Below are 115,343 nucleotides of genomic sequence, written 5' to 3'. Positions count from 1 at the left end.
TCCAATGGTGGCGATAGCAATTGCGACAATAATTGAAACCGCCCCCAGAAGAATAAAGACTCCCGTTACGCCATAACTACTGAGCAGCACTGCAACGGCATAAGGTGCGGCAATACCACTGATTCGCCCTACCGCATTCGCCAGACCGGAGCCACGTAATTTGGCCTCTGTCGGCCAGATCTCAGGGACATACACTGCCGAGGCATAGCAAACGTACATATAGACGAAAGTAATCAGGAAGAAACCAATCAGCGTTATGAGCAACATACTGGTTTGCAGTGAATAGATATATCCGAGCACCGCAATCAGGATTAATAGCCCCACACCCATTGTTTTACGCGGAATTTTATCCATCACCAGCATGGCAATAAAAATACCAAATGGCGCACCAAACATACTCATGGTATTTAAAACAATCGAGTCTTTTAAATTAATCCCCTGGGTCATGAATATTGTTGGCAACCAGTTAATTAGTGTGTACTGCACAACGTTCATGGCAATCAGCACACAAGAACCTAATATCACGCGTTTCAGTAATACTCCTGTCAGTAAGGCTGAATACGGCACCGCTTGTGGCGCTTTACCGTCATCAGCAATAACCACGGACGGCAAAGGTTTTCCCGTCTGGCGTATGACGCCTTCTTCTATACTCCGCATGACTTTCTCGGCTTCCTGATACCGTCCGCGCGATTCCAGCCAGCGCGGGGATTCAGGAAAGTAGCGCCAGGCCAGCGCCGTAGCGATAAGCGACAATATTGCAGGGATAAGCAGTTGTACTCGCCAGTTCCACTCTGCACTAATCAGCGGCGTGAGTCCCATCGCAATCAATGAACAGAGCGGATATGACCAGTTGCCAATAAAAGAAACCCGACTGGACCACGTTCCGCGATTTCTACCGGGCATATATTCGGTGAAACCAGCAAACAGCGTCACCAGTAAAGCTCCCAGCCCAACGCCCATCACAAAACGGCAGGCAATAAGGAAATCCATATTCGGTGAAAAAGCACCGACCACCATCGAGGCAATATGAATGGCCTCATAGAGGATGAACGCATTTCTGCGACCGGTTTTGTCACCGATGATGCCGCCAACCAGCGCACCGAGAAACATTCCGGCGGTCGTGATTGCTGAGAATGTGGCAGTGGTGGAATTATCTGTCCAGCCCAACTCTTTCAGCTGCGCGAGGATCAAGCCACCAACGGCATTACTCCAGCAGACAAGCAAGCCAAACGCGACGATGGCAAACATTGACGAATGCCAGCGGCAATCCGGTAAGCGATCCAGCCGTGCACCACAATGCGGTTTTGTTATCTGTTCCATGCGATAACGTTCCTTCAGGAGAGTAGTTATTCATCAAAGTCGTAAGTCATGATCACTTTGATTGCGGTTTTATCGACCATCGCATCAAACCCTTCGCGCCATTGCGACAGGCCGATACGATGCGTGATCATCGGTTTGACTTTGATAGCGCCGCTGGCTAATAGCCGAAGAGCGTTACGCCATGAGGTGGAGTCATAGGCCATATGCCCAATGATGCTTTTGTTCCAGGCGGTAATGTCATTAATCGAGAAATCAAGAGGTTTGAAGCCCATTCCAACGCGTACCACTTCCCCGTTCGGGCGGAGCATTTCGATGGCTTGTTTCAATGCGATATTGGCACCGGAGCATTCAATCACCAGTCCCAGATTGTCTTTGCCACAAATTTGCTGGCAGCGCGCCACCACATCTTCGGTAGAACCATTTACTACTGCCGTCGCACCCAGTTCTTTTGCAACCGGGAAGCGGACCGCCACATCTTCTTGTAGACCAACGACGACGATATTTACCGCCCCCATAATCCGCGCCATTTGTACGGAGAACAGCCCGAGTGGGCCAGTACCGATGACGACTACATCCTGACCAGGGAGGAATTTCGATTGCTGCGCGATGGATTTGTAGGCATTACAGATAGGGTCAAGTACGGCTGCGTCCTCATAATCAACACCATCAGGGATTTCCCACAACGCATGACGATGAATTTTGAGAATTTCACCAGGAACCAGACAATATTTGGAAAAACCACCGCCCCAGGTATTGTTATCCAGACCAAGGTTTACTTTATCTGTACAACACAGAAAATCACCTTGTTCACAGGCCGGACAAACGCCGCAGACGTGACCGCTGTTATCTGACACGACGCGTTGCCCCACTTTCCAGTCTTTGACTTTTTCACCAACCTGCGCAATACAACCTGCGAACTCATGGCCGCGGATAGAGTTAAACTCATCAGAACCGCTATCGACATTGTAGTGCTTCATGTCTGCGCCGCAGATTGCCGCGGCTTTAATTTCAATCACTACATCTTCCGGGCCACAAATGGGTTGTGGCACATCGATCATCTTGTAGCCGCCAAAGGCTTTGCCAAACCGAGCCAGTGCTTTCATTGCGTCATCCTCTGTGTTTTGTTTTGCTTAGATGGTCTTCATACTTACCCACATGATTTTTGAGGTCAACATTAAATCTGTAAAACACAGATAGTTATCTGTGTTTTACAACTCAGATCACAATTACGCAGAAAATGGCTGGATCTGTTACAGGTTGATGGAAGGCGGAACGCAAAATGAGCAAATTTGAGAGGGATTACCGGCCAAATAGGTCTGAGACTTAAGTTCAGGAGAAGTCATTCAGGCGTGAACGCGACTGCAAGAGACCGGGCTGGGACTTAGCCTGGTCGTGACGAGATAATTGAGATGAGTCGTGGGGTTATTGTTGGCTATCCCCTTTATAACCGCGGCAAAAAGGGGACAAACCACTTACTTAAACATGGCAATAGGCTTTGCTGAGATACCAAAATCTTCTTTTAACTGCTGTTTGCTCTTCATGACCATCTGACCATTTGTGTCAATTGTCATATGCTGTGCTTCGGTATTATGGCGGGCTTGCCACAGCATCACCAGTTGCAGGCAGTTCTCTTTTTGTTCCTCGGTCAACGCAACGCCATCAGGCCATTTCCCCAATTCAACGGCGGTCGACAAACGCTGGTATACCTCAGGCGTCATGCTGTTGATAATGTCATCAAGATTCATAATTTTTCCGCTCCTGTGGAATAAGTTGCTGAATCGTTTTTTCAACCGTTGATTTCTTCGCCGTTTTCGCCATCGGTAAAGCGTAAAGAGGCAGAGTTAACACAATAACGTTCGCCCGTTGGCTGCGGCCCGTCGGGGAAGACATGCCCCAGATGGGCATCACAGTTACCGCAACGAATTTCTATGCGCTGCATTCCATGTGACAAGTCTTTGATATAACGAATGGATTCTTCACTCACCGGTTCGTAGAAACTGGGCCAGCCACAGCCGGAATCATACTTGGTTTGGGAATGAAACAGCGGGGCATCGCAGATCAAACAGTGATATACGCCGTCACGCTTGTTATGCAGTAAACGACCCGTAAATGGCGGCTCTGTCCCATGATTCTGCGTCACGTAGAACTGCATCTCGGACAAATTTTTTTTCAGTTCTTCTGCCGAAGGTTTATTAGCCATTTGCTCACATCTCACTTTAATCGTGCTCACATTACGTGACTGATTCTAACAAAACATTAACACCAACTGGCAAAAATTTGTCCTAAACTTGATCTCGACGAAATGGCTGCACCTAAATCGTGATGAAAATCACATTTTTATCGTAATTGCCCTTTAAAATTCGGGACGCCGACCCCATGTGGTCTCAAGCCCAAAGGAAGAGTGAGGCGAGTCAGTCGCGTAATGCTTAGGCACAGGATTGATTTGTCGCAATGATTGACACGATTCCGCTTGACGCTGCGTAAGGTTTTTGTAATTTTACAGGCAACCTTTTATTCACTAACAAATAGCTGGTGGAATATATGACTATCAAAGTAGGTATCAACGGTTTTGGCCGTATCGGTCGCATTGTTTTCCGTGCTGCTCAGAAACGTTCTGACATCGAGATCGTTGCAATCAACGACCTGTTAGACGCTGATTACATGGCATACATGCTGAAATATGACTCCACTCACGGCCGTTTCGACGGTACCGTTGAAGTGAAAGACGGTCATCTGATCGTTAACGGTAAAAAAATCCGTGTTACCGCTGAACGTGATCCGGCTAACCTGAAATGGGACGAAGTTGGTGTTGACGTTGTCGCTGAAGCAACTGGTCTGTTCCTGACTGACGAAACTGCTCGTAAACACATCACCGCTGGTGCGAAGAAAGTGGTTATGACTGGTCCGTCTAAAGACAACACTCCGATGTTCGTTAAAGGCGCTAACTTCGACAAATATGCTGGCCAGGACATCGTTTCCAACGCTTCCTGCACCACCAACTGCCTGGCTCCGCTGGCTAAAGTTATCAACGATAACTTCGGCATCATCGAAGGTCTGATGACCACCGTTCACGCTACTACCGCTACTCAGAAAACCGTTGATGGCCCGTCTCACAAAGACTGGCGCGGCGGCCGCGGTGCCTCCCAGAACATCATCCCGTCCTCTACCGGTGCTGCTAAAGCTGTAGGTAAAGTACTGCCAGAACTGAATGGCAAACTGACTGGTATGGCGTTCCGCGTTCCGACCCCGAACGTATCCGTAGTTGACCTGACCGTTCGTCTGGAAAAAGCTGCAACTTACGAGCAGATCAAAGCTGCCGTTAAAGCTGCTGCTGAAGGCGAAATGAAAGGCGTTCTGGGCTACACCGAAGATGACGTAGTATCTACCGATTTCAACGGCGAAGTTTGCACTTCCGTGTTCGATGCTAAAGCGGGTATCGCTCTGAACGACAACTTCGTGAAACTGGTATCCTGGTACGACAACGAAACCGGTTACTCCAACAAAGTTCTGGACCTGATCGCTCACATCTCCAAATAAGTTGAGATGACACTGTGATCTAAAAAGAGCGACTTCGGTCGCTCTTTTTTTTACCTGATAAAATGAAGTTAAAGGACTGCGTCATGATTAAGAAAATTTTTGCCCTTCCGGTCATCGAACAAATCTCCCCTGTCCTCTCCCGTCGTAAACTGGATGAACTGGACCTCATTGTGGTCGATCATCCCCAGGTAAAAGCCTCTTTTGCATTACAGGGCGCACACCTTCTCTCGTGGAAACCTGCGGGTGAAGAAGAAGTTCTGTGGTTGAGTAACAACACACCGTTCAAAAATGGCGTCGCTATTCGCGGTGGCGTACCGGTTTGCTGGCCGTGGTTTGGTCCGGCTGCACAACAAGGTCTGCCTGCGCACGGTTTTGCCCGCAACCTGCCGTGGACGCTGAAATCACATCGTGAAGATGCTGATGGCGTAGCGCTGACTTTTGAATTGACACAAAGCGAAGAGACGAAAAAATTCTGGCCGCACGACTTTACGCTATTAGCGCATTTCCGCGTGGGTAAAACCTGTGAAATCGATCTTGAAGCACACGGCGAATTTGAAACCACTTCTGCCCTGCATACCTACTTTAACGTGGGTGATATCGCTAAGGTAAGCGTCAGTGGGCTGGGCGATCGCTTCATTGATAAAGTGAATGACGCGAAAGAAGATGTACTGACCGACGGTATTCAGACCTTCCCTGACCGTACCGATCGCGTGTATCTGAATCCGCAAGATTGCAGCGTGATTAATGACGAAGCGTTGAATCGTATTATCGCCATAGGCCACCAGCATCATCTGAACGTCGTTGGCTGGAACCCAGGACCGGCGCTTTCAGTCAGCATGGGCGATATGCCGGACGATGGCTACAAGACCTTTGTTTGTGTAGAAACGGCTTACGCTTCAGAAACGCAAAAAGTCACCAAAGAAAAACCTGCACATCTGGCGCAATCCATTCGCGTTGCGAAACGTTAATTTGCGTTAATGTTGTGTGCCGGGTGCGATGCATCCGGCACGTATCAACATCACACCATATCCAGCGCAGTTTTTCCTTTTGGTGCCGGATATGCCTTATCCAGCATAGCTAATTCCGCTGACGAAAGTTCAACCTCAAGCACAGCCGCATTTTGTTGGACATGTGCAATCGTGGCCGCTTTTGGAATCGCCATCACCCCCTGATGGCTGATTACCCACGCCAACAATACTTGTGCCGCGCTGATATTGTGAGCATGTGCAATTTCGTTGACTACTGCGTTTTTTAGCAGCCCATTGCGCAACCGCCCGGCCTGAGCTAACGGACTGTAAGCCATCACCGGCATCTGCTGTTTCTGGCACCAGGGAAGTAGATCGTACTCAATCCCTCGTGAACCGAGATGGTAAAGCACCTGATTAGTGGCACACTGATTTCCCCCCGGCAGCTGCCAGAGTTCCTTCATATCGGCATAATCAAGGTTAGAAACGCCCCAGCGGCGGATTTTTCCCTGGGCGATCAATTTTTCCATCGCTGCGACAGTCTCTTCGAGAGCGAAACTGCCAGACCAGTGTAATAAGTAGAGATCGAGATAATCAGTATTGAGACGGCGTAAACTGGCTTCGCATGCATTTATCGCTTTTTGCCCGCCAGCATTCCACGGATAGACTTTAGAGACGAGAAAGACGTTATCACGCAGACCGATTAATGCTTCCCCAACCACTTTTTCGGCACCGCCATCGGCATACATTTCGGCGGTATCAATGAGGGTTAAACCGAGTTCAATGCCCGCGCGTAGTGCAGCAACTTCTGTTTTACGCTGACTGGCATCTTCGCCCATATACCATGTTCCCTGCCCTATGGCTGGCAGTGAGACATCGCCACTAAATTGAATCATTTTTTGTTGCATTGCTTCCTCCCAGGTATTGCACCACCGTAATGCAAAACAGGGCATGACGCCCTGTTTTTATGCACAAAATGCCCTGGAAAGATGCATTATCAGAATTTGTAGGTGATCCCGGTAGAAATCAGGCCAGTCCAGGATTTATCCACCATTGGGCTGTCAGTAACTTCATCAGACAGACGGGTGTAGCGCGCGGTACCGTAAACACTCCAGTCGCCGAGGAAGTTGTAGCTGGCGCTCAGCTCCAGGTAAGGGCTCCAGCTGTCGTTCGGGTTATAGCCACGCAGACCGCTTCGAGCGGACTCTTTGCGCGATACGCCATAATAGTATTCGTTCTGGTTTTCGCTGTTCCACTGCACACCAATACCCGGAGTCACGGTCAGGCCGCCGTTGGTGTATCGATACAACCAGGCCATATCCCAGACAATGCCGTTGCTGTTATCCAGGGTATCGCCAGCCAGGGTGGTACGCAGGTAACCGTACTGGGTAAAGTGAGCATAAGACAGACCAGCCATCATGGTGCTCTTACGGTCATCCAGGTGACGCATTTGGTGATCGCCACTGTCTTTAGCTTTGAAGTAAAGCGGCGACCAGTAAGCGGTAATTGAAAGTTTATCCGTTGCGTCATTCCACAGGTAGTAACCACCACCTAAGCCACGGAACCAGAAGTTATCGCCTTCATAGTTGATTACCGGTACTGGGTAAACATCGGTATCGTAATCTTTATATGGGTGTTCAACGACACCTACGCCTGCGCCCAGGGAAAATTTACCTTCAGCGTGCGCTACGCCTGCAGACGTTGCGATAAGCACTCCAAGTGCCAGAAGTTTGAGTTTGGTCACAATTAATCATTCCTTAAACAAATGTTTAGCGGGCGACAAAGTTTACCCGTCAATACATCGAAACCCAACCTTTTTACGTTTTCATTTTTTAAAGTAACTGTTTAATTTTCCTGACGCGGATGACACCGCGCTTACAGTCAAATGAATTTAGCGTTACTGGCGAGCCTGGTCTTTACATTAATTATGCAAAATTTATGGATGAGTTGTTGATATGCCATTGAAATTAAGAAAGCCGTGCAGGCAAGTTTTCCATTTGCCATCTACGCTTAATTTTGAAGGTGTATCACCGGGCACGTTGATAAAATGGCATGAGAGTTGCTGTGTTTTAGCAAGAGACGTCGTTCAGTTTACCTCTTCCGGGAGCCTCTACTATTCATATGAACGGCTCTTAACCTGTGCTAAAAAACGAAAGGACGGCATACCATGAATATATTCGATCACTATCGCCAGCGATATGAAGCTGCCAAGGACGAAGAGTTCACACTGCAGGAGTTTCTTACCACTTGTCGGCAAGATCGCAGTGCTTATGCCAACGCGGCTGAGCGGCTATTGATGGCTATCGGTGAGCCTGTCATGGTCGATACAGCCCAGGAACCCAGACTTTCTCGACTCTTTTCTAACCGGGTCATTGCACGTTATCCGGCGTTTGAAGAGTTTTACGGCATGGAAGACGCGATTGAACAGATTGTCTCTTATCTGAAACACGCGGCTCAGGGGCTGGAAGAGAAGAAACAAATCCTGTATCTGCTGGGGCCTGTGGGTGGGGGTAAATCATCGCTTGCTGAGCGACTGAAATCATTAATGCAGCTCGTACCGATTTATGTATTGAGCGCCAACGGTGAGCGTAGCCCGGTCAACGATCATCCGTTCTGTCTTTTCAATCCGCAGGAAGATGCGCAGATTCTGGAAAAAGAGTATGGCATTCCTCGCCGTTATCTCGGCACCATCATGTCGCCGTGGGCGGCAAAACGCCTGCATGAATTTGGTGGCGATATCACTAAGTTCCGGGTAGTGAAGGTCTGGCCGTCAATTCTGCAACAAATTGCTATCGCCAAAACGGAACCCGGTGATGAGAACAACCAGGACATCTCCGCGCTGGTTGGGAAAGTCGATATTCGTAAACTCGAACACTACGCGCAGAATGACCCGGACGCCTACGGCTATTCCGGTGCGCTGTGCCGCGCCAATCAGGGGATCATGGAATTCGTTGAGATGTTTAAAGCACCGATTAAAGTGCTGCATCCGCTGTTAACCGCCACTCAGGAAGGTAACTACAACGGGACGGAAGGTATCTCCGCCCTGCCGTTCAACGGGATTATTCTCGCCCACTCGAACGAATCCGAATGGGTCACTTTCCGTAATAACAAAAACAACGAAGCCTTCCTCGACCGTGTTTATATCGTGAAGGTGCCGTATTGCTTGCGCATTTCCGAAGAGATCAAAATCTACGAGAAATTGCTTAATCACAGTGAATTGACTCACGCCCCCTGCGCCCCTGGAACGCTCGAAACACTCTCACGTTTCTCCATTCTTTCGCGCCTGAAAGAACCAGAAAACTCCAGCATTTATTCAAAGATGCGGGTATATGATGGCGAAAGTCTGAAAGACACCGATCCCAAAGCCAAGTCGTATCAGGAATATCGTGACTATGCCGGTGTCGATGAAGGGATGAACGGTCTGTCGACGCGTTTTGCGTTTAAGATCCTCTCCCGCGTGTTCAACTTCGATCATGTAGAAGTGGCGGCAAACCCGGTTCATCTGTTCTACGTCCTGGAACAGCAGATCGAGCGCGAGCAGTTCCCGCAAGAGCAGGCAGAACGCTATCTGGAGTTCCTGAAAGGTTATCTGATCCCGAAATATGCCGAGTTTATCGGCAAAGAGATCCAGACGGCCTACCTTGAATCCTATTCCGAATATGGGCAAAACATTTTCGACCGTTATGTTACCTACGCGGATTTCTGGATTCAGGATCAGGAGTATCGCGATCCGGATACCGGGCAGTTGTTTGACCGCGAGTCTCTTAACGCCGAGCTGGAGAAAATCGAGAAACCGGCGGGGATCAGTAATCCAAAAGATTTCCGCAACGAGATTGTTAACTTCGTACTGCGCGCCAGAGCGAATAACAGCGGACGCAATCCGAACTGGACCAGCTATGAAAAACTGCGCACGGTTATTGAGAAGAAAATGTTCTCCAATACCGAGGAGCTGTTGCCGGTTATTTCGTTTAACGCCAAAACGTCAACCGACGAGCAAAAGAAACACGACGATTTTGTCGACCGTATGATGGAAAAAGGCTACACCCGTAAACAGGTGCGTTTACTGTGCGAATGGTATTTGCGCGTACGTAAATCGTCTTAACAACCCTGGCCCGGTACACATGCTACCGGGCCTACAACGACAGCGAACCGTGGGCCAGAGAAGCGGCAACACAGGCGTAGCATACAGTTGGCAAATGTAGTACGGGGGGCATATGACCTGGTTTATTGACCGGCGTCTGAACGGCAAAAACAAAAGCATGGTGAATCGCCAGCGTTTTTTACGCCGTTATAAAGCGCAAATTAAACAGTCGATCTCCGAGGCCATTAATAAGCGTTCGGTGACTGACGTCGACAGCGGCGAGTCTGTATCCATTCCCACGGAAGATATTAGCGAACCGATGTTTCATCAGGGGCGTGGCGGTCTGCGCCACCGCGTGCATCCGGGCAATGACCATTTCGTCCAGAATGACCGAATTGAACGTCCCCAGGGTGGCGGCGGAGGTTCCGGCAGTGGTCAGGGCCAGGCCAGCCAGGATGGTGAAGGTCAGGATGAATTTGTCTTTCAGATTTCGAAAGATGAGTATCTTGATCTGCTCTTTGAAGATTTGGCCTTACCGAATCTGAAACAAAACCAACAACGCCAGCTGACCGAATATAAAACGCATCGTGCGGGTTATACCGCTAACGGCGTTCCGGCCAATATCAGCGTTGTGCGTTCATTGCAGAACTCACTGGCACGACGCACAGCCATGACGGCGGGCAAGCGGCGGGAACTTCATGCGCTGGAAGAAAATTTGGCCATCATCAGCAACAGTGAACCTGCGCAACTACTGGAAGAGGAACGTCTGCGCAAAGAAATTGCAGAATTACGTGCCAAAATTGAACGCGTCCCTTTTATTGACACCTTCGATTTACGTTACAAGAACTACGAGAAGCGGCCCGATCCCTCCAGCCAGGCAGTGATGTTTTGCCTGATGGACGTTTCCGGTTCAATGGATCAGTCCACTAAAGATATGGCTAAGCGTTTTTATATTCTGCTGTATCTGTTCCTCAGCAGAACATATAAGAACGTGGAAGTCGTATACATCCGCCATCATACCCAGGCGAAAGAAGTCGATGAACATGAGTTTTTCTACTCGCAGGAAACTGGCGGCACCATTGTTTCCAGCGCCCTGAAACTGATGGATGAGGTAGTGAAAGAGCGTTATAACCCGGCACAGTGGAATATTTACGCGGCACAAGCATCGGACGGCGATAACTGGGCCGATGACTCTCCGCTTTGCCATGAAATCCTGGCGAAAAAATTATTACCCGTCGTTCGTTATTACAGCTATATCGAAATTACCCGTCGCGCTCATCAGACACTGTGGCGAGAATATGAGCATCTGCAATCTACTTTCGACAACTTTGCGATGCAGCATATCCGCGACCAGGATGATATTTATCCGGTGTTCCGTGAACTGTTTCATAAACAAAATGCAACAGCTAAAGACTAAAACTATCAGCCGGGTCATTATCGCCTGGCTGATTTTTAGCTCACTGTAAATTATCTCATTTATTACATACATTAGCTTACAATCGCTTTAAATATGACAGCATAACCTTTACACAATTTAGTTCCAGAAAACAATCATTCGGAAAAATGATTCGGTCAACACGTGTTTCCCTGGGGTTATTCTTTAAATATTTTTTATCGTTAACGAAAATTGATCCTGGTCAAAACTATATATCTCTGCCATCAATAAAATCCAGCACTCACATTGCTCTCCTTTTTATGGCTTCTATGGGTACACAAAAATTAAAAGCTCAAGGCTTTTTTATTTTCAGCTTATTGCTGACGTTAATTTTATTTTGCATTACTACCTTATATAACGAAAACACGAATGTAAAACTCATCCCACAGATGAATTACCTGATGGTTGTTGTGGCTTTGTTTTTCCTTAACGCCGTCATTTTTCTTTTCATGTTAATGAAGTATTTCACTAACAAACAAATTTTACCAACACTCATTTTAAGCCTTGCATTTTTAAGTGGTCTTATCTATTTAGTTGAAACCATTGTAATTATCCATAAACCAATCAACGGCAGTACACTGATCCAGACAAAGTCGAATGATGTTTCTATTTTCTATATTTTCCGCCAACTCAGTTTCATTTGTTTAACCTCGCTGGCGCTCTTTTGTTATGGGAAAGACAACATCCTTGACAACAATAAGAAAAAAACTGGCATTCTGTTACTGGCGCTGATTCCTTTTTTAGTTTTTCCCCTTCTGGCACACAATCTGAGCAGTTATAACGCTGACTATTCTTTGTATGTCGTCGATTACTGTCCGGACAACCATACTGCGACCTGGGGAATCAACTATACAAAAATATTGGTTTGTCTGTGGGCATTTTTACTGTTCTTTATTATCATGCGTACACGATTAGCCAGCGAACTATGGCCGTTAATAGCATTATTATGTCTGGCATCGCTATGCTGCAACTTACTTCTACTAACTCTGGATGAGTATAATTACACCATCTGGTATATCAGTCGCGGGATTGAAGTCTCCAGTAAACTGTTTGTTGTGTCTTTTCTGATTTATAACATTTTTCAGGAACTGCAACTCTCCAGCAAACTGGCAGTTCATGATGTGCTGACCAATATTTATAATCGGCGCTACTTTTTCAACAGCGTAGAGTCATTATTGTCGCGACCTGTTGTTAAGGACTTCTGTGTCATGCTGGTTGATATTAATCAGTTCAAACGCATCAATGCCCAATGGGGACATCGTGTGGGTGATAAAGTGCTGGTTTCAATTGTCGATATTATCCAGCAAAGCATCCGCCCCGATGATATTTTAGCGCGACTGGAGGGTGAGGTGTTTGGCTTGCTATTTACCGAACTCAATAGTGCCCAGGCAAAAATCATTGCGGAACGTATGCGTAAAAATGTCGAACTCCTGACCGGCTTTAGTAACAGATATGATGTTCCTGAGCAAATGACCATCAGTATTGGCACGGTTTTTTCAACGGGTGACACACGTAATATCTCGCTTGTCATGACGGAAGCAGATAAAGCCTTACGCGAAGCGAAAAGCGAGGGGGGCAACAAAGTGATTATTCATCATATTTAAGTGCAAAAATATTCAGAGCCATGCTTTTTGCGTGGCTTTTGCATACAATTTATTACTATTACCCCTAAATTTCCCCTCCCCAGCGGCGCAGAGATGAGTATAATTAGCGCCCCTGTGCCAGGCCGCAATCGAACTTTATCTGGTTTTCTCGTTTCACTAACCGAAGGAGTGCCATTTATCATGAAATTGCACCATAGAATGCTCCGGCATTTTATCGCCGCAAGTGTCATTGTGCTGACATCTTCCTTCCTTATTTTTGAACTTGTCGCCAGTGACAGAGCAATGAGTGCCTATCTGCGCTATATCGTGCAGAGAGCAGACTCCTCCTTTCTTTATGATAAGTATCAGAATCAGAGTATTGCCGCGCATGTGATGCGCGCTCTCGCTGCTGAGCAGTCGGAAGTGTCGCCAGAACAGCGGCGCGCCATCTGCGAGGCTTTTGAGTCTGCCAATAATACCCATGGCTTAAACCTGACTGCCCATAAATACCCGGGCTTACGCGGCACACTACAAACCGCATCCACTGACTGCGACACAATTGTGGAAGCTGCTGCACTATTACCCGCTTTTGATCAGGCAGTGGAAGGCAACCGCCACCAGGATGATTACGGTTCAGGTCTTGGGATGGCCGAAGAGAAATTTCACTATTATCTCGATCTCAATGACCGCTATGTCTATTTTTATGAGCCGGTTAATGTTGAATACTTTGCGATGAATAACTGGTCCTTCCTGCAGTCAGGAAGTATTGGCATCGATCGCAAAGATATTGAAAAGGTATTTACCGGGCGTACCGTATTATCGAGCATTTACCAGGATCAGCGTACTAAACAGAACGTGATGAGTTTGCTGACGCCGGTATATGTCGCAGGGCAGCTAAAAGGGATTGTGCTGCTGGATATTAACAAAAACAATCTGCGGAATATCTTTTACACTCATGACCGCCCTCTCCTCTGGCGTTTTCTCAATGTCACGCTAACCGATACCGATTCGGGGCGCGACATTATCATCAACCAGAGCGAAGATAATCTGTTCCAGTATGTCAGTTACGTCCATGACTTACCGGGCGGCATTCGTGTCTCGTTATCCATTGATATTCTTTACTTTATCACGTCTTCGTGGAAAAGCGTTCTGTTCTGGATTTTGACGGCGTTAATTTTGCTGAATATGGTGCGGATGCACTTCCGTTTATACCAAAACGTGTCGCGAGAAAATATTAGTGATGCGATGACTGGACTGTATAATCGCAAAATTTTAACCCCTGAACTGGAGCAGCGGTTGCAGAAGCTGGTGCAATCCGGTTCTTCGGTGATGTTTATTGCAATTGACATGGACAAGTTAAAGCAAATAAATGACACCCTCGGTCATCAGGAGGGGGATTTAGCGATTACGTTATTAGCTCAGGCGATTAAACAATCGATTCGTAAAAGTGATTATGCCATCCGACTCGGTGGCGATGAATTCTGCATCATTCTTGTCGATTCGACGCCGCAAATTGCAGCACAACTGCCTGAACGTATCGAAAAACGTCTGCAACATATCGCGCCGCAGAAAGAGATCGGCTTCTCTTCCGGTATTTACGCGATGAAAGAAAACGATACGTTACATGATGCGTATAAAGCTTCCGATGAGCGTTTATATGTCAATAAGCAGAACAAAAACAGCCGTTCATGATAACCTTCTGTAGTTGTTTGCTTGTAATCTCAGGAGCATGAAATGACTGAAATGGCTAAAGGAAGCGTGACGCATCAGCGGTTAATCGCTTTATTATCACAAGAAGGTGCTGACTTCCGCGTCGTTACCCATGAAGCGGTAGGTAAATGTGAAGCGGTGTCAGAAATTCGTGGCACCGCTTTAGGCCAGGGGGCTAAGGCACTGGTATGTAAAGTCAAAGGCAATGGCGTAAATCAACATGTTCTGGCGATCCTCGCTGCCGATCAACAGGCCGATCTGAGCCAACTCGCCAGCCATATAGGCGGATTACGCGCTTCGTTGGCCAGCCCGGCGGAAGTCGATGAACTCACAGGCTGTGTCTTCGGCGCGATCCCCCCTTTCAGCTTCCATCCAAAACTCAAACTGGTTGCCGATCCCCTACTCTTCGAACGATTTGATGAAATCGCCTTCAATGCAGGCATGCTGGATAAATCCGTTATTTTGAAAACCGCGGATTATTTGCGCATTGCGCAACCAGAACTGGTCAATTTCCGCCGCACTGCGTAACTAGCCTGTCCGTTCGATAAGAAGAACGGACAAAACCAGCACAACAGCAATGGCAAAAAACGATGACGTGATAATCAGAGTCTCGACGAACATTTGATCGTTCATAGTATGCCCCCGGGAGATAGCTGTTTTCACGTTATTGTTAGCGTGCGCAAATGGCAGTTTGATGACAGTTCGCCTGATTTTTTATGCAAAAAACGTAAAGATTTTCTACTTCCTTCCTGCAGCAAGCGTAAAGTAAGCAGGCTTATTATTCTTTGGCAAGGAAACCACGATGTTTGATGTCACTTTGCTGATCCTGCTCGGGTTAGCTGCGCTGGGCTTTATCAGTCATAACACCACTGTCGCCGTTTCAATTCTGGTATTAATCATTGTCCGCGTCACACCGTTAAGCACCTTTTTCCCGTGGATTGAAAAACAGGGGCTAAGTATCGGGATAATCATTCTGACGATTGGCGTTATGGCCCCCATCGCCAGCGGGACGCTACCGCCCTCAACCCTGATTCACTCGTTTCTGAACTGGAAATCGCTGGTGGCAATTGCAGTAGGCGTTATTGTCTCCTGGCTGGGTGGGCGCGGCGTGACGTTAATGGGCAGCCAGCCGCAACTGGTCGCCGGGCTGCTGGTGGGCACTGTTTTGGGCGTGGCGCTGTTTCGCGGCGTACCGGTTGGCCCGCTTATTGCCGCGGGTCTGGTTTCGCTGATTGTGGGGAAACAGTAGTTAATCCCGCAATATATCGGCCTGGCGTTTGCCCCAGGCCTTTCTTAAACATAGTAATAAAGGCCGTTGTTGAATCATACCCCAGCGTATGAGCAACTTTCTGTACAGTATCGCCTTTCACTAATCCCTGAAGCGCCATAATCAGCTGTAACTGCTGACGCCACTGGCGAAAACTCAACCCCGTCTCTTTCACTATCAGTCGGGCAAGATTGCGTTCACTCATCGCAAAAAAGCGAGCCCATTGCCCCAATGACCCCCACTCGACGGGCTCTTTCGCCATCATCTCCACCATCGCGCGAATTTTAGGATGAGAAGAAACGGGTAGGTGCAGCTGTTGTTGTGGCTGCTGAGGGAGTTCATCAAACAGGACCTGAATTAATCTGCGGGTCATCGGCTCAGCACGCTGAGTCGACGTCCTGTTTGCCAGGGTTAAAATTAATTCCCGGCATAAGGGCGATATTTTCAATGTGCAACAGGTTGTCGGCATTGTCACTGCGCTGGGTTCGATAAACAGAAAACAGAGTTCAGCGTTAGCTGTCACTTGATTGCTATGTTCCACCCCTCCCGGTATCCAAACCGCATATTGCGGTGGCACCATCCACAAAGCATTTTCCACCGTACAGGTAATTGCACCATGTAGCGCCAGTATCAGCTGTCCTTTGCGGTGCTGATGTACAGGACTGGTTAACTCATCCGTTCCGGCGTGAATACAAAATGCGACCGCGGCTTCATGGTGTCGGTCGGGTTCATAGCCATTGAGATTCAACCTGTGCATCATTTTGTCCGAATTTAGCGATAATTTGTCATTTTAGCTTGATTCAACATAACAATAAAAACGGTAAGGTACAGCCTCGTTTGTAACAATGAGAAGCATATGACCTGTTCAACTTCATTAAGCGGCAAAAACAGGATTGTCCTTATCGCTGGCATTTTAATGATTGCCACAACATTACGCGTCACCTTTACCGGCGCAGCACCGTTACTGGATACGATTCGTTCCGCTTACTCGCTGACGACGGCGCAAACCGGCTTATTGACCACCCTGCCATTATTAGCCTTTGCGCTAATCTCACCTCTGGCTGCCCCGGTGGCGCGACGTTTTGGTATGGAACGTAGCCTGTTTGCCGCGTTACTTTTGATCTGTGCTGGCATCGCAATTCGCTCTCTCCCTTCGCCTTACTTCTTATTTGGCGGTACAGCGGTCATTGGCGGTGGGATTGCATTAGGCAATGTCTTACTGCCAGGATTAATTAAACGCGATTTCCCTCATTCCGTCGCCAGACTTACCGGCGCATATTCCCTGACAATGGGAGCTGCAGCGGCACTGGGATCGGCTATGGTCGTGCCGCTGGCTTTGAACGGTTTTGGCTGGCAAGGCGCGTTGCTCATGCTGATGTGTTTTCCTCTGCTGGCTCTTTTTTTATGGCTGCCACAGTGGCGAAGTCAACAACATGCAAATTTGAGTACCTCACGCGCCTTACATACTCGGGGTATCTGGCGTTCTCCGCTTGCCTGGCAGGTAACATTGTTTCTTGGGATCAACTCACTGGTCTATTACGTGATTATTGGCTGGCTTCCGGCGATCCTCATCAGTCACGGCTATAGCGAAGCACAGGCGGGTTCACTGCATGGTTTGCTGCAACTAGCCACAGCAGCTCCCGGTTTGCTGATCCCACTTTTCTTACATCATGTGAAAGATCAGCGTGGTATTGCAGCGTTCGTTGCCTTGATGTGCGCAGTGGGCGCGGTTGGGCTCTGCTTTATGCCAGCGCACGCGATCACCTGGACTCTGCTTTTCGGTTTTGGTTCCGGCGCAACAATGATACTGGGGTTGACGTTCATTGGTCTTCGGGCAAGTTCTGCGCATCAGGCGGCGGCACTCTCGGGGATGGCACAATCCGTCGGGTATTTGCTGGCAGCCTGTGGGCCGCCGCTGATGGGTAAAATACACGATACTAACGGTGACTGGTCCATACCACTGATGGGTGTTGCCATACTTTCACTACTGATGGCGATTTTCGGACTTTGCGCCGGGAGAGACAAAGAAATTCGCTAATATCCGGTGCTATAGTGACGTTACCAATCATGCGTGGAAGGGAGAACAAACACGATGTATATTCAGTGCAAACGCGTTTATGATCCGGCAGAACAGAGCGATGGTTATCGCGTACTGGTCGACCGCCTCTGGCCGCGTGGTATCAAAAAAACCGATTTAGCCCTTGATGAGTGGGATAAAGAAATCACGCCGTCAACGGAACTGCGCAAAGCCTTTCACGGCGAAGTCGTCGATTTTGCAACCTTTCGCGAGCAATATCTTGCAGAACTGGCGCAACACGAGCAAGAAGGAAAGCGGCTGGCGGACATCGCCAAAAAACAGCCGCTGACCCTGCTCTACTCAGCAAAAAACACCACGCAGAACCATGCGCTGGTGCTGGCCGACTGGCTACGTAGCTTGTGATTTTAGTACGGCATCCGGCGGTTATTTTTCACCAGCCGGATGGTCCCGTCGCCACAATGCCCATTCATCAATCGTTTCACCGCCCGGTAATTTGCAATTGTTGCTGACCCCTTGCGCTGTCTGCACTGGAATGAGCGTCCCGCCCTTCTGCTGGCAATAGACCGACGCCGGATTTGCCATACCAATCTGCGGCGGTTTAGGTGCTTCTGGCTGAGAAGAGGTTGAACAACCAGCCAGAACCAGCAAGCAAGGCAGAACAAAACTGATAATTTTCATTTATTGATCTCACATATTTATCCAAGCCTAGAGTATCGCGGTATCGTTTTGTTTTGCAGCACTATTTTTATTACATTCACTCAAATCATATTACGCCTTGTTTCATCTTTGTTGATGATGTTTTATCATGCCTGCAAAGATTAAATAATCAGCATTTACCCGCCGTATCCTGGAGTTGTTTCGTGTCAGATCAGATTATCGCCCGCGTCTCGCAATCCCTTGCCAAAGAACAGTCACTGGAAAGCCTGGTCCGACAGCTTCTGGAGATGCTGGAAATGGTCACTGATATGGAATCAACCTACCTGACCAAAGTGGATGTCGAAGCGCGCCTGCAGCATATAATGTTTGCCCGTAACAGCCAGAAAATGCACATCCCGGAGAATTTTACCGTCTCGTGGGATTACTCGTTATGCAAACGCGCCATTGATGAAAACTGCTTTTTCAGCGATGAAGTCCCTGACCGTTGGGGCGACTGTATTGCGGCACGCAATCTTGGCATCACCACATTTCTGAGCACGCCAATTCACTTACCGGATGGATCATTCTATGGCACGCTTTGCGCCGCCAGCAGTGAGAAGCGCCAGTGGAGTGAACGCGCGGAACAGGTTTTGCAGTTATTCGCCGGACTGATTGCACAATATATTCAAAAAGAGGCGCTGGTAGAACAGCTGCGCGAAGCCAATGCCGCGCTGATTGCGCAATCGTATACCGACTCGTTAACCGGGTTACCAAATCGGCGGGCGATTTTTGAAAATCTGACGACGCTGTTTTCTCTCGCCCGGCATCTTAACCATAAGATAATGATCGCGTTTATCGACCTGGATAACTTCAAATTAATCAACGATCGTTTTGGTCATAATAGTGGCGATCTGTTTCTCATTCAGGTTGGCGAGCGCCTTAATACGCTCCAGCAAAATGGCGAAGTTATTGGTCGTCTCGGCGGTGATGAGTTTTTGGTTGTTTCACTGAACAACGAGAATGCGGATATTTCGTCGCTGCGAGAACGTATTCAACAGCAAATACGTGGAGAATATCACTTAGGTGATGTTGATTTGTATTATCCCGGTGCCAGTCTTGGCATAGTAGAAGTCGATCCTGAAACGACCGATGCAGACAGTGCCCTGCATGCTGCCGATATCGCGATGTATCAGGAGAAAAAACACAAACAGAAAACACCTTTTGTCGCGCATCCAGCGCTACATTCCTGAGGCGTATTCACATTCTTTTGATTGGTGATAACATGCGAATCGGTATTATTTTTCCGGTTGTAATCTTTATTACAGCGGTCGTATTTTTAGCATGGTTTTTTATTGGCGGCTATGCTGCCCCGGGAGCATAAAGATGAAAAAAACAACGATTATTATGATGGGTGTGGCGATTATTGTCGTACTCGGCACTGAGCTGGGATGGTGGTAACGTCACATCTAGAAAATAGCAAAGGCTGCCTGTGTGCAGCCTTTGTGCAATTTACGCGTTAACTTTTAATCTTTCTGTAGATAAACAGCACGACAATCGCGCCAATAACGGCAACCACGAAGCTGCCAAAATTGAAGCCATCGACTTTACCAAAGCCAAACAGCGTGCTGATCCATCCGCCGACTACGGCACCGACTATCCCCAGCAGGATAGTCATAAAGAATCCACCACCATCTTTACCTGGCATGATCCACTTCGCCAGAATACCGGCAATAAGCCCAAAAATAATCCATGACAGAATGCCCATTGTTTCCTCACTTATCTGTTTTGCATTAGCGGGTTAGTCGCTGATAAAAAGCATAGCACAACATCGGGAGGGCAAGATTTGTGACGAGCATCACGGAGGATTTTTTTGCGATGGCGCAGAAATTGCGCCATCAACGATCAGTGATAATTACCAACCACAAACATCATGTTCGTTTTCCGTGTCATAAGAACGCACGGTATTCACCAGATCTTTTATCACTTCAGCCGCCACTTCTGGCACCAGCAAAGTCATCGGCGTCTCTGTTTCATAATCGACAGAAACGCCATTGCTGTTATTGGTGACGGTCACGGTATACGTTGCTTTGCCCATGATTCATTTCCCGTTATGAATGACTTTCCGTTGTTGCGCACCTTCCATCAGGACTTCAGGGGCAACGAAGAAGTCAATGTTGAAATAAGTATCGTCAGTCATGGCTTCAATGTTGTGCCACTTTTCTGGAGGGAACACCGCAAACTGCCCCGCTTCGATAAGGATCACTTGATCAGGCTCTGCACTGTGTTCATCAGCGTAGCCGAGATATTTGACCGCCCCATGCATAACGGAAAGGCGTGGGTAAACTCCCGGGCGCGTTCCTTTATCAAGATGACGTTCGAATATTCCGGCAGGCGCAGTTTGTTTATTCCAGAAAGGCGTTGAGCGCGTATGAATATAATTCTGTGGGATTTGCAGCATCCTTTTCCCTCCTTCGGTGAATGCGCTGAAAACGGTTTATTCCAGCCGTTTCAGGGTACGCCTGATAATTTGCATTTTAAATACCATTTATTGGTTACTTTTTAGCACCGTATCAGAGAAGAATCAGGGAGGATTACAGGTGGGAAGCCCGCGACAACGCGGGCTGAATGCATCAGGACTGGAGCGTCGCCAGTCGGGCGGCGAAACCCACAAACATCAAACCAATCAGTGAGTTGCCCACTTTAGCCAGTTTCTTTTTGGTACGTATATACTGCGTGACAAAAGCACCAGAAATAATCAGGAAGCTCAAATAGCAGAAACTCACCAGTTCCAGCGTCGTCGCCAGAATAAAGAATGAAATTCCCGTATGTGGGGCATTAACATCGATAAACTGTACGAAAAACGACACATAGAACAAAATGGCTTTCGGATTAGTCAGGCTCAAAATTAACGCGCGTTTAAAAATGGCACCGTATTGGGGCTCATCGGATTTGGTCTCGTTATTTTTACCCTTCAGGGTCGCGTAGAGAATTTTACTCCCCAGATAGAGCAAATAAAATGCACCAAGATAACGTACAATGTTGAATAATATCGGGGTGGTCTTAATTAATGTCGCCACTCCAGCCCATGCCAGAAACATCAATACCGCATCGCCAATAAATACACCGCAGGCCGCAAGATAACCGCCTTTCATACCGCTACTGACGCTATTTTTGAGTACAAACAGGGTATTTGGCCCTGGCACCAACACAATAAAAATGGCCCCAACCAGATAGGTCCAGTAATTCAGAACCCCGTATTCAGCGAACACATTAACCTCTTTAATTATCTTTCGATCATGCGCGATTAAAGGTGAATATGCTAACCAATCTGTAGCGGCTTAGAAAGGAGAAAATCAGGTTTTAACCTGATATCAACCCGATAATTGAATCATTAATCAGGCATGCTCCAGTGAAAAATTCGGGTAGTGCTCGGCAAAATACTGGCGTAAAAATTCTACCGTTATCCGCACTTTCGCTGACGTCGCCAGCCTTGAAACATAAACGGCCCAGACGTTCGCTGGCTGGTAATATTCCGGTAGCACTTGTACTAAATGACCACTGGCAATGTTTTCGCTAACATCCCACCAGGAGCGCAGAGCAATCCCCTGCCCATCAAGACACCACTGATGGACAATTTCTCCATGATTAGACGACAGTGGGCCGGTGACTTTAATCGCATGATGGCCTTCTTTATTGCGTAATTGCCAGACACCAAAGGGATGATCGCGCTCTTTAATGACCAGGCACGGCAATGCAGAAAGATCGGTTAAATGTTTCGGCGCGCCATGTTGCGCAATAAATTCCGGCGACGCGCAGAGAATGCGGTAATTGGTCGCCAGTTTGCGGGCGATTAAATTAGGGGCGATATCATCGCCAATGCGAATATCGAGATCGACACCTTCATTGACCAAATCGACCAACCGGTCTTCCACATCAAAACGTAATTCCAGTTGCGGATACGCCTTCGCCAGCGCTGATAACGCCGGAGCCACCACCTGTCGTCCAAAACCAAAGCTGCTGATAATACGCAGCATCCCCTGCGGCACCTGACGCACGTCAGAAAGTTCGTCCATCATTTGACCGACATCCTGCAAAATCCGCTGCGCCCATTCATAAATCCGCTCTCCTTCTTCGGTAATGGTGACGCGGCGGGTGGTGCGGTGTAACAACACCACGTTTAGCGTTTGCTCCAGCAAGGCGATGCGCTTGCTGACGAACGCCGGTGAAACGCCCAGTTCTTCCGCAACGGCGGCAAAACCAGCCCGGCGAGCCACCAGCATAAAGACGCGCAAATCGTTCAGCAGCGGTAAATTATTCATGATTCGTGTTTTATGTTTCACCAGTTACGGGGATTAATTCCTTTTCAGTCAATTATAGGATGGTGATGTTGTCAATTTTGATGGTCAGGAAGTGAGAACCCAATGATGAAAACGATGCGTATTGCTGCGATCCCGGGAGACGGGATTGGCAAAGAAGTCCTTCCTGAAGGGATTCGCGTGTTACAGGCTGCCGCTGAGCGCTGGGGCTTCGCCTTGAGTTTTGAGCAAATGGAGTGGGCGAGCTGCGAGTATTACAGCCATCACGGTAAAATGATGCCGGACGACTGGCATGAGCAACTTAGCCGTTTCGACGCCATCTATTTTGGTGCCGTCGGCTGGCCGGATACCGTTCCGGACCATATTTCGTTGTGGGGTTCGCTGCTGAAATTTCGTCGTGAATTCGACCAGTACGTCAACCTGCGCCCGGTTCGTCTCTTTCCTGGCGTTCCCTGCCCGCTGGCGGGAAAACAGCCTGGCGACATCGATTTTTACGTGGTCAGGGAAAACACCGAAGGCGAATATTCCTCGCTCGGCGGCAGAGTGAATGAAGGTACAGAGCATGAAGTCGTCATTCAGGAATCGGTATTTACGCGTCGTGGTGTCGATCGCATTTTGCGTTATGCCTTCGAACTTGCGCAAAGCCGCCCACGTAAGACGCTAACTTCTGCCACTAAATCGAACGGTTTAGCCATCAGCATGCCGTACTGGGATGAGCGAGTGGAAGCAATGGCTGAGAATTACCCGGAGATCCGCTGGGACAAGCAGCATATTGACATTCTCTGCGCACGTTTTGTGATGCAGCCGGAACGCTTCGATGTGGTAGTGGCGTCCAATTTGTTTGGCGATATCCTTTCCGATCTTGGCCCGGCCTGCACCGGCACCATTGGCATTGCCCCATCCGCCAACCTGAATCCGGAACGCACTTTCCCGTCGCTCTTCGAGCCAGTCCACGGTTCCGCGCCGGATATCTACGGGAAAAACATTGCTAACCCTATCGCCACAATTTGGGCCGGTGCAATGATGCTCGATTTTCTCGGCAATGGCGATGAGCGTTTCCAGCAAGCGCATAACGGTATTCTGGCCGCGATTGAAGAAGTGATTGCTCACGGGCCGAAAACACCTGATATGAAAGGCAATGCCACCACGCCACAGGTTGCCGACGCGATTTGCAAAATTATTTTGCGTTAAGGTCAAACCAGTTTATTTGAACCGCGTCACTGACGCGGTTTTTTTATTCGTTCTTTGCAGTAAATAACCTGCGTCATTTCACCTTTTATTGTTTCCGTTTCGTGTTTTATGGCTTTCCGTATTCTTAATTGTTTAATTTATGTAACATGCAAATAATCAATTTGTTAACCGCGACATACAACTCATTACCCTGCAAATAATTACAACTGGCAAAAGCCAGAGACGGGCTTTTATGCCCAGGAGATGACTCATGATGAGCAATGTTAAGAAAAAAGATGTGCCGTTGATAAGCATCAGCCTGGTGGCCATTCTTTTCATCGCAGCTGCATTAAGCCTTTTCCCACAACAATCGGCCGACGCGGCCAACGCAATATACACTTTTGTTACGCGTACGTTAGGTTCCGCCGTACAGGTATTGGTTTTGCTGGCAATGGGACTGGTGATTTATTTAGCCACCAGTAAATACGGCAATATTCGTCTTGGCGAAGGAAAACCGGAATACAGCACGCTCTCCTGGCTGTTTATGTTTATTTGTGCCGGTTTAGGTTCTTCTACGCTTTATTGGGGGGTTGCTGAATGGGCCTATTATTATCAAACACCTGGATTAAATATCGCACCGCGTTCACAACAGGCACTCAAATTTAGCGTCCCTTACTCCTTCTTCCACTGGGGCATCAGCGCCTGGGCAACTTATACGCTGGCCTCATTAATCATGGCTTATCACTTTCATGTGCGGAAAAACAAAGGTCTGAGCCTTTCCGGCATTATTGCCGCGATTACCGGCGTTCGCCCGCAAGGCCCGTGGGGAAAACTGGTCGATTTGATGTTCCTGATCGCCACTGTCGGTGCGCTGACCATTTCCCTTGTTGTTACCGCAGCAACCTTTACTCGTGGGCTTTCCGCGCTGACCGGTTTACCCGATAACTTCACCGTGCAGGCATTTGTGATCCTGCTTTCCGGCGGCATTTTTTGCCTAAGCTCGTGGATTGGTATCAACAACGGTTTGCAACGTCTGAGCAAAATGGTTGGCTGGGGCGCGTTCCTGCTGCCATTACTGGTGCTGATTGTCGGTCCAACCGAATTTATTACCAACAGCATCATCAATGCCATCGGCCTGACCACGCAAAACTTCCTGCAAATGAGCTTATTCACCGATCCGCTTGGCGATGGTTCATTTACCCGCAACTGGACCGTTTTCTACTGGCTGTGGTGGATCTCATACACCCCTGGCGTAGCAATGTTTGTCACCCGCGTTTCGCGCGGTCGTAAGATTAAAGAAGTTATCTGGGGACTGATCCTCGGCAGCACCGTCGGTTGCTGGTTCTTCTTCGGCGTAATGGAAAGCTATGCCATTCACCAGTTTATCAATGGCGTAATCAACGTCCCACAGGTGCTGGAGACACTGGGCGGCGAGACAGCTGTGCAGCAAGTTCTGATGTCGTTGCCAGCCGGTAAATTGTTCCTCGCCGCATACCTGGGCGTGATGATTATTTTCCTTGCCTCGCATATGGATGCGGTGGCCTACACCATGGCGGCAACCAGTACGCGTAATCTCCAGGAAGGTGACGATCCTGACCGTGGGCTGCGTCTTTTCTGGTGCGTGGTAATTACCCTGATCCCGCTTTCAATTCTTTTCACTGGCGCGTCGCTGGAAACGATGAAAACCACCGTCGTACTCACAGCCCTTCCGTTCCTCGTCATTTTACTGGTGAAAGTCGGCGGATTTATTCGCTGGCTGAAACAGGATTACGCCGACATTCCGGCTCATCAAGTTGAACATTATCTCCCGCAGACACCGGTTGAAGCCCTGGAAAAAACGCCAGTGCTCCCTGCGGGAACCGTATTCAAAGGCGACAACTGAGCGCCATCATCCTAACGATAAAGGTAACCCTATGAGCAATCTGAACCCTGACTTTGTACTACCCGAAAATTTTTGCGCTAACCCGCAAGAGGCGTGGACCATTCCTGCCCGTTTTTATACCGATCAGAACGCCTTTGAACACGAAAAAGAGAACGTCTTCGCCAAAAGCTGGATTTGCGTCGCTCATAGCAGCGAACTGGCGAATGCCAATGATTATGTGACGCGTGAGATCATTGGCGAAAGCATCGTGCTGGTACGTGGTCGTGATAAGGTTTTGCGCGCGTTCTATAACGTGTGTCCGCACCGTGGTCATCAGTTGTTGAGCGGTGAAGGAAAAGCAAAAAATGTGATTACCTGCCCATATCACGCATGGGCATTCAAACTCGATGGCAATCTGGCCCATGCACGTAACTGCGAAAACGTCGCCAATTTCGATAGCGACAAAGCGCAACTGGTTCCGGTGCGTCTGGAAGAATATGCCGGATTCGTCTTCATCAACATGGACCCCAACGCCACCAGCGTAGAAGATCAGTTACCCGGTCTGGGGGCGAAAGTGCTGGAAGCCTGCCCGGAAGTCCACGACCTGAAACTGGCGGCCCGCTTTACCACCCGCACGCCTGCCAACTGGAAGAACATTGTCGATAACTATCTCGAGTGCTATCACTGTGGTCCGGCGCATCCAGGTTTCTCCGACTCCGTTCAGGTTGATCGTTACTGGCACACCATGCACGGTAACTGGACGCTGCAGTACGGTTTCGCCAAACCGTCCGAACAGTCTTTCAAATTCGAAGAGGGCACGGATGCGGCATTCCACGGTTTCTGGCTGTGGCCGTGCACGATGCTGAACGTCACCCCGATCAAAGGGATGATGACGGTCATTTATGAATTCCCGGTGGATTCTGAAACTACCCTGCAAAACTACGATATTTACTTCACCAATGAAGAGTTAACCGACGAGCAAAATTCGCTGATTGAGTGGTATCGCGATGTGTTCCGTCCGGAAGATTTACGTCTGGTTGAAAGCGTACAGAAAGGGCTGAAATCGCGTGGCTATCGTGGTCAGGGGCGCATCATGGCCGACAGTAGCGGTAGTGGCATTTCCGAACATGGTATCGCCCATTTCCATAATCTGCTGGCGCAGGTGTTTAAGGACTAATGACATCGGCGGCGGTATTTTCCGCCGCTGGGCTGATTTTTGATGGAGTACAGCAATGTCAGACTATCAAATGTTTGAAGTACAGGTGAGCCAAATTGAACCGCTTACCGAACAGGTGAAACGCTTCACGCTGGTGGCAACCGATGGCAAACCATTACCTGCGTTTACCGGAGGCAGTCACGTCATTGTGCAGATGAGCGATGGTGATAACGAGTACAGCAATGCGTATTCACTACTGAGTTCGCCGCATGACACCTCTTGTTATCAGATTGCCGTTCGGCTGGAGGAAAACTCGCGCGGCGGTTCCCGCTTTTTGCATCAGCAGGTAAAAGTGGGCGATCGGTTAACGATTTCAACGCCTAATAACCTGTTTGCGCTAATTCCCTCGGCCAGAAAGCATCTGTTTATCGCGGGAGGCATTGGTATCACCCCTTTCCTGTCGCACCTGGCAGAGATGCAATACAGCGACGTCGACTGGCAGTTACATTACTGCTCACGAAATCCAGAAAGTTGCGCATTTCGTGATGAGCTAGTCCAGCATCCGCAGGCTGAGAAAGTCCATTTGCATCATTCATCAACCGGAACACGACTGGAATTAGCGCGATTATTGGCGGATATCGAACCTGGCACACATGTTTATACCTGTGGCCCCGAGGCGCTAAATGAAGCGGTAAGAAGTGAAGCTGCGCGTCTGGACATCGCCGCCGATACGCTGCACTTTGAGCAATTTGCGATTGAAGACAAAACCGGCGATGCATTTACCCTGGTGCTTGCCCGTTCCGGTAAAGAGTTTGTGGTGCCGGAAGAGATGACTATTTTGCAGGTTATTGAAAATAATAAAGCAGCGAAAGTGGAATGTTTATGTCGTGAAGGGGTATGCGGAACCTGCGAAACGGCAATACTGGAAGGTGAAGCTGACCATCGGGATCAGTATTTTAGCGATGAAGAGCGTGCCAGCCAGCAAAGTATGTTGATCTGTTGTTCGCGTGCGAAGGGTAAACGCCTGGTGTTGGATTTGTAGTTTGCCGAAGCCGGACTGAGCGCGCCCAGTCCGGCTTCGGAAGATTTTACTGCGGATATTCCTGCAATAAATTGTGTAATGCTTCCGCCATCAGCTCACCACGCCATCCGGAAATCAGCTCCGGCAAATTGTTCTGCGGTTTCAGTTTCCAGTGCCAGTTCAGCAGTTGGTTGATTTGCCGACGCGATGCCAGCAATTCGGCGCTGATCTTGTGCGTTTCGCTCACGTCAGTAATCAACGACTTAATCGCTTTAAATGCTTTACGATAACCCGGCATGTCCATCAGGTTAAGCATCGGCTGCGGTAAGGCCTCTTCCGGCAATGCCTGCGCTTTTTCCACCAGCGCCAGCAGCGTTTTACCGTGAAAGCGGATTTCGCTACCGGATAAGCCCAGGCTGTCCAGTTCGCCTAAACTTCCCGGCATATAACGCGCTACGGACCACAAATGCTCTTCACGCACGACAAAGTTCACCGCCAGATCGCGCTCCCGCGCCTTGCGCAGTCGCCAGTCGGCTAACAGTTGCAGACAGGCCAGTTGGCGTGTGCGTAACTGCCAGGCATTGGTGATATCACGCCAGGCATCTTCCGGTGCAACGACTTCCTGACGACGCATTTGCATCAGGCGGCATTCATCCAGCGCCGCAGGTAGCCAGCCGGAGGCCTCCGTTTCTACCATAAGCTTTGCGGTGATCGGTAACAGATACCAGACATCCGCCGCTGCGTATTCACACTGACGTTCGGTCAGCGGTCTGGCCAGCCAGTCGGTGCGCGATTCACTCTTGTCCAGCGTAACGCCGGAATACTCTTCCACCATGGAAGCGAAACCCCATGACATCGGGCGTCCGCAGAAGGCAGCAAGGATTTGCGTGTCAATCAAGGATTGTGGTAATTCGCCAAAGACATTGAGGAACACTTCCAGATCTTCACTGCCCGCATGGAGAAATTTTGTGATGGACGGATCGCGCAGGATCGCTTTCAGCGGTGACCAGTCGGTGATCCCGAGTGGATCGATTAGCGCCAGATGCTCGCCATCGAAAAGTTGAATCAACCCCAGCTGCGGGTAATAAGTGCGCGTACGAACAAATTCAGTATCCAGGGCTATCGCCGGAAAGGCACGGACGGCTTCACACAAAGAAGCCAGCGCATCGTCCGTGGTAATCATTTGGTAATTCAAATTGTATTCTCTTTAGTGGGCGTCAAAAAAAAACGCCGGATTAACCGGCGTCTGACGACTGACTTAACGCTCAGGCTTTATTGTCCACTTTGCCGCGCGCTTCGTCACGTAATTCTCGTCGCAAAATTTTTCCGACGTTAGATTTCGGTAATTCATCACGAAACTCCACCAGCTTCGGTACTTTGTAGCCCGTGAGCTGACGGCGGCAAAAAGTCACCAGTGACTCTTCGGTAAGCGATGGATCTTTTTTCACTACAAAGATTTTTACCGCTTCACCACTGGAGCCAGAAGGTACGCCAACAGCCGCGACTTCCTGTACGCCAGGATGCTGCATGACGACATCTTCAATCTCGTTGGGATAGACGTTAAAACCGGAAACCAGAATCATGTCTTTTTTGCGATCGACAATACGCAGGAATCCTTCTTCATCCATCACCGCGATGTCGCCGGTGTGTAACCAGCCATTTTTGATGATTTCATCGGTAGCATCCGGACGCTGCCAGTAACCCAGCATCACCTGCGGTCCTTTGACACAAAGCTCACCCGGTTGACCCGGTGGTACTTCGTTGTCGTCGTCATCCACCAGTTTGGCTTCCGTCGATGGCACCGGCAAACCGATGCTACCGCTATGATAATCAATATCATACGGGTTAACGCTGACCAGCGGCGCACACTCGGTCAGGCCATAACCTTCCAGCAGATACTGTCCGGTCAGTTTCACCCAACGTTCTGCCACCACTTGCTGAACAGGCATCCCTCCGCCTGCGGAAAGATGCAGACTGGAGAAATCCAGCTGCTGGAACTCTTTATTGTTCAGCAACGCATTGAACAAGGTGTTAACGCCAGTGATAGCGGTAAACGGATATTTCGCTAACTCTTTTACCAACCCTGGAATATCGCGCGGATTAGTGATAAGCAGGTTCTGCCCACCCAGTTCGATAAACAGCAGGCAGTTAATGGTCAGGGCAAAAATGTGATACAGCGGCAGCGCCGTCACCACCAGCTCTTTGCCCGGATGCAACAGCGGACCATAGGTCGCGTTAACCTGTTCCAGGTTCGCTAGCATATTGCGGTGAGTCAGCATCGCGCCTTTCGCCACACCAGTGGTACCGCCGGTGTATTGCAGGAAAGCTAAATCTTCCGGCACCAGTTCGGGTTTGACGTACTGCATCCGGTAGCCGTTGTGCAGGGCGCTACGAAATGAAATGGCATCTGGCAGATGGTATTTCGGCACCAGACGCTTGATGTATTTAACAACGAAATTGACTACCGTGCCTTTTGCCGTAGATAGCTGATCGCCCATACGGGTCAGAATTACGTGCTGAACGGCGGTTTTATCAACCACTTTTTCCAGAGTGTGGGCAAAGTTAGACACGATAACAATCGCCGATGCGCCGCTATCGTTAAGCTGATGCTCAAGTTCACGCGGGGTATACAACGGGTTAACGTTTACGACAATCATCCCGGCACGCAAAATGCCAAACAGCGCCACCGGATATTGCAATAAATTAGGCATCATCAACGCAACGCGATCGCCTTTCTTCAGCCCCAACCCTTGTTGCAAATAAGCGGCAAACGCGCGACTGCGTTCTTCCAGCTTGCGGAAGGTCATCACCTCCCCCATATTCACAAACGCAGGCTGATCGGCGTAGCGCGCGACCGACTGCTCAAACATATCTACCAGAGATTGATAACGGTCAGGGTTGATCTCCGTCGGAACGTCCGCGGGATAACGGTTAAGCCAAACCTTCTTCAATTCTTCACCTCTAAAATGCGTGTTCGTCGTCATCGCAACCCCAAATGATATACATGCCGTTAACATAATATTAACTCATCATACCAGCTTGATAATTACCCAACGAAAAGGTTGCGAAGCGCGTCACTATTTATTTTTATCTTTACCGTAAGAATGCAGAAACAGCGGACCAGCCGCTGTTTCTTTTTCTTTAAAAACAAGCAATTATTCAGTTACAACTGTTTGTACTCTCGCGGGGCCGGGATTATACCAGCCCCATCCACCGTAGCCATAGGGCCAGCCACGACCACCATAAAACCATGGATCAATCGGCTGAGGCGGCATAATCACCTGCTGGGTTAAATGCCAACGTTTGTAACCCTTTACCTGCATCACCATAAATTTATAGGGCGTGTTGCCGATTTTGCCGTCAACCGCACCGGTAATTGGCCCGACTACCGTAACCAGTTGTCCACGAAAATCGACCGGATCAAGAAAACCGTTCACATCGGCATAAATGCGCCCGCGTGAAGGTTCTCCCAAAGTTGGTCTGGCTCCGCTGTCCAGCGGTACGGTAGCAATTTCCAGGCGGGTTTTCCCTTGCTGGTTTTGTACCGCAACCACTTTGCCACCAAAGCGTGCCTCCTGACCAACGTACAGCTGCGGCGCACTCATCACCCGAACTAAATCTTGTTGCGGCGTGGGACTGCTGCCTTTAATGGCGTCCGGCACAGTAACACAACCGCTGAGCATTAGCGCAAACGTACCTGCCAGTATGCCTTTGATAACATTCTTTTGAACCGCCATGATGCGACTCCTTTTTCTCAGGGCATACTCTTAAGATTCATTCTTTGCCCGGAAGTTTCTTCCATGCGACGTTGTTACGTAAATAAACCGGTTCGGCATGTTCCACCGCCACCGTTTTACTCTCGGCAAACATCTGACAAGCAATCGGCAGCATATCTTCTGCAGCGGGCAGAAACACTTCGCCATCGCACAGGGCCAAACCGCTCTCTTTACCGAGATCCGGCCAGGCTTGCCAGCCCGTACCCACGGTTACCCATTCGCCGGAAAGCTGTTGCAACCGTTCATGAACGAGTTCTGGTTTCAGTACGGCTTCTGTTTCTTCGCCGTGCCAGAAGCCGTTTTCATCGCGCTGATATTCGGCCCAGTAAACTTCGCCCATTCGCGCGTCAATGGCTGCCAGCACGCGGGTTGCGCCGTTTTTGCGCCACGCCCCTTGCGCCATTGTCATTAGCGTGGAGACGCCAATCATCGGCAGCTCTGCGCCAAGTGCCAGCCCTTGCGCAATGCCAATACCAATGCGCACGCCGGTAAAGCTACCGGGGCCGCGCCCGTAAGCCAGAGCGTTTATGTCAGTCAGGGAAGTTCCGCTGGTGGTCAGGATATCCTGCACCATCGGTAAAATTCGTTGAGTATGTTCACGAGGGCAAAGCTCAAAATGAGCGTTGACAGTACCGTCGTTCCACAGGGCGACAGAGCAGGCCTCTGTCGCGGTATCGATAGCCAGAATTCGCATGGGTCTTCGTGCTTAGATCAATAAAAAGGCGCGCATCATACCATACTCCATCACAAATTACCTGGAGGATGGTATCGCAAGGAAGCGAACCGCACGGGCAATGTCACGGGTGCGCGGCGCGGGCGGCAGACTGGCGAGAAACGTCGCGCCGTAAGGGCGCATCACCAGCCGATTATCGCAAATCACCAAAACCCCTCGATCGTCGGCGTCGCGAATCAATCGCCCTACTCCCTGCTTGAGAGTAATCACCGCATCCGGCAGCTGTACTTCATCGAACGGGTCACCACCACGCAAACGGCAATCTTCCATGCGCGCTTTTAATAGTGGATCATCCGGTGAGGTAAACGGCAACTTGTCGATAATCACCAATGACAATGTATCGCCACGCACATCCACCCCTTCCCAGAAGCTGCTGGTTGCCACAAGAAGCGCGTTACCGGCGCTGACAAATTGCTGCAACAGTTGCCCTTTGCTGGTTTCCCCTTGCAACAAAACGGGAAGCGTCATGGTAGCGCGGAACTGCTCGGCCAGATCGCGCATCATGGCGTGCGAGGTACAAAGCATAAAACAACGACCGTTGTTAGCCTCGATGATCGGTCGCAGCATTGCCGCCAGTTGCCGTGCGGAGCCCGGTTGATTGGTTTGCGGCAGGTTGCGCGGCACACAGAGTAACGCCTGGCGGCTGTAATCAAACGGGCTGGGTAACAGCAACGACTCCGCCTGTTCGATGCCAAGCCGCGAGGTGAAATGATGCAGATCGTCGTTCACCGACAGCGTTGCTGAGGTAAAGATCCAGCTACCTGGTTTTTGCGCCATTAACTCTTTGAATTTATCCGCCACGCTGAGCGGCGTGAGTGCCAGAGTAAAATGGCGCGAAGTGCATTCGTACCAGTAGCTGTAGCCCGGCTGATTGATCTCTTTTAGCCGTTTCAGCCGCGTGCGATACAACGTGGCGCGCTCAAATGCCGCATCCAGCAAGGCGGAGCGCCCCAGCGACAGTTTCGCCACGTCATAACAAAGTTCCAGGGTGTCATCGAGCAGTAAAAACGCCCGCTGAATTTGCGGATTAGCTAACAGTTCGCGCAGGTTACCGCGATAACCAGGCTCACCGAGTTGCAGGCGAAAATCCTGCGCACTCTGGGCAAGACGGTCAGCGCACTTTTGTAACTGCTGGGTGTCTTTTAATTCGGTGCGGTAGGCGATGGTGATGTCTTTTGCCAGGTCGAGCAGTTGTCGACTGGAGAGTGACTGACCAAAATACTGGCTGGCAATGTCGGGCAGTTGGTGGGCTTCGTCGAAGATCATCACGTCCGCTTCCGGGATCAACTCGCCAAATCCACTCTCTTTCACCACCATATCCGCCAGAAAGAGATGATGGTTTACCACCACCACATCGGCGTCCATCGCTTTTTTGCGTGCTTTGACCACAAAGCAATCTTTATACATCGGGCAGTCGCTGCCAAGGCAGTTATCGTTGGTGCTGGTGACCAGCGGCCACGCCTGTGAATCTTCCGCCACGCTGACGCAGGTGCTGATATCACCATCGACTGTTTGATTAGACCAGGAGCGCAGCAGGATCACATCGCTTAAGATTTGTACCGGCAGATCGCCCCCCGCCAGCGCCTGCTGTTCGAGACGTTCGAGGCAGAGGTAGTTTGAGCGCCCTTTCAGCAGCGCCACATTGCCCGTGTATTTCAATGCCTTTGAGACCGTTGGCAAATCGCGGCTGTAGAGCTGATCCTGCAACGCTTTTGAGCCGGTCGAGATAATGACTTTCTTTTTCGCCCGCAGCGCAGGGGCCAGGTAAGCGTAGGTTTTGCCCGTACCGGTTCCTGCTTCCACCACCAGCGGCTGGCCTTTATCTATCGCCTGGGTGACGGCTACCGCCATCTGTCGCTGTGGTTCTCGCGGCTTAAAGCCTGGTATCGCTTTCGCCAACTGACCGTCTGGTGCAAAATCGTCCGTCACACTACCCCCTGTTGATTTGAACAGGGATTATGTCAGGATGAGGGAGCTTTCGCCAGTTGAAGTGGTGACGGCGACCTCACATTGTGGCAGTCTTTGCAGCACGAAAATGGAAGGATAATGAGGACAAAATGATGACTATCGTTCGTATCGATGCTGAAGCCCGCTGGTCTGATGTGGTGATCCACAACAACACGCTCTACTACACTGGTGTACCGGAAAACCTCGACGCCGATGCTTTTGAGCAAACCGCCAACACGCTGGCGCAGATTGACGCCGTGCTGGAAAAACAGGGCAGCAATAAATCGAGCATTCTGGATGCCACCATTTTCCTGGCTGATAAAAACGACTTCGCGGCGATGAATAAAGCGTGGGATGCCTGGGTTGTCGCGGGTCATGCGCCGGTGCGCTGCACGGTGCAAGCGGGGCTGATGAACCCGAAGTATAAAGTTGAAATTAAGATTGTGGCTGCGGTGTAAGCTTTATCGAAGCAAAATAAGTCAGACGATAATTTATCGATAATACTGGTCGGTTTTACATAAATCGACCAGAGATTAAGATATTACTGTTGATGCTCCTGCTAATTCATTATTTATTTTTATAATTTCAATTTTATCTATAAAACTAACTATATAAATAAACATAACCATGCCGTTGTGTTCGCCCTTCGATTAGCAACTCTGGTTTTCTTTCTTAGCTGAACAATTTGGTTATAGCGTGAGAACTGACCATTAATTTTCTCCCTCTTACTGGATAACACACCATGAGCTGCTACCTTTAAAACACCTGAATGTCAACAGGTTAACTCGTGCCATATCGTTATAATCCCTTTGATATTAGATGCAAATTAAGGTCATATATAGCCTTATCGATAACATGGTTAATTTTAAGGATAAGAATATGCCTGCTGTAATAGATAAAGCCCTGGATTTCATTGGTGCCATGGATGTATCAGCGCCAACACCAAGTTCGATGAATGAAAGCACGGCGAAGGGAATCTTTAAATATTTAAAAGAACTGGGAGTACCCGCGAGTGCCGCTGATATTACGGCGCGAGCTGACCAGGAAGGCTGGAACCCTGGGTTCACGGAAAAAATGGTTGGATGGGCAAAAAAAATGGAGACAGGTGAACGCTCTGTGATTAAAAAACCTGAATACTTTTCAACATATATGCAGGAAGAACTAAAAGCACTGGTCTGAGTTAAATTTATATCAGCATAAATGGGTCAGGACGCTTTTAATCACATATGAAAAGCGTCCTTTTTCTCACAATCAAATAACCATCGGCTTCTATAACGAAAGCGATACGGATAAGTGTGTTACTCGTCTTCATCCTCAAAACGCGCCACGATTCGCTCGCCGGAATGGTTGGCACGCAGCTCTTCTGCCACCAACGCGATTGCCTGGCCGCTGCTCATCCCTTGTGCCATCAGTTCCTGGATCCGCTCGACGGCTTTTTGCTGCTGTTCATGGGTGAGTGAAGGTAAACCTGCAAACATTGTTAACTCCTGCTAAATTGTTGGCGCTAATTATTTCATGCTACCCGGTACATAGCCAGTAGAGTCAGGACTGATGAAGACGTTATCTCCCGCTGTGATTACTTTACCCTGGCGTCAGGACGCCGCTGAATTTTATTTCTCCCGCTTAAGCCACCTGCCGTGGGCGATGCTTTTACACTCCGGCTATGCCGATCATCCTTATAGCCGCTTTGATATTGTGGTCGCCGAGCCGATTTGCACTTTAACCACTTTCGGTAAAGAAACCGTTGTTAGTGAAAGCGAAAAACGCACAACGACCACTGATGACCCGCTACAGGTGCTCCAGCAGGTGCTGGATCGCGCAGACATTCGCCCAACGCATAACGAAGATTTGCCATTTCAGGGCGGCGCGCTGGGGTTGTTTGGCTACGATCTGGGCCGCCGTTTTGAGTCACTGCCAGAAATTGCGCAGCAAGATATCGTTCTGCCGGATATGGCAGTGGGTATCTACGACTGGGCGCTGGTTGTTGACCACCAGCGTCAAACAGTTTCTTTGCTGAGTCATAATGATGTCAATGCCCGTCGGGCCTGGCTGGAAAGCCAGCAATTCTCGCCGCAGGAAGATTTCACGCTCACTTCCGACTGGCAATCCAATATGACCCGCGAGCAGTACGGCGAAAAATTTCGCCAGGTACAGGAATATCTGCACAGTGGTGATTGCTATCAGGTGAATCTCGCCCAGCGTTTTCAAGCGGCCTATTCTGGCGATGAATGGCAGGCATTCCTTCAGCTTAATCAGGCCAACCGCGCGCCGTTTAGCGCTTTTTTACGCCTTGAACAGGGCGCGATTTTAAGCCTTTCGCCAGAGCGGTTTATCCTTTGTGATAATAGTGAAATCCAGACCCGCCCGATTAAAGGCACGCTACCACGCCTGCCCGATCCTCAGGAAGATAGCAAACAAGCAGAGAAACTGGCGAACTCCCCCAAAGATCGCGCTGAAAATCTGATGATTGTCGATTTAATGCGTAATGATATCGGTCGCGTTGCCGTAGCCGGTTCGGTAAAAGTACCAGAGCTGTTCGTGGTCGAACCTTTCCCTGCCGTGCATCATCTGGTCAGCACCATAACGGCGCGGCTACCAGAACAGTTACACACCAGCGATCTGCTGCGCGCAGCTTTTCCTGGTGGCTCAATAACCGGGGCTCCGAAAGTACGGGCTATGGAAATTATCGACGAACTGGAACCGCAGCGACGCAATGCCTGGTGCGGCAGCATTGGCTATTTGAGCTTTTGCGGCAACATGGATACCAGCATTACTATCCGCACTCTGACTGCCATTAACGGACAAATATACTGCTCTGCGGGCGGTGGAATTGTCGCCGATAGCCAGGAAGAAGCGGAATATCAGGAAACTTTTGATAAAGTTAATAAGATATTACGCCAACTGGAGAAGTAAGACGTGGAATACCGTAGCCTGACGCTTGATGATTTTTTATCACGCTTTCAACTTTTGCGCCCGCAAATTAACCGGGAAACCCTAAATCATCGTCAGGCTGCCGTGTTAATCCCCATCGTCCGTCGACCGCAACCGGGGTTGTTGCTGACTCAGCGTTCAATTCATCTGCGTAAACACGCTGGACAAGTGGCATTCCCTGGAGGCGCAGTCGATGACACGGATGCATCAGTTATCGCCGCCGCGCTGCGCGAAGCTGAAGAAGAGGTCGCTATACCGCCTTCCGCCGTTGAAGTTATCGGCGTGCTGCCGCCCGTCGATAGCGTAACTGGCTACCAGGTAACCCCGGTGGTCGGCATTATCCCGCCCGATCTGCCGTATCGCGCCAGTGAAGATGAAGTCTCGGCGGTGTTTGAAATGCCGCTCGCCCAGGCATTACATCTGGGTCGTTATCACCCTTTAGATATCTACCGCCGTGGCGATTCACATCGGGTATGGCTGTCCTGGTATGAACAGTATTTTGTATGGGGAATGACCGCAGGCATAATTCGTGAGCTGGCGCTGCAAATTGGTGTGAAACCCTGACTATACTTATCTTTACATCTACAAAACACTACTTGAGACAATCATCGCAATATTAGTTAAATCGCGGTTTTTGATTAGTTTAATTCATGTGAATAGTTAAGCCAGTCGCCGCGTTCCCTCTTACACTATGCGCTGTTATTAGTTCGTTACTGGAAGTCCAGTCACCTTGTCAGGAGTATTATCGTGATTAGTCTATTCGACATGTTTAAGGTGGGGATTGGTCCCTCATCTTCCCATACCGTAGGGCCTATGAAGGCAGGTAAACAGTTCGTCGATGATCTGGTCGAAAAAGGCTTACTGGATAGCGTTACTCGCGTTGCCGTGGACGTTTATGGTTCACTGTCGCTGACGGGTAAAGGCCACCACACCGATATCGCCATTATTATGGGTCTTGCAGGTAACGAACCTGCCACCGTGGATATCGACAGTATTCCCGGTTTTATTCGCGACGTAGAAGAGCGCGAACGTCTGCTGCTGGCACAGGGACGGCATGAAGTGGATTTCCCGCGCAACAACGGGATGCGTTTTCATAACGGCAACCTGCCGCTGCATGAAAACGGTATGCAAATCCACGCCTATAACGGCGATGAAGTCGTCTACAGCAAAACTTATTATTCCATCGGCGGCGGTTTTATCGTCGATGAAGAACACTTTGGTCAGGATGCCGCCAACGAAGTGAGCGTGCCGTATCCGTTCAAATCTGCCACCGAACTGCTCGCGTACTGTAATGAAACCGGCTATTCGCTGTCTGGTCTCGCTATGCAGAACGAACTGGCGCTGCACAGCAAGAAAGAGATCGACGAGTATTTCGCTCATGTCTGGCAAACCATGCAGGCATGTATCGATCGCGGGATGAACACCGAAGGCGTACTGCCAGGCCCGCTGCGCGTGCCGCGTCGTGCGTCGGCCCTGCGCCGGATGTTAGTTTCCAGCGATAAACTGTCTAACGATCCGATGAATGTCATTGACTGGGTAAACATGTTTGCGCTGGCAGTTAACGAAGAAAACGCCGCCGGTGGTCGTGTGGTAACTGCGCCAACCAACGGTGCCTGCGGTATCGTTCCGGCAGTGCTGGCTTACTATGACCACTTTATTGAATCGGTCAGCCCGGACATCTATACCCGTTACTTTATGGCAGCGGGCGCGATTGGTGCATTGTATAAAATGAACGCCTCTATTTCCGGTGCGGAAGTTGGTTGCCAGGGCGAAGTGGGTGTTGCCTGTTCAATGGCTGCTGCGGGTCTTGCAGAACTGCTGGGCGGTAGCCCGGAACAGGTTTGCGTGGCGGCGGAAATTGGTATGGAACACAACCTTGGTTTAACCTGCGACCCGGTTGCAGGGCAGGTTCAGGTGCCGTGCATTGAGCGTAATGCCATTGCCTCTGTGAAGGCGATTAACGCCGCACGGATGGCTCTGCGCCGCACCAGTGCACCGCGCGTCTCGCTGGATAAGGTCATCGAAACGATGTACGAAACCGGTAAGGACATGAACGCCAAATACCGCGAAACCTCACGCGGTGGTCTGGCAATCAAAGTCCAGTGTGACTAATACTTCTTACTCGCCCATCTGCAACGGATGGGCGAATTTATCCCCGCTTTCTCGTCTGCTGTAATATTCCCCACTACACTTCCACTGTTGCGTCAGGCGTTTGTCGCCATACGCTTACAGGGTGGCCCGCATGCAAAAAGCACAACGGATCATTAAAACCTATCGCCGTAATCGAATGATTGTTTGTACGATTTGCGCACTCGTTACGCTCGCTTCGACCCTGAGCGTGCGATTTATTTCACAGCGTAACTTAAATCAACAACGGGTAGTACAATTCGCCAATCACGCTGTAGAGGAATTAGATAAAGTACTGCTTCCCCTACAGGCAGGTAGCGAAGTCTTGCTTCCGCTGATTGGTCTGCCCTGCTCTGTCGCCCATTTGCCATTACGTAAACAGGCGGCAAAACTCCAAACTGTGCGATCCATTGGCCTGGTGCAAGACGGCACACTTTATTGCTCCAGCATTTTTGGTTATCGCAATGTGCCCGTCGTGGACATTCTGGCTGAACTTCCTGCACCGCAACCACTTTTACGCCTGACGATCGACCGTGCCCTGATTAAAGGCAGTCCGGTTTTGATTCAATGGACGCCTGCAGCGGGCAGTAGCAATGCTGGGGTCATGGAGATGATTAACATCGACTTACTGGCGGCAATGCTGCTTGAGCCACAACTGCCGCAAATCAGTAGCGCCAGCCTGACGGTGGACAATCGGCATTTGCTCTATGGTAATGGGCTGGTAGATACCCTTCCGCAACCTGAAGACAATGAAAACTATCAGGTTTCTTCGCAACGCTTTCCTTTTACCATTAACGTTAATGGTCCGGGGGCTACGGCGCTGGCATGGCACTATCTTCCAACACAATTACCGCTGGCGGTGCTGCTAAGTTTACTGGTGGGCTACATCGCCTGGCTGGCGACCGCTTACCGAATGAGCTTTTCCCGCGAAATCAATCTGGGCCTGGCGCAACATGAGTTCGAATTGTTCTGCCAGCCTTTGCTTAATGCGCGCAGCCAGCAATGTATTGGCGTAGAGATTTTGCTGCGCTGGAACAATCCACGTCAGGGCTGGATTTCACCGGATGTGTTTATACCTATCGCGGAAGAACATCATTTAATTGTGCCACTGACCCGCTATGTGATGGCAGAAACCATCCGTCAGCGGCATGTTTTCCCTATGAGTAGTCAGTTTCATGTTGGCATTAACGTCGCACCCAGCCATTTTCGCCGTGGTGTGCTGATAAAAGATCTCAATCAGTACTGGTTTAGCGCTCACCCGATTCAGCAACTGATCCTCGAAATCACCGAACGCGATGCCTTACTGGATGTTGATTATCGGATTGCCCGCGAGCTGCATCGTAAAAACGTCAAACTGGCGATTGATGACTTCGGCACCGGCAACAGTTCATTTTCCTGGCTTGAAACATTACGTCCTGACGTGCTGAAAATTGATAAGTCATTTACCGCAGCTATAGGTTCTGACGCGGTTAACTCGACGGTGACCGATATCATCATCGCACTGGGGCAAAGACTGAATATTGAACTGGTGGCGGAGGGTGTGGAAACACAAGAACAGGCGAAGTATTTGCGCCGTCATGGCGTGCATATTTTGCAAGGGTATTTGTACGCACAGCCGATGCCGCTACGTGATTTTCCCAAATGGCTGGCGGGCAGCCAACCGCCGCCCGCCCGGCATAATGGACATATTACGCCCGTTATGCCGTTACGTTAACGCTTACTCATCTTCATCGTGCGCCGGTTGCTCTTTAACAATGCGAACCAGATCAACTCGATAATCATTGGCTTCAATGATGGTGATATGCAGTGGACCTACATCAATCACATCGCCCACACGGGGAATGTGACCATTTGCCGAGATCACGAGGCCCGCGACCGTCGCGATATCATCGTCATCGGCAAGATGCTCAACATCAAGCGCCTGCTGCAAGGCATGCAAATCTGTACCGCCTTTTACCAGCCAGCCGTCACCATCGGTAATGATTTCCGGCGTTTCGTCTGCGTCCGGGAATTCACCCGCAATGGCTTCCAGCACATCCAGCGGCGTGACCAAGCCTTGTACCACACCAAACTCGTTGGTCACGATAACAAAGCTCCCGCGAGCACGACGCAGCACGCCCAGCAGGTTGATCGGGTCAAGGGTTTCCGGAACGATAATTGCCGGAGACGCCGAAGCTATCGCCGCCACATCAACGCCTTCTTCGAGCGCCACCAGCAGTTCTTTAGCACGTACGATACCGATGATTTCATCCAGTTCACCGCGACATACCGGGAACAGACTGTGCGGTGAGGAGAGCAGCTGCTCACGGATTTCATCGACCCCGAGATTAGCGTCAACCCAGCTTATTTCACCGCGCGGCGTCATGATCCCGCGCAGAGAACGCGACGCCAGCGTCAATACGCCGTTAATCATGTAACGTTCTTCTTCGGCAAACGCACCTTCCGGGATCGGCATCGGCATCGGGTTATCGGCATCGTGCTGAACATTGGCCTGACGTTTCCCGCCCATCAAACGCAGGATGGCATCGGCAGTACGCGCTCGCAGCGGCAAAGTCGACTGGTGACGAATAAAGTTGCGACGCGCAATTTGGTTAAACACTTCGATGATGATCGAGAAGCCAATCGCGGCATACAGGTAACCTTTTGGAATGTGGAAACCGAAACCTTCTGCCACCAGACTCAGACCTATCATTAACAGGAAGCTCAGACAGAGCACCACCACCGTTGGATGCTGGTTAACAAATCGCGTCAGCGGTTTCGATGCCAGCAGCATAACCGCCATCGCAATCACTACCGCCGCCATCATCACCGGCAGATGGTTAACCATCCCTACTGCCGTAATTACCGCATCCAACGAGAAGACGGCGTCAAGGATGACGATCTGTGTGACGACCACCCAGAAACTGGCGTAGCCTTTACCGTGGCCGGAATCATGATCGCGGTTTTCCAGCCGTTCATGCAGTTCGGTTGTTGCTTTGAACAGCAAGAATATCCCCCCGAACAACATAATCAGGTCGCGTCCGGAGAAGGAAAAATCCATAACGGTAAATAGCGGTTTGGTCAGCGTGACCATCCATGAAATCAGCGACAGCAGCCCCAGACGCATAATCAGCGCCAGTGATAATCCCAGCAAACGCGCTTTATCGCGTTGTTTTGGCGGCAGTTTGTCAGCAAGAATGGCGATGAAGACCAGGTTATCGATACCCAGCACAATTTCGAGAACAACAAGCGTGAGTAGCCCCGCCCAAATTGAGGGGTCCATTAAGAATTCCATGACAAGCTCCTGCTTAAGGAATAGCTATTCGACGCCAGAAATAATGCAGGCGTAACGACAAAATGCAAACGAAAGGTGCGGCATAGAGTGCCAGAAAGACAGGCGTTAAAAGGCCTGATGCTGAAATGACGTCGGTGACGATCCATACTGCGGGCTACTGCCCTATACTCCATGGTTGTTAAACGGGAGTTAAACATATCAGAGACGCCTCTGATTTGGCAAAGATTTACCTTCCTTTGCAAACGAATGTGACAAGGATATTTTACCTTTCGAAATTTCTGCTAATCGAAAGTTAAATTACGGATCTTCATCACATAAAATAATTTTTTCGATATCTAAAATAAATCGCGAAACGCAGGGGTTTTTGGTTGTAGCCCTTATCTGAATCGATTCGATTGTGGACGACGATTCAAAAATACATCTGGCACGTTGAGGTGTTAACGATAATAAAGGAGGTAGCAAGTGACCATTGCTATTGTTATAGGCACACATGGTTGGGCTGCAGAGCAGTTGCTTAAAACCGCAGAAATGCTGTTAGGCGAGCAGGAAAACGTCGGCTGGATCGATTTCGTTCCAGGTGAAAATGCCGAAACGCTGATTGAAAAGTACAACGCTCAGTTGGCAAAACTCGACACCACTAAAGGCGTGCTGTTTCTCGTTGATACATGGGGAGGCAGCCCGTTCAATGCTGCCAGCCGCATTGTCGTCGACAAAGAGCATTATGAAGTCATTGCAGGCGTTAACATTCCAATGCTCGTGGAAACGTTAATGGCCCGTGATGATGACCCAAGCTTTGATGAACTGGTGGCGCTGGCAGTAGAAACAGGCCGTGAAGGCGTGAAAGCACTGAAAGCCAAACCGGTTGAAAAAGCCGCGCCAGCACCCGCTGCCGCAGCACCAAAAGCGACTCCAACTCCGGCAAAACCAATGGAACCAAACGACTACATGGTTATTGGCCTTGCGCGTATCGACGACCGTCTGATTCACGGTCAGGTCGCCACCCGCTGGACCAAAGAAACCAATGTCTCCCGTATTATTGTTGTTAGTGATGAAGTGGCTGCGGATACCGTTCGTAAGACACTGCTCACCCAGGTTGCACCTCCGGGCGTAACAGCACACGTAGTTGATGTTGCCAAAATGATTCGCGTCTACAACAACCCGAAATATGCTGGCGAACGCGTAATGCTGTTATTTACCAACCCAACAGATGTAGAGCGTCTCGTTGAAGGCGGCGTGAAAATCACCTCTGTTAACGTCGGTGGTATGGCATTCCGTCAGGGTAAAACCCAGGTGAATAACGCGGTTTCGGTTGATGAAAAAGATATCGAGGCGTTCAAGAAACTGAATGCGCGCGGTATTGAGCTGGAAGTCCGTAAGGTTTCCACCGATCCGAAACTGAAAATGATGGATCTGATCAGCAAAATCGATAAGTAACGTATTGTGTTGATTATCACTCAGTTTTCACACTTAAGTCTTACGTAAACAGGAGAAGTACAATGGAGATTACCACTCTTCAAATTGTGCTGGTATTTATCGTAGCCTGTATCGCAGGTATGGGATCAATCCTCGATGAATTTCAGTTTCACCGTCCGCTAATCGCGTGTACCCTGGTGGGTATCGTTCTTGGCGATATGAAAACCGGTATTATTATCGGTGGTACGCTGGAAATGATCGCGCTGGGCTGGATGAACATCGGTGCTGCAGTTGCGCCTGACGCCGCTCTGGCTTCCATCATTTCTACTATTCTGGTTATCGCAGGTCATCAGAGCATTGGTGCAGGTATCGCACTGGCAATCCCTCTGGCCGCTGCGGGCCAGGTACTGACCATCATCGTTCGTACTATTACCGTTGCTTTCCAGCACGCTGCGGATAAGGCTGCTGATAACGGCAACCTGACAGCGATTTCCTGGATCCACGTTTCTTCTCTGTTCCTGCAAGCAATGCGTGTGGCTATTCCGGCCGTCATCGTTGCGCTGTCTGTTGGTACCAGCGAAGTACAGAACATGCTGAACGCGATTCCGGAAGTGGTGACCAATGGTCTGAATATCGCCGGTGGCATGATCGTGGTGGTTGGTTATGCGATGGTTATCAACATGATGCGTGCTGGCTACCTGATGCCGTTCTTCTACCTCGGCTTCGTAACCGCAGCATTCACCAACTTTAACCTGGTTGCTCTGGGTGTGATTGGTACTGTTATGGCAGTGCTCTACATCCAACTTAGCCCGAAATACAACCGCGTAGCCGGTGCGCCTGCTCAGGCAGCTGGTAACAACGATCTCGATAACGAACTGGACTAACAGGTGAGCGAAATGGTTGATACAACTCAAACTACCACCGAGAAAAAACTCACTCAAAGTGATATTCGTGGCGTCTTCCTGCGTTCTAACCTCTTCCAGGGTTCATGGAACTTCGAACGTATGCAGGCACTGGGTTTCTGCTTCTCTATGGTACCGGCAATTCGTCGCCTCTACCCTGAGAACAACGAAGCTCGTAAACAAGCTATTCGCCGTCACCTGGAGTTCTTTAACACCCAGCCGTTCGTGGCTGCGCCGATTCTCGGCGTAACCCTGGCGCTGGAAGAACAGCGTGCTAATGGCGCAGAGATCGATGACGGTGCTATCAACGGTATCAAAGTCGGTTTGATGGGGCCGCTGGCTGGTGTAGGCGACCCGATCTTCTGGGGAACCGTACGTCCGGTATTTGCAGCGCTGGGTGCCGGTATCGCAATGAGCGGCAGCCTGTTAGGTCCGCTGCTGTTCTTCATCTTGTTTAACCTGGTGCGTCTGGCAACCCGTTACTACGGCGTAGCGTATGGTTACTCCAAAGGTATCGATATCGTTAAAGATATGGGTGGTGGCTTCCTGCAAAAACTGACGGAAGGGGCGTCTATCCTCGGCCTGTTTGTCATGGGGGCATTAGTTAACAAGTGGACGCATGTCAACATCCCGCTGGTTGTCTCTCGCATTACTGACCAGACGGGCAAAGAACACGTTACCACTGTCCAGACTATTCTGGACCAGTTAATGCCAGGCCTGGTACCACTGCTGCTGACCTTTGCTTGTATGTGGCTACTGCGCAAAAAAGTTAACCCGCTGTGGATCATCGTTGGCTTCTTCGTCATCGGTATCGCTGGTTACGCTTGCGGCCTGCTGGGACTGTAAGACTGTTGTACACTACCGGGGCCTTTTGGCCCCGTTTTTTTATCTGGAGGATTAATGACAATCACGGACCTGGTACTGATTCTTTTCATCGCCGCACTCCTGGCCTTCGCGATCTACGATCAGTTCATCATGCCCCGCCGTAACGGCCCCACCCTGCTGGCAATTCCTTTGCTCCGGCGTGGTCGCATCGATAGCGTTATCTTCGTCGGATTGATTGTCATTCTTATCTATAACAACGTCACGAATCATGGCGCGCTAATAACAACATGGTTATTAAGTGCACTGGCTCTGATGGGTTTTTATATATTCTGGATCCGCGTTCCGAAGATCATCTTTAAACAAAAAGGTTTTTTCTTCGCCAATGTCTGGATTGAATATAGCCGAATCAAAGCGATGAACTTGTCGGAAGATGGCGTGTTGGTGATGCAATTAGAACAGCGTCGGCTGTTAATCCGCGTTCGAAATATCGACAATCTGGAAAAAATTTATAAGCTTCTCGTTTCAACTCAATAAGTTATGAATTTAGCCAAAGCTATGTTTAGTGTATTTTTAATAATCAGACATAGCTAAGGCTATATTACCTCTTCCCTTATTTGTTATTTATTTTAACGTTTCATTGATATATAAATCTAAATGAAAATCGTTATCAATAAAGCAATGAAATAATATATTCCAACAGTTGTTTTATATTCTCAAAATATGTTAAGGTTGCGCCCTCATTTGGGGAGTAGCCGATTTCCAGATTCCGGAAATGTACGTGTCAACATACTCGTTGCAAAACGTGGCACGTACGGACTGAACACTTTCAGTCAGGCGAGACCATATGCACATCAATCGCTATGCCTGCATGAACGCGAAAACCATCGCGGTTTGTCGTTCATGTATGCATGTTTGCTGGGGGCGATGATGTGTTTTATGGATACCCCGGTCAGGACGTTGTCATGAATATCACTGCTACTGTTCTTCTTGCGTTTGGTATGTCGATGGATGCATTTGCTGCATCAATCGGTAAAGGTGCCACCCTCCATAAACCGAAATTTTCTGAAGCGTTGCGAACCGGCCTTATTTTTGGTGCCGTCGAAACCCTGACGCCGCTGATCGGCTGGGGAATGGGCATGTTAGCCAGCCGGTTTGTCCTTGAATGGAACCACTGGATTGCGTTTGTGCTGCTGATATTCCTCGGCGGGCGAATGATTATTGAGGGTTTTCGTGGCGCAGATGATGAAGATGAAGAACCGCGCCGTCGGCACGGTTTCTGGCTACTGGTAACCACCGCGATTGCCACCAGCCTGGATGCCATGGCTGTGGGTGTTGGTCTTGCTTTCCTTCAGGTCAACATTATCGCGACCGCATTGGCCATTGGTTGTGCAACCTTGATTATGTCGACATTAGGGATGATGGTTGGTCGCTTTATCGGCTCAATTATTGGGAAAAAAGCGGAAATTCTCGGCGGGCTGGTGCTGATCGGCATCGGCGTCCAGATCCTCTGGACGCACTTCCACGGTTAATAAGAACGCTGCCAGAGGTGAATATTAAAGTCCGTCTGGCAGTCGAACACTTCTTTTGCTGCCAGTGTTTGCCAGACTTCTGGCTTCGCACGCCAGGCAAACGGCGTCATCTGCAATAATGCGACGGCTTCATCACCGCGAAGACGCATCGGATAACACAACTCATCACTCTGCTGTAATGTAAAACCTTCCAGTTGTTCTGCATGTGGTGCATGAAGATGTACTTCATTGTAAATCAGCCCCTTCAGCTCCATCAAATGTCGCGGTCCCGGCGTGGCAGTAATGACCCAACCGCCAGGCTTCACTACTCGCGCTAATTCTTCTGCTTTACACGGCGCGTAAATACGTATTATGGCGTCCATACTGGTATCGGAAAACGGCAAACGGTGGCTGGAAGCAACACAAAAAGTGACCTGCGGATAGCGTTTCGCCGCCGCTTTTATCGCTACCTTCGAGACATCCAGGCCAAACGTGGTGATTTCGGGCAGCGCATCGGCAAATGCGTGTGTGTAATACCCTTCACCACAGCCAATATCCAGCACCGCTGTGGCCTTTTCATCAAGCCGTTCCCGCAGTTGAGCGACAATTGCATCACGCAGCGGCTGATAATGTCCGGCATCTAAGAATGCGCGGCGTGCTTGCATCATTTCCGCGCTGTCGCCCGGATCACGAGACCGTTTATGCTGAACGGGCAGCAGATTGACATACCCTTCTTTCGCCATATCAAACTGATGTCGCTGGGGACAGATATAGCTGTTTTTTTCACGCGAAAGAGGCTGATGGCAAAGTGGACAGGAAAACGACATGACAACTCCGGCAGGATACTAAAGGCCGCAAGTGTAACGCGAATCACGCGGCGGGCAAATATCCGAACGACTGGAGCGAAGATAAAGCAAAGTAAAAAGCCTCGCATTCGACGAGGCTTTATAGCGAGATTGAAGCGTATTCACACTTCAGATCAGTGGATTCGATCAGATAGCTGTTACGTTAACAGCTGCCGGACCTTTCTGACCGTCCTGAATTTCGAACTCAACGTTCTGACCTTCAGCCAGAGTTTTGAAACCATTACCCTGGATAGCAGAGAAGTGTACGAACACGTCTTTGCTGCCATCAGCCGGAGTAATGAAGCCAAAACCTTTAGACTCGTTGAACCACTTAACCTGACCTTTAATCTTTGCCATTTGAAAAATTCCTTAGATTGTTTTCTTCGCCCGCAGGCATAACATAGATAAAACTGACACATTACTGCATGAGGCACCAATATAAGGCTCGGCAGAGAAGCGGTATTCAACGTCAACGTGTTTACTCAGGACTTCTTTACTGAAAATGCCACACATAAACAGAACTGTACCTCGTTTAACCCGAAATCTGTTATCACATACAACGTTAATTATGGCAAGCCATTTTTAAACATGTCTCGATCAGACGCACAAATCTCGATACGTCTTCCACTTTTTTTGCACACTTATGCAACGGAATACGCGCCGATATATCATTGTGCTTAACCTTGCCAGTTCAGGCAGATACTTAAACTGACGTATTTTCTAACATAGTTCAATAAGTTCAGTTGTTCCAGGCCAGTGGGAGAAGTTATTACATAGTGCGTGCAATATCACATTTTCTGCTATGCAATGAATAAAAAGTTATATCACTTTTTCTCATAAAACAGTCAGTTAACGGCCACCAATTACCCCAAAGAGAAGTCAATCCCCAATGGTATTGTAAATTTAAAATAAGAAAAATTGATGAATGCGCAAAAAAATCAAGAGAGAAACGTTTCGCTAATAAATAATACCACGCTTAATCACAAATCCGATGTAAACATCCTAATAAATTAATGGGCTAAATATCTTTTTCTGATATCCCGTTACGCAAATAAATAATATGATAATTATTTGAAGTCAGACCAGAGTTTTAATTTGAAGCAGTTGCACCATGACAGTGCGTATAATCAGGATGAATTGAGTAACCCTTCAACGACGGGGTTACTCAAGATTGAGGAAGGATTATCGTTCGGCGACCAGACGAATAATATCTTCGTCTTCAACCGATTTTTGACTCTCAACGGTCTTTTTATCTGCTTTCTCAGGTTCGTTTGCTTCGCACAAACGACGTAACAGAGCATTTTGACGTTTTTGCTGATCCAGCAACGCCTCAAGCAGTTCAATCTGTTCGTTAGTCCGTGAACTGGCACGATTGATAAAAAACCACAAGATAAGCCCGATAAAAAGAACCACCACCGATACAACCAAAGACGCAATGTTCATCACGCCTGAATTTACAACTTCGTTCATTTCACCACCTCTGAGTAGAGGCGCTATTCTACCACTGCTGGAGAGGAAGAAAATCTAGTGCTGAAAAAATGATATCACCACGGGATAAACTGGTTAATGGCACAAATTCCGCTGAAAAATTGTACATCCTGATCGCACATCATGTTGAATACCTGCGCCCAAAGCAGCAAGCAAGCCAACACCACGACAACCAGAACGACCCATCGAAACTTTTTCACTCCAATCTCCGTTTCACCTACCTTATGTCATTAAACTAGCATGCGTTAGTTAAACAGCGCCTAACTATGTCGATATTCGTGCTTTTTCAGAATGAGTCGCTTGCTTCAGCGCATATTGCCGCTACGATTAAGCGAACATAAAAAGAGAAGAGGTTGTAATGCGATTCATCATTCGCACAGTTATGCTGATAGCACTGGTATGGATAGGATTATTACTCAGCGGATATGGCGTTTTGATTGGAAGCAAAGAGAATGCCGCGGGATTAGGTTTGCAATGTACCTATCTGACCGCCAGAGGCACCAGCACGGTACAATACCTGCACACTAAAAGTGGTTTTCTGGGGATAACAGATTGCCCGTTGTTACGTAAAAGCAATATTGTGGTCGATAATGGTTAAGGGTAATAAATAACCAGATTCTTACTCATGAGTAAAATATTCTTACCGCAAGCGCGTTTAATATAACGCCTCCTTTAACTTTATTTTTCTCATTCTAAATAAAGAACCTGTCTGTTTGATATTCAGACAGGTTCTTACTCTCATCAGAACGGATAGTCGTGATAACCCATTTGGGCAGAAATTTTGCGCGCCGCGGTATGCAACATTGCGACATATTCCTGTAAACGCTCTTCAGAGAAACGCAACGTCGGGAAGGAGATGCTCAGACCGGCAATGACCACGCCAAAGCGATCAAATACCGGAACCGCAATGCAACGCAGTCCTTCTTCCTGCTCTTCGTTATCTTCGCCATACCCCTGCTCGCGCACCTGGTCCAGAACGGGTAATAACGCTTCTGTACTGATGATGGTCCGTTCGGTACTGCGTTTATACTCCACGCCCTCAAGAATTTGCTTCACTTCATCGCGATCGCGCCATGCCAGCAGTACCTTACCAATCGCGGTGCTGTACAGTGGATTACGACGCCCAATCCGTGAATACATGCGCAAATTGTACATAGAGTCAATTTTGTGGATGTAAACAATACTGTCTTCGTCCAGTGCGCCGAGGTGGATAGTTTCTTTCGTCAGGCGGGAGATCTCACGCATCTGGATATCTGCGCTACGAATTAAATCGACGTTTTGTAACGCGCGAGCGCCCAGTTCAAACAATTTCAGGGTCAGCGAATATTTCTCCGACTCCCCTTCCTGCGCCACATAACCCAGGGTTTTCATGGTCTGTAAAAAGCGATAAACGGTGCTTTTTGACATCATGACGCGCTGCGACAGCTCGGTTATCCCTATTTCGCGCTCTTCACCCAGCGCCTGCAAAATGCCAAAAACTTTCAGCACGGAAGATACAGAATCAGGCTGTTTATCCAGATCTGCGTTAGCCATTTATCACCTCATTGCGAGTGTTTTATAAAAATCAGAACTGTTTTTTATTATAATTTCGCACCTGGGTGGTCGCAATCCATCTTTTGCCGGTTAGTTACAATTCTGCGACATCCACCGTGAATATCAGTGCTAGAATCTTACCCCTGTTGATTATTCACCAAAGATATAAAATTCCTATGCCAAAAGTTCAGGCCGACGGCCTGCCGTTGCCCCAGCGATACGGTGCGATATTAACCATTGTGATTGGTATTTCGATGGCTGTCCTTGACGGCGCAATCGCCAACGTCGCCTTGCCAACAATCGCCACAGACCTTCATGCCACACCGGCCAGTTCCATCTGGGTAGTGAACGCCTATCAAATCGCCATTGTCATCTCCCTGCTCTCGTTTTCGTTTCTGGGCGATATGTTTGGCTATCGACGTATTTATAAATGCGGTCTGGTCGTTTTTCTGTTGTCTTCACTGTTCTGCGCCCTTTCTGATTCGCTACAAATGCTCACCCTTGCGCGTGTCATACAAGGTTTCGGCGGTGCAGCGTTGATGAGCGTTAATGCCGCACTTATCCGCCTGATCTATCCACAACGTTTTCTGGGTAGAGGGATGGGCGTAAACTCGTTTATTGTTGCCGTCTCTTCTGCTGCCGGGCCGACAATTGCTGCAGCAATCCTCTCCATCGCATCCTGGAAATGGTTATTTTTAATCAACGTACCGTTGGGTATTATCGCCCTGCTTCTGGCCATGCGTTTTCTGCCACCCAATGGCTCTCGTGCCAGTAAACCCCGTTTCGACCTGCCCAGCGCCGTGATGAACGCGTTAACCTTCGGCCTGCTTATTACTGCATTGAGTGGTTTCGCTCAGGGGCAATCGCTGACGTTGATTGGCGCGGAACTGGTGGTAATGGTTGTCGTTGGTATTTTCTTTATTCGCCGCCAGCTTTCTCTTCCCGTACCGCTGCTACCGGTGGATTTACTGCGTATCCCGCTGTTTTCACTTTCTATTTGCACATCTGTTTGCTCTTTCTGCGCACAAATGCTGGCAATGGTTTCCCTGCCCTTTTACCTGCAAACCGTGCTCGGGCGTAGTGAAGTCGAAACAGGTTTACTTCTGACACCGTGGCCGTTAGCAACAATGGTGATGGCTCCGCTGGCAGGCTATTTGATTGAACGCGTACATGCAGGATTGCTGGGTGCTTTAGGGTTGTTCATCATGGCTGCGGGGCTTTTTTCCCTGGTTCTGCTGCCCGCGTCACCTGCGGATATCAATATTATCTGGCCGATGATCTTATGTGGCGCTGGATTTGGCTTATTCCAGTCACCCAATAACCACACCATTATAACCTCCGCTCCGCGCGAACGTAGCGGTGGGGCCAGTGGCATGTTAGGGACGGCTCGTCTACTGGGTCAGAGTAGCGGCGCGGCACTGGTGGCGCTGATGCTAAATCAGTTTGGTGATAATGGTACGCACGTCTCGCTGATGGCTGCGGCTATTCTGGCAGTGATTGCTGCCTGTGTCAGTGGTTTACGTATCACTCAGCCACGAGCCAGGGCATAAAAAAAGCGCGTCGATCAGGACGCGCTTTTTAGTATTTACTTCATATTACTTCAGGTATTCACCCGTACGCAGAGCTTCAATACGTTTATCCAGCGGCGGGTGAGTCATGAACAACTCACTGAGCGATTTCGACTTACCGTTAATACAGAAAGCCATCATGCTGGTTGCTTCTTGCGGTTCATAGCTGGTTTTCAGGCGCTGCAGCGCGGCAATCATTTTCTCGCGACCAACCAGTTTTGCCGAACCGGCATCAGCGTGGAATTCACGATGACGCGAGAACCACATGGTGATAATGCTCGCCAGAATACCAAACACCAGTTCCAGAACCGTTGCAACCGCAAAGTAGATCAGCGGGTTGCCGTTGCTCTCTTCACCTTCATCACGATTTCCGCCCATAAAACCCGCGGCAAGCTGCGCCAGAATACGGGAAATAAAGATAACGAAGGTGTTCACCACGCCCTGAATCAGCGTCATGGTGACCATATCACCATTGGCGATGTGGCTGATTTCGTGAGCAATTACCGCCTCGGCTTCATCCGGGCTCATGTTCTGCAGCAAACCGGTGCTGACAGCAACCAGAGAGGCATCACGGCGCGCACCGGTTGCAAAAGCGTTGATGTCCGGCGCATGGTAGATAGCCACTTGCGGCATAGCGATCCCCACCTGACGAGCCTGGGTTGCTACAGTATTGACCAGCCAACGTTCCCTTTCGTTACGCGGTTGCTCGATCACTTCCCCGCCAACAGATCGTAATGCCATCCATTTGGACATCAGAAGCGAAACGAAGGAACCACCAAAACCGAACAGCAAGGCCATGATCATCAGCCCCTGAACGCTGCTCGACTGTATCCCTGTCAGGCTCAGTACCAGCCCGAAAACGACCATTACGGCCAGGTTCGTTAGCAGGAAGAGCGCGATTCGCATCATAATTTTCTTTTTACCTCAGTTTAACAAAACGCAATATGCGATACCCACATCGTATGGGTTACGCGAATATTTTCAAGTCTGGATAGTGCGTAAGTCACCAGAAAGACACAACTTTACATTTTGTAGCATCTGATTTACGGCATCTTGCCGCTGTTAAAAAATCAGGCACAATTTCTTGTGCCTGATTGATATTACTTGACGGGAGCGGGTTGTTCCGCGGGTCTGGCTTTTTCAAGCTTTGCCAGATCGAGTGCGATATTCACCGTCTCATCCAGATAAGGATCCGGCTCCTGGTAATCTTTCGGTAGATCATCCAGTTTCTTCAACTCCGGTTTACCTTCGCGTTTAAAACGTTCGTTCAAACGCGCCAGACGCGTCGCATCATCTTCATTATTCTCTTTCTCACGCACAGCGTAATTCAGAGAAACGATATTGCGCTTGTCCTTCATGGCGTTGAAGCGCGCGATATCCTTCATGATGTTCTGGAACTCAGGATCTTTCGCGATACGCGCATTATGTTCCTTCAGCAGCTCCGGTCCAAAGGCCGTTAAATCGCCTGATTTCACATAGGTCGCGGCATCGATGCTATCCCACGGCAGCGCGTTATCTTCGAATTTCTCACCGGTTTCCGTTTCTTCATTACCCGTCGGCATGATGATGTCTGGCGTTACGCCTTTACGTTGCGTACTGCCGCCGTTAACGCGATAGAATTTCTGGATCGTGTACTGCACAGAACCCAGCGCTGGCCATTCAGGACGTAACATCTGATCGTAAATACGGTTCAATGAACGGTATTGCTGAACGGTGCCTTTACCAAACGTCGGTTCACCCACAACCAGCGCACGACCGTAATCCTGCATTGCCGCGGCAAAGATTTCTGAAGCCGAAGCACTGAAGCGGTCAACCAGCACCACCAGCGGGCCTTTATAGAAAACCTGCCCATCAGTATCGCTGTCTTCACGAACTTTACCGTTGTTATCACGGACCTGAACAATCGGACCGGATGGAATGAACAGACCGGAGAGCGATACCGCTTCGGTCAACGCCCCACCGCCATTGCTACGCAGGTCGATGATGACACTGCTGACATTCTGTTTTTCCAGTTTCTGCAACTGCACTTTGACATCGTCTGTCAAACCCACATAGAAACCTGGAATATCCAGAACGCCGACTTTCTCTTTACCGACGGTCTTCACCGACATTTTAACCGCACGGTCTTCGAGGCGAATACGTTCACGGGTCAACGTTACAGTACGGGTCTTGGTCCCTTTACCAGCAGGTAAAATTTCCAGACGAACTTTACTGCCCTTCGGCCCTTTAATTAAGGCAACCACATCATCAAGACGCCAGCCAATCACGTCAACCATCGGCTTGCCTGTTTGACCAACACCGACAATTTTGTCACCAACGCTGATAGCTTTACTCTTCGCTGCCGGACCACCTGCCACCATCGAATTGATAACGGTGTAGTCATCATCCATTTGCAGAACTGCGCCAATACCTTCCAGCGACAAACTCATTTCAGTGTTGAACTGTTCGGTATTACGCGGGGAAAGATAGTTGGTATGCGGGTCGATTTCACGCGCAAACGCCGTCATTGCCAGCGAGAAAACATCTTCGCTGTTGGTTTGCGCCAGACGACGAATGGCAAATTTGTAGCGGCGAGTCAGGGTTTCACGAATTTCTTTATCCGTTTTTCCTGCCAGCTTCAGGCTTAACTCGTCGAATTTGACTTTACTGTCCCACAGCGCGTTCAACTCAGCCTCGTTTTTCGGCCATGGCGCTTTGCTGCGGTCAAGGTTATAAGTGTCGTTGCCGGTAAAATCCATCGGCTTTTCCAGTACCGACAAAGCGTACTGGTAACGCTCAAAACGGCGCTTTTGCGCCAGATTGTAGAGATCGTAGAAAACGTCGAGTTTTCCTGAACGCAGTTCATCACCTAACTCGGTTTTCTTTTTCGCGAACTGTTCAACATCGCTTGCCAGCAGCACGTTGTGGCTGTAATCGAGCAGATTCAGGTAGCGGTCAAAGATTTTGGCCGAAAATGCCTGATCGAGGTCGAACTGGCGATAATGAGAACGGGTGAAGCGCGACGTTACGCGCTCACTTACCGTCGCATGCTGCGTCTCTTCCTTTAATACCGGAATTTGATCAGCACGCGTGATATCTTCTACAGCGAAGGTATGGCCTGCTATTGCAAGCAGGCCAGCTAACGCGGTAAGCCTAAAAAACATGTTCATGCCTGGCCCGGCCTCCGTTTCAGAACACCAGGTGTTCTGCGCGCACAATCAAAGACATACCCGAATTCAGCTGGACGCGGACGCCGTCTTTGGTGATTTCTAATACGGTGGCATCCATCGCGTTTTGACCCGCTTTCACCTTCAGGGCTTGTCCGACAGTCAGAGCTGAAATGTCAGAAACCGGGGTGTGCTGTTCTTCGCGAGGTGCTTTTACTGTTTTTGGCGCTTTCTCTACCGGCTTTTGCGCACGAGGTTTACGTTCAGCGCCTTCTTTGCGGCGTGGCGTGGTCGGACGTGGCTTGCGTTCGCGTCGCGGTGCGTCTTCTTTCTCACCAGCAGCTGCGGCAGCTTCGCGTTTTTTCGCTTGCTGTTCAGCACGCTGTGCCTGAACACGCGCTTTCGCTTCTTCAAGCTGCTTGCGAGCATGCTCTACATGTTGCTCGTCCAGCTCACCGCATGGGTTGCCGTCAAGATCGACACGCGTTGCGCCGGGTTTAACACCGTAAAGATAACGCCAGCTCGAAGTGTAGAGACGTAAAGCGGATCGTAATTGCGTTTTGCTCAGGTTCATTTCCCCGGCAACACGATCGACCAAATCCTGAAAAATACCGATTTTCAGCGGACGCGCTTCACCTTCCGCACTGAAACAGTGGGGAAAACGTTCGGCCAGAAACGCGATTACTTCTTTACTGCTATTCAACTTAGGTTGATTTTCCATGAAATTTCCTGATTACAACGGACGTAGCCAACAAGCGCAGGCATGAACAGGCGTCATTATAATGACGCTATCAGTAAATGCTACGTTATCCGTTGATTATCCTGCGACGCTCGCAAAGAATTTTTTGTAATCCGTCGTTGCAAGCACCTTTTCAAGCTGTGCCACAAGCTGACGTAAGCCTTGCTCGTCCTCGTCTGTAAAGCGATCGAAGACGGTACTATCGATGTCGAGAACACCAATAATCTGATTTTTCACCACCAGCGGCAGAACAATTTCAGAATTACTTGTCGCATCACAGGCAATATGCCCGTCAAACGCATGAACATCCTCGATACGCTGCACTTGATTGCGGGCAACCGCAGTACCGCACACGCCGCGCCCGACGGGTATCCGGACACAGGCAATTTTGCCCTGAAATGGTCCGAGCACCAGTGTATCGTCCTCAAGCAAATAAAAACCTGCCCAGTTAACGTCACTGAGACGCTCATATAACAACGCACTGGTGTTAGCAAGCGTTGCCAGAAAACTGGTTTCTCCTGCCATCAGCGCGTTAAAGTCGCGATTTAAATCCGCGTAAAATTCTGTTTTGTTCATTATATAATCACTTGGTTGTCTTACCTGGAACTGCCAGCCTATTAAAATAAGCATTAAATGCGTTAATGCTCAAGATCATTCCCATCATGGGTTAAGATTAATGTTAATTCTTATTACATTTGGCACGTCATGGCTCTTAACACACCACAAATTACGCCGACAAAAAAGATAACAGTGAGGGCTATCGGTGAGGAACTGCCGCGTGGTGATTACCAACGTTGCCCGCAATGTGACATGCTGTTTAGCCTGCCCGAGATAAATTCTCATCAAAGTGCCTATTGTCCGCGCTGTCAGGCAAAAATTCGTGACGGGCGCGACTGGTCGCTAACGCGCCTGGCGGCAATGGCCTTCACCATGCTGTTGCTTATGCCGTTTGCCTGGGGCGAACCGCTGTTGCATATCTGGCTGTTAGGCATTCGTATTGACGCCAACGTTATGCAAGGCATCTGGCAAATGACCAAACAGGGCGATGCGATAACGGGGTCGATGGTCTTTTTCTGCGTTATCGGTGCCCCCCTCATTCTGGTGACCTCCATAGCTTATTTATGGTTTGGTAACCGACTGGGAATGAATTTACGTCCGGTACTGCTGATGCTTGAACGACTTAAAGAGTGGGTAATGCTGGATATCTACCTGGTCGGCATTGGCGTTGCTTCTATAAAGGTACAGGATTATGCCCATATCCAGGCGGGTGTCGGCTTGTTCTCTTTTGTGGCGTTGGTGATTTTAACGACGGTGACGTTGTCACATCTTAATGTCGAAGAACTGTGGGAGCGATTTTATCCACAGCACCCCGCTACGCGTAGAGACGAGAAACTCCGTGTTTGTCTTGGGTGCCATTTTACCGGCTATCCTGATCAGCGTGGTCGCTGCCCGCGTTGCCATATCCCGCTACGCCTGCGTCGCCGTCATAGTCTGCAAAAATGCTGGGCGGCGCTGTTAGCATCAATCGTTTTGTTGTTACCTGCCAACCTGTTGCCTATTTCTGTCATTTATCTGAATGGTGGCCGGCAGGAAGATACGATTCTTTCCGGGATTATGTCGCTGGCAAGTAGCAACATTGCGGTCGCAGGAATCGTCTTTATCGCCAGTATTCTGGTGCCGTTTACTAAAGTGATCGTCATGTTCACTTTACTGTTGAGTATTCATTTTAAATGCCAGCAAGGTTTACGCACACGCATTCTGTTACTGCGGATGGTGACCTGGATTGGTCGCTGGTCGATGCTTGACCTGTTTGTCATATCTTTAACCATGTCGCTGATTAATCGCGATCAGATCCTCGCTTTTACTATGGGACCGGCTGCGTTTTATTTCGGCGCAGCGGTAATTTTGACTATTCTTGCTGTGGAATGGCTGGACAGCCGCTTACTTTGGGATGCACATGAGTCAGGAAACGCCCGCTTCGACGACTGAAGCACAGATTAAAAATAAACGCCGTATCTCACCTTTCTGGCTGCTGCCGTTCATCGCGCTAATGATTGCTGGTTGGCTGATTTGGGACAGTTATCAGGACCGGGGTAATACCGTCACCATCGACTTTATGTCGGCGGATGGTATTGTCCCGGGCCGCACCCCTGTTCGTTATCAGGGCGTTGAAGTCGGAACTGTGCAGGATATCAGCCTGAGCGACGATCTTCGTAAGATTGAAGTCAAGGTCAGCATCAAGTCCGATATGAAAGATGCGCTGCGCGAAGAGACACAGTTCTGGCTGGTGACGCCAAAGGCCTCGCTGGCAGGTGTCTCCGGGCTGGACGCCCTCGTCGGTGGTAACTATATCGGCATGATGCCAGGTAAAGGTAAAGAGCAGGATCACTTTGTCGCACTCGATACCCAACCGAAATATCGGCTGGACAATGGCGATCTGATGATCCACCTGCAAGCCCCCGATCTCGGTTCGCTGAACAGTGGTTCATTGGTCTATTTCCGCAAGATCCCGGTGGGTAAAGTCTACGACTATGCCATCAATCCCAATAAGCAAGGCGTGGTGATTGATGTCCTGATCGAGCGGCGTTTTACCGATCTGGTGAAAAAAGGTAGCCGTTTCTGGAACGTTTCCGGCGTTGATGCCAACGTCAGTATCAGTGGCGCGAAGGTGAAACTGGAAAGTCTGGCGGCACTGGTTAACGGTGCGATTGCCTTCGATTCACCTGAAGAGTCGAAACCTGCCGAGGCGGAAGATACCTTTGGTCTGTATGAAGATCTCGCCCACAGCCAGCGTGGCGTAATAATAAAACTGGAACTGTCGAGTGGGGCCGGATTAACCGCCAACTCGACGCCGTTAATGTATCAGGGGCTGGAAGTCGGACAGCTGACTAAACTGGATTTAAATCCTGGTGGCAAAGTCACCGGAGAAATGACCGTTGATCCCAGCGTCGTTACGCTGTTACGGGAAAATACCCGCATCGAATTACGTAATCCGAAATTATCCCTTAGCGATGCCAATCTCAGTGCCCTGCTGACCGGCAAAACCTTCGAGTTGGTGCCGGGCGACGGTGAGCCACGTAAAGAGTTTATTGTTGTTCCTGGCGAAAAAGCCCTGCTCCATGAGCCAGATGTTCTGACGCTGACCCTGACCGCGCCGGAAAGTTACGGTATTGATGCTGGTCAGCCGCTCATTCTTCACGGCGTGCAGGTAGGCCAGGTTATCGATCGTAAACTCACCAGTAAAGGCGTCACCTTTACCGTCGCCATCGAGCCTCAGCATCGCGAACTGGTAAAAGGCGATAGCAAATTTGTCGTCAACAGCCGTGTCGACGTGAAGGTGGGGCTGGATGGCGTTGAGTTTCTCGGTGCCAGCGCCTCAGAATGGATTAACGGCGGGATACGTATTCTGCCAGGCGATAAAGGCGAGATGAAAGCCAGCTATCCACTGTATGCCAATCTGGAAAAAGCGCTGGAGAATAGCCTTAGCGATTTACCCACCACAACCGTAAGTTTGAGTGCAGAGACGCTGCCGGATGTGCAGGCAGGCTCGGTAGTGCTGTACCGTAAATTTGAAGTTGGTGAAGTTATTACCGTGCGCCCGCGAGCTAACGCGTTTGATATCGATCTGCATATTAAGCCGGAGTATCGCAACCTTCTGACCAGCAATAGCGTGTTCTGGGCAGAAGGCGGGGCGAAAGTTCAGCTGAATGGTAGTGGCCTGACCGTACAGGCATCCCCGCTCTCCAGAGCATTAAAGGGAGCCATTAGCTTCGATAACCTCAGCGGTGCCAGCGCCAGTCAGCGTAAAGGCGATAAGCGTATTCTGTATGCTTCCGAAACAGCGGCCCGTGCGGTTGGCGGGCAGATTACGCTTCACGCTTTCGATGCCGGAAAACTGGCGGTCGGAATGCCAATTCGCTATCTCGGTATTGATATCGGGCAAATCCAGACGCTGGATCTGATTACCGCGCGCAATGAAGTACAGGCAAAGGCGGTGCTCTATCCGGAATATGTCCAGACCTTTGCTCGCGGTGGTACGCGCTTCTCAGTGGTCACACCGCAAATTTCGGCAGCTGGCGTTGAGCATCTAGATACTATCCTCCAGCCGTATATCAACGTCGAACCAGGCCGGGGCAATCCTCGCCGCGACTTTGAATTACAAGAGGCCACCATAACTGATTCGCGTTACCTGGATGGCTTAAGCATTATTGTTGAAGCGCCGGAAGCCGGTTCGTTAGGTATCGGTACACCTGTGTTGTTCCGTGGTCTGGAAGTCGGTACGGTTACCGGAATGACGCTGGGGACATTGTCAGATCGCGTGATGATTGCGATGCGCATCAGTAAACGCTATCAACACCTGGTGCGTAACAATTCCGTCTTCTGGTTGGCATCGGGTTACAGTCTGGACTTTGGTCTGACGGGCGGCGTAGTGAAAACCGGCACCTTTAACCAGTTTATCCGTGGCGGCATCGCCTTCGCCACGCCTCCGGGTACGCCACTGGCACCGAAAGCCCAGGAAGGCAAGCACTTCCTGTTGCAGGAAAGTGAACCGAAAGAGTGGCGTGAATGGGGAACTGCGCTTCCCAAATAATGCCCACTGCTCCGGCGTGCCTGCGCCGGAGCGTTTATGCTAAACTGCGCGCCTGTTTTTTTGCCAGTGGTATATGCTCGTGGCCCAACACACCGTTTATTTCCCGGACGCCTTTCTGACGCAAATGCGCGAAGCAATGCCTTCGACGCTCTCTTTTGATGATTTTCTTGCCGCCTGTCAGCGCCCGTTGCGCCGCAGTATTCGCGTTAATACGCTGAAAATCTCCGTTGCTGATTTCCTGCAATTAACCGCCCCTTATGGCTGGACGCTTACGCCAATTCCGTGGTGTGAAGAAGGTTTCTGGATTGAACGCGACAATGAAGATGCATTGCCATTGGGTAGTACCGCCGAGCATTTAAGTGGCCTGTTTTATATTCAGGAAGCCAGTTCAATGTTGCCCGTCGCCGCCTTGTTTGCTGACGGTAATGCACCACAGCGGGTGATGGATGTCGCTGCTGCGCCAGGCTCCAAAACGACGCAAATTGCCGCGCGGATGAATAACGAAGGGGCTATCCTTGCCAATGAGTTTTCTGCCAGCCGGGTAAAAGTGTTACATGCCAATATCAGCCGCTGTGGTATCAGTAATGTTGCGCTCACACATTTTGATGGCCGCGTGTTTGGTGCGGCATTGCCAGAAATGTTCGATGCCATTTTGCTGGACGCTCCCTGCTCCGGCGAAGGCGTGGTGCGTAAAGATCCCGATGCGCTAAAAAACTGGTCACCAGAAAGCAATCAGGAAATCGCAGCTACCCAACGGGAACTGATCGACAGCGCCTTTCATTCATTACGCCCTGGCGGTACGCTGGTTTACTCGACCTGTACCTTAAACCAGGAAGAAAACGAAGCCGTTTGCCTGTGGCTGAAAGAGACTTACCCCGACGCAGTAGAGTTTTTACCGCTTGGTGATCTCTTCCCTGGTGCAAACAAGGCGCTGACCGAGGAAGGCTTTTTGCATGTTTTCCCACAAATTTACGACTGCGAAGGCTTCTTCGTTGCTCGTCTGCGTAAAACTCAGGCGATTCCCGCCTTACCCGCTCCAAAATACAAAGTGGGCAATTTCCCGTTCAGCCCGGTGAAAGATCGCGAAGCTGGACAAATTCGTCAGGCGGCTGCAGGTGTTGGCTTAAACTGGGATGAAAACCTGCGACTCTGGCAGCGCGACAAAGAAGTGTGGTTGTTTCCGGTAGACATTGAAGCCCTGATCGGTAAAGTCCGATTTTCTCGCCTGGGGATTAAACTTGCCGAAACGCACAACAAAGGTTATCGCTGGCAGCATGAAGCGGTTATTGCCCTTGCCTCCCCCGACAATGTGAACGCTTTTGAACTGACACCGCAGGAAGCGGAAGAGTGGTATCGCGGGCGCGATGTTTACCCGCAAGCCGCGCCAGTAGCGGATGATGTATTGGTTACTTTCCAGCATCAGCCGATTGGTTTAGCCAAACGAATTGGTTCGCGACTGAAAAACAGCTACCCGCGTGAACTGGTGCGAGACGGGAAACTTTTTACCGGTAACGCCTGACAGCGCACAAAAAAAGCGCACTTTTTGACTGGCACATTCGGCTGCCTCAACTAGGCTGAAAAATGGTGCGATCGGACTGGTCGTACCACAATCGGCAGCTAAATGGAGAGCACGAAGATGAAAACCAGTGTGCGCATAGGCGCTTTTGAAATCGACGACGGCGAATTACACGGCGAATCGCCGGGTGATCGAACGTTAACCATTCCTTGTAAATCAGACCCCGATTTATGTATGCAACTGGATGCCTGGGATGCTGAAACCAGTATTCCCGCCCTGCTAAATGGCGAACACTCTGTCCTTTACCGTACCCGTTACGATCAACAATCTGATGCCTGGATTATGCGTCTTGCCTGATCCAAAAAGAACCCGTCGGCATGGCGGGTTATTTGTCCTGGTTATTTCCCCGTTGTAAAATCTCTCCTAAACTTAACGGTACGGCACCACACTTCGGGGATGAAATGTTCGCGCTGGTACTTTTTGTTTGCTACCTGGATGGCGGTTGTGAAGATATTGTTGTGGATGTCTACAACACGGAACAGCAGTGTCTTTATTCTATGAGCGATCAACGGATCCGCCATGGCGGTTGTTTTCCGATTGAGGATTTTATAGATGGTTTCTGGCGACCTGCACAGGAGTACGGTGATTTTTAATTATTGCAATTGCACAAGGGTCAGTTCGCCCCCAAAGACAGCACCGGTATCAATATAATGCAGGTTGCCAATATCCACGCGATGGCGCAACGGTGTATGACCAAACCAGAAATGATCAGCACCTGTAATTCCCTTCCCTTTTTGGCCTTCACGTAATCGTGAGCGGCTCCACAAGACCTGATGCAAATCGACGTCCTTTTGCCATTCATAAACATCATCCGGATAATCGGCATGGGCAATAACATGTTTGCCGGTGCGACTGTGTACTTCAAGAATAAAGGGCAAATGCTGACATTTTTCCAGCGCCGTTTTCGCTTGTTTCTGTTGATTATCTGCCAGCGCAATAAACCAGTCGCCGCCATTCATCAACCACAAAGACATCTGCTGGGATGCCAGCGCATCCATCGCCATCTGTTCATGATTGCCTCTTACCGCACGAACCCAATGTTGTTCCAGTAACTGCAGGCAACGTAAACTTTGCGGCCCACGATCGATAACGTCTCCCACTGAGATAAGTAAATCTCGCCACGGATCAAAACCACAATGCCATAATTTGCGGCGCAACTGCTCAAGACAACCGTGTATATCGCCTGAAAGCCAGATATGTCGCCATTGATGACCCGCAATTCTCTGATAAACGGGCGCAGGCTGTTTCATCAATATTTTCCTCCCGCGCTAAAGATCACATAATCTTAACAAAAATGTTAAAAAACGCTGGACTCAGACAGTAGAGTGTGTGTTATGGTTGACTATAAAGTCAGCGAAGGGAATGCTTCTGGCTTTTAACAGATAAAAAGAGACCGAACACGATTCCTGTATTCGGTCCAGGGAAATGGCTCTTGGGAGAGAGCCGTGCGCTAAAAGTTGGCATTAATGCAGGCTTAGTTGCCTTGCCCTTTAAGAATAGATGACGACGCCAGGTTTTCCAGTTTGCGTGCAAAATGGTCAATAAAAAGCGCGGTGGTCATCAGCTTAAATGTTAAAAACCGCCTGTTCTGGTGAAAGAACTGAGGCGGTTTTTTATTGGAAATCAAAAGGCTATTTTAGGTAATTAACAGAGTTTTTCAGCTCGCTCTATAAACGGTGCCAGACTCATTTTTTCACCTGGATTGTTAGGATCATCAATCTGAATCACCGAAATGGGCTGGGCTTTAGTCTTCCCGCTGGCGACTTCTTTTTGTGCAATATCGTTTAACGGATACTGCACGAGAGTACTTGGGTTAATGACATACAAAGCATTACCCGGTCGGCAAGTCAACATCACCTCTTCGCGGTTAAATGCCCATTTGTCTTTACCCACTTCAAAACGACTGACGGTAATCACCTGCGGTGCCGCCAGCACCGCTGCAGAACTGGTGAGTAACAGAAACGCCAGAATACTTTTTTTCATCATTTTCGTAATCCATCAAAAAGGTTCGAGAGTCGCAAGCAGGCTGATGATCACCAGCACTACCGCACCTATCGCCCATTCGAGTTTAGTCATCCACACAAACCAGGGAGCCGCACGATCTTCATCCTGCCTCATGCGCGGTACAAGAACATAACGATTAGCCAGCGCAATGACCACCATAATCATCACCAGGATGGCTTTGAGCAATAAGAGTTGGCCCCAGTAAGTCGTAAGCGTGGGGGGAAATCCGGTAATCAACAATGCATTAAGCACGCCGCTTGCCAGTACGCCGATCACCGCAAAATGCCCGCACCAGGAAAAACGCATCAGCGCCTGAATAGCCTGGTGTCGCCAACGGCCTTTGATGAGTTGCATACACCAGAGCACCGGCAGTAATCCCCCAAACCACGCCGCCGCACAGATCAGGTGAATCGCGTGATTAGTCTGATGGATTTTCGCCGTTACCCCTTCATTCAGCGTCGCATGCCCGACTCCCGCCAGCAGAATAAATTGCGCGGTAGTGAGCATAAACAGCAAACGTGGCATATTCCGCGGTTGCATAAGGGCGACGATCAACGTTACGAGGGCGAGAACAATTTGCCATAACCAGACGCCACCAAACTGCGTTTGCAAAACAGCCTGCCAAATGTTTGGCGAAAATACATCTGTCCATCCCGTTCCCATCAACCCGCCCTGAACGGCGAGCATTGCAGTGGCACTGATCAAACTCCAGACGGCAGCGTGCTGTTGTAAACGCAGAAAACGCTTCGTCAGCAAGCGACGAATCGTTAAGGGGGCCAGCCAGGCACCGTACATTGCGAAGCCAAAAACCAGCATCAGCGAGGTGAAATGGATAAATCGCAGCGCGATCCAGGTAAACGCCAGCATGATTTATTTCACGCTAAAGGTGTAGTGTCCTTTCGTTTTATGCCCGTCCACCGAAACAACATGCCAGTCAACGGTGTAGGTTCCGGGTTTCAGCGAATCGGCCAGTGGAACAATCAGTTGCTTTTGGTCCTGCTCATTCCGCTTCGCCGGTAATGTTTTAATATTTTCGTTTTTTGGCCCCGTGATTTTTGCACCACTGAATCCTGTTTCAACGCCTTCCGAGAAGTTTAAAGTGATTGCCTGCGGGGCAGCTGTCACTTGCGCATTTGCCGCAGGATACTGATGCGTTAAATGCGCATGTGCCCAGACGGAAGGTGTCACCAACGAAGTGGTCAGGATTGCCAGCGCGTAGCGAAGGGAGCGTGCAGTTGAAGCCATATTATCTATTCCTTTTTGTAATAACTTTTTTACAGAGCATAACCTTGTCTAATGTCTGAGTCGAGGATCATCAATTCCGGCTTGCCATCCAGGCTCACTCTTAGTAACTTTTGCCCGCGAATGATGAGGAGATTAAGAATGCTGAAGAATCTGGCTAAACTGGATCAAACAGAAATGGATAAAGTGAATGTCGATTTGGCGGCGGCCGGGGTGGCATTTAAAGAACGCTACAATATGCCGGTGATCGCTGAAGCGGTTGAACGTGAACAGCCTGAACATTTGCGCAGCTGGTTTCGCGAGCGGCTTATCGCCCACCGTTTGGCTTCGGTCAATCTGTCACGTTTACCTTACGAGCCCAAACTTAAATAAAACTTATACAGAGTTACACTTTCTTACATAACGCCTGCTAAATTATGAGTATTTTCTAAACCGCACCCATAATTTGCAGTCATTTTGAAAAGGAAGTCATTATGTCGTTCTGGAAAGTTGCAGCAGCGCAATATGAGCCTCGTAAAACCTCACTCACCGAACAGGTAGCTCATCATCTGGAGTTTGTGAGGGCCGCCGCCAGGCAACAATGTCAGCTGTTAGTTTTTCCATCGCTTTCTTTACTGGGATGTGATTATTCGCGACGTGCCCTTCCTGCCCCACCCGATCTCTCGCTGTTAGACCCGCTTTGTTATGCTGCAACGACCTGGCGAATGACCATCATTGCCGGCCTTCCCGTTGAATATAACGATCGCTTTATTCGTGGAATTGCGGTGTTCGCACCGTGGCGAAAAACACCAGGGATCTACCATCAGAGTCATGGTGCATGTCTGGGCCGTCGTTCCAGAACCATCACGGTGGTCGATGAACAACCGGAAGGTATGGATATGGACCCGACCTGTTCACTGTTTACGACAGGGCAATGTCTGGGGGAACCCGACCTACTGGCGTCGGCCCGTCGCTTACAATTTTTTTCACATCAGTACTCGATTGCTGTGCTGATGGCAAATGCCCGTGGTAACAGTGCACTATGGGATGAACATGGTCGTCTCATCGTTCGCGCCGATCGTGGTTCATTATTGTTAGTCGGTCAGCGTTCATCACAGGGTTGGCAAGGCGATATCATTCCATTACGCTAGGCTTTTTCGGCCTGGAGCATGCCATGTTGCGCATTATCGATACAGAAACCTGCGGTTTGCAGGGAGGGATCGTTGAGATTGCCTCTGTTGATGTCATTGACGGAAAAATCGTCAACCCCATGAGCCACCTGGTGCGCCCCGATCGTCCTATTAGTCCACAAGCGATGGCGATTCATCGCATCACCGAAGCCATGGTCGCCGATAAACCGTGGATTGAAGATGTGATCCCACACTATTACGGTAGTGAATGGTATGTCGCGCACAACGCCAGCTTTGACCGCCGCGTACTGCCTGAGATGCCCGGTGAGTGGATTTGCACTATGAAACTGGCCCGTCGTTTGTGGCCAGGGATCAAGTACAGCAATATGGCGTTATATAAAACACGGAAGCTCAATGTACAGACGCCGCCGGGCCTGCATCATCACCGCGCGTTGTATGACTGTTATATCACCGCCGCGTTGCTTATCGATATTATGAACACCTCCGGCTGGACGGCAGAACAGATGGCCGATATCACCGGACGTCCGTCGTTGATGACGACCTTCACCTTTGGCAAATACCGTGGCAAAGCGGTTTCCGACGTTGCCGAACGCGATCCGGGCTATCTGCGCTGGTTGTTTAATAACCTGGACAGCATGAGCCCGGAGCTGCGTTTAACACTGAAACATTATCTGGAAAATACCTAATCCGCAGGCGTAGCGGGTAATGTTCCCTGCGCCAGCGCGACCAGAAAAGCATATTCCATCGCTACGCCTTCGTACGATTTAAAGCGGCCAGATTTACCGCCATGGCCTGAGTCCATGTCGGTACAGAGCAATAAAAGATGGTTATCGGTTTTCAGCTCGCGCAATTTAGCGACCCATTTTGCCGGTTCCCAATATTGCACCTGAGAATCGTGTAAACCGGTCGTTACCAGTAAATGTGGATAAGCCTGTGCGGTGACGTTGTCATACGGGCTGTAGCTTTTCATATACTCGTAATATTGCGGATCCTGCGGATTCCCCCACTCTTCAAACTCACCAGTGGTAAGAGGAATTGATTCATCAAGCATCGTTGTTACAACATCAACAAACGGTACCTGGGCGATAACGCCGTGGAATAATTCCGGGCGTTGATTAATTGCAACGCCCATCAACATGCCCCCCGCACTCCCGCCCATCGCATAACAAAGCGAAGGAGAGCCATAGCCCAGTTTTAACAATGCATCGCAGGCATCAAGATAATCATTAAACGTATTTTTCTTCTTCAGAAATTTACCGTCTTCGTACCATTGTTGCCCCAGCTCACCGCCGCCGCGAACATGGACAATGGCGTAGACAAATCCACGATCTAATAAACTCAAGCGGCTAAAACTGAAATCGGCATCAATACTTGCGCCGTAAGAACCGTAGCCATACACCAGCAGCGGGTTGTGCCCTTTGCGAAAATGTTTGCGATGGTAGACCAACGAAACCGGAACTTCGACGCCATCACGGGCGACTATCCACAGGTGTTCACTGCGGTAATTCGCCGCATCAAAACCAGGAACTTCCGTTTGTTTTAATACACGACGCTCACCGGTATCCATATCCAGTTCAAACAAAGTGTCTGGTGTGGTCATGGAAGAATAACCATAACGCAATCGCGCGGTTTCAGGTTCTGGATTGTAGGCAATCCAGGTCACATAGGCCGGATCATCAAAGGCAATGCCAATGACTTCCCGGGTCTTGCGGTTAATTTGGCGCAAACTGGTTAACCCGCGCTGACGCTCTTCAACCACCAGCCAGTCGGTAAACAGCGTAAACCCTTCCAGCATGATGTTTTCGCGTGGCGGAATTAACTCTTCCCACTGTTGCTCATCACGCATACGGGTACGGTATAAGCCAAAGTTTTTGCCGTGGCGGTTGGAACGCAGATAAAAACGATGCTGGTAGTGATCAAGGCTGTATTCGTGATCTTTGCAGCGCGGCAGAAAAACAAACGGCTCGGCATCGGCCATTTCCGCGTCCAGCAGGCGAACTTCACTGGTGGTGGCGCTGGCCAGATGAATGACTACATAGTGCTTCGAGGTCGTTTTATGCAGGCTGACGTAATAGGTTTCGTCTTTTTCTTCGTAGATCAGTTTATCCTGCGATGCTGGCGTACCGATGGCGTGACGCCAGACCTGATAAGGAAGCAGCGTCACCGGATGCTTGCGAACATAGTAGAAAGTCCAGGAATCATTTGCCCAGACAAAGCTGGGTTCAACGTTATCCAGCAGTTCCGGATACCAGTTACCTGTTTCCAGATTACGAAAACGAATGCCGTACTGGCGTCGGGAAAGAAAATCTTCTGCCAGTGCCATAATGGTGTTATCGGGCGTAATCGCCATTCCGCCCATCGAATAAAACTCACTGTGCGCCGCGCGCTTATTGGCATCGAGCAATGTTTCCCACTCATCCCACTCTTCACTGAATGCCGATTGACGCTGGTAGATAGCATATTCACAGCCTGGTTCATAAATATGCCGATAGCGGTAGCCATTTTTTATGTAGGGCGCAGAAACTTCTCTTTGCGGAATGCGGTCGATGATTTCCTTTAAGATGCGATCCTGCAAGGCTTGTTGCGAGGCCATCACCCGATGACCGTAACTATTTTCTTGCTGCAGGTAGTCCAGGACTTCCGGCTGAGAACGCGTATCGTCCCGCAGCCAGTAGTAATTATCGATGCGCGTATCGCCATGAAGCGTCATGGCGTGGGGAATGCGGGCGGCTTTTGGTAGCATGTTCTTGTTCTTTCTGGTTGAAACATCTTATAAGGGTGGCAAAACTCACCGGGGATGCAAGCGAAACAGGGTAGTCATTGCTTAGCGAAAAACGCCGTAAACCCTCGCCCAATGCGGGCGGGGATATAAGGCGAAAAGCCCGCAGGGCTTTAAAGATCAATCAGGTATTGACTGACTCTGAACGTAGGCTCTGAGCGTTTCAATCGTTGCCCCTCCGGTGCTACAGACAAAGTACGATCTCGACCACAAAAGCCCCGTTTTACTCTGCATACGTAAATGCGCGTTCTGCTGGCGTAGCAAACGTGATGATACCGATTTTAAATTATTGACCATCACACTGACCGCCAGTTTTGGCGGGTAGGCAACCAGCAGGTGTACATGGTCTGGCTCCCCGTCCATCTCAATAATTTCGCATTCAAGCTTTGCCGCAGCGGAGCCAAAAGCCTCACGCAACTGAGCGATCATCTGACTGTCGAATAGTTTGCGTCGATACTTTGTCGTAAAAATAAGGTGCACAACCAGCTTACTGACACTGTGTCGTTTGCGGAGAAATCCCGCCAGTAAATCATCATGATTACTCAATTGATATATTCACCTAAAGTGTTAAAATAAAAGCATTATATCAATGAGCGCTGATTATGTTAAGAGCAACAAAAGTACGCATCTACCCGACACCAGAACAGGCTGAATTCATCAACGCCCAGTTCGGTGCAGTGCGTTTTGCGTACAACAAAGCTCTGCATATCAAGAAACATTCTTACCAGCGGCACCGCGTAAATTTAAACCCGCGTAAAGACCTCAAACCACTGCTTGCAGTGGCGAAGAAATCCCGCCGGTATGGATGGCTTAAAGAATATGATTCTATTGCGTTGCAGCAGGCGGTAATTAACCTCGACGTGGCTTTTTCTAACTTTTTCAATCCGAAACTGAAAGCAGGTAAACCTACCTTTAAAAGTAAACACGGCAGACAATCGAGCTACCATTGTGTTGGCATAAAAGTCCTTGATGCTGCGATAAAAATACCGAAAATCTTGCCGATTGAAGCGCGTTTACATCGTGAAATTACGGGAATGCTGAAAAGTATCACGTTGAGCCGCAGCGCAACCGGGAAATACTACGCGTCGTTACTCTGTGACGACGGGATGGAAGCGCCGGCAAAGCCCGCACTGATATCAAATGTGACAGGGCTGGATATGGGGCTGGCGCATTTTGTCATCAAATCGGACGGCAATAAAATTGCCAGTCCCCGCCACCTAATCAATGCAAGTCGCAACCTGCGCCGGAAGCAGAAAGCACTGTCCCGTAAGAAAAAAGGGAGCGCAAACAGGCGCAAAGCCAGAATACAACTTGCAGCCGTTCACGAACGGGTAGCCAGTGCCCGTGCCGATTTCCAGCACAAGTTATCTCGCGCAATTGTTGACGAAAACCAAGCGGTAATTGTCGAGACATTGAAAACGGCAAATATGATGAAAAATCACCATCTGGCTCGTGCGATAGGCGATGCTGGATGGTCTGGATTCATCACAAAACTGGAATACAAAGCAGCAGAGAAAGGTGTGCATCTGGTGAAACTGGATCAATGGTTCGCCAGTTCGAAGACCTGCCACTGCTGCGGTCACAAAATGTCGGAGATGCCATTACATAAGCGCATCTGGCAGTGTCCAGAGTGTGGAGTTGAACATGACCGCGATATCAACGCGGCGCTCAACATCAAACGCAAGGGCATACTGGAATTACAAGCGGCGGGACTCGTCGTTTCTGCCCATGGAGGCCAGCGTAAATCCGTCACACAGACGGTTGCGGCTTAAGAAGTGGGAAGCCTCGCCCGACAGGGCGGGGAGCAGTCACATGATGACAGGTAATGGCGCGGATATCGAATGTTATGCAGACAGAGAAAATCAGCCTGCTCAAATGGCTGTGCGGTTCTGGATAGCCCGAAATAGTCAACTTCAGGCTATCCAGAGAGCGGAATTATTCCGCCAAAGTACGTTTTTGCTGTTCGAGATCGCGTTCAATGCCGTCACGAACATCCTGGGGGATTTTCAGCGCGTCACCCAGTGCATTCAGGTAACTGCGTTCCATAAAATGGTCAATATCAATAGCCGCGCAGCTCAGGAAATAGATTTCCAGCGCCTCTTCTTCATTGCGGACCCCGGTAGCCAGGCGTTGTGGATCCAGCGGTTGTTCGATTGCCTGCTCAATGAGTACACGCCCCTGTTCTTCCACGCCGGCTTCACGCAATTGCAGGTCGATTGCCGCACGTTCTTTGGCATCAATATGACCATCACTTTTAGCGGCAAAGACCAGCGCAAGGATCAAACGTTCCGTACGCTCATCCAGCGGCGTACTTTGCGCGCCAAACTGCGGTTCGTCCTGATGCGCCGCGCGAATTTTATCTTTGTATTTATTCCACAGCACCGTACCCGCGACCGCTCCGCCGCCAACCAGTAACGCGTTGGTGCCATATTTCGTAAGAAGTTTACGTGCTGATTTATTTGCGACCAGCAGCCCAGCCAGTCCGCCTAATGCGCCTGGCACTAAAAGTTTGCCCAATCCCTGATCCGCAGACGAGGAGGCAGAAGAACTGCTTTGCCCAAGCAAGGATTGCAGTTGATTTAACCAATTAGCCATATTTGCTCCTCAATAACCATTTTTAGTGCCTGTAGCATAGCGGATGAGGATGTCAGAAAATGTATATCGAGACAAAAGATGCGCAAATAAGCGGGTCGGTAGGCCGTTATTCAAAGAAATTCGCGCCAGGTAAGGTGTTCACTGTATATCAGGTGATAAGGGTATTTTAGGTGAAAGTAGTTTGACGTTTTGAGTAGCACTGTTTGATGCTGATTGCCCGATGCGACGCTGTTGCGTCTTCTCAGGCCTACGATTGTGGTGCGTTGTGGGGCGGACAAGGCATTCGCGCCGCATCCGCCAACGGTCAATCGAATTATCAGAAGCCATTAACGCCGCTGATATTCCGCCATTCCCGCTTTGCAGTCCACGCTGACCTGGTAATGAATATCGGCACTTTTACCACGTACGGTTAGCGGTACTGACCATTTATCATCTTTACCCTGAATGTCCTGCAAACTGACCCATGCCACAGGATCGGCCTGACCGACAATTTTTTGATCATCTGCCCAGCGCGCCACGCGATTTTGTTGATAATCACGTTTTACGCTCGCGGCAATTCCGGCAGCATCCAGACCTTCACACTTTGGGAAAGTGACCGACTTGCTGGTTTCATTATTGGCAGCGAAAACTGATGCGCAAGCAGAAACCAACAACAGCCCTAAAAACGCCCCTCTTTTTTTCATGTTTTTCTCCATAGCACAATGATTCAGGAGAAAGCATGGTACAAATTGTCAGGAGCGCAAGTTGCTTCAGGCCGCGTGTGAGGCATCTTCCTCTTCGGATTCAGCACCGACGACCTGTGGGGACGGTAATTTGCCGGTTTTCAGAATGGTGCTAAGCACATCTTTTTGTTCTGCCAGCCATAGCGAAAGGGCTTCACGTTGCTCGTCTTCCATTTGCACTGGAGAATTTGTCAGCCAGGTGTCAAGCAGATCCGCCGTATCAAGCATTTTGTCATAAGCATCGGCTTCCTTTTTGCTGGTAAACGACATTTTCTCTTCGCCCTCACGAATGACTACGTATTTAACTTCAACCGCCATTTGCAGCCTCTCATAATAACTGTGATTTTATACAGTATATTTCTTTTCGGTTGGGAAATCAACATCAGCAATAAAGACACGCGCAAACGTTTTCGTTTATACTGCGCGCGGAATTAATCAGGGGATATTCGTTATGACGTTATTAGGCACTGCGCTGCGTCCGGCAGCAACTCGCGTGATGTTATTAGGCTCCGGTGAACTGGGTAAAGAAGTGGCAATCGAGTGTCAGCGTCTCGGCGTAGAAGTGATTGCCGTTGATCGCTATGCCGACGCACCAGCCATGCATGTCGCGCATCGCTCCCATGTCATTAATATGCTTGATGGTGATGCATTACGCCGTGTGGTTGAACTGGAAAAACCACATTATATCGTGCCGGAGATCGAAGCTATTGCCACCGATATGCTGATCCAACTTGAAGAGGAAGGACTGAATGTTGTCCCCTGCGCGCGCGCAACGAAATTAACGATGAATCGCGAGGGTATCCGTCGCCTGGCGGCAGAAGAGCTGCAGCTGCCCACTTCCACTTATCGTTTTGCCGATAACGAAAACCTTTTCCGCGAGGCGGTTGCTGAAATCGGCTATCCCTGCATTGTTAAACCGGTGATGAGTTCCTCCGGCAAGGGGCAGACGTTTATTCGTTCTGCAGAGCAACTTGCTCATGCATGGGAGTACGCTCAGCAAGGCGGTCGCGCCGGAGCGGGCCGCGTAATTGTTGAAGGCGTCGTTAAGTTTGACTTCGAAATTACCCTGCTAACCGTCAGCGCGGTGGATGGCGTCCATTTCTGTGCACCAGTAGGTCATCGCCAGGAAGATGGCGACTACCGTGAATCCTGGCAACCACAGCAAATGAGCCAGCTTGCCCTTGAACGTGCGCAAGAGATTGCCCGTAAAGTGGTGCTGGCACTGGGCGGTTATGGTCTGTTTGGTGTCGAGCTGTTTGTCTGTGGTGATGAGGTGATTTTCAGTGAGGTCTCCCCTCGTCCACATGATACCGGGATGGTGACGTTAATTTCTCAGGATCTCTCAGAGTTTGCCCTGCATGTACGTGCCTTCCTCGGACTTCCGGTTGGCGGGATCCGTCAGTATGGTCCTGCAGCTTCTGCCGTTATCCTGCCACAACTGACCAGTCAGAATGTCACGTTTGATAATGTGCAGAATGCCGTAGGCGCAGGCCTACAGATTCGTTTATTTGGTAAGCCGGAAATTGATGGCAGCCGTCGTCTGGGGGTGGCACTGGCTACTGCAGAGAGTGTTGATGAAGCGATTGAGCGCGCAAAGCACGCCGCAGCACAGATAAAAGTACAAGCTTAACCCCGGCGAAAAACGCTACAAAAATGCCCGATCCTCGATCGGGCATTTTGACTTTTACAGCTTAGCGCCTTCTACAGCTTCACGCGCCAGCTTAGTAATGCGGTCGTAATCGCCCGCTTCCAGCGCATCTGCCGGAACCAGCCAGGAACCACCGATGCACAGCACGCTTTTCAGCGCCAGGTAGTCACGGTAGTTAGCCGGAGAAATACCACCCGTCGGGCAGAAACGGACCTGGGAGAACGGACCCGCGATCGCCTGCAGGGCTTTCACACCGCCGTTAGCTTCAGCCGGGAAGAATTTGAACTCTTTCAAACCGTAGTCCATACCCAGCATCAGTTCGGAAACAGTGCTGATCCCCGGAATCAGAGGAATAGTCCCTTCGGTAGCAGCCTTCAGCAGCGGCTCGGTCAGCCCCGGGCTAATTGCGAACTGTGCACCCGCTTCGGTGACTTCTGCCAGCTGCTGTGGATTCAGCACCGTACCGGCACCCACAATCGCTTCAGGCACTTCTTTGGCGATAGCACGGATAGCGTCAACTGCACACTCGGTACGCAGAGTCACTTCCAGAACGCGCACCCCACCAGCAACCAACGCTTTTGCCATCGGCACCGCGTGTTCCAGTTTTTTTACCACGATAACCGGTACAACCGGGCCGGTGGTCAGGATTGATTCTGCACTTGTTTTCCAGTTTTTCATCAGAGTTTTCTCTCGCCTGATTACAAATTTGTCGTCTTAAAAAGTGATACAGGTTGCGCCCTGTTCGGCACCGGACAGTTTTTCACGCAAGGCGCTGAATAATTCACGTCCTGTTCCCACGCGTGACGCGCTCAGGTCAGGAATGTGTGGTTCGCGAGCAGCCAGTTCCGCTTCGTCTACCAGCAGCGTCAGTTCGCCTGTCTGTCCATTCACACGAATGATGTCCCCGTCGCGCACTTTTGCCAGCAGCCCGCCATCGTAGGCTTCTGGTGTTACGTGGATAGCTGACGGCACTTTACCTGAAGCGCCGGAGAGTCGTCCATCAGTAACTAACGCAATTTTGAAACACCGGTCCAATAATACACCAAGTGGCGGCATGAGTTTATGTAATTCTGGCATTCCGTTCGCTTTTGGCCCCTGATGACGGACAACAACGACACAATCGCGGTCCAGCAAACCCGCTTCAAAGGCCGGCATAACGTCATGCTGGCTTTCAAAAACAACCGCAGGCGCTTCAATCACCTGGTTCTCAACCGGCACGGCAGAGGTTTTCATAACCGCACGGCCCAGGTTACCGCTTAACACTTTTGTCCCACCATGATGAGAGAAAGGTTGTTCGAAGGAAGCGATCACATTGCTGTCGAGTGATTTTTCCGCCCCTTCCCGCCAGTCCAGTTCACCATTATTCAGCCATGGTTCAAGGGTATAACGAGACAGACCAAAGCCTGCCACCGTATTGACATCTTCATGCAGCAGGCCTGCTTTGAGCAGTTCACGCACCAGAACCGGTACGCCACCTGCCGCCTGGAAGTGGTTAATATCGGCCGGACCGTTCGGGTAGAGACGTGCCATCAGCGGTACAACATCAGAAAGGTCAGAGAAGTCATCCCAGTTAATCTGAATACCGGCCGCGCGCGCCATCGCCACCAGGTGCATGGTGTGGTTAGTGGAACCACCGGTCGCCAGCAGTGCAACGATACCGTTCACCACCACTTTCTCATCTATCATCTTACCGATCGGCATCCATTCATTACCATTACCGGTCATGCGTGTAACCTGACGCGCAGCGGCAGCGGTCAAAGCATCGCGCAGCGGAGAATCCGGATGAACAAAAGAAGAGCCTGGCAACTGCATCCCCATAAACTCCACCACCATCTGGTTGGTGTTGGCAGTACCGTAGAAAGTACATGTTCCCGGCGCATGGTAAGACGCGGCTTCTGACTCCAGTAAGGCCATGCGGTCCACTTTACCTTCGGCATAAAGCTGGCGAATACGCACTTTTTCTTTATTTGGCAAACCGCTTGCCATCGGTCCAGACGGCACAAACACCGCAGGCAAATGACCAAACGACAGGGCTGCCATCGTCAGACCCGGGACAATCTTGTCGCACACCCCGAGGAACAGAGCACCATCAAACATGTTATGGGACAGCCCGACCGCCGCAGACATCGCTATCACTTCGCGGCTTAGCAGCGACAATTCCATTCCATCCTGCCCCTGGGTGACACCATCACACATCGCCGGAACACCGCCCGCAACCTGACCAACCGCATTCGCTTCATGCAGGGCTTTACGAATGATTTCTGGATAGTGTTCATAAGGCTGGTGAGCGGAGAGCATGTCGTTATAGGAGGTGATGATGGCGATATTGTTACGCAACATGCTTTTCAAAGAGGCTTTGTCTTCTGGCTGGCAGGCAGCGAAACCGTGTGCCAGGTTACCGCATGCCAACTGCGAACGATGAACGGTCGACGTTTTCGCTTGTTCTATCCGGGCGAGATAAGCAGAGCGAGTCTCGCGCGAACGTTCAATGATTCGATTTGTTACGCGTAACAATTGTGGATTCATAAAGGCTCCTGAAATTGAGTTGTCAGAGCAGGATGATTCACAACGCGTTTCATTCAGAGGATTTATGACTGAAACGCCTGTAACCGGAGCTCATAGGGCAAAAACGTTTCAGTCAGTGTAATAAAAAAAGCCTCGTGGGTGAATCCGCACGAGGCCTGAAAGTGTAAAAATTGTTCTACAATCTGTGCAAGATCATGTTACCGGTAAAATAACCATAAAGGATGAGCGCAGATATTACTCAAACTCATTCCAGGAACGACCATCACGGGTAATCATCGCCACTGAGGCAACGGGTCCCCAGGTTCCGGCCTGATACGGTTTCGGCGCATCATTGTCCATCGCCCACGCCTCAGTAATGGAGTCTACCCATTTCCAGGCTTCTTCCACTTCATCGCGACGTACGAACAGTGCCTGAATACCACGCATGGTTTCCAGCAGCAGACGTTCATAGGCATCCGCCAGATGCGTCTGATTAAAGGTTTCTGAATAGCTCAGATCCAGCTTGGTGATTTGCAGGTTATGTTTGTGGTCAAGGCCAGGAACTTTATTCAGTACCTGGATATCCACGCCTTCATCAGGTTGCAGACGGATAGTCAGTTTATTCTGCGGCAGATCCTGCCACGACTCTTTAAACAGATTCAGTTCAGGTGTTTTGAAATAGACCACGACTTCAGAACATTTGGTCGGCAGACGTTTACCAGTACGCAGGTAGAATGGCACACCGGCCCAGCGCCAGTTATCAATGTCGACGCGGATCGCCACGAAGGTTTCTGTATTGCTGCTCTTGTTCGCGCCCTCTTCTTCCAGATATCCCGGCACTTTTTTGCCCTGGGCGAAGCCCGCAGTATATTGCCCGCGTACGGTTTTTTCGCGTACGTTGGAGCGGTCGATGCGGCGCAGAGACTTCAGTACTTTCACTTTTTCATCGCGGATGCTGTCTGCACTCAGGTCAGACGGCGGAGACATCGCAATCATGCAAAGAATTTGCAGCAGGTGGTTCTGGATCATGTCGCGCATCTGACCGGCTTTATCAAAATAGCCCCAGCGCCCTTCGATCCCCACTTCTTCTGCCACGGTAATCTCAACATGATCAATGGTGCGATTGTCCCAGTTATTCACAAACAGGGAGTTAGCAAAACGCAGCGCCAACAGGTTCAGCACCGTTTCTTTACCAAGATAGTGGTCGATACGGTAAACCTGGCACTCCTCGAAGTATTCGCCAACCTGATCATTGATTTCCTGCGAGGTCGCCAGCGACGTCCCCAGCGGTTTCTCCATGACTACGCGTGCCGGTTTAGCATTCAGTTTTGCCTCGCCAAGCCCTTTGCAAATTGCGCCAAAAGTGCTGGGCGGCATGGCAAAGTAGTTAATGGTGATACGATTTTTTTGATCCAGCATCGCGCCGAGACGGCTGAATGCAGCAGTGTCATTGACATCGAGATTACAAAAATCCAGACGTGCACTCAGGGTGTCCCATAAACCTTCATCAATGGTTTCTTTCATGAAAGTTTCGAGCGCCTCGCGGACAACTTTGGTATATGCCGCTTTATCCCAGTCAGCACGCCCTACGCCAATAATCCGGGTGTCCGGGTTGAGCTGACCGGCTTTTTCCAGTTGATACAGGGAAGGCAGCAATTTACGACGCGCAAGGTCGCCTTTCGCGCCGAAAATGACCAGGTCACAGGCCTGGGCTGTTTGCGTTACCGCCATGTCATTCTCCTTAAGTTAACTAACCCGGTACTTAAGCCAGGGTATACTTGTAATTTTCTTACGGTGCACTGTACTGCTTTTACGAGCTTGCGAAAACTGTAAACGCTTATCCACCCGTGCGATTACGGTAAAAGCGCGTAAAGTGCGGCAAAACTGATAAAAAAATCATCGTTTTCCATTGGGTAAAAATCTGACACTGATCATGTTATGAAAAAAAATAACAACTTTTTTATCTGCTTTTGTCATTAACACAGCACACAGGCGTAATATCTGACAAAACTGCATTTCGATTTCTTTCAGTGCGGAAATCGTCATTACCCGTGAGTCTCTTTACATCATGAATATGCTGGAAAAAATCCAGTCTCAGCTGGAACATTTGAGCAAATCTGAGCGCAAAGTTGCCGAGGTCATTCTGGCTTCGCCCGATAACGCGATCCATTTGAGTATTGCTGCTCTGGCGCTGGAAGCCAATGTTAGCGAACCGACGGTGAATCGTTTCTGTCGCAGCATGGACACACGCGGTTTTCCTGATTTTAAACTTCATCTGGCACAAAGTCTGGCGAATGGCACTCCCTATGTTAATCGCAACGTCAATGAAGATGACAGCGTTGAATCATACACGGGGAAAATATTTGAGTCCGCAATGGCAACGCTCGATCATGTCCGTCATTCACTGGATAAATCTACCATCAACCGCGCCGTCGACTTGCTCACTCAGGCAAAAAAAATCGCCTTTTTCGGATTAGGTTCTTCAGCCGCCGTTGCCCACGATGCGATGAATAAGTTCTTTCGTTTTAATGTTCCGGTGGTGTACTCCGATGATATTGTGCTGCAACGCATGAGTTGTATGAATTGTAGCGACGGAGACGTGGTGGTGCTGATTTCTCATACTGGAAGAACAAAAAATCTGGTCGAGCTGGCGCAGCTGGCACGCGAAAACGACGCTATGGTAATTGCCCTCACCTCTGCGGGTACCCCGCTCGCCCGGGAAGCAACGCTGGCAATTACCCTCGACGTACCGGAAGATACTGACATTTATATGCCCATGGTTTCTCGACTTGCACAGCTGACCGTGATAGATGTGCTGGCGACAGGATTTACTTTGCGGCGCGGTGCAAAATTCAGAGATAACTTGAAGCGGGTCAAGGAAGCGCTGAAGGAATCGCGTTTTGATAAGCAGTTACTTAATTTAAGTGACGATCGCTAAAAACGACTGTCACTGTCCTAATCTTATACGACATCCGAATGAGATTAATTTATCGCCATCGCGGCGTTATTTCATTCGGATTTCATGTTCAAGCAACACCTGGTTGTTTCAGTCAACGGAGTATTACATGTCCAGAAGGCTTCGCAGAACTAAAATCGTTACCACGTTAGGCCCAGCAACAGATCGCGATAATAACCTTGAAAAAGTTATCGCGGCGGGTGCCAACGTTGTACGTATGAACTTTTCTCACGGCTCGCCTGAAGATCACAAAATGCGCGCGGATAAAGTTCGTGAAATTGCCGCAAAACTGGGGTGTCATGTGGCTATTCTGGGTGACCTCCAGGGGCCCAAAATCCGTGTATCCACCTTTAAAGAAGGCAAAGTTTTCCTCAATATTGGGGATAAATTCCTGCTCGACGCCAACCTGGGTAAAGGTGAAGGCGACAAAGAAAAAGTCGGTATCGACTACAAAGGCCTGCCTGCTGACGTCGTGCCTGGTGACATCCTGCTGCTGGACGATGGTCGCGTTCAGTTAAAAGTACTGGAAGTTCAGGGCATGAAAGTGTTCACCGAAGTGACCGTCGGTGGTCCCCTCTCCAACAATAAAGGTATCAACAAACTTGGCGGCGGTTTGTCGGCTGAAGCGCTGACCGAAAAAGACAAAGCAGACATTAAGACTGCGGCGTTAATTGGCGTAGATTACCTGGCTGTCTCCTTCCCACGCTGCGGCGAAGATCTGAACTATGCCCGTCGGCTGGCACGCGATGCAGGATGTGATGCGAAAATTGTTGCCAAGGTTGAACGTGCGGAAGCCGTATGCAGCCAGGATGCAATGGATGACATCATCCTCGCCTCTGACGTGGTAATGGTTGCACGCGGCGACCTTGGTGTGGAAATTGGCGATCCGGAACTGGTCGGCATTCAGAAAGCGTTGATCCGTCGTGCGCGTCAGCTTAACCGCGCAGTAATCACGGCGACCCAGATGATGGAGTCAATGATTACTAACCCGATGCCGACGCGTGCAGAAGTCATGGACGTAGCAAACGCCGTTCTGGATGGTACTGACGCTGTGATGCTTTCTGCAGAAACTGCTGCTGGTCAGTATCCTTCAGAAACTGTTGCAGCCATGGCGCGCGTTTGCCTGGGTGCGGAAAAAATCCCGAGCATCAACGTTTCTAAACACCGTCTGGACGTGCAGTTCGACAATGTGGAAGAAGCTATTGCCATGTCAGCAATGTACGCGGCTAACCACCTGAAAGGCGTTACGGCGATCATCACCATGACCGAATCGGGTCGTACGGCGCTGATGACCTCCCGTATCAGCTCTGGTCTGCCAATTTTCGCCATGTCACGCCATGAACGTACGCTGAACCTGACTGCTCTCTATCGCGGCGTTACGCCGGTGCACTTTGATAGCGCTAATGACGGCGTAGCAGCTGCCAGCGAAGCGGTTAATCTGCTGCGCGATAAAGGTTACTTGATGTCTGGTGACCTGGTGATTGTCACCCAGGGCGACGTGATGAGTACCGTGGGTTCTACTAATACCACACGTATTTTAACGGTAGAGTAAGTACGTTGCCGGATGCGGCGAAAACGCCTCATCCGGCCTACAGTTCAATGATAGTTCAACAGATTTCGAATCTTCTGAAGCAAACTTGAACTTATCACACGGCGGAAGCCTCTCCTCGCGAGAGGCTTTTTTTATTTGATGGGATAAAGATCTTTGCGCTTATACGGTTGGATTTCGCCCGGTTTGCGAGTTTTCAGCAATTTTAGTATCCAGGTGTATTGTTCTGGTCGCGGACCAACAAAAATCTCGACTTCTTCATTCATCCGCCGCGCAATCGTATGGTCATCCGCCTCTAACAGATCATCCATCGGTGGGCGCACCTGAATCGTCAGGCGATGCGTCTTGCCATCATAAATCGGAAACAGCGGTACAACGCGCGCACGGCACACTTTCATCAAACGACCAATCGCGGGCAACGTCGCTTTATAGGTGGCAAAGAAATCAACAAATTCGCTGTGCTCTGGGCCATGATCCTGATCGGGTAAATAATATCCCCAGTAGCCCTGACGTACCGACTGGATGAATGGTTTAATACCATCATTTCTCGCATGCAGACGACCGCCAAAACGACGACGCACCGTGTTCCAGACATAATCAAAAACCGGGTTGCCCTGATTATGGAACATCGCTGCCATTTTCTGCCCTTGCGAGGCCATCAGCATGGCAGGAATATCGACGGCCCAACCGTGCGGCACCAGAAAAATCACTTTCTCGTTATTACGCCGCATCTCTTCGATAATCTCCAGCCCTTGCCAGTCAACGCGAGGCTGAATTTTCTCCGGCCCGCGTATTGCCAACTCAGCCATCATTGCCATCGCTTGCGGCGCGGTGGCAAACATCTCATCAACAATCGCTTCGCGTTCAGCTTCACTACGTTCTGGAAAGCAGAGCGACAAATTGATTAACGCACGACGGCGTGAGCTTTTTCCCAGGCGTCCGGCAAAACGTCCCAGCCGTGCCAGAATGGGGTCGCGAAACTTTGGCGGCGTTAAAGCGATACCCGCCATCGCTGCTACGCCCAGCCATGCTCCCCAGTAGCGCGGGTGGCGAAAGGATTTATCAAACTCAGGAATGTATTCGCTATTATTTTTTTTCGTTTCCATGCTTTTCCAGTTTCGGATAAGGCAAAAATCAATCTGGTGATAGTGTAGCGGCGCAACTTGCCCCGCACCAAATAAAAAAGCCGGTACTGACTGCGTACCGGCTGCGAATGGATGTTAATTAATCAAACCGTAGCTGCGGCACAATCTCTTTGGCCTGTGCCAGGAATTCGCGACGATCGGAGCCGGTCAGCCCTTCGGTACGCGGCAGTTTTGCCGTCAGCGGGTTTACGGCCTGCTGGTTTATCCATACTTCATAGTGCAGATGCGGCCCGGTTGAACGTCCGGTATTACCGGAAAGCGCGATACGGTCGCCACGTTTCACCTTCTGTCCCGGTTTCACCAGAATCTTGCGCAAGTGCATATAACGCGTGGTGTAGCTGCGACCATGACGAATAGCCACATAATAACCTGCTGCGCCACTGCGTTTGGCAACCACCACTTCACCGTCACCCACTGAAAGCACTGGCGTACCTTGTGGCATGGCGAAATCAACACCTCTGTGTGGCGCAACGCGACCGGTCACCGGATTAGTACGACGCGGGTTAAAGTTAGATGAGATACGGAACTGTTTCGCCGTCGGGAATCGCAAGAATCCTTTCGCCAGACCAGTACCGTTACGATCGTAGAATTTGCCATCTTCAGCGCGGATTGCGTAATAATCTTTACCTTCTGAACGCAAACGTACGCCCAGCAGCTGGCTTTGCTCACGTTTACCATCAAGCATTTCTCGTGACATTAACACCGCAAATTCATCGCCTTTTTTCAGTTTGCGGAAATCCATTTGCCACTGCATGGCTTTAATCACTGCGCTCACTTCGGCGCTGGTTAAACCGGCGTTTCTGGCGCTGGCAACAAAGCTTCCCCCGACGGTACCTTTCAGCAGATTGTTGACCCACTCTCCTTGCTGCATTTCGCTGGTCATTTTAAAACCGTTAGCGGCAGTACGGTCATAAGTTCGGGTTTCACGACGAGACACTTCCCAGGTGAGGCGCTGCAGTTCGCCGTCCGCGGTTAATGTCCAGGAGAGTTGTTGACCGATTTTCAGGTTACGCAATTCTTTGTCGGCAGCAGCCAGTTGGGTGATATCACCCATATCAATACCATACTGATTGAGAATGCTGCTTAGCGTATCGCCAGTGGAAACAACATATTCATGCACGCCCGCTTCACCGGCGATTTTGTCATCCAGTTCATCCTGGGGAATGGCTTCATCTTCTTGTGCAGCTTGATCAATCGGCTCACTGGCTTCAGGTAAGAGCGAACGAATTTCGTTCTGTTCCAGCTCAATGGTTTTGACAATTGGCGTGGCATCGCGGTGATAAACATAGGGCCGCCAGACAGCGACGGCCAGAGTAAGAACGGTGAGCGACCCCAACATAACGCGGTGTGGTCGCGGTAAATTATTAAACGCCAGGGCGACAGAGCGGGCTATCTGTTGCACGTAATCACTTCCTCATTAATCTCCTTTCAGGCAGCTCGCATACTGGTTGGCTAATTGATTCAGGAATTCTGAATAGCTTGTTTTACCCAGTTTGATATTCGTCCCCAGGGGATCCAACGTTCCCATACGAACGGATGTCCCTCGTGCGACGCTCTCAACGACCGCTGGCCTGAACTGTGGCTCAGCAAAAACGCAGGTTGCTTTTTGCTCAACCAACTGTGTTCTTATTTCATGTAAACGCTGCGCGCCAGGTTGAATCTCAGGGTTAACGGTAAAATGACCAAGCGGTGTCAGTCCGAACTGTTTTTCGAAATAGCCGTAAGCATCGTGAAAAACGAAATAACCTTTCCCCTTGAGCGGCGCGAGCTCGTTACCAACCTGCGTTTCGGTTGAGGCTAATTGTGCCTCAAAATCCTTCAGGTTGGCGTCAAGTTTGGCTCGACTTTGCGGCATAAGTTCCACTAATTTTCCATGGATTGCAACCGCTGTAGCCCGCGCTATCTCTGGGGAAAGCCAAAGATGCATGTTGAAATCGCCGTGATGGTGATCTTCGTCACTTTTTTCCGCGTGATCGTGATCATCATCATCGCCGTGAATACTTTTCATCAGCAGCGGTTTCACATTCTCTAGCTGCGCAATCGTTACCTGTTTCGCTTCAGGTAATTTACTTACCGGTTTTTGCATGAACGCTTCCATCTCCGGGCCAACCCAAACGACTAAGTCCGCGTTCTGTAAGCGTTTTACATCTGATGGACGCAGTGAATAATCATGTTCTGAAGCGCCGTCAGGTAGTAAAACCTCCGTTTCTGTTACCCCATCAGCAATGGCAGAAGCGATGAACCCAACGGGTTTAAGCGAAGCGACAACGGCAGCATCTGCGGCCTGAGTTGCACCGCCCCAGAGAGCGGCGGATAATGCTGCGAAAAGAAGCGTTTTTTTATGTAACATAATGCGACCAATCATCGTAATGAATATGAGAATTGTGATATTATAACATTTCATGACTACTGCAAGACTAAAATTAACATGACAAGTCTGGTTTCCCTGGAAAATGTCTCGGTTTCTTTTGGCCAACGCCGCGTCCTCTCTGATGTGTCGCTGGAACTTAAACCTGGAAAAATTTTGACTTTACTTGGGCCAAATGGCGCAGGTAAGTCGACACTGGTACGGGTAGTGCTCGGGCTGGTAACACCCGATGAAGGGGTCATCAAGCGCAACGGAAAACTGCGTATCGGCTATGTACCGCAGAAGCTTTATCTCGACACCACGTTGCCACTGACCGTAAACCGTTTTTTACGCTTACGCCCTGGCACACATAAAGAAGATATTTTGCCTGCACTGAAACGTGTCCAGGCCGGGCATCTGATTAACGCACCGATGCAAAAGCTCTCGGGTGGCGAAACACAGCGTGTATTGTTAGCGCGAGCATTGTTAAATCGACCGCAATTATTAGTGCTGGATGAACCCACTCAGGGCGTGGATGTGAATGGTCAGGTGGCGTTATATGACCTTATTGACCAGTTGCGTCGCGAACTGGATTGTGGCGTTTTAATGGTCTCTCACGATCTGCATCTGGTAATGGCAAAAACCGATGAAGTGCTTTGCCTGAATCACCACATTTGTTGTTCCGGTACACCGGAAGTTGTTTCCCTGCATCCGGAGTTTATTTCTATGTTTGGTCCTCGTGGTGCTGAACAACTGGGTATCTATCGCCATCATCATAATCATCGTCACGATTTACAGGGACGAATTGTCTTGCGTCGGGGAAATGATCGCTCATGATTGAATTATTATTTCCCGGTTGGTTAGCCGGGATCATGCTCGCCTGTGCCGCGGGTCCGCTGGGTTCGTTTGTGGTCTGGCGTCGTATGTCTTATTTCGGTGATACGCTGGCCCATGCCTCATTACTTGGCGTCGCGTTTGGTTTGTTGCTGGACGTGAATCCATTCTATGCGGTGATTGCAGTTACGCTGCTGCTGGCGGGCGGTCTGGTATGGCTGGAGAAGCGTCCACAGCTGGCGATCGACACGTTATTAGGGATTATGGCGCACAGTGCCCTGTCGCTGGGCCTGGTGGTCGTTAGTCTGATGTCTAATATTCGTGTTGATTTGATGGCTTACCTGTTCGGTGATTTGCTGGCAGTGACGCCAGAAGATCTCATCTCTATTGCAATTGGCGTGGTCATCGTGGTGGCGATTTTGTTCTGGCAATGGCGCAATTTGCTGTCGATGACGATTAGCCCGGATCTGGCGTTTGTTGATGGTGTGAAATTACAGCGCGTGAAATTGTTGTTGATGCTGGTGACAGCATTGACGATTGGTGTAGCGATGAAATTTGTCGGCGCGTTGATTATTACTTCGTTGCTAATTATTCCTGCTGCTACTGCACGTCGCTTTGCCCGCACGCCGGAACAGATGGCAGGTGTCGCTGTTTTGGTGGGGATGGTGGCAGTGACTGGCGGTTTAACCTTTTCCGCATTTTACGATACACCAGCAGGCCCGTCGGTGGTGCTATGCGCGGCACTGTTATTTATTCTCAGTATGATGAAAAAACAGGCCAGCTAATCTTTCGCTGAACACATTTGTCGGATGCGGCGCGAGCGCCTTATCCGACCTGTGGTTCGCTATCTCTGGTATATGCCTGATAAGACGCGAATAGCGGCGCATCAGGCAACACTGCCAGTGTCGGATGCGCCGCGAGCGACCGATCCGACTTACGGCATTTCTGGCGGCGTGATGCCGAAGTGGTTCCACGCCCGCACTGTCGCCATACGCCCGCGCGGTGTACGCTGCAAAAAGCCTTGCTGAATCAAATAAGGTTCCAGCACATCCTCAATGGTTTCACGTTCTTCGCCAATGGCAGCCGCCAGGTTATCCAGACCTACCGGCCCACCAAAGAACTTATCGATTACCGCCAGCAACAATTTGCGGTCCATATAATCGAAACCTTCGGCATCGACATTCAGCATATCCAGCGCCTGAGCAGCGATATCAGCCGAGATGGTGCCATCGTGCTTCACTTCGGCGAAGTCACGCACTCGACGCAGCAGACGGTTGGCAATACGTGGCGTACCGCGAGCGCGACGAGCAACTTCCAGCGCGCCGTCATCACTCATCTCAAGCCCCATAAAGCGTGCGCTGCGACTGACGATATATTGCAGATCCGGCACCTGATAAAACTCCAGACGCTGCACAATACCAAAACGATCGCGCAACGGTGATGTCAGCGAACCTGCGCGCGTGGTTGCACCAATCAGGGTAAACGGCGGCAAATCAATTTTAATGGAGCGTGCCGCCGGACCTTCACCAATCATGATATCCAGTTGGTAATCTTCCATTGCCGGATACAACACCTCTTCCACCACTGGTGAAAGACGGTGGATCTCATCAATAAACAGCACGTCATGCGGTTCAAGGTTAGTGAGCATCGCTGCCAGATCCCCCGCCTTTTCCAGCACCGGACCAGAAGTCGTGCGTAAATTAACGCCCATTTCATTGGCGACAATGTTAGCAAGCGTAGTTTTACCCAACCCCGGAGGACCAAAAATCAACAGATGATCGAGGGCATCGCCGCGCAGTTTCGCTGCTTTGATGAAAATCTCCATCTGTGAACGAACCTGCGGCTGACCAACATACTCTTCCAGTAATTTAGGGCGAATGGCGCGATCTGCCACATCTTCCGGCAAAGTGGTACCGGCAGAAATCAGACGGTCTGCTTCAATCATCCTTTACCTCATAACGCGGCGCGTAGGGCTTCGCGAATTAATGTTTCACTGCTGGCGTCAGGGCGAGCGATTTTGCTCACCATGCGGCTTGCTTCTTGTGGTTTATAGCCCAGCGCCACCAGCGCAGCAACCGCTTCCTGTTCAGCATCGTCGGTCGCCGGGCTGGCAGGAGACGTGAGTACCAGGTCGGCGGCTGGCGTAAAGAGATCGCCATGCAAACCTTTAAATCGGTCTTTCATTTCAACAATCAAGCGTTCGGCGGTTTTTTTGCCAATACCCGGCAGTTTCACCAGCGCCCCCACTTCTTCACGCTCAACGGCATTAACGAACTGCTGCGCTGACATTCCAGAGAGGATCGCCAGCGCCAACTTCGGGCCGACGCCGTTGGTTTTGATCAACTCTTTGAACAACGTGCGCTCTTGTTTATTGTTAAAACCGTACAGCAATTGCGCGTCTTCACGCACCACAAAGTGGGTGAAAACGATCGCTTCCTGACCCGCTTCAGGGAGTTCATAAAAACAGGTCATCGGCATATGCACTTCATAGCCTACGCCGCCCACTTCAATTAACACCAGCGGGGGTTGTTTTTCAATGATGATGCCTCTGAGTCTGCCTATCACATGACGCTCCTGCGTAATGAATCAAAGATAATGCTGTATGATAAAAAAATGCTGGATAGATATCCAGCGAAGGATGAAGAAAACTTGCGAGGCGTCCCGATGATCTGAAAAATGGCGCAGTAGAATTTTTTCTACAGGTTATATTGGAAGCAAATATTTAAATATTACATATTCAGCGAAGAAATGCGTAATAAAAATACATATTGCGCCTCCTGAAAAAATAAATTTTTTATGCTATTACGTATATTCGTATCTATTTCAATGGAATGACAATGTGAATATTAATTATCCTGCTGAATATGAAATTGGTGATATCGTCTTTACATGTATAGGTGCTGCCTTATTTGGTCAAATATCAGCTGCATCAAATTGCTGGAGTAATCACGTCGGGATCATTATCGGTCATAACGGTGAAGACTTCATGGTTGCAGAAAGCCGGGTTCCCCTTTCAACCATCACCACGCTATCTCGTTTTATTAAACGTTCTTCTAATCAACGCTATGCTATAAAGCGATTAGACGCCGGGCTTACAGAACAACAAAAACAACGAATTGTTGAACAGGTTCCCTCCCGGCTACGCAAACTTTACCACACCGGTTTTAAATACGAATCTTCGCGCCAGTTCTGTTCAAAATTTGTTTTTGATATTTATAAAAAGGCGCTATGTATTCCGGTGGGTGAAATAGAGACGTTTGGAGAATTGTTAAATAGCAATCCGAATGCAAAACTCACTTTCTGGAAATTCTGGTTCTTAGGTTCTATTCCGTGGGAGCGTAAAACCGTCACGCCAGCCAGTTTGTGGCATCATCCGGGTTTGGTGTTGATTCATGCGGAGGGAGTGGAAACGCCTCAGCCGGAACTGACCGAGGCGGTATAACTTAACGCAGTCGCCCTCTCGCCAGGTTCAGCCGCGATTCGCTCATCTGCATCGCATTCTGACTGACGTGACAATGGGTAATCGCGATAGCTAATGCATCGGCAGCATCCGCCTGTGGATTAGCGGGCAGTTTCAGCAAGGTGCGGACCATATGCTGCACCTGGCTTTTTTCAGCACTACCAATACCTACCACCGTTTGCTTTACCTGACGTGCCGCATATTCAAATACCGGCAATTCCTGATTCACCGCCGCCACAATCGCCACGCCGCGTGCCTGCCCCAGTTTCAGGGCTGAGTCAGCGTTCTTCGCCATAAAGACTTGTTCAATGGCGAAATAATCAGGCTGGAACTGGGTAATGATTTCCGTCACGCCCGCATAGATGAGCTTCAGACGAGACGGTAAATCATCCACTTTGGTGCGTATGCATCCGCTACCCAGGTAGGACAATTGCCTGCCTACCTGGCGGATGACGCCATAGCCGGTCACGCGCGAACCCGGGTCAATGCCGAGAATAATAGCCATCACGCGTCTCCGTTTTGCTGTTTAGCAGGCCCCATCAGAGAGTCGCTGCAACCTCATCAGAGATTTCACCGTTATGGTAGACTTCCTGCACGTCGTCGCAATCTTCCAGCATATCGATCAGACGCATCAGTTTCGGTGCGGTTTCTGCATCCATATCAGCTTTGGTGGACGGGATCATGGAAACTTCCGCGCTGTCTGCTTTCAGACCTGCCGCTTCCAGAGCGTCGCGCACTTTACCCATTTCTTCCCATGCAGTGTAGACATCAATTGCGCCGTCATCATAGGTCACAACGTCTTCAGCACCTGCTTCCAGGGCTGCTTCCATGATGGTGTCTTCATCGCCTTTCTCGAAGGAGATCACGCCTTTTTTGCTGAACAGATAAGCTACGGAACCATCAGTACCGAGGTTACCGCCACATTTACTGAATGCATGGCGCACTTCAGCAACGGTACGGTTGCGGTTGTCAGACAGACATTCAATCATGATTGCCGTGCCGCCAGGACCGTAACCTTCGTAGATGATGGTTTCCATGTTTGCATCATCATCCCCCCCCACACCACGTGCGATTGCGCGGTTCAGAGTGTCACGGGTCATGTTGTTAGACAATGCTTTATCAATTGCTGCACGCAGACGCGGGTTAGCGTCCGGGTCACCACCGCCCAGCTTAGCCGCGGTTACCAGCTCACGAATGATTTTAGTGAAGATTTTACCGCGCTTAGCATCCTGCGCAGCTTTACGATGTCTGGTGTTGGCCCATTTACTATGACCTGCCATAAAAATATCTCCAGATAGCCCTGCCTGTTCAGGCAGCGTTAATTACAAACTGTTCAATCGCCTGCCGGTTGCTCCAGGACTTAGTGAGCGCCGCCGCAGCAGGCGCATCAAGCCACTTGTAGGCCAGATGTTCAGTGAAGACGACCTGGCGTTCGTGCGGGAGCGCAAGACAGAACCATGATTCCGTATTACGCGTCACGCCCGGCGCATAGCGATGACGTAAATGTGAAAAAATTTCAAATTCTACCGTGCGCTGACAGTCAATTAAGGTCAGTTGTTCAGCGACAACATCGATGGTGACCTCTTCCTTTACTTCGCGCATGGCAGCTTGCGGCGCGGTTTCACCCTCTTCCACGCTGCCGGTTACCGACTGCCAGAAATCGGGATCGTCACGCCGCTGCAACATCAGCACCCGTTTCGTATCTTGTGCATAGATGACCACTAAGATCGAAACGGGACGCTTATACACTTTATCCTTCACGCTGCCTCTTCGTTGACTGCCTTCGCTCATCCCATTCACATAGTTATCTATGCTCATGGGAGTTCACTCAGTTGCCGCCTCGATGCAACGCGAATGATTTCGTGTATTTGAGTCATATCAGTTATTCTCTGCCTTCTTCACAACCTGAATGCTCAGCTCAGCCAGTGCAGTCGGGTTAGCAAAGCTCGGTGCTTCAGTCATCAGACATGCTGCCGCCGTGGTTTTCGGGAAGGCGATAACGTCACGGATATTGTCGGTGCCGGTCAGCAGCATGGTCAAACGGTCAAGACCAAATGCCAGACCTGCGTGCGGCGGAGTACCGTATTTCAGGGCGTCGAGCAGGAAGCCGAATTTCTCGCGCTGTTCCTCTTCGTTGATACCCAGAATACCAAACACCGTCTGCTGCATATCACCATTATGGATACGCACAGAACCACCGCCCACTTCGTAACCATTGATAACCATATCGTAAGCGTTCGCCACCGCATTTTCTGGTGCAGCTTTCAGTTCTGCAGCAGTCATGTCTTTCGGTGAGGTGAACGGATGGTGCATTGCCGTCAGGCCGCCTTCACCGTCGTCTTCAAACATCGGGAAGTCGATAACCCACAGCGGAGCCCATTTGCTTTCGTCGGTCAGACCAAGGTCTTTACCCACTTTCAGGCGCAGTGCGCCCATCGCGTCGGCAACAATTTTCTTATTGTCGGCACCGAAGAAAATCATATCGCCATCTTGCGCGGCAGTACGATCCAGGATGGCTTCGATGATTTCTGCATTAAGGAACTTCGCTACCGGGCTGTTGATACCTTCCAGACCTTTCGCGCGCTCGTTAACTTTAATGTAAGCCAGACCTTTCGCGCCGTAGATTTTAACGAAGTTACCATATTCGTCGATCTGTTTACGGGTCAGCGATGCGCCGCCCGGAACACGCAGAGCGGCAACACGGCCTTTCGGATCGTTCGCCGGACCTGCAAATACTGCAAACTCAACAGATTTCAGCAGATCGGCAACGTCGGTCAGTTCCATCGGGTTACGCAGATCCGGTTTATCAGAACCATAACGGCGTTCTGCTTCTGCAAAGGTCATTACCGGGAAATCGCCCAGATCCACGCCCTTCACTTCCAGCCACAGATGACGCACCAGCGCTTCCATCACTTCACGCACTTGCGGCGCGGTCATGAAAGAAGTTTCCACATCGATCTGAGTAAATTCAGGCTGACGATCAGCGCGCAGGTCTTCGTCACGGAAGCATTTAACGATCTGATAGTAACGGTCAAAGCCGGACATCATCAGCAGCTGTTTGAACAACTGTGGGGATTGCGGCAGTGCGTAGAATTTACCTTTGTGCACACGAGAAGGCACCAGGTAGTCACGCGCGCCTTCCGGCGTGGCTTTGGTCAGCATCGGAGTTTCGATGTCGAGGAAGCCGTGGTCATCCATAAAACGGCGCACCAGGCTGGTGATTTTAGCGCGGGTTTTCAGGCGCTGAGCCATTTCCGGGCGACGCAGGTCGAGGTAGCGGTATTTCAGACGCGCTTCTTCGGTGTTGACGTGGTTAGAGTCAAGCGGCAGAACATCTGCACGGTTGATGATAGTCAGCGAGGACGCCAGTACTTCGATTTCGCCAGTCGCCATATCGCGGTTAATATTTTTTTCGTCACGCGCACGTACGGTGCCCGTGACCTGAATGCAGAACTCATTACGCAGTTCAGAGGCCAGCTTTAACGCGTCCGCACGATCCGGATCGAAAAATACCTGCACGATACCTTCGCGGTCGCGCATATCGATGAAGATCAGGCTACCAAGATCACGACGACGGTTGACCCAACCACACAGAGTCACCTGCTGCCCCACGTGGGACAAACGGAGCTGTCCACAATATTCTGTACGCATGAGATATCCCTTAACTTAGCTGCCGGCGGATGTCCCCTGCTGCGCAGGTGACCAAGTCGCAGCGTTAGCTGTATGTCACAACTGAATGAAAAAAGGCGGCTATTATACTGGAAATTCTGCCGCACCGTAAGAGCCTGGCCCGCGCTGGAACGCCTCGTTACCACTTTATATCGGGCCTGAAATCAGACTCTACGCCAGTTTGCTATAAAGGTGTTGCCCGAACTCATAAAAATTAACAAAATTTGTCGTTCCGCCATCGGCTAATCGCATTAAGGTGAGAGGCACGATTTTGTTTTGTCAGGAGTCATCATGCTTGAACTTAATGCTAAAACCACCGCGCTGGTGGTGATTGATTTACAAGAAGGCATCTTACCTTTTGCCGGTGGCCCGCATACTGCCGATGAGGTGGTTAATCGCGCCGGGAAGCTGGCGGCGAAATTTCGCGCTAGCGGTCAGCCCGTGTTTCTGGTGCGCGTTGGCTGGTCTGCCGATTATGCCGAAGCATTAAAACAGCTGGTTGATGCCCCCTCCCCCGCTAAAGTGTTACCCGAAAACTGGTGGCAACATCCTGCTGCACTAGGTGCAACCGACAGCGATATCGAAATCATCAAACGTCAATGGGGTGCGTTTTACGGTACGGATCTGGAGTTGCAATTACGCCGCCGGGGTATCGATACAATAGTATTATGTGGGATCTCGACCAATATCGGTGTTGAATCCACCGCCCGCAATGCCTGGGAACTCGGTTTTAACCTGGTGATCGCCGAAGACGCCTGCAGCGCCGCCAGCGCCGAGCAGCACAATAACAGCATCAACCATATCTACCCACGCATCGCCCGTGTGCGCAGTGTGGAAGAGATCCTCCACGCGTTATGATTTACATCGGTCTGCCGCAATGGTCGCATCCTAAATGGGTGCGGTTGGGGATCACCAGCCTTGAAGAGTATGCCCGCCACTTTAACTGTGTGGAGGGCAACACCACGCTTTACGCCCTGCCGAAATCCGAGGTTGTCCTGCGCTGGCGTGAGCAGACCACAGATGACTTCCGCTTCTGTTTTAAGTTTCCGGCGACCATTTCGCATCAGGCAGCATTACGGCATTGCGATGATTTAGTGACTGAATTTTTGACCCGCATGTCACCGTTAGCGCCGCGCATTGGGCAATACTGGCTGCAACTGCCTGCCACATTTGGCCCACGGGATCTGCCTGCGCTTTGGCATTTTCTCGATTCTCTTCCCGGCGAATTTAATTATGGTGTGGAAGTCCGCCATCCACAGTTTTTCGCCAAAGGGGAAGAGGAACAAACGCTTAATCGCGGTTTACATCAGCGCGGCGTTAATCGGGTGATTTTAGACAGCCGCCCGGTTCATGCAGCACGTCCACACAGTGAAGCTATTCGCGACGCTCAACGAAAAAAACCTAAAGTTCCGGTACATGCTGTACTGACGGCGACAAATCCGCTGATCCGTTTTATCGGTAGTGATGATATGACGCAAAACCGGGAATTATTTCAGGTCTGGTTACAAAAATTAGCGCAGTGGCATCAGACCACTACGCCTTATCTTTTTTTACATACGCCAGATATTGCCCAGGCCCCGGAACTGGTACATACCCTGTGGGAAGACTTACGTAAAACGCTTCCAGAGATCGGAGCAGTTCCGGCTATTCCACAGCAATCTTCTCTTTTCTGAATTTGCCACCTATCATAGACAGGTGCCATCGGCCATTTTAAAGGGAGTTTGTATGGTAAGCGCGCTATATGCCGTTTTAAGTGCGTTGTTATTAATGAAGTTCTCTTTTGATGTCGTTCGCCTGCGAATGCAGTACCGCGTTGCCTATGGCGACGGCGGTTTTAGCGAACTGCAAAGCGCTATTCGCATTCATGGCAATGCGGTGGAATATATTCCCATCGCGATTGTGCTGATGCTGTTTATGGAAATGAATGGCGCAGAAACCTGGATGGTGCATATTTGCGGCATCGTTTTGCTTGCTGGTCGTCTGATGCATTATTACGGTTTTCATCACCGTCTGTTCCGCTGGCGACGTTCCGGCATGAGCGCCACCTGGTGTGCGCTGTTGCTGATGGTGCTGGCGAATCTTTGGTATATGCCCTGGGAGTTGGTTTTCTCCCTGCGTTAGCGCACAATACGCCACTTTCTTTTTCCCGGATTTTTACGTTATGTCTCACCGCGACACGCTATTTTCTGCCCCTATCGCCAGACTGGGCGACTGGACCTTTGATGAACGGGTAGCTGAAGTCTTCCCGGATATGATCCAGCGTTCCGTTCCCGGCTATTCCAATATTATTTCCATGATTGGTATGTTAGCCGAGCGCTTCGTTCAACCTGGTACGCAGGTTTACGATCTGGGTTGTTCTCTGGGCGCGGCGACGCTCTCGGTGCGTCGCAACATTCATCATGATAATTGTAAAATTATCGCCATCGACAATTCCCCGGCAATGATTGAACGCTGCCGCCGTCATATCGACGCCTATAAAGCGCCTACGCCTGTTGACGTTATTGAAGGTGATATTCGTGATATTGCCATTGAAAACGCGTCGATGGTGGTACTGAATTTTACCCTGCAATTCCTGGAACCTTCCGAGCGTCAGGCGTTACTGGATAAAATTTATCAAGGGCTGAACCCGGGCGGTGCGCTGGTGCTTTCGGAAAAATTCAGTTTCGAAGATGCCAAAGTTGGTGAATTGCTGTTCAACATGCACCACGACTTTAAACGTGCTAACGGTTACAGCGAACTGGAGATCAGCCAGAAGCGCAGCATGCTGGAAAACGTGATGCTAACCGATTCTGTGGAAACCCATAAAGCACGCCTGCATCAAGCTGGTTTTGAGCATAGCGAGCTGTGGTTCCAGTGCTTTAACTTTGGTTCCCTGGTGGCATTAAAAGCAGAGGACGCTGCATGATCGACTTTGGTAACTTTTATTCTCTGATTGCCAAAAATCATCTTTCACACTGGCTGGAAACGCTGCCCGCGCAGATTGCTAACTGGCAGCGCGAGCAGCAGCACGGGCTGTTTAAGCAGTGGTCCAACGCGGTGGAATTTCTGCCTGAAATTAAACCGTATCGTCTGGATTTATTGCATAGCGTAACCGCCGAAAGCGAAGAGCCACTGAGCGCCGGGCAAATTAAACGCATTGAAACGCTGATGCGCAACCTGATGCCGTGGCGCAAAGGGCCGTTCTCACTGTATGGCGTCAACATCGATACCGAATGGCGTTCCGACTGGAAATGGGATCGCGTTCTGCCCCATCTTTCTGATTTAACCGGGCGCACCATTCTTGATGTCGGCTGTGGCAGCGGTTATCACATGTGGCGCATGATTGGCGCAGGCGCGCACCTCGCGGTGGGAATCGACCCTACGCAACTGTTTCTGTGCCAGTTTGAAGCGGTGCGTAAACTACTGGGTAACGATCAGCGCGCACATTTGTTACCGTTAGGTATTGAACAGCTTCCGGCATTGAAAGCCTTTGATACCGTCTTTTCGATGGGCGTGCTTTATCATCGTCGTTCACCGCTGGAGCATCTCTGGCAGTTGAAAGATCAACTGGTCAATGAAGGCGAACTGGTGCTTGAAACGCTGGTTATTGATGGTGATGAGAACACGGTGCTGGTGCCGGGCGATCGTTACGCGCAAATGCGTAATGTCTATTTCATCCCTTCCGCGCTGGCGCTGAAAAACTGGCTGAAGAAGTGTGGTTTTGTTGATATTCGCATTGCGGATGTGAGCGTTACCACCACAGAAGAGCAGCGACGCACCGAATGGATGGTTACTGAATCGCTGGCCGATTTTCTCGACCCGCATGATCCGGGTAAGACGGTAGAAGGTTATCCTGCGCCTAAACGCGCGGTACTGATTGCGCGCAAGCCGTAAAGATTAGCGCCTGTTTCCGGGCGCTTTTCACGTCTTATGCCTGAACAGCTGGCTGATCAAACGCCGTTAACTTCGGTGCATTGCCCGTATATTTTTCGATATACACCAGCGCAGAGTTACCGGCACAGGCATTTGCCAGCTGAGAGCTGGGGATATCCGCCGTTAACACGTTCGCACTGCCGTTTTTACACAAGCCATTTTCCAGATCTGGCCATGCACCTTCATGCACGCATACCACGCCTTTTTTGATCCCGTCAGTCACCACCGCGCCTGTCAGAATCTGACCACGTTTGTTCCAGACACGCACCAGATCGCCATTCGCAATACCAAAGCGAGCAGCATCTTCGGTGTGAATAGTGATCGGTTCACGATCGGCAACCGCATATTTTTTACGCAGTTCCGCATAGTTAAGCTGACTGTGTAAACGGTGTGCCGGATGTGCGGTCAGAAGCTGCAACTGCTTATCGTCGGCGGAACCTTTCCACTCATCAGGCGCAAGCCAGGTTGGGTGTGCCGGGCAATCCTTATAGCCAAATTTTTCCAGCGTTTTGGAGTAAATCTCAATTTTGCCGCTTGGCGTACCCAGCGCATTTTTCACCGGATCGGCGCGGAAATCACCATAACGAACGTACTGTTCGTTCTTCTCGCTGCGGCGCATTTCGATCAGTTTATTTTGCTGCCAGAAAGCATTAAACATCGGCATAGTCACGCGTTGCGCACGCGCACCTTTCTGAGCGGCATCATAGAAAAATTTCAGCCACGCCATTTCATCTCTACCTTCGGTATAGATCTCTTTTCCGCCAGGTTTGAGTAATTCAGCAAGATCGGCAAACACGTCAAAATCGTTACGCGCTTCAAATTGCGCAGCGACAACCTGCTTCATCGGTACAATATGCTGGTTGCTGTAATCACCGGTCATCGTCAAGTCATTGCGCTCAAACGATGTGGTGATCGGTAATACGATATCTGCATGTTTAGCAGCTGCGGTCCAGTAGCATTCAGAAACGACGATCATCTCCGGTTTCTGCCATGCTTTAATCAGACGATTAGTATCCTGGTGATGGGTAAAGTTACCGCCACCCGCCCACCAGATCATTTTGATATTCGGATACGTTTGTTCTTTACCGTTATGCTGATATTTGCCGCCAGGATTTTCCAGCGCATCGACGATACGGGCAACAGGAATCGCCGTCATTCCGCCATCATCAGCGGCCTCACTGGCCTGTCCGGCAATCGCCGCAGACATTTCCGGCAGCACGCCGCCAACACGCGTCGGGTTACCACCGTTTGAGTAATGATAAGAGAAACCAAACCCGCCGCCCGGTGTACCAATCTGCCCTAACATCGCCGCCAGCGTCACCAACATCCAGTGTTTCTGTTCACCATATTGCTGGCGCTGAATTCCCCAGCCAGCCATCAGCATTGTGCGATTCGCCGCCATCAGTTCAGCGAGTTTGACTATCTGCGCTTCCGGTACGCCAGTAATTTCCGCCGCCCAGGCCGCGCTCTTCGGGGTATTATCGCTCTTACCTGTCAGATACTCTTCAAACTGCGGATATCCGGTAGTGTATTTTTCAAGGAACACTTTATCGTGTTTGCTTTGTGTCATCAGGGTATGCGCGATCCCTAACATCAGTGCCACGTCGGTGCCCATATTCGGCGCGATCCAGGTGGCATTATCGCCAAAGAATTCGATGGTTTCGGAGCGAATAGGATCAATGGCAATCACGGGTTTGCCAGATTTTTTCAGCTGATGGAAATATTCCAGCCCTTGCTCATCGGTACTGCTCCAGGCAATTTTTAAGGTATTCAGCGGGTTCATGCCCCACAACACCACCACCTGACTATTTTCCAGAATCAGCGGCCAGGAAGTCTGCTGTTCATAGACCTCCACAGAACCGACAACGTGCGGCATGATCACCTGTGCCGCCCCGGTTGAATAATCGCCGCTATGCCCGGAATAACCGCCCGCCAGGTTCATATAACGTTGCAGTAAGGTTTGCGCTTTATGCAACACGCCAGAAGATCGCCAGCCGTAAGATCCGGCAAAAATGGCCGATGGTCCGTTAGCTTTACGAATACGATCGTGTTGCTCATGAATCAGTTTTAATGCTTGTTCCCAGCTCACCTGTACATAGGTATCTTCGCCACGACCTTTTGCCGGTTGCAGTGGATTATCGAGATAGCTTTTTCTCACCATCGGATGCTGAATACGCGCCGTGGTGTGTACCTGATCCGCCGCCGTAGACTGTAAGGAGTTCGGTATGGTTTTCGCCAACGCGCCTGTCGAAGAAACAATCTTGCCGTCCTTCACTTCTACGTTCATCGCTCCCCAACGGCCCGCGGTGAGGATTTTGCCACCCTTCTCTTCTGCCCATGCGGGTAGCGGTGCAGCCGATGTCACTACCAGCGCCCCAGCGGCAATACCGCTGTGTTTAATAAATTCACGTCTTGTTAATGTCATAACTTCCTCCCTGATCAACGAGGATCACTGTTTCTCGGTAATATCTTTGGCGTTGTACTGGAAGTACCGCGTCAAAATGTCCAGTTCGTTTTCGCTCATGCTGGTTCGCGCACCCATTCCTTTGGCAATGGACGGCCATGCATTGACGGTGTAATGGTCAGCGGCAATAGGGGCATGGCAACCAGCGCAATAGGTATCGTCAAGTTTTTCAGCGTATTGCCATAGAGGTTTACGGTCCGCTAATGCGGGATCGGTAAGCACACCCTGTAAAGACGCCTGACGCCATTGATTACCGTATTCGTCAGCCTGCCATTCCCCGTTTACCGTCAGCGCCTTGATACCTTCTTCACTTAATGTGGCTAGCGCCAGCCGTTGACCTGCCGCCAGGTAGAGCGTGCTTTCACTGCCCTGCATTTGATAACCCTGCAACAGAACGATCGGCTGTTTGCCACTGGCATCAACGACGGTGAGATCGGTACCAGGATTCACAGTGGCCAGTTCGCCTATGCGGGAAGGTTTGAAAGGATAAATATGTGCGCCATTGGTCACAGAAGTGGCAGCCTGACTTTCCAGTTCATGCGCCGCGTTGTCATCCATTTTTATTTCTGGCGGAAAATGGGCAATGCCTTTATGACAATCGATACAGGTTTCGCCGTCCTTTTGCGCTTTGTTATGCATTTTCTGCGCAGATTCACCTTGCGAGGCAATATCCATGGCATCAAAAGAATGGCAACTACGACACGTTGCAGAATCAGTTGCTTTTAATTCTTTCCATACTGTTTCGGCCATTTCCTGATGATGCGTTTCGAATTTATCGTCACTGTCTATTTTGCCGCTAACAAATTCATGATAAATATCTTTAGAAGCTTTTAATTTAGCAAATAAATAATCCATCCCTGACTTTGGAATATGGCAATCGGCACATTCCGCACGTATCCCTTTCTGGTTAGAAAAGTGGACAGTTTCCTGATATTCCTCAAAAGGTTTACTCATCGAGTGGCAGGAAAGGCAAAATGCGGTATCCGACGTTTTATGTAAGGCTTTTTGCGCCAGCAATAACCCGCCACCACCAACCACAACCGCTATCAGCAAAAACAATAACCCAATGCGTTTTTTCCCTCGCATAGATTCCTCTAATTAATTCCAGAACACCGAAATCATTGTATAATTAAATATACAACGAATTGACCGCTTGCATAATTCGGCACAACACTGCCTGAAATAATCGATAAAGAATATGATTTATTACAATGTAATCATTAATTGCTAAGGAATAACCCAGTTGTTATTTAGAATATATATTTGTCAGTTTTAGTAATTTAAATTACATAATTAATATGAATATATAAAAATTTTTAGCACAACGCTATGTGCACTGTCACCCGCTCAACAGATCGCGGTAATCGTTCATTTTTTATACTATTCAGGGATAAAAAAAGGCCCCTGTTGAAATTGCAGGGGCCTGGTACGAGCAAGCATCATATTGGGCGACATGATGCAACGGTAAAAATCATTTGGCCTGATGGCGTTCAATGATTCCTTTCATTTCAGCAACCGCCGCCCCGTCTACGACATAACGCGAATACTCGTCCGCGTGTGCATCTGATGACATGGACAATCCTTGATTACGATAACGCATTGGTGAGGCTTGCCACGCTCCCGCGGAGCTATGGACTTCCAGCACTCCGGCATCGAGGAAGTGGTGCAGGTTTTCTGCACGGACTCCTGCTCCGGCCATAATGATTGGAGCATCACCATGGGCAATAAGTTCCATAATTTTTGATAAACCTTGCAGTGCGTCTGATTTTTGCCCTGATGTCAGTACCCGAGCAACGCCCAATTCCGCAAGATTATTGAGTGTATTTAAAGGGTTAGCGCACATATCGAAGGCGCGATGAAAAGTCACTGCCAGCGGACCGGCAGCAGCCATTATTTTTTCCATTCGTGGCATATCGACATTCCCGTCAACATCGAGAACGCCCGTCACCAGTCCAGGAAAACCTAATTCGCGGACTGTGCGCACATCCTCAAGAATGGCGGCAAATTCACCGTCGCTGTAGCAAAAATCACCACCGCGTGGGCGAATAATAGGATGCACAGGGATCGTCACCCGCTGGCGTACGGATTTCAGTACCCCCAACGACGGCGTTAAGCCCCCCTCTTTTGGGGCTGCGCATAATTCAACTCTGTCTGCGCCGTTTTGCTGCGCCGTTAGCGCGCATTCCATGCTGTAACAGCAAATTTCCAGTAATGCCATTTTTGCTCCTTAATTACGCCGACTGCTCGCTGGCAACAATCTCTTCAATGGACCACGGATGAAATTTAATGGTCGTTTTGCCATCGGTGACCGCCAGCGTCGGATTCGGTAATCGTTCATGCTCACCTTTTGGCGAACTGGTTTTAACTGAGATCCCCGGTAGGCTGAGTCCTTCATCAGAAAGCAATGCCAGCGCACGGGCATTCAGCGTTTCTGGATCACCCGGCAGAACGATTTCAATATGTTCCCAACCTTCGTGCGGGTAACGTTTTTCTCCGGGCCACGGTAGCTCCACTATGGAAAACTGCCAGTGCGCAACCTGTACCGGTTCATGCAATTTAAACAGACAAATCGGCCTGCCATTGATCATATTTTCTGACAAAAGCTCGCCGCACTGTTCAAACCCGCGACGCCAGCGTTCAGCGGTGACGTTTTGATGGCAACGCAAAGAAATGTGATCGGCAGTCAGTGGAGTGATATCCAACCCCAGACGGCGGGAAAGTTCATCTAATGCGTGGGTAAATCGCGGTAAATCCGATGCAATATCCTGCAGCTCGTCGATAGATTGCCAGTTCGCCATAATCACTCTTCGTCTTTCAGTAAAAGCGTTAATTTACCCTGTTGCCCTGCGCCAACCAACCGCTGATTTCACGCCGCTTCTGATGCAATAGTGAAAACGGCAATACGCCACGCGCACGTTGCTGACGAAAACAGCCATTTGCAGTATACTCCCGCCCTAATTTCTTTAACTGGTGCGGGCAATTTTTGCTCGCTTCATCAATGTAAGGTATTCCGGTGAATATTCAGGCTCTTCTCTCAGAAAAAGTCCGTCAGGCCATGATTGCGGCAGGCGCGCCTGCGGATTGCGAACCGCAGGTTCGTCAGTCAGCAAAAGTTCAGTTCGGCGACTATCAGGCTAACGGCATGATGGCAGTTGCTAAAAAACTGGGTATGGCACCGCGACAATTAGCAGAGCAGGTGCTGACTCATCTGGATCTTAACGGTATCGCCAGCAAAGTTGAGATCGCGGGTCCTGGCTTTATCAACATTTTTCTTGATCCAGCCTTCCTGGCTGATCATGTTCAGCAGGCGCTGGCGTCCGATCGTCTCGGTGTTGCTACGCCAGAAAAACAGACCATTGTGGTTGACTACTCCGCTCCGAACGTGGCGAAAGAGATGCACGTCGGTCACCTGCGCTCTACCATTATTGGTGACGCGGCAGTGCGTACTCTGGAGTTCCTCGGTCACAAAGTGATTCGCGCGAACCACGTCGGCGACTGGGGTACTCAGTTCGGTATGCTGATTGCGTGGCTGGAAAAGCAGCAGCAAGAAAACGCCGGTGAAATGGAGCTGGCTGACCTTGAAGGTTTCTACCGCGATGCGAAAAAGCATTACGACGAAGATGAAGAGTTTGCCGAGCGTGCACGTAACTACGTAGTCAAACTGCAAAGCGGTGACGAATATTTCCGCGAGATGTGGCGCAAACTGGTCGACATCACCATGACGCAGAACCAGATCACCTACGATCGTCTCAACGTGACGTTGACCCGCGATGACGTCATGGGTGAAAGTCTCTACAACCCAATGCTGCCGGGTATCGTGGCGGACCTGAAAGCCAAAGGTCTGGCAGTAGAAAGTGAAGGCGCGACCGTCGTATTCCTTGATGAGTTCAAAAACAAGGAAGGCGAACCGATGGGCGTGATCATTCAGAAGAAAGATGGTGGCTATCTCTACACCACCACTGATATCGCCTGTGCGAAATATCGTTATGAAACATTGCATGCCGATCGCGTGCTGTATTACATCGACTCCCGTCAGCATCAACACCTGATGCAGGCGTGGGCTATCGTCCGTAAAGCAGGCTATGTACCGGAATCCGTACCGCTGGAACACCACATGTTCGGCATGATGCTGGGCAAAGACGGCAAACCGTTCAAAACCCGTGCTGGCGGTACGGTGAAACTGGCCGATCTGCTGGATGAAGCCCTGGAACGCGCACGCCGTCTGGTGGCAGAGAAAAACCCGGACATGCCAGCTGACGAGCTGGAAAAACTGGCTAACGCGGTTGGTATTGGTGCGGTGAAATATGCAGATCTCTCCAAAAACCGCACTACCGACTACATCTTCGACTGGGACAACATGCTGGCGTTTGAGGGTAATACCGCGCCATACATGCAGTATGCTTACACGCGTGTATTGTCCGTGTTCCGTAAAGCAGAAATTGACGAAGAGCAACTGGCTGCAGCTCCGGTTATCATCCGTGAAGATCGTGAAGCGCAACTGGCAGCTCGCCTGCTGCAGTTTGAAGAAACCCTCACCGTGGTTGCCCGTGAAGGCACGCCGCATGTGATGTGTGCTTACCTGTACGATCTGGCTGGTCTGTTCTCTGGCTTCTACGAGCACTGCCCGATCCTCAGCGCAGAAAACGAAGAAGTGCGTAACAGCCGTCTGAAACTGGCACAACTGACGGCGAAGACGCTGAAACTGGGTCTGGATACGCTGGGTATTGAGACAGTAGAGCGTATGTAATCGCGTTATACGGCAAAAGCCGATGTCATGGCAGACATCGGCTTTTTTATCATTAACGATAATTCACAATCACTTCATTACGTTGTACTTTCAGCGGCGGAATTAACCGCCCACCGCCAGGCACTTCCCAGATAAATCGCAACGGTTCTATCGCCGGTATACCGGAAAAGGCCACGGTGGTTCCACTCTGCCCTTCTAATTCGACACAACGAGATTGTGAACACAAGCGAACCCGCAGTCCTGCAGGTGTCGGGCCGATAAGCTGATAACGCCACGCCACCAGCGTCATCAATCCTGCAGCAGGTTGTCGAGTAGAAAGAGGCGCTGACGACATCGACTCACCACGGTGATTCAGCGTAACGCCCACACTACTCGCCTGCCACATCCCCTCCCCCGCGGCTTGCACCAGCAGCGGAAACAATAATATTGCTAATAAGGTTCTCATCATTTACCGCCAATTGTCGCCGTCATGCGGATATGTCGGTTATCAGATAGTTCCAGATTCGACAGCACCACTAACTGCGGCAGGCTGCGGCGCAGGAAACGAGACAATAATGGTCGCAGCGCGTGGTTCACCAACAATACAGGCGGCGCACCCAACATCTCCTGCCGGGATAGCGCTTCCTGAGTTTGCGCCAGCAAACGATCCGCCAGCCCTGGCTCCAGTCCGCCCCCACCCTGCAACGCCTGTAGTAACAAACGTTCCAGCGGCGTATCAAGGCCAATAACATGGACTTCATCTTTGCCAGGAAACCACTGCTGGGTAATCGCCCGTCCCAACGCCACGCGCACGACGGCGGTTAATTCATGTGGATCGCTCTGGATGGGCGCATGTTCCGCCAGCGTTTCGAGAATGGTGCGCATATCGCGAATCGGTACTTTTTCATCGAGCAGATTTTGCAGCACTTTATGCAGTGTGGTGAGCGTGACGACGCCAGGAACGAGATCTTCCGTCAGCTTTGGCATCTCCTGGGCGACGCGATCCAACAGCTGTTGCGCCTCCTGACGACCAAACAGCTCTGCGGCATGCTGGCTAATGAGGTGGTTAAGATGCGTTGCCACCACCGTGCTGGCCTCAACCACGGTGTACCCCTGAATCTGCGCCTGTTCTTTAAGCGCACTTTCAATCCAGATAGCATTCAGGCCAAATGCCGGATCGACGGTCGCCTCACCAGGTAACGTCCCGGCAGCGGTACCAGGGTTAATCGCCAACCAACGCCCCGGATAAGCATCACCACTGCCTATCTCCACGCCTTTCATCAAAATGCGATAGCGGGCAGGTTGCAGATCCATATTGTCGCGAATGTGCACCACCGGCGGCAGAAACCCCATCTCCTGGGCAAATTTCTTGCGAATACTGCGTATACGGCCCAGCAACTCACCATCCTGCTGGAAATCGACCATCGGGATCAGGCGATAACCCACTTCCATTCCCAGAGAATCTTCCAGTTGTACATCGTTCCACGTCGCTTCGACAACGGCATTATTCTCTGCCATTTTTACCGGTTTTGGTTCGGCAGGCGCTTTTTGTTCACGTCCGCGGATCCACCAGGCCAGCCCCAGCAATCCGGCAGTGAACAGCAAAAATACCAGGTTCGGCATTCCAGGCACCAGGCCGAGTAAACCGAGCACGGCGGCGCTTAACAACATAACGCTTGGGTTACTGAAAAGCTGATTCACCATCTGCTCGCCAACATCCTGATCGGTGCTGACACGCGTAACGATGACCCCCGCGGCGGTAGAAATCACCAACGCCGGAATTTGTGCCACCAGACCGTCGCCAATGGTCAATAGCGTATAACTTTCCGCCGCGTGTCCCATGCTCATGCCATGTTGCAGCACACCGACCAGCAACCCACCGACAACGTTTATGACCATGATAAGGATCCCGGCGATGGCATCGCCGCGAACAAACTTACTAGCCCCGTCCATTGAACCGTAAAAATCGGCTTCCTGAGTCACTTCGGAGCGGCGTTTTTTCGCCTCATCTTCACCAATCAATCCGGCGTTAAGGTCGGCGTCAATCGCCATCTGCTTACCCGGCATACCATCGAGAACAAAGCGCGCGCCCACTTCCGCAATACGCCCGGCACCTTTGGTGATAACCATAAAGTTGATGATCACGAGAATGACGAACACCACGATACCGATAGCGAAATTGCCACCAACGAGGAAGTGACCGAACGCTTCGACCACCTTTCCAGCCGCCGCCGCGCCGGTATGCCCTTCCATCAAAATGATACGGGTTGAAGCCACGTTAAGTGCCAGACGCAACAGCGTGGTAAACAACAGAATGGTCGGAAACGCAGCAAACTCAAGCGTGCGCTGGGTAAACATCGCCACCAGCAACACCATGATCGACAAGGCAATATTGAAGGTAAACAACAGGTCGAGTATGAATGCGGGCAGTGGCAGCACCATCATCGACAAGATCAACAGGATCAAAATCGGTCCGGCAAGGATCTGCCATTGTGTCGATTTCAGGTTTGCGGGCAGGCGCAGCATCGCGGCCAGATTACTCATGGGTCGGTTTCTCGTTAATAAAATCCAGGGCTTCCGGCACCGGAAGATGAGTAGGTTGTACAGGGCGCTGTCCACCAGCCAGACGCCAGCGTTTCAGTTGCCAGACCCAGGCCAGCACTTCCGCCACTGCGGCGTACAGTTGACCCGGGATTTGTTGACCGATCTCCGCATGTCGATACAGCGCTCGCGCCAGCGGCGGCGCTTCAAGCGTCGGGACGTTATTTTCAGCGCCAATTTCACGAATGCGCAGCGCGACCAGCCCTGCACCTTTAGCGACCACTTTCGGTGCGCTCATTTTGTTTTCGTCATACTGCAACGCTACCGAATAGTGGGTCGGGTTATTGACAATGACATCCGCTTTCGGCACATCGGCCATCATCCGACGCCGTGCAGCCGCTCGCTGCATCTGACGTATCCGCCCTTTAACATGGGGGTCGCCTTCGCTTTGTTTGAACTCATCACGAATATCCTGCCGCGACATACGCAGCTTTTTCAGGTGGCTGAAGATTTGGAAAAAGACGTCAAATCCCACCATTGGAATGACACCAAGCACCACCAGCAGTGCGCATAGCCCTACCAGATCCATCGCATTACCCATGGCGGTAATCGGAGACTCTGCCATTAAGCGCATCATCTGCGGCCAGTGATGCCAGAGAAAAAACCCCGTCACGCTGCCAACCAGGATGGTTTTCAAAATTGCTTTAAGTAACTCCGCGCCAGTCTGTGCCGAGAACATCCGTTTAATCCCCGGTAGCGGGTTGAGTTTGGAAAACTTCGGCTGCAAGGATTTGCCGCTAAATACCAGCCCTCCCAGCATGACCGGAGAAATGAGCGCCACCAGCACCACGCCGCTAATCAGCGGCAGCAGCGCCAGCATGGCTTCTCTGATCAGCAGAATAATTTGCCCGAGGATCAGATTCGGGTCATTGATAATACTGTGATCAAAATGCAGCCCAGCGGAGAGCATGCCCGACAATCGACGGGCCAGCGACACACCGCCAAACCAGATAACACTAACGCCCACCAGCAAAATCAGCAGTGAAGTCAGTTCACGGGAACGCGGGATTTGCCCCTCTTCCCGCGCTTTTTCTAGTCGGTGAGGTGTGGGGGCTTCTGTTTTGTCGTCGCTCTCGTCAGACACGTCGCCAATCCTGGAAAGAGTATTAAGCGTAAATGATGCCAGAGCGCAAAGCGTTCAATGGTTTGAGTAAGGGGCAAAACAGGCGGGATTTAGGGCTTTTGCTGCCACACATCAAGCATAGTATGCGTTTGTCGGATGCGGCGTCATCGCCTGATATGACGTGGTCACGCCACATCAGGCAATACAAATCAAAATCCAAGACTATCCAACAAATCGTCCACCTGATCCTGACTGGCTACCACACCGGCTTTGCTGGTATCGACCTGAGGTCCATTAAGCAAACTCTGGTTTTCACGTTTTGGACGCGACTCCTGTTCCGGGATGTTTTCCAACAGCACCATCAACAACTGGCGTTCGATCTCCTGAATGACATCCATCATCCGCTTAATGACCTGTCCGGTGAGATCCTGAAAATCCTGCGCCATCATGATTTCCAGCAGTTGCGCGTTAGTAAAGCTGGTATGCGCGGGGACATCTGCCAGAAATTGCCGCGTATCTGTTACCAGTTCTCGGGCGTCGGCAAGGTCAATCGGATCGGCAAACCAGTCATCCCAACGTTGGGTTAACGCTTTTGCTGATTTCTCCATTTGATCCTGATGCGGTTGTGACGCCTCAACACTGTTCAGCGCCCGCTCAGCAGCCTGGGCGGTCATCTGCACAACATAGTACAAACGATCACGCGCATCGGGGATGGCTTCCGCCGCTTCGGCAATGGCCTGATCCAGCCCCAGCTCCCGCAAACTGTCGCGCAGCATACGCGTCAGGCTGCCGATGCGCGCAATGATATCGCCAGCTGAATGCTCGTCAGCAGGTTTGATTGATGGTTGCATCATAGTCGCATCCTCACATGCCCAGTTTCTCAAAGATTTTGTTGAGTTTTTCCTCCAGCGTCGCGGCGGTAAATGGCTTCACCACATAGCCACTGGCCCCCGCTTGCGCCGCAGCAATGATGTTCTCTTTCTTCGCTTCTGCAGTCACCATTAACACTGGCAATGCCGACATCGCCCCATCCGCACGAATCGTTTTCAGCAACTCCAGGCCATCCATATTGGGCATGTTCCAGTCGGAGATAACAAATCCATAACCGCCTGCCTGCAACTTATTGAGAGCGTCGACGCCATCTTCCGCTTCCTCAACATTATTGAATCCCAGCTCTTTCAGCAGGTTACGCACTATGCGTCGCATGGTGGAAAAGTCATCCACAACCAAAAATTTAAGTTCTTTATCCGCCATTTCACACTCCTGATTTAAATTCGTATCGCCTGTCCGGCACTAATTTTTGCCAGCATTTGCTGGCTTACCTGGCTAAGATCGACCACTTCGCAAACACCACCCATATTGATGGCCTCGCGCGGCATGCCGAACACCACGCAACTTGCTTCGTTTTGCGCAAGGGTCCATGCCCCCGCCTGACGCATCGCCAACATTCCCGCCGCGCCGTCGTTGCCCATACCGGTCAGGATCACCCCAACCGCATTACGCCCCGCCTGTTTGGCGACAGAATGGAACAACACATCTACCGAAGGCCGATGACGGTTAACCGCCGGGCCGTCGTGAATTTTGATTTGATAATTTGCGCCACTACGCGCCAGCTCCATATGCCGATCGCCCGGCGCAATATAGGCATGCCCCGGCAAGACACGTTCTCCGTCTTCGGCTTCTTTAACCCCGATCTGGCAAAGCTTATTAAGTCTGTCGGCAAAAGAGCGGGTGAAACCGGGCGGCATATGCTGGGTAATTAACAGTGCCGGGCTGGAAAGCGGCAACGGTTGCAGTACGTGACGAATTGCCTCAGTTCCACCCGTTGAAGCACCAATCACAATCAGTTTTTCAGAACTCAACAACGGCCCTGCCTTCAGCGTTGTCGGTGCCGACAATGGCTTATGTGCTGCAAGGCTCGCCTTTGCTGCTGTACGCACCTTTTCAGCAATCATTTCGCTATACGCCAGCATTCCTTCGCGAATACCCAGTTGCGGTTTGGTGACAAAATCTATCGCCCCCAGCTCCAGCGCGCGCAGCGTGACTTCTGACCCTTTGCCGGTCAGGGAAGAAACCATCACTACGGGCATTGGACGCAAACGCATTAATTTTTCGAGGAAATCCAGTCCGTCCATCCGCGGCATTTCAACATCCAGCGTCAGCACATCGGGATTGAATTTCTTAATCAAATCACGCGCGACCAGCGGATCAGGGGCGGTCGCCACCATTTCCATGTCGCTATGGCTGTTGATGATTTCTGTCATGATCTGGCGCATCAGTGCCGAATCATCGACAGATAACACCCTGATTTTGCTCATCGTTAATCCTTACTTAGCGCATACACCGTCTGACCACGCAGCGTGAAGCGGCGCTCAAGGTGGCTAAAGTTTTCAGAGTGACCCGCAAACAGCAATCCGTCGGATTTAAGGAGCGGAACAAAGCGGCGCAAAATCTCCTGCTGGGTAGTTTGATCGAAGTAGATCATGACGTTACGACAGAAGATCGCATCAAACGGCCCCGGCAGGGTGTATTGTTTCGCCAGTAAATTCAGCGGGGCAAAATCAACATAGTTCGCCAGCTCCTGACGCACGCGTACCAGCCCTTCATGCGGTCCCGTCCCTCGCATGAAATACCGTTGCAGTTGCTGCGGCGTCAGGTTTTTCAACTCTTCATGGCGATAGATACCGCTTCTGGCTTTTTCCAGCACTTCGGTGTCGATATCACTGGCAAACACTTTCCAGCGTCCGGGCGCGGTGCCCAATGTGTCAGCCAGCGTCATCGCAATGCTGTACGGCTCTTCGCCGGTCGAAGCCGCCGCGCTCCATACGCGATACTCGCCAGAACGGCGACGTGCGTGATCCGCGAGCAGAGGGAAATGATGTGCCTCACGGAAAAATGCCGTCAGATTCGTGGTCAGCGAATTGATAAACGCCTGCCACTCACCGCTGTGCTGGTTAGATTCCAGCAAGTTCAAGTAATGGCCGAAATCCGTCAGTCCCAGCGAACGCAAACGACGAACCAGTCGGTTGTAAACCATGTCGCGTTTATGATCGGCCAGGACGATCCCGGCTCGTTGATAGATCAATTGACTTATCCGCCGAAAATGCGCGTCGGAAAGCGCCAGGCGCTCGGTCATCTGTAACAATAAAGACGTTTGCCCACAGGGCAGAGATGAAGTCATAGCGCCTTCTCAATCACTTCAGGATACCACTGGCGCAATTTGTAATTGCGCCGACTCATGTCGTGCTACTTCATGTTCTTCAAGGGTAAATACCGCCACACGCGACGAAAGATGGTCAGCCTGGTTCGCCAGTTGTTCCGTTGCCGTCGCCGCTTCTTCTACCAGCGAGGCGTTCTGCTGAGTCACCTGATCCATCTGGCTGACAGCCTGTGCAACCTGCTCAATCCCCCGACGTTGTTCTTCCGACGCCGAAGCAATTTCTCCCATAATGTCGTTCACGCGGGTTACCGAACTGACAATATCGGTCATGGTCGCGGCGGCGTTATTCACCAGTTTCGAACCCTGCTGGACACGATTGACTGACTCTTCGATCAGCCCTTTGATCTCTTTTGCTGCCTGGGCGCTACGGCTGGCAAGATTGCGCACTTCACCTGCCACTACCGCAAAACCACGCCCCTGCTCTCCGGCGCGAGCCGCTTCCACTGCCGCATTCAGGGCCAGAATATTGGTCTGGAAAGCAATGCCGTCGATAACGCTGATAATGTCGCCTATTTTTTGCGAGCTGGTGGCGATCTCCTGCATGGTGTGAGTCATTGTACTGACCTGAACACCGCCCGCCTGCGCCGTTGTCGCGGCATTTTTTGCCAGTTCCGACGCCTGGCGCGCGTTATCGGCGTTTTGCCCTACCGTGGCGGTTAATTGCTCCATACTGGCGGCCGTTTGTGCCAGCGATGCCGCCTGCTGTTCGGTACGACTTGAGAGATCGTTATTGCCTGCGACAATCTCCGCGATACCAATGTGCATCTCCTGGCTTCCCTTACGCACATCACTCACCGTCCCACGCAAAGCCTGCTGCATGGTCTTCAGGCTGGCAAAAATGGCGGTGATCTCATTACGACCATATACCGCAATCGGACGCGCCAGATTACCCGCAGCAATGCTGTCAAAATGGCTACCGATAATGGCCAGTGGTTGAACAATCATCTTGCGCGTCCACCACAGCGCACTGCTGATGTAGATCGCCGCAACAATAATCATGCTGATAAACACCAGCGCCGAAATCTGATAGTTACGCTGGCTTTGCGCACTGGCGGCTTCCAGCACATGGTTGATCTCCAGCTGCCAGGCCTCAAAGTTAACGTCAAACGCATTCTGTGATCCCTGCACCGGCGCAGTGAGGAAATCCGAAAGTTGATTACTTTCAAGCCAGGTCGCCTGATGTTCGAGATCGTTGTGCCAGCGGGCAAAACTTTTCTCCGTCTCTTTTTGCAATGCCCTGACGTGCTCGTTGCCCGCAGTCATCGCCATAAAACTTTTAAACAGCGTGGTGGATTGCGTCAGACTGGCGCGCGCCGTCGTCATCAACGTTTTAATGTCATCCGCCGGATAGCTAAGCGCTGTCAGAGTGCCTGCTTTGTTCAGCGCGGTACTGGCCTGTAACATTACCGCCCGAGTTTGCGCTAATGCCGCACGTTGCTGATTGCTCTGCTCGACCTGATTCAGTCGTTGCAAATCGTCGCGAAATGCCCAAAAAGACATGCCGTTACTGCCAATCTGCAAGATCCCGCAGAGAATCAAAATTAAAAACAGCGTGGTCGAAATTCGAATACGATTAAACATCAACGCTCCCCATTAGGCGGCAATGACCGCGTTAGTAAATACTCGTCAAAATGTTTCCCAGTTTGGATCTTGTTCAGCAATTCGCAGTCGTGGCTGTGCCGGTGGTTGCTCACTGGCAGGACGGGATGGTGTTTGCGGTTTATTGGTGAGTGGGCTGGCTGCCAGACGAAACGCGGAAACCGCTTGCGTTAAACGACTGGCCTGTTCTTCCAGCGCAGCTGCGGCGGCAGCTGATTCCTGCACCAGCGATGCGTTCTGTTGCGTGACGCGATCCATTTCCGAAACCGCCAATGCGACTTGATCGATGCCACGGCTCTGTTCATCCGATGCCGATGCAATCTCGCCCATAATGTCAGTCACGCGAGTGACAGCATTGACGATATTGTTCATTGTTTCCCCGGCGCTTTCGACCAGCACCGAACCGGTATCAACGCGCGAGACGGAGTCTTCAATGAGGGCTTTGATCTCTTTTGCCGCCTGGGCGCTGCGACTGGCAAGATTACGCACTTCGCCCGCCACCACGGCAAAACCACGGCCCTGTTCACCCGCACGCGCGGCTTCAACAGCGGCATTCAACGCGAGGATATTAGTCTGGAAGGCAATACCGTCGATAACGCTAATAATGTCGGCAATTTTCTTCGAACTATCGGCGATCTCATGCATCGTTTTCACTACGCCATCCACTACTTTGCCGCCATGCTGGGCGGTATCGGAGGCACTTTGCGCCAGTTGCGAGGCCTGGCGGGCGTTATCGGCGTTTTGCTTCACTGTCGCGGTGAGCTGCTCCATGCTGGCGGCAGTTTCTTCCAGCGCAGATGCCTGCTGTTCAGTACGGGAGGAAAGATCGGTGTTGCCCGCCGCAATTTCACGGGTACCGGCATAGATGGCATCTGAACCTTCGCGCACATGAGTGACGGTGTCAGTCAAAGAGCGTTGCATATGTGAAACGCTCTGCGCCAGGTCGCCCATTTCACTGCGCCCGTCAATGGTCAGGGTATTCGCCAGGTTACCACCGGCAATTTCGCGAATATGCGCAATAATTTTTGCCAGCGGTGTAAGCAACATACGGCGAATGCCGTACCACGCCACCAGCAGAATCAATATCACCACCAGCGCGATAACCGCCAGTTGCCACTGGGCAAATCGGTAATCATCTGCGTTGTCAGTGACGATATCGCGATACAGTTTTTCACTGCTGAGGGCGTACTGAGCAAACGCTTCGCCCATTGCATTTTGCATTCCCTGGGTTGGCTGAGCGAAATAAGCTCCAGTATTGCCATAATCAAGATAATCAATCAGTTCAGTTAACGCTGTGTGATAGTTTTTATATTTTTCATCAATATTTCGACTGGTAGCGACCATTTCAGGTAACGGTGCCATGCTTTTGAATTTTTTATAATGCGTCGCTGCCTGGGCCAATGTTTTCCTGGCGCTATCGAGCAATTCAACTTTGGCGTTACTTTGTTGATTGGAGGAATCCATCATCATCCGCACCGCTGAACGACTCAGGTTAATGCGCGTTTGCAGCATTAAATCCCAGGTTGACGTCAGCTCGCCCTGCTGTTCCCGTAATTGATTGGAAACCACAAAGCTCTTCTGGCTATGGTGAAGGGAAGAAAAAAACAGACTGCCGGAAATAAGCTGTAACAGTGCGAATACCCCCAGCACCATTACCAACAGCGTGACTACGCGGATACGGTTAATCATAAGGCACCTTCCTGAAAACAAGTTGATCTCGTTATCGGCAAGGAAGGGGGAAACTTTATTGCTGATGCCACCCGCCGCGAAACTGAAATAAAAAACCCGATGCGCAGATCATCGGGTTCATTGCAATTGAGGAAATCGGGAGAATTACGCCACTTCTGACGCCGCGCTATCTAACAGCGCCATCTCTTCGCTGTTCAGCAGTTTTTCGATGTTCACCAGAATCAACATCCGGTCGCCCAGTGCGCCCAGTCCAGTGAGATATTCTGTTGAAAGCGTCACGGCAAATTCCGGTGCCGGACGAATTTGCTCCGCCGTCAATGAAAGCACGTCTGAAACGCCGTCAACCACGATGCCGACCACCCGCTGTCCGAGATTCAGGACGATAACTACCGTGTTGTCGTTATAGTCCACATCCACCTGGCTGAACTTAATTCGTAAGTCGACAATCGGCACAATAACGCCGCGC

At 50.3% G+C, this 115,343-nt stretch carries 119 protein-coding genes (2 of these 119 cut by a window edge); 51 read left to right on the top strand and 68 right to left on the bottom strand.

Annotation, left to right across the window (positions count from 1 at the left end; all coding sequences use genetic code 11):
* The 4 genes from ACJHX3_RS01160 to msrB form a co-directional block, all read right to left on the bottom strand.
* Positions 1-1,320 carry the 5' portion of an MFS transporter gene (locus tag ACJHX3_RS01160; protein WP_000435313.1) on the bottom strand. 60 nt of this gene lie to the left of the window's left edge, so only the first 1,320 of its 1,380 coding nucleotides appear in the window; the start codon lies at positions 1,318-1,320; its stop codon lies beyond the left edge, outside the window.
* Between the two features lie 26 nt (positions 1,321-1,346).
* On the bottom strand, positions 1,347-2,423 hold the full coding sequence (locus ACJHX3_RS01155; protein ID WP_000645190.1) for a zinc-binding dehydrogenase: 1,077 nt from the start codon (positions 2,421-2,423) through the stop codon (positions 1,347-1,349).
* 369 nt (positions 2,424-2,792) lie between these two features.
* Positions 2,793-3,065, bottom strand: coding sequence for a YeaC family protein (locus tag ACJHX3_RS01150; protein WP_001046790.1), 273 nt, complete (start codon positions 3,063-3,065; stop codon positions 2,793-2,795).
* Between the two features lie 41 nt (positions 3,066-3,106).
* Entirely contained in the window at positions 3,107-3,520 is a 414-nt protein-coding gene (msrB, locus tag ACJHX3_RS01145) for a peptide-methionine (R)-S-oxide reductase MsrB (protein WP_001284618.1), read from the bottom strand.
* A 341-nt stretch (positions 3,521-3,861) separates the two neighbouring features.
* Here msrB and gapA point away from each other — a divergent pair, with 341 nt between their 5' ends.
* Positions 3,862-4,857, top strand: coding sequence for a glyceraldehyde-3-phosphate dehydrogenase (gene gapA / locus ACJHX3_RS01140; protein WP_000153502.1), 996 nt, complete (start codon positions 3,862-3,864; stop codon positions 4,855-4,857).
* An 83-nt stretch (positions 4,858-4,940) separates the two neighbouring features.
* A complete protein-coding gene (locus ACJHX3_RS01135; RefSeq protein ID WP_001306165.1) occupies positions 4,941-5,825 on the top strand; it encodes a D-hexose-6-phosphate mutarotase in 885 nt (294 codons plus the stop codon).
* Positions 5,826-5,875: 50 nt separating this feature from the next.
* Here ACJHX3_RS01135 and yeaE read toward each other — a convergent pair whose 3' ends face one another.
* Both yeaE and mipA read right to left on the bottom strand, forming a co-directional pair.
* Positions 5,876-6,730, bottom strand: a complete 855-nt coding sequence (gene yeaE, locus ACJHX3_RS01130) for a methylglyoxal reductase YeaE (protein ID WP_087891285.1) — start codon at positions 6,728-6,730, stop codon at positions 5,876-5,878.
* A gap of 89 nt (positions 6,731-6,819) precedes the next feature.
* Complete coding sequence (mipA, locus tag ACJHX3_RS01125; RefSeq protein WP_000163771.1) at positions 6,820-7,566, bottom strand: scaffolding protein MipA; 747 nt, start codon at positions 7,564-7,566, stop codon at positions 6,820-6,822.
* A 423-nt stretch (positions 7,567-7,989) separates the two neighbouring features.
* Between mipA and yeaG the strand changes: the two genes are divergently transcribed.
* From yeaG to yeaK, 5 genes are all read left to right on the top strand, one after another.
* Positions 7,990-9,924: a protein kinase YeaG gene (gene yeaG / locus ACJHX3_RS01120; RefSeq protein WP_001019882.1), complete on the top strand. Its 1,935-nt coding sequence runs from the start codon at positions 7,990-7,992 to the stop codon at positions 9,922-9,924.
* A 112-nt stretch (positions 9,925-10,036) separates the two neighbouring features.
* Positions 10,037-11,320 carry a YeaH/YhbH family protein gene (locus tag ACJHX3_RS01115; protein ID WP_000219686.1) on the top strand — a complete coding sequence of 428 codons (1,284 nt, stop codon included), beginning with the start codon at positions 10,037-10,039 and terminating at the stop codon, positions 11,318-11,320.
* Between the two features lie 146 nt (positions 11,321-11,466).
* Positions 11,467-12,942 carry a GGDEF domain-containing protein gene (locus ACJHX3_RS01110; RefSeq protein WP_000621404.1) on the top strand — a complete coding sequence of 492 codons (1,476 nt, stop codon included), beginning with the start codon at positions 11,467-11,469 and terminating at the stop codon, positions 12,940-12,942.
* 180 nt (positions 12,943-13,122) lie between these two features.
* Positions 13,123-14,613, top strand: coding sequence for a diguanylate cyclase DgcJ (gene dgcJ / locus ACJHX3_RS01105; RefSeq protein ID WP_000766137.1), 1,491 nt, complete (start codon positions 13,123-13,125; stop codon positions 14,611-14,613).
* 42 nt (positions 14,614-14,655) lie between these two features.
* A complete protein-coding gene (yeaK, locus tag ACJHX3_RS01100; protein WP_000138043.1) occupies positions 14,656-15,159 on the top strand; it encodes a mischarged aminoacyl-tRNA deacylase in 504 nt (167 codons plus the stop codon).
* On the opposite strand, the gene yoaI is transcribed toward yeaK, so the two are convergent.
* Entirely contained in the window at positions 15,160-15,264 is a 105-nt protein-coding gene (gene yoaI, locus ACJHX3_RS01095; RefSeq protein ID WP_000999630.1) for a small membrane protein YoaI, read from the bottom strand.
* 169 nt (positions 15,265-15,433) lie between these two features.
* Here yoaI and ACJHX3_RS01090 point away from each other — a divergent pair, with 169 nt between their 5' ends.
* Positions 15,434-15,880, top strand: a complete 447-nt coding sequence (locus ACJHX3_RS01090) for a DUF441 domain-containing protein (protein ID WP_000460707.1) — start codon at positions 15,434-15,436, stop codon at positions 15,878-15,880.
* Here the strand turns inward: ACJHX3_RS01090 and nimR are convergent.
* The gene (gene nimR, locus ACJHX3_RS01085; RefSeq protein ID WP_000972237.1) at positions 15,837-16,658 is read right to left on the bottom strand and encodes a DNA-binding transcriptional regulator NimR; all 822 of its coding nucleotides are present in this window, start codon (positions 16,656-16,658) and stop codon (positions 15,837-15,839) included. The genes ACJHX3_RS01090 and nimR overlap by 44 nt on opposite strands.
* Positions 16,659-16,754: 96 nt before the next feature.
* Between nimR and nimT the strand changes: the two genes are divergently transcribed.
* On the top strand, positions 16,755-17,936 hold the full coding sequence (gene nimT / locus ACJHX3_RS01080) for a 2-nitroimidazole transporter (RefSeq protein WP_000128459.1): 1,182 nt from the start codon (positions 16,755-16,757) through the stop codon (positions 17,934-17,936).
* A gap of 54 nt (positions 17,937-17,990) precedes the next feature.
* The gene (locus tag ACJHX3_RS01075; RefSeq protein WP_094308295.1) at positions 17,991-18,338 is read left to right on the top strand and encodes a DUF488 domain-containing protein; all 348 of its coding nucleotides are present in this window, start codon (positions 17,991-17,993) and stop codon (positions 18,336-18,338) included.
* A 21-nt stretch (positions 18,339-18,359) separates the two neighbouring features.
* Here the strand turns inward: ACJHX3_RS01075 and yoaF are convergent, their stop codons facing one another.
* On the bottom strand, positions 18,360-18,614 hold the full coding sequence (yoaF, locus tag ACJHX3_RS01070) for a DUF333 domain-containing lipoprotein YoaF (RefSeq protein WP_000691937.1): 255 nt from the start codon (positions 18,612-18,614) through the stop codon (positions 18,360-18,362).
* A gap of 182 nt (positions 18,615-18,796) precedes the next feature.
* On the opposite strand from yoaF, the gene dgcP reads away from it, so the two are divergent.
* The 3 genes from dgcP to yoaJ are packed head-to-tail and all read left to right on the top strand — an operon-like array spanning position 18,797 to position 20,030.
* Positions 18,797-19,822 carry a diguanylate cyclase DgcP gene (gene dgcP, locus ACJHX3_RS01065; RefSeq protein ID WP_001306169.1) on the top strand — a complete coding sequence of 342 codons (1,026 nt, stop codon included), beginning with the start codon at positions 18,797-18,799 and terminating at the stop codon, positions 19,820-19,822.
* A 32-nt stretch (positions 19,823-19,854) separates the two neighbouring features.
* Complete coding sequence (locus tag ACJHX3_RS01060) at positions 19,855-19,953, top strand: YoaK family small membrane protein (protein WP_001219350.1); 99 nt, start codon at positions 19,855-19,857, stop codon at positions 19,951-19,953.
* A 2-nt stretch (positions 19,954-19,955) separates the two neighbouring features.
* Complete coding sequence (gene yoaJ / locus ACJHX3_RS01055) at positions 19,956-20,030, top strand: protein YoaJ (RefSeq protein ID WP_001386836.1); 75 nt, start codon at positions 19,956-19,958, stop codon at positions 20,028-20,030.
* Positions 20,031-20,088: 58 nt separating this feature from the next.
* Here the strand turns inward: yoaJ and ACJHX3_RS01050 are convergent, their stop codons facing one another.
* The 5 genes from ACJHX3_RS01050 to dmlR all read right to left on the bottom strand — a co-directional run bounded on the left by ACJHX3_RS01050 (position 20,089) and on the right by dmlR (position 22,891).
* Entirely contained in the window at positions 20,089-20,337 is a 249-nt protein-coding gene (locus ACJHX3_RS01050) for a GlsB/YeaQ/YmgE family stress response membrane protein (protein ID WP_000512153.1), read from the bottom strand.
* Positions 20,338-20,484: 147 nt separating this feature from the next.
* Complete coding sequence (locus ACJHX3_RS01045; protein ID WP_000513737.1) at positions 20,485-20,667, bottom strand: DUF1869 domain-containing protein; 183 nt, start codon at positions 20,665-20,667, stop codon at positions 20,485-20,487.
* 3 nt (positions 20,668-20,670) lie between these two features.
* Complete coding sequence (gene yeaR / locus ACJHX3_RS01040; RefSeq protein WP_000939317.1) at positions 20,671-21,030, bottom strand: DUF1971 domain-containing protein YeaR; 360 nt, start codon at positions 21,028-21,030, stop codon at positions 20,671-20,673.
* A 172-nt stretch (positions 21,031-21,202) separates the two neighbouring features.
* Positions 21,203-21,841, bottom strand: coding sequence for a leucine efflux protein LeuE (gene leuE / locus ACJHX3_RS01035; protein ID WP_000457204.1), 639 nt, complete (start codon positions 21,839-21,841; stop codon positions 21,203-21,205).
* A 126-nt stretch (positions 21,842-21,967) separates the two neighbouring features.
* Positions 21,968-22,891, bottom strand: a complete 924-nt coding sequence (dmlR, locus tag ACJHX3_RS01030) for a DNA-binding transcriptional regulator DmlR (protein ID WP_001061578.1) — start codon at positions 22,889-22,891, stop codon at positions 21,968-21,970.
* A gap of 102 nt (positions 22,892-22,993) precedes the next feature.
* Between dmlR and dmlA the strand changes: the two genes are divergently transcribed.
* From dmlA to yeaX, 4 genes are all read left to right on the top strand, one after another.
* Positions 22,994-24,079: a multifunctional D-malate/3-isopropylmalate/tartarate dehydrogenase gene (gene dmlA, locus ACJHX3_RS01025; protein WP_000978494.1), complete on the top strand. Its 1,086-nt coding sequence runs from the start codon at positions 22,994-22,996 to the stop codon at positions 24,077-24,079.
* Positions 24,080-24,329: 250 nt separating this feature from the next.
* Positions 24,330-25,940 (top strand): BCCT family transporter YeaV, encoded by a 1,611-nt coding sequence (gene yeaV / locus ACJHX3_RS01020; protein WP_094308293.1) that lies wholly within the window; start codon positions 24,330-24,332, stop codon positions 25,938-25,940.
* Between the two features lie 31 nt (positions 25,941-25,971).
* A complete protein-coding gene (gene yeaW, locus ACJHX3_RS01015; RefSeq protein WP_094308292.1) occupies positions 25,972-27,096 on the top strand; it encodes a carnitine monooxygenase, oxygenase subunit YeaW in 1,125 nt (374 codons plus the stop codon).
* 55 nt (positions 27,097-27,151) lie between these two features.
* A complete protein-coding gene (yeaX, locus tag ACJHX3_RS01010; protein ID WP_094308291.1) occupies positions 27,152-28,117 on the top strand; it encodes a carnitine monooxygenase reductase subunit YeaX in 966 nt (321 codons plus the stop codon).
* Between the two features lie 46 nt (positions 28,118-28,163).
* Here yeaX and rnd read toward each other — a convergent pair whose 3' ends face one another.
* The 5 genes from rnd to ACJHX3_RS00985 form a co-directional block, all read right to left on the bottom strand.
* Positions 28,164-29,279: a ribonuclease D gene (rnd, locus tag ACJHX3_RS01005; RefSeq protein WP_123004463.1), complete on the bottom strand. Its 1,116-nt coding sequence runs from the start codon at positions 29,277-29,279 to the stop codon at positions 28,164-28,166.
* A gap of 82 nt (positions 29,280-29,361) precedes the next feature.
* The gene (gene fadD / locus ACJHX3_RS01000; protein WP_000758422.1) at positions 29,362-31,047 is read right to left on the bottom strand and encodes a long-chain-fatty-acid--CoA ligase FadD; all 1,686 of its coding nucleotides are present in this window, start codon (positions 31,045-31,047) and stop codon (positions 29,362-29,364) included.
* Positions 31,048-31,251: 204 nt separating this feature from the next.
* Positions 31,252-31,833: a Slp family lipoprotein YeaY gene (yeaY, locus tag ACJHX3_RS00995; protein ID WP_094308289.1), complete on the bottom strand. Its 582-nt coding sequence runs from the start codon at positions 31,831-31,833 to the stop codon at positions 31,252-31,254.
* 37 nt (positions 31,834-31,870) lie between these two features.
* Positions 31,871-32,566, bottom strand: coding sequence for a tRNA (adenosine(37)-N6)-threonylcarbamoyltransferase complex dimerization subunit type 1 TsaB (gene tsaB, locus ACJHX3_RS00990; RefSeq protein WP_024042390.1), 696 nt, complete (start codon positions 32,564-32,566; stop codon positions 31,871-31,873).
* A 57-nt stretch (positions 32,567-32,623) separates the two neighbouring features.
* Positions 32,624-34,534, bottom strand: a complete 1,911-nt coding sequence (locus ACJHX3_RS00985; protein ID WP_024042389.1) for an ATP-dependent DNA helicase — start codon at positions 34,532-34,534, stop codon at positions 32,624-32,626.
* Positions 34,535-34,665: 131 nt separating this feature from the next.
* Between ACJHX3_RS00985 and ACJHX3_RS00980 the strand changes: the two genes are divergently transcribed.
* Both ACJHX3_RS00980 and ACJHX3_RS00975 read left to right on the top strand, forming a co-directional pair.
* Positions 34,666-35,010, top strand: a complete 345-nt coding sequence (locus tag ACJHX3_RS00980; RefSeq protein WP_001295493.1) for a RidA family protein — start codon at positions 34,666-34,668, stop codon at positions 35,008-35,010.
* A gap of 421 nt (positions 35,011-35,431) precedes the next feature.
* Positions 35,432-35,731, top strand: a complete 300-nt coding sequence (locus ACJHX3_RS00975; RefSeq protein WP_206310224.1) for a DUF1889 family protein — start codon at positions 35,432-35,434, stop codon at positions 35,729-35,731.
* Between the two features lie 119 nt (positions 35,732-35,850).
* On the opposite strand, the gene ACJHX3_RS00970 is transcribed toward ACJHX3_RS00975, so the two are convergent.
* Positions 35,851-36,030 carry a YoaH family protein gene (locus ACJHX3_RS00970; RefSeq protein ID WP_000457334.1) on the bottom strand — a complete coding sequence of 60 codons (180 nt, stop codon included), beginning with the start codon at positions 36,028-36,030 and terminating at the stop codon, positions 35,851-35,853.
* 73 nt (positions 36,031-36,103) lie between these two features.
* On the opposite strand from ACJHX3_RS00970, the gene pabB reads away from it, so the two are divergent.
* From pabB to ACJHX3_RS00950, 4 genes are all read left to right on the top strand, one after another.
* On the top strand, positions 36,104-37,465 hold the full coding sequence (gene pabB / locus ACJHX3_RS00965; RefSeq protein WP_001590219.1) for an aminodeoxychorismate synthase component 1: 1,362 nt from the start codon (positions 36,104-36,106) through the stop codon (positions 37,463-37,465).
* Between the two features lie 3 nt (positions 37,466-37,468).
* A complete protein-coding gene (locus ACJHX3_RS00960) occupies positions 37,469-38,047 on the top strand; it encodes a CoA pyrophosphatase (protein ID WP_000456725.1) in 579 nt (192 codons plus the stop codon).
* Positions 38,048-38,230: 183 nt separating this feature from the next.
* Positions 38,231-39,595, top strand: a complete 1,365-nt coding sequence (gene sdaA, locus ACJHX3_RS00955; RefSeq protein ID WP_024044302.1) for an L-serine ammonia-lyase — start codon at positions 38,231-38,233, stop codon at positions 39,593-39,595.
* Between the two features lie 130 nt (positions 39,596-39,725).
* Positions 39,726-41,324: an EAL domain-containing protein gene (locus ACJHX3_RS00950; protein ID WP_024044301.1), complete on the top strand. Its 1,599-nt coding sequence runs from the start codon at positions 39,726-39,728 to the stop codon at positions 41,322-41,324.
* A gap of 3 nt (positions 41,325-41,327) precedes the next feature.
* Here the strand turns inward: ACJHX3_RS00950 and yoaE are convergent, their stop codons facing one another.
* Together yoaE and ACJHX3_RS00940 are read right to left on the bottom strand one after the other, a co-directional pair.
* Positions 41,328-42,884 carry a CNNM family cation transport protein YoaE gene (yoaE, locus tag ACJHX3_RS00945; RefSeq protein ID WP_000394983.1) on the bottom strand — a complete coding sequence of 519 codons (1,557 nt, stop codon included), beginning with the start codon at positions 42,882-42,884 and terminating at the stop codon, positions 41,328-41,330.
* Positions 42,872-43,030 carry a protein YoaL gene (locus ACJHX3_RS00940; RefSeq protein WP_001327808.1) on the bottom strand — a complete coding sequence of 53 codons (159 nt, stop codon included), beginning with the start codon at positions 43,028-43,030 and terminating at the stop codon, positions 42,872-42,874. Before ACJHX3_RS00940 ends, yoaE begins: the two co-directional genes overlap by 13 nt.
* Before the next feature lie 316 nt (positions 43,031-43,346).
* On the opposite strand from ACJHX3_RS00940, the gene manX reads away from it, so the two are divergent.
* The 5 genes from manX (at position 43,347) to mntP (ending at position 47,553) form a co-directional block, all read left to right on the top strand.
* Positions 43,347-44,318, top strand: a complete 972-nt coding sequence (gene manX / locus ACJHX3_RS00935) for a PTS mannose transporter subunit IIAB (RefSeq protein WP_094321987.1) — start codon at positions 43,347-43,349, stop codon at positions 44,316-44,318.
* Between the two features lie 62 nt (positions 44,319-44,380).
* Complete coding sequence (gene manY / locus ACJHX3_RS00930; RefSeq protein WP_000406926.1) at positions 44,381-45,181, top strand: PTS mannose transporter subunit IIC; 801 nt, start codon at positions 44,381-44,383, stop codon at positions 45,179-45,181.
* A gap of 12 nt (positions 45,182-45,193) precedes the next feature.
* On the top strand, positions 45,194-46,045 hold the full coding sequence (gene manZ / locus ACJHX3_RS00925) for a PTS mannose transporter subunit IID (protein WP_000228655.1): 852 nt from the start codon (positions 45,194-45,196) through the stop codon (positions 46,043-46,045).
* A 54-nt stretch (positions 46,046-46,099) separates the two neighbouring features.
* Entirely contained in the window at positions 46,100-46,558 is a 459-nt protein-coding gene (locus ACJHX3_RS00920) for a DUF986 family protein (protein ID WP_094321986.1), read from the top strand.
* Positions 46,559-46,986: 428 nt separating this feature from the next.
* Entirely contained in the window at positions 46,987-47,553 is a 567-nt protein-coding gene (gene mntP / locus ACJHX3_RS00915; protein WP_001296134.1) for a manganese efflux pump MntP, read from the top strand.
* On the opposite strand, the gene rlmA is transcribed toward mntP, so the two are convergent.
* From rlmA to mgrB, 5 genes are all read right to left on the bottom strand, one after another.
* On the bottom strand, positions 47,550-48,359 hold the full coding sequence (rlmA, locus tag ACJHX3_RS00910) for a 23S rRNA (guanine(745)-N(1))-methyltransferase (RefSeq protein WP_000010122.1): 810 nt from the start codon (positions 48,357-48,359) through the stop codon (positions 47,550-47,552). The two genes, mntP and rlmA, sit on opposite strands and share 4 nt — an antisense overlap.
* A gap of 165 nt (positions 48,360-48,524) precedes the next feature.
* On the bottom strand, positions 48,525-48,734 hold the full coding sequence (gene cspE, locus ACJHX3_RS00905) for a transcription antiterminator/RNA stability regulator CspE (protein WP_001062678.1): 210 nt from the start codon (positions 48,732-48,734) through the stop codon (positions 48,525-48,527).
* Positions 48,735-48,746: 12 nt separating this feature from the next.
* Positions 48,747-48,890 (bottom strand): DUF2627 domain-containing protein, encoded by a 144-nt coding sequence (locus ACJHX3_RS00900; protein ID WP_001295496.1) that lies wholly within the window; start codon positions 48,888-48,890, stop codon positions 48,747-48,749.
* Between the two features lie 669 nt (positions 48,891-49,559).
* Positions 49,560-49,847, bottom strand: a complete 288-nt coding sequence (locus ACJHX3_RS00895) for a YebO family protein (RefSeq protein ID WP_001006855.1) — start codon at positions 49,845-49,847, stop codon at positions 49,560-49,562.
* 74 nt (positions 49,848-49,921) lie between these two features.
* Positions 49,922-50,065, bottom strand: a complete 144-nt coding sequence (gene mgrB, locus ACJHX3_RS00890; RefSeq protein WP_000714550.1) for a PhoP/PhoQ regulator MgrB — start codon at positions 50,063-50,065, stop codon at positions 49,922-49,924.
* A gap of 158 nt (positions 50,066-50,223) precedes the next feature.
* Between mgrB and ACJHX3_RS00885 the strand changes: the two genes are divergently transcribed.
* The gene (locus ACJHX3_RS00885; protein WP_001211011.1) at positions 50,224-50,463 is read left to right on the top strand and encodes a YobH family protein; all 240 of its coding nucleotides are present in this window, start codon (positions 50,224-50,226) and stop codon (positions 50,461-50,463) included.
* Between the two features lie 143 nt (positions 50,464-50,606).
* On the opposite strand, the gene kdgR is transcribed toward ACJHX3_RS00885, so the two are convergent.
* Positions 50,607-51,398: a DNA-binding transcriptional regulator KdgR gene (gene kdgR, locus ACJHX3_RS00880; RefSeq protein ID WP_001262179.1), complete on the bottom strand. Its 792-nt coding sequence runs from the start codon at positions 51,396-51,398 to the stop codon at positions 50,607-50,609.
* A 176-nt stretch (positions 51,399-51,574) separates the two neighbouring features.
* Between kdgR and ACJHX3_RS00875 the strand changes: the two genes are divergently transcribed.
* Positions 51,575-52,948, top strand: coding sequence for an MFS transporter (locus ACJHX3_RS00875; protein ID WP_094308287.1), 1,374 nt, complete (start codon positions 51,575-51,577; stop codon positions 52,946-52,948).
* 45 nt (positions 52,949-52,993) lie between these two features.
* On the opposite strand, the gene htpX is transcribed toward ACJHX3_RS00875, so the two are convergent.
* From htpX to msrC, 4 genes are all read right to left on the bottom strand, one after another.
* Complete coding sequence (htpX, locus tag ACJHX3_RS00870) at positions 52,994-53,875, bottom strand: protease HtpX (RefSeq protein WP_021529887.1); 882 nt, start codon at positions 53,873-53,875, stop codon at positions 52,994-52,996.
* 191 nt (positions 53,876-54,066) lie between these two features.
* A complete protein-coding gene (prc, locus tag ACJHX3_RS00865) occupies positions 54,067-56,115 on the bottom strand; it encodes a carboxy terminal-processing peptidase (RefSeq protein ID WP_094308286.1) in 2,049 nt (682 codons plus the stop codon).
* A gap of 19 nt (positions 56,116-56,134) precedes the next feature.
* Complete coding sequence (proQ, locus tag ACJHX3_RS00860; RefSeq protein WP_000431370.1) at positions 56,135-56,833, bottom strand: RNA chaperone ProQ; 699 nt, start codon at positions 56,831-56,833, stop codon at positions 56,135-56,137.
* A gap of 96 nt (positions 56,834-56,929) precedes the next feature.
* On the bottom strand, positions 56,930-57,427 hold the full coding sequence (gene msrC, locus ACJHX3_RS00855) for an L-methionine (R)-S-oxide reductase (RefSeq protein ID WP_001043875.1): 498 nt from the start codon (positions 57,425-57,427) through the stop codon (positions 56,930-56,932).
* A 129-nt stretch (positions 57,428-57,556) separates the two neighbouring features.
* On the opposite strand from msrC, the gene yebS reads away from it, so the two are divergent.
* From yebS to ACJHX3_RS00830, 5 genes are all read left to right on the top strand, one after another.
* Complete coding sequence (gene yebS, locus ACJHX3_RS00850; RefSeq protein ID WP_001469184.1) at positions 57,557-58,840, top strand: membrane integrity lipid transport subunit YebS; 1,284 nt, start codon at positions 57,557-57,559, stop codon at positions 58,838-58,840.
* Positions 58,809-61,442, top strand: coding sequence for a lipid-binding membrane homeostasis protein YebT (yebT, locus tag ACJHX3_RS00845; RefSeq protein ID WP_094308285.1), 2,634 nt, complete (start codon positions 58,809-58,811; stop codon positions 61,440-61,442). Before yebS ends, yebT begins: the two co-directional genes overlap by 32 nt.
* Before the next feature lie 79 nt (positions 61,443-61,521).
* The gene (gene rsmF, locus ACJHX3_RS00840; protein ID WP_024186572.1) at positions 61,522-62,961 is read left to right on the top strand and encodes a 16S rRNA (cytosine(1407)-C(5))-methyltransferase RsmF; all 1,440 of its coding nucleotides are present in this window, start codon (positions 61,522-61,524) and stop codon (positions 62,959-62,961) included.
* A 117-nt stretch (positions 62,962-63,078) separates the two neighbouring features.
* On the top strand, positions 63,079-63,315 hold the full coding sequence (locus tag ACJHX3_RS00835; protein ID WP_001295499.1) for a YebV family protein: 237 nt from the start codon (positions 63,079-63,081) through the stop codon (positions 63,313-63,315).
* A 104-nt stretch (positions 63,316-63,419) separates the two neighbouring features.
* Positions 63,420-63,611: a YebW family protein gene (locus ACJHX3_RS00830; RefSeq protein ID WP_001296140.1), complete on the top strand. Its 192-nt coding sequence runs from the start codon at positions 63,420-63,422 to the stop codon at positions 63,609-63,611.
* Here ACJHX3_RS00830 and pphA read toward each other — a convergent pair whose 3' ends face one another.
* The 4 genes from pphA to yobA all read right to left on the bottom strand — a co-directional run bounded on the left by pphA (position 63,612) and on the right by yobA (position 66,267).
* The gene (pphA, locus tag ACJHX3_RS00825; protein ID WP_001559255.1) at positions 63,612-64,268 is read right to left on the bottom strand and encodes a protein-serine/threonine phosphatase; all 657 of its coding nucleotides are present in this window, start codon (positions 64,266-64,268) and stop codon (positions 63,612-63,614) included. It lies immediately after the preceding gene.
* Positions 64,269-64,662: 394 nt separating this feature from the next.
* Entirely contained in the window at positions 64,663-65,004 is a 342-nt protein-coding gene (locus tag ACJHX3_RS00820) for a YebY family protein (RefSeq protein WP_000976485.1), read from the bottom strand.
* A 12-nt stretch (positions 65,005-65,016) separates the two neighbouring features.
* On the bottom strand, positions 65,017-65,889 hold the full coding sequence (gene copD, locus ACJHX3_RS00815) for a copper homeostasis membrane protein CopD (protein ID WP_000879330.1): 873 nt from the start codon (positions 65,887-65,889) through the stop codon (positions 65,017-65,019).
* Between the two features lie 3 nt (positions 65,890-65,892).
* A complete protein-coding gene (yobA, locus tag ACJHX3_RS00810) occupies positions 65,893-66,267 on the bottom strand; it encodes a CopC domain-containing protein YobA (protein WP_000168747.1) in 375 nt (124 codons plus the stop codon).
* A gap of 138 nt (positions 66,268-66,405) precedes the next feature.
* Here yobA and holE point away from each other — a divergent pair, with 138 nt between their 5' ends.
* The 3 genes from holE (at position 66,406) to exoX (ending at position 68,080) form a co-directional block, all read left to right on the top strand.
* Positions 66,406-66,636, top strand: coding sequence for a DNA polymerase III subunit theta (gene holE / locus ACJHX3_RS00805; protein WP_000916763.1), 231 nt, complete (start codon positions 66,406-66,408; stop codon positions 66,634-66,636).
* Positions 66,637-66,737: 101 nt separating this feature from the next.
* Positions 66,738-67,394 carry a carbon-nitrogen hydrolase family protein YobB gene (gene yobB / locus ACJHX3_RS00800; protein ID WP_000011651.1) on the top strand — a complete coding sequence of 219 codons (657 nt, stop codon included), beginning with the start codon at positions 66,738-66,740 and terminating at the stop codon, positions 67,392-67,394.
* Between the two features lie 23 nt (positions 67,395-67,417).
* Positions 67,418-68,080, top strand: coding sequence for an exodeoxyribonuclease X (gene exoX, locus ACJHX3_RS00795; RefSeq protein WP_000944256.1), 663 nt, complete (start codon positions 67,418-67,420; stop codon positions 68,078-68,080).
* Here the strand turns inward: exoX and ptrB are convergent.
* Both ptrB and tnpA read right to left on the bottom strand, forming a co-directional pair.
* Complete coding sequence (gene ptrB / locus ACJHX3_RS00790; protein WP_094308284.1) at positions 68,077-70,137, bottom strand: oligopeptidase B; 2,061 nt, start codon at positions 70,135-70,137, stop codon at positions 68,077-68,079. The two genes, exoX and ptrB, sit on opposite strands and share 4 nt — an antisense overlap.
* Positions 70,138-70,293: 156 nt before the next feature.
* Entirely contained in the window at positions 70,294-70,719 is a 426-nt protein-coding gene (gene tnpA / locus ACJHX3_RS00785) for an IS200/IS605-like element ISEc46 family transposase (RefSeq protein ID WP_410236108.1), read from the bottom strand.
* A gap of 56 nt (positions 70,720-70,775) precedes the next feature.
* Here tnpA and ACJHX3_RS00780 point away from each other — a divergent pair, with 56 nt between their 5' ends.
* Positions 70,776-71,945, top strand: a complete 1,170-nt coding sequence (locus tag ACJHX3_RS00780) for an RNA-guided endonuclease InsQ/TnpB family protein (protein WP_024043616.1) — start codon at positions 70,776-70,778, stop codon at positions 71,943-71,945.
* A gap of 163 nt (positions 71,946-72,108) precedes the next feature.
* Here the strand turns inward: ACJHX3_RS00780 and ACJHX3_RS00775 are convergent, their stop codons facing one another.
* From ACJHX3_RS00775 to yebG, 3 genes are all read right to left on the bottom strand, one after another.
* Entirely contained in the window at positions 72,109-72,768 is a 660-nt protein-coding gene (locus ACJHX3_RS00775) for a tellurite resistance TerB family protein (RefSeq protein ID WP_000024731.1), read from the bottom strand.
* A gap of 326 nt (positions 72,769-73,094) precedes the next feature.
* Positions 73,095-73,451, bottom strand: a complete 357-nt coding sequence (gene yebF, locus ACJHX3_RS00770) for a protein YebF (protein WP_001295500.1) — start codon at positions 73,449-73,451, stop codon at positions 73,095-73,097.
* 66 nt (positions 73,452-73,517) lie between these two features.
* Entirely contained in the window at positions 73,518-73,808 is a 291-nt protein-coding gene (gene yebG, locus ACJHX3_RS00765; RefSeq protein ID WP_000257738.1) for a DNA damage-inducible protein YebG, read from the bottom strand.
* 133 nt (positions 73,809-73,941) lie between these two features.
* Here yebG and purT point away from each other — a divergent pair, with 133 nt between their 5' ends.
* Entirely contained in the window at positions 73,942-75,120 is a 1,179-nt protein-coding gene (gene purT, locus ACJHX3_RS00760; RefSeq protein ID WP_000173460.1) for a formate-dependent phosphoribosylglycinamide formyltransferase, read from the top strand.
* A gap of 54 nt (positions 75,121-75,174) precedes the next feature.
* Here the strand turns inward: purT and kdgA are convergent, their stop codons facing one another.
* The 3 genes from kdgA to zwf all read right to left on the bottom strand — a co-directional run bounded on the left by kdgA (position 75,175) and on the right by zwf (position 79,374).
* Complete coding sequence (gene kdgA / locus ACJHX3_RS00755; RefSeq protein ID WP_000800512.1) at positions 75,175-75,816, bottom strand: bifunctional 4-hydroxy-2-oxoglutarate aldolase/2-dehydro-3-deoxy-phosphogluconate aldolase; 642 nt, start codon at positions 75,814-75,816, stop codon at positions 75,175-75,177.
* 36 nt (positions 75,817-75,852) lie between these two features.
* Positions 75,853-77,664: a phosphogluconate dehydratase gene (edd, locus tag ACJHX3_RS00750; RefSeq protein WP_001069467.1), complete on the bottom strand. Its 1,812-nt coding sequence runs from the start codon at positions 77,662-77,664 to the stop codon at positions 75,853-75,855.
* A gap of 234 nt (positions 77,665-77,898) precedes the next feature.
* Positions 77,899-79,374 carry a glucose-6-phosphate dehydrogenase gene (gene zwf / locus ACJHX3_RS00745; RefSeq protein ID WP_000301727.1) on the bottom strand — a complete coding sequence of 492 codons (1,476 nt, stop codon included), beginning with the start codon at positions 79,372-79,374 and terminating at the stop codon, positions 77,899-77,901.
* A 337-nt stretch (positions 79,375-79,711) separates the two neighbouring features.
* Here zwf and hexR point away from each other — a divergent pair, with 337 nt between their 5' ends.
* Both hexR and pyk read left to right on the top strand, forming a co-directional pair.
* Positions 79,712-80,581, top strand: coding sequence for a DNA-binding transcriptional regulator HexR (hexR, locus tag ACJHX3_RS00740; RefSeq protein ID WP_094321985.1), 870 nt, complete (start codon positions 79,712-79,714; stop codon positions 80,579-80,581).
* A 127-nt stretch (positions 80,582-80,708) separates the two neighbouring features.
* On the top strand, positions 80,709-82,151 hold the full coding sequence (gene pyk / locus ACJHX3_RS00735) for a pyruvate kinase (protein ID WP_000091139.1): 1,443 nt from the start codon (positions 80,709-80,711) through the stop codon (positions 82,149-82,151).
* A gap of 131 nt (positions 82,152-82,282) precedes the next feature.
* Here pyk and lpxM read toward each other — a convergent pair whose 3' ends face one another.
* The 3 genes from lpxM to znuA all read right to left on the bottom strand — a co-directional run bounded on the left by lpxM (position 82,283) and on the right by znuA (position 85,643).
* Positions 82,283-83,254, bottom strand: a complete 972-nt coding sequence (gene lpxM, locus ACJHX3_RS00730; protein ID WP_000448381.1) for a lauroyl-Kdo(2)-lipid IV(A) myristoyltransferase — start codon at positions 83,252-83,254, stop codon at positions 82,283-82,285.
* 118 nt (positions 83,255-83,372) lie between these two features.
* Positions 83,373-84,695, bottom strand: coding sequence for a murein DD-endopeptidase MepM (mepM, locus tag ACJHX3_RS00725; protein ID WP_001184045.1), 1,323 nt, complete (start codon positions 84,693-84,695; stop codon positions 83,373-83,375).
* A 15-nt stretch (positions 84,696-84,710) separates the two neighbouring features.
* On the bottom strand, positions 84,711-85,643 hold the full coding sequence (gene znuA, locus ACJHX3_RS00720; RefSeq protein WP_024193109.1) for a zinc ABC transporter substrate-binding protein ZnuA: 933 nt from the start codon (positions 85,641-85,643) through the stop codon (positions 84,711-84,713).
* A 78-nt stretch (positions 85,644-85,721) separates the two neighbouring features.
* Here znuA and znuC point away from each other — a divergent pair, with 78 nt between their 5' ends.
* On the top strand, positions 85,722-86,477 hold the full coding sequence (znuC, locus tag ACJHX3_RS00715) for a zinc ABC transporter ATP-binding protein ZnuC (RefSeq protein ID WP_000202996.1): 756 nt from the start codon (positions 85,722-85,724) through the stop codon (positions 86,475-86,477).
* Positions 86,474-87,259, top strand: a complete 786-nt coding sequence (znuB, locus tag ACJHX3_RS00710; RefSeq protein ID WP_000571479.1) for a zinc ABC transporter permease subunit ZnuB — start codon at positions 86,474-86,476, stop codon at positions 87,257-87,259. Before znuC ends, znuB begins: the two co-directional genes overlap by 4 nt.
* A 149-nt stretch (positions 87,260-87,408) precedes the next feature.
* Here the strand turns inward: znuB and ruvB are convergent, their stop codons facing one another.
* The 3 genes from ruvB to yobI form a co-directional block, all read right to left on the bottom strand.
* Positions 87,409-88,419 carry a Holliday junction branch migration DNA helicase RuvB gene (gene ruvB, locus ACJHX3_RS00705; protein ID WP_000568522.1) on the bottom strand — a complete coding sequence of 337 codons (1,011 nt, stop codon included), beginning with the start codon at positions 88,417-88,419 and terminating at the stop codon, positions 87,409-87,411.
* Positions 88,420-88,427: 8 nt separating this feature from the next.
* On the bottom strand, positions 88,428-89,039 hold the full coding sequence (gene ruvA, locus ACJHX3_RS00700) for a Holliday junction branch migration protein RuvA (RefSeq protein ID WP_000580323.1): 612 nt from the start codon (positions 89,037-89,039) through the stop codon (positions 88,428-88,430).
* Between the two features lie 138 nt (positions 89,040-89,177).
* Positions 89,178-89,243, bottom strand: a complete 66-nt coding sequence (gene yobI, locus ACJHX3_RS00695; protein ID WP_072123646.1) for a stress response small protein YobI — start codon at positions 89,241-89,243, stop codon at positions 89,178-89,180.
* Between the two features lie 70 nt (positions 89,244-89,313).
* Between yobI and ACJHX3_RS00690 the strand changes: the two genes are divergently transcribed.
* Complete coding sequence (locus ACJHX3_RS00690) at positions 89,314-89,916, top strand: YebB family permuted papain-like enzyme (RefSeq protein WP_001024936.1); 603 nt, start codon at positions 89,314-89,316, stop codon at positions 89,914-89,916.
* A gap of 1 nt (position 89,917) precedes the next feature.
* On the opposite strand, the gene ruvC is transcribed toward ACJHX3_RS00690, so the two are convergent.
* The 4 genes from ruvC to aspS form a co-directional block, all read right to left on the bottom strand.
* Positions 89,918-90,439, bottom strand: coding sequence for a crossover junction endodeoxyribonuclease RuvC (gene ruvC / locus ACJHX3_RS00685; protein WP_001295503.1), 522 nt, complete (start codon positions 90,437-90,439; stop codon positions 89,918-89,920).
* A gap of 34 nt (positions 90,440-90,473) precedes the next feature.
* Complete coding sequence (locus ACJHX3_RS00680) at positions 90,474-91,214, bottom strand: YebC/PmpR family DNA-binding transcriptional regulator (protein ID WP_000907234.1); 741 nt, start codon at positions 91,212-91,214, stop codon at positions 90,474-90,476.
* Between the two features lie 28 nt (positions 91,215-91,242).
* The gene (gene nudB / locus ACJHX3_RS00675; protein ID WP_001308712.1) at positions 91,243-91,695 is read right to left on the bottom strand and encodes a dihydroneopterin triphosphate diphosphatase; all 453 of its coding nucleotides are present in this window, start codon (positions 91,693-91,695) and stop codon (positions 91,243-91,245) included.
* Positions 91,696-91,812: 117 nt separating this feature from the next.
* Complete coding sequence (gene aspS, locus ACJHX3_RS00670) at positions 91,813-93,585, bottom strand: aspartate--tRNA ligase (RefSeq protein ID WP_001258662.1); 1,773 nt, start codon at positions 93,583-93,585, stop codon at positions 91,813-91,815.
* 309 nt (positions 93,586-93,894) lie between these two features.
* Between aspS and ACJHX3_RS00665 the strand changes: the two genes are divergently transcribed.
* From ACJHX3_RS00665 to cmoB, 5 genes are read left to right on the top strand one after another with little or no spacing between them, the layout of a single operon-like run.
* Entirely contained in the window at positions 93,895-94,461 is a 567-nt protein-coding gene (locus ACJHX3_RS00665; RefSeq protein ID WP_000891612.1) for a hydrolase, read from the top strand.
* Positions 94,458-95,276 carry a DUF72 domain-containing protein gene (locus tag ACJHX3_RS00660; RefSeq protein WP_000639287.1) on the top strand — a complete coding sequence of 273 codons (819 nt, stop codon included), beginning with the start codon at positions 94,458-94,460 and terminating at the stop codon, positions 95,274-95,276. The genes ACJHX3_RS00665 and ACJHX3_RS00660 overlap by 4 nt, the downstream gene beginning before the upstream one ends.
* Before the next feature lie 52 nt (positions 95,277-95,328).
* The gene (locus tag ACJHX3_RS00655) at positions 95,329-95,724 is read left to right on the top strand and encodes an MAPEG family protein (protein WP_000252980.1); all 396 of its coding nucleotides are present in this window, start codon (positions 95,329-95,331) and stop codon (positions 95,722-95,724) included.
* A 40-nt stretch (positions 95,725-95,764) separates the two neighbouring features.
* Complete coding sequence (gene cmoA / locus ACJHX3_RS00650; protein ID WP_000019591.1) at positions 95,765-96,508, top strand: carboxy-S-adenosyl-L-methionine synthase CmoA; 744 nt, start codon at positions 95,765-95,767, stop codon at positions 96,506-96,508.
* Complete coding sequence (gene cmoB / locus ACJHX3_RS00645; RefSeq protein WP_000564725.1) at positions 96,505-97,476, top strand: tRNA 5-methoxyuridine(34)/uridine 5-oxyacetic acid(34) synthase CmoB; 972 nt, start codon at positions 96,505-96,507, stop codon at positions 97,474-97,476. The genes cmoA and cmoB overlap by 4 nt, the downstream gene beginning before the upstream one ends.
* Positions 97,477-97,510: 34 nt before the next feature.
* On the opposite strand, the gene torZ is transcribed toward cmoB, so the two are convergent.
* From torZ to ACJHX3_RS00625, 4 genes are all read right to left on the bottom strand, one after another.
* Positions 97,511-99,940, bottom strand: a complete 2,430-nt coding sequence (gene torZ, locus ACJHX3_RS00640; protein WP_000176801.1) for a trimethylamine N-oxide reductase TorZ — start codon at positions 99,938-99,940, stop codon at positions 97,511-97,513.
* A gap of 24 nt (positions 99,941-99,964) precedes the next feature.
* Positions 99,965-101,065: a NapC/NirT family cytochrome c gene (locus tag ACJHX3_RS00635; RefSeq protein WP_094308282.1), complete on the bottom strand. Its 1,101-nt coding sequence runs from the start codon at positions 101,063-101,065 to the stop codon at positions 99,965-99,967.
* Positions 101,066-101,450: 385 nt separating this feature from the next.
* On the bottom strand, positions 101,451-102,197 hold the full coding sequence (gene cutC / locus ACJHX3_RS00630; protein WP_001185732.1) for a copper homeostasis protein CutC: 747 nt from the start codon (positions 102,195-102,197) through the stop codon (positions 101,451-101,453).
* Between the two features lie 13 nt (positions 102,198-102,210).
* On the bottom strand, positions 102,211-102,777 hold the full coding sequence (locus tag ACJHX3_RS00625) for a VOC family protein (protein ID WP_001304291.1): 567 nt from the start codon (positions 102,775-102,777) through the stop codon (positions 102,211-102,213).
* Between the two features lie 215 nt (positions 102,778-102,992).
* Between ACJHX3_RS00625 and argS the strand changes: the two genes are divergently transcribed.
* Complete coding sequence (argS, locus tag ACJHX3_RS00620) at positions 102,993-104,726, top strand: arginine--tRNA ligase (RefSeq protein ID WP_001025308.1); 1,734 nt, start codon at positions 102,993-102,995, stop codon at positions 104,724-104,726.
* Positions 104,727-104,778: 52 nt separating this feature from the next.
* Here argS and flhe read toward each other — a convergent pair whose 3' ends face one another.
* The 10 genes from flhe to cheW all read right to left on the bottom strand — a co-directional run.
* Positions 104,779-105,171, bottom strand: a complete 393-nt coding sequence (gene flhe, locus ACJHX3_RS00615; RefSeq protein ID WP_001259590.1) for a flagellar protein FlhE — start codon at positions 105,169-105,171, stop codon at positions 104,779-104,781.
* A complete protein-coding gene (gene flhA, locus ACJHX3_RS00610) occupies positions 105,171-107,249 on the bottom strand; it encodes a flagellar biosynthesis protein FlhA (RefSeq protein ID WP_000066967.1) in 2,079 nt (692 codons plus the stop codon). The genes flhe and flhA overlap by 1 nt, the downstream gene beginning before the upstream one ends.
* Positions 107,242-108,390, bottom strand: coding sequence for a flagellar biosynthesis protein FlhB (gene flhB / locus ACJHX3_RS00605; RefSeq protein ID WP_001278954.1), 1,149 nt, complete (start codon positions 108,388-108,390; stop codon positions 107,242-107,244). The genes flhA and flhB overlap by 8 nt, the downstream gene beginning before the upstream one ends.
* 188 nt (positions 108,391-108,578) lie before the next feature.
* Entirely contained in the window at positions 108,579-109,223 is a 645-nt protein-coding gene (gene cheZ, locus ACJHX3_RS00600) for a protein phosphatase CheZ (RefSeq protein ID WP_000983609.1), read from the bottom strand.
* Between the two features lie 10 nt (positions 109,224-109,233).
* Positions 109,234-109,623 carry a chemotaxis response regulator CheY gene (gene cheY / locus ACJHX3_RS00595; protein WP_000763867.1) on the bottom strand — a complete coding sequence of 130 codons (390 nt, stop codon included), beginning with the start codon at positions 109,621-109,623 and terminating at the stop codon, positions 109,234-109,236.
* 14 nt (positions 109,624-109,637) lie between these two features.
* Positions 109,638-110,687, bottom strand: coding sequence for a protein-glutamate methylesterase/protein glutamine deamidase (cheB, locus tag ACJHX3_RS00590; protein ID WP_000036384.1), 1,050 nt, complete (start codon positions 110,685-110,687; stop codon positions 109,638-109,640).
* A gap of 2 nt (positions 110,688-110,689) precedes the next feature.
* Positions 110,690-111,550: a protein-glutamate O-methyltransferase CheR gene (cheR, locus tag ACJHX3_RS00585; protein WP_000204333.1), complete on the bottom strand. Its 861-nt coding sequence runs from the start codon at positions 111,548-111,550 to the stop codon at positions 110,690-110,692.
* An 18-nt stretch (positions 111,551-111,568) separates the two neighbouring features.
* On the bottom strand, positions 111,569-113,170 hold the full coding sequence (gene tap / locus ACJHX3_RS00580; RefSeq protein ID WP_000483224.1) for a methyl-accepting chemotaxis protein IV: 1,602 nt from the start codon (positions 113,168-113,170) through the stop codon (positions 111,569-111,571).
* Between the two features lie 45 nt (positions 113,171-113,215).
* Entirely contained in the window at positions 113,216-114,877 is a 1,662-nt protein-coding gene (tar, locus tag ACJHX3_RS00575) for a methyl-accepting chemotaxis protein II (RefSeq protein ID WP_001469466.1), read from the bottom strand.
* 144 nt (positions 114,878-115,021) lie between these two features.
* Positions 115,022-115,343 carry the 3' portion of a chemotaxis protein CheW gene (gene cheW / locus ACJHX3_RS00570; RefSeq protein WP_000147302.1) on the bottom strand. The gene runs 182 nt beyond the window's last position, so only the last 322 of its 504 coding nucleotides appear in the window; its start codon lies beyond the right edge, outside the window; its stop codon occupies positions 115,022-115,024.

Origin of the sequence: Escherichia sp. WS1265 (assembly GCF_046487585.1) — a bacterium.
Lineage (GTDB): Bacteria > Pseudomonadota > Gammaproteobacteria > Enterobacterales > Enterobacteriaceae > Escherichia > Escherichia coli.
The sequence above is the reverse complement of the archived record's forward strand: the minus strand, read 5'-3'. Positions and strand labels throughout refer to the sequence as shown.

Bases quoted from the DNA above. Each gene is read 5' to 3' on its own strand.
- ACJHX3_RS01155 (WP_000645190.1), bottom strand. From the start codon at position 2,423: ATGAAAGCACTGGCTCGGTTTGGCAAAGCCTTTGGCGGCTACAAGATG.
- ACJHX3_RS01150 (WP_001046790.1), bottom strand. From the start codon at position 3,065: ATGAATCTTGATGACATTATCAACAGCATGACGCCTGAGGTATACCAG.
- msrB (WP_001284618.1), bottom strand. From the start codon at position 3,520: ATGGCTAATAAACCTTCGGCAGAAGAACTGAAAAAAAATTTGTCCGAG.
- gapA (WP_000153502.1), top strand. From the start codon at position 3,862: ATGACTATCAAAGTAGGTATCAACGGTTTTGGCCGTATCGGTCGCATT.
- ACJHX3_RS01135 (WP_001306165.1), top strand. From the start codon at position 4,941: ATGATTAAGAAAATTTTTGCCCTTCCGGTCATCGAACAAATCTCCCCT.
- yeaE (WP_087891285.1), bottom strand. From the start codon at position 6,730: ATGCAACAAAAAATGATTCAATTTAGTGGCGATGTCTCACTGCCAGCC.
- yeaG (WP_001019882.1), top strand. From the start codon at position 7,990: ATGAATATATTCGATCACTATCGCCAGCGATATGAAGCTGCCAAGGAC.
- ACJHX3_RS01115 (WP_000219686.1), top strand. From the start codon at position 10,037: ATGACCTGGTTTATTGACCGGCGTCTGAACGGCAAAAACAAAAGCATG.
- ACJHX3_RS01110 (WP_000621404.1), top strand. From the start codon at position 11,467: ATGATTCGGTCAACACGTGTTTCCCTGGGGTTATTCTTTAAATATTTT.
- dgcJ (WP_000766137.1), top strand. From the start codon at position 13,123: ATGAAATTGCACCATAGAATGCTCCGGCATTTTATCGCCGCAAGTGTC.
- yeaK (WP_000138043.1), top strand. From the start codon at position 14,656: ATGACTGAAATGGCTAAAGGAAGCGTGACGCATCAGCGGTTAATCGCT.
- yoaI (WP_000999630.1), bottom strand. From the start codon at position 15,264: ATGAACGATCAAATGTTCGTCGAGACTCTGATTATCACGTCATCGTTT.
- ACJHX3_RS01090 (WP_000460707.1), top strand. From the start codon at position 15,434: ATGTTTGATGTCACTTTGCTGATCCTGCTCGGGTTAGCTGCGCTGGGC.
- nimR (WP_000972237.1), bottom strand. From the start codon at position 16,658: ATGATGCACAGGTTGAATCTCAATGGCTATGAACCCGACCGACACCAT.
- nimT (WP_000128459.1), top strand. From the start codon at position 16,755: ATGACCTGTTCAACTTCATTAAGCGGCAAAAACAGGATTGTCCTTATC.
- ACJHX3_RS01075 (WP_094308295.1), top strand. From the start codon at position 17,991: ATGTATATTCAGTGCAAACGCGTTTATGATCCGGCAGAACAGAGCGAT.
- yoaF (WP_000691937.1), bottom strand. From the start codon at position 18,614: ATGAAAATTATCAGTTTTGTTCTGCCTTGCTTGCTGGTTCTGGCTGGT.
- ACJHX3_RS01060 (WP_001219350.1), top strand. From the start codon at position 19,855: ATGCGAATCGGTATTATTTTTCCGGTTGTAATCTTTATTACAGCGGTC.
- ACJHX3_RS01050 (WP_000512153.1), bottom strand. From the start codon at position 20,337: ATGGGCATTCTGTCATGGATTATTTTTGGGCTTATTGCCGGTATTCTG.
- ACJHX3_RS01045 (WP_000513737.1), bottom strand. From the start codon at position 20,667: ATGGGCAAAGCAACGTATACCGTGACCGTCACCAATAACAGCAATGGC.
- yeaR (WP_000939317.1), bottom strand. From the start codon at position 21,030: ATGCTGCAAATCCCACAGAATTATATTCATACGCGCTCAACGCCTTTC.
- dmlR (WP_001061578.1), bottom strand. From the start codon at position 22,891: ATGAATAATTTACCGCTGCTGAACGATTTGCGCGTCTTTATGCTGGTG.
- dmlA (WP_000978494.1), top strand. From the start codon at position 22,994: ATGATGAAAACGATGCGTATTGCTGCGATCCCGGGAGACGGGATTGGC.
- yeaV (WP_094308293.1), top strand. From the start codon at position 24,330: ATGATGAGCAATGTTAAGAAAAAAGATGTGCCGTTGATAAGCATCAGC.
- yeaW (WP_094308292.1), top strand. From the start codon at position 25,972: ATGAGCAATCTGAACCCTGACTTTGTACTACCCGAAAATTTTTGCGCT.
- yeaX (WP_094308291.1), top strand. From the start codon at position 27,152: ATGTCAGACTATCAAATGTTTGAAGTACAGGTGAGCCAAATTGAACCG.
- rnd (WP_123004463.1), bottom strand. From the start codon at position 29,279: ATGATTACCACGGACGATGCGCTGGCTTCTTTGTGTGAAGCCGTCCGT.
- yeaY (WP_094308289.1), bottom strand. From the start codon at position 31,833: ATGGCGGTTCAAAAGAATGTTATCAAAGGCATACTGGCAGGTACGTTT.
- tsaB (WP_024042390.1), bottom strand. From the start codon at position 32,566: ATGCGAATTCTGGCTATCGATACCGCGACAGAGGCCTGCTCTGTCGCC.
- ACJHX3_RS00980 (WP_001295493.1), top strand. From the start codon at position 34,666: ATGACTATCGTTCGTATCGATGCTGAAGCCCGCTGGTCTGATGTGGTG.
- ACJHX3_RS00975 (WP_206310224.1), top strand. From the start codon at position 35,432: ATGCCTGCTGTAATAGATAAAGCCCTGGATTTCATTGGTGCCATGGAT.
- ACJHX3_RS00970 (WP_000457334.1), bottom strand. From the start codon at position 36,030: ATGTTTGCAGGTTTACCTTCACTCACCCATGAACAGCAGCAAAAAGCC.
- pabB (WP_001590219.1), top strand. From the start codon at position 36,104: ATGAAGACGTTATCTCCCGCTGTGATTACTTTACCCTGGCGTCAGGAC.
- ACJHX3_RS00950 (WP_024044301.1), top strand. From the start codon at position 39,726: ATGCAAAAAGCACAACGGATCATTAAAACCTATCGCCGTAATCGAATG.
- yoaE (WP_000394983.1), bottom strand. From the start codon at position 42,884: ATGGAATTCTTAATGGACCCCTCAATTTGGGCGGGGCTACTCACGCTT.
- ACJHX3_RS00940 (WP_001327808.1), bottom strand. From the start codon at position 43,030: ATGGATCGTCACCGACGTCATTTCAGCATCAGGCCTTTTAACGCCTGT.
- manY (WP_000406926.1), top strand. From the start codon at position 44,381: ATGGAGATTACCACTCTTCAAATTGTGCTGGTATTTATCGTAGCCTGT.
- manZ (WP_000228655.1), top strand. From the start codon at position 45,194: ATGGTTGATACAACTCAAACTACCACCGAGAAAAAACTCACTCAAAGT.
- ACJHX3_RS00920 (WP_094321986.1), top strand. From the start codon at position 46,100: ATGACAATCACGGACCTGGTACTGATTCTTTTCATCGCCGCACTCCTG.
- mntP (WP_001296134.1), top strand. From the start codon at position 46,987: ATGAATATCACTGCTACTGTTCTTCTTGCGTTTGGTATGTCGATGGAT.
- rlmA (WP_000010122.1), bottom strand. From the start codon at position 48,359: ATGTCGTTTTCCTGTCCACTTTGCCATCAGCCTCTTTCGCGTGAAAAA.
- cspE (WP_001062678.1), bottom strand. From the start codon at position 48,734: ATGGCAAAGATTAAAGGTCAGGTTAAGTGGTTCAACGAGTCTAAAGGT.
- ACJHX3_RS00900 (WP_001295496.1), bottom strand. From the start codon at position 48,890: ATGTGTGGCATTTTCAGTAAAGAAGTCCTGAGTAAACACGTTGACGTT.
- ACJHX3_RS00895 (WP_001006855.1), bottom strand. From the start codon at position 49,847: ATGAACGAAGTTGTAAATTCAGGCGTGATGAACATTGCGTCTTTGGTT.
- ACJHX3_RS00885 (WP_001211011.1), top strand. From the start codon at position 50,224: ATGCGATTCATCATTCGCACAGTTATGCTGATAGCACTGGTATGGATA.
- kdgR (WP_001262179.1), bottom strand. From the start codon at position 51,398: ATGGCTAACGCAGATCTGGATAAACAGCCTGATTCTGTATCTTCCGTG.
- ACJHX3_RS00875 (WP_094308287.1), top strand. From the start codon at position 51,575: ATGCCAAAAGTTCAGGCCGACGGCCTGCCGTTGCCCCAGCGATACGGT.
- htpX (WP_021529887.1), bottom strand. From the start codon at position 53,875: ATGATGCGAATCGCGCTCTTCCTGCTAACGAACCTGGCCGTAATGGTC.
- prc (WP_094308286.1), bottom strand. From the start codon at position 56,115: ATGAACATGTTTTTTAGGCTTACCGCGTTAGCTGGCCTGCTTGCAATA.
- proQ (WP_000431370.1), bottom strand. From the start codon at position 56,833: ATGGAAAATCAACCTAAGTTGAATAGCAGTAAAGAAGTAATCGCGTTT.
- msrC (WP_001043875.1), bottom strand. From the start codon at position 57,427: ATGAACAAAACAGAATTTTACGCGGATTTAAATCGCGACTTTAACGCG.
- yebS (WP_001469184.1), top strand. From the start codon at position 57,557: ATGGCTCTTAACACACCACAAATTACGCCGACAAAAAAGATAACAGTG.
- yebT (WP_094308285.1), top strand. From the start codon at position 58,809: ATGAGTCAGGAAACGCCCGCTTCGACGACTGAAGCACAGATTAAAAAT.
- ACJHX3_RS00835 (WP_001295499.1), top strand. From the start codon at position 63,079: ATGAAAACCAGTGTGCGCATAGGCGCTTTTGAAATCGACGACGGCGAA.
- ACJHX3_RS00830 (WP_001296140.1), top strand. From the start codon at position 63,420: ATGTTCGCGCTGGTACTTTTTGTTTGCTACCTGGATGGCGGTTGTGAA.
- pphA (WP_001559255.1), bottom strand. From the start codon at position 64,268: ATGAAACAGCCTGCGCCCGTTTATCAGAGAATTGCGGGTCATCAATGG.
- ACJHX3_RS00820 (WP_000976485.1), bottom strand. From the start codon at position 65,004: ATGATGAAAAAAAGTATTCTGGCGTTTCTGTTACTCACCAGTTCTGCA.
- copD (WP_000879330.1), bottom strand. From the start codon at position 65,889: ATGCTGGCGTTTACCTGGATCGCGCTGCGATTTATCCATTTCACCTCG.
- yobA (WP_000168747.1), bottom strand. From the start codon at position 66,267: ATGGCTTCAACTGCACGCTCCCTTCGCTACGCGCTGGCAATCCTGACC.
- holE (WP_000916763.1), top strand. From the start codon at position 66,406: ATGCTGAAGAATCTGGCTAAACTGGATCAAACAGAAATGGATAAAGTG.
- yobB (WP_000011651.1), top strand. From the start codon at position 66,738: ATGTCGTTCTGGAAAGTTGCAGCAGCGCAATATGAGCCTCGTAAAACC.
- exoX (WP_000944256.1), top strand. From the start codon at position 67,418: ATGTTGCGCATTATCGATACAGAAACCTGCGGTTTGCAGGGAGGGATC.
- ptrB (WP_094308284.1), bottom strand. From the start codon at position 70,137: ATGCTACCAAAAGCCGCCCGCATTCCCCACGCCATGACGCTTCATGGC.
- ACJHX3_RS00780 (WP_024043616.1), top strand. From the start codon at position 70,776: ATGTTAAGAGCAACAAAAGTACGCATCTACCCGACACCAGAACAGGCT.
- ACJHX3_RS00775 (WP_000024731.1), bottom strand. From the start codon at position 72,768: ATGGCTAATTGGTTAAATCAACTGCAATCCTTGCTTGGGCAAAGCAGT.
- yebF (WP_001295500.1), bottom strand. From the start codon at position 73,451: ATGAAAAAAAGAGGGGCGTTTTTAGGGCTGTTGTTGGTTTCTGCTTGC.
- yebG (WP_000257738.1), bottom strand. From the start codon at position 73,808: ATGGCGGTTGAAGTTAAATACGTAGTCATTCGTGAGGGCGAAGAGAAA.
- purT (WP_000173460.1), top strand. From the start codon at position 73,942: ATGACGTTATTAGGCACTGCGCTGCGTCCGGCAGCAACTCGCGTGATG.
- kdgA (WP_000800512.1), bottom strand. From the start codon at position 75,816: ATGAAAAACTGGAAAACAAGTGCAGAATCAATCCTGACCACCGGCCCG.
- edd (WP_001069467.1), bottom strand. From the start codon at position 77,664: ATGAATCCACAATTGTTACGCGTAACAAATCGAATCATTGAACGTTCG.
- zwf (WP_000301727.1), bottom strand. From the start codon at position 79,374: ATGGCGGTAACGCAAACAGCCCAGGCCTGTGACCTGGTCATTTTCGGC.
- hexR (WP_094321985.1), top strand. From the start codon at position 79,712: ATGAATATGCTGGAAAAAATCCAGTCTCAGCTGGAACATTTGAGCAAA.
- pyk (WP_000091139.1), top strand. From the start codon at position 80,709: ATGTCCAGAAGGCTTCGCAGAACTAAAATCGTTACCACGTTAGGCCCA.
- lpxM (WP_000448381.1), bottom strand. From the start codon at position 83,254: ATGGAAACGAAAAAAAATAATAGCGAATACATTCCTGAGTTTGATAAA.
- znuA (WP_024193109.1), bottom strand. From the start codon at position 85,643: ATGTTACATAAAAAAACGCTTCTTTTCGCAGCATTATCCGCCGCTCTC.
- znuC (WP_000202996.1), top strand. From the start codon at position 85,722: ATGACAAGTCTGGTTTCCCTGGAAAATGTCTCGGTTTCTTTTGGCCAA.
- znuB (WP_000571479.1), top strand. From the start codon at position 86,474: ATGATTGAATTATTATTTCCCGGTTGGTTAGCCGGGATCATGCTCGCC.
- ruvB (WP_000568522.1), bottom strand. From the start codon at position 88,419: ATGATTGAAGCAGACCGTCTGATTTCTGCCGGTACCACTTTGCCGGAA.
- ruvC (WP_001295503.1), bottom strand. From the start codon at position 90,439: ATGGCTATTATTCTCGGCATTGACCCGGGTTCGCGCGTGACCGGCTAT.
- ACJHX3_RS00680 (WP_000907234.1), bottom strand. From the start codon at position 91,214: ATGGCAGGTCATAGTAAATGGGCCAACACCAGACATCGTAAAGCTGCG.
- aspS (WP_001258662.1), bottom strand. From the start codon at position 93,585: ATGCGTACAGAATATTGTGGACAGCTCCGTTTGTCCCACGTGGGGCAG.
- ACJHX3_RS00665 (WP_000891612.1), top strand. From the start codon at position 93,895: ATGCTTGAACTTAATGCTAAAACCACCGCGCTGGTGGTGATTGATTTA.
- ACJHX3_RS00660 (WP_000639287.1), top strand. From the start codon at position 94,458: ATGATTTACATCGGTCTGCCGCAATGGTCGCATCCTAAATGGGTGCGG.
- ACJHX3_RS00655 (WP_000252980.1), top strand. From the start codon at position 95,329: ATGGTAAGCGCGCTATATGCCGTTTTAAGTGCGTTGTTATTAATGAAG.
- cmoA (WP_000019591.1), top strand. From the start codon at position 95,765: ATGTCTCACCGCGACACGCTATTTTCTGCCCCTATCGCCAGACTGGGC.
- cmoB (WP_000564725.1), top strand. From the start codon at position 96,505: ATGATCGACTTTGGTAACTTTTATTCTCTGATTGCCAAAAATCATCTT.
- torZ (WP_000176801.1), bottom strand. From the start codon at position 99,940: ATGACATTAACAAGACGTGAATTTATTAAACACAGCGGTATTGCCGCT.
- ACJHX3_RS00635 (WP_094308282.1), bottom strand. From the start codon at position 101,065: ATGCGAGGGAAAAAACGCATTGGGTTATTGTTTTTGCTGATAGCGGTT.
- cutC (WP_001185732.1), bottom strand. From the start codon at position 102,197: ATGGCATTACTGGAAATTTGCTGTTACAGCATGGAATGCGCGCTAACG.
- ACJHX3_RS00625 (WP_001304291.1), bottom strand. From the start codon at position 102,777: ATGGCGAACTGGCAATCTATCGACGAGCTGCAGGATATTGCATCGGAT.
- flhe (WP_001259590.1), bottom strand. From the start codon at position 105,171: ATGAGAACCTTATTAGCAATATTATTGTTTCCGCTGCTGGTGCAAGCC.
- flhA (WP_000066967.1), bottom strand. From the start codon at position 107,249: ATGAGTAATCTGGCCGCGATGCTGCGCCTGCCCGCAAACCTGAAATCG.
- cheZ (WP_000983609.1), bottom strand. From the start codon at position 109,223: ATGATGCAACCATCAATCAAACCTGCTGACGAGCATTCAGCTGGCGAT.
- cheY (WP_000763867.1), bottom strand. From the start codon at position 109,623: ATGGCGGATAAAGAACTTAAATTTTTGGTTGTGGATGACTTTTCCACC.
- cheB (WP_000036384.1), bottom strand. From the start codon at position 110,687: ATGAGCAAAATCAGGGTGTTATCTGTCGATGATTCGGCACTGATGCGC.
- cheR (WP_000204333.1), bottom strand. From the start codon at position 111,550: ATGACTTCATCTCTGCCCTGTGGGCAAACGTCTTTATTGTTACAGATG.
- tap (WP_000483224.1), bottom strand. From the start codon at position 113,170: ATGTTTAATCGTATTCGAATTTCGACCACGCTGTTTTTAATTTTGATT.
- tar (WP_001469466.1), bottom strand. From the start codon at position 114,877: ATGATTAACCGTATCCGCGTAGTCACGCTGTTGGTAATGGTGCTGGGG.